Genomic DNA, 115,343 nt, shown 5'->3' with positions numbered 1-115,343 from the left:
TTAGCCCGAACCGAACGAAAAATTGGTCTGGGTTATGGTGGTTTTAGTTGCCACGCCAGCCCTGATGTGACTTTAGAACAAGATTTGTTGCGCCGAGATCTAACCATCAATGCCATCGCCCAAGATGAAAAGGGCAACTTATATGATCCTTTTAATGGTATTGAGGATATTAACGCGCGCCTGTTACGCCATGTGTCGGATGCTTTCGTTGAAGATCCACTGCGAGTGTTACGCGTTGCCCGTTTTGCCGCAAGGTTTCATGCCTTAGGATTTCAAATTGCCGCAGAAACCCTGGCACTGATGCGTCAAATTAGCGCAAGCGATGAGCTTAGCGCTTTAACGGCGGAGCGAGTTTGGCAAGAAGTTGATAAAAGTTTAGGCGGACCTCACCCAGAAGTCTTTTTTGAGGTACTGCACCAATGTGGCGCACTCGAAGTCCTGTTCCCTGAAATTCACGCCTTATTTGGCATACCTCAACCTGAAAAATGGCATCCTGAAATAGATACTGGCGTGCATACCTTAATGGTGCTCGCTCAAGCTGCACTGCTCACTGAGGATAAAAGCGTTCGGTTTGCCGCCCTAGTGCATGATTTGGGTAAAGCTCTGAGTCCAAAAGAGCATTTACCAAAGCATCACGGCCACGGCCAAAAAGGCTTGCCACTCATAAAAGCACTCTGTACCCGTTTACGAGTACCGAATGAGGCACGCGATCTGGCGTTACTCGTCAGCGACCAACATCAGAACGTCCATCAGGCATTCGAGCTCAGAGCCGAAACTATCGTTAAAATATTCGATAAAGCTGACTTTTGGCGTAAACCAGAGCGCTTAACGCAACTTATATTAGCTTGCACCGCAGATATGCGTGGCCGCACAGGATTTGAAAACATCCCATATCCTCAGGGAGAGTATTTAACTCAGTGCTTCACTGTCGCCAATAATGTCGATATTGCCGCCATCATTGCCACTGGTTTCCAAGGTGCAGAGATAAAACAAGCCTTAAATTTACATCGAGTTGAAGCCGTCAGTCAGTTTAAACAAAAAATGCAAACAAAACTGCCGATGGACAACCAGTAATTTGTAAAAGATTTGTAAGTCGTGCATCACTGCATGGTGAATAATGCCCCTTTTTACGATTAGAAATGTCGATATCACATAGAAAAAAAGCTTTTAAAAAAAATTTATATGCCTATAGTGGTTAAACACATTAATATTCGTAGCAAATTAAAATAGCTATGTCATAATTAGGCAGTTTCGCTTACAAAGTAACGAAACATTCAAATCCAACCTATTTTAAGGGATTTTTTACAATGAACAAAAAAGTACTGATGATTGCTGGTTTAGCAATGACTGCCCTACTAGGTGGTTGCGCGAACACTACTGCTCTGGAAGAAAGCGTTGCAACTCTGGGCAACAAAGTTGATCAATTGTCAGCTGATGTTGGTTCTCTGAAATCAGAGCAAAGCAAACTGTCTGCAGACGTTAAAGATGCAAAAGCAGCATCTATGGACGCACAAGCAGAAGCTAAACGCGCAAACGACCGTTTAGACAACGTTGCTTCTCGTTACAAGAAGTAATGAAAGGTAATTTAGCTTACTATTTAGTAAGTTAAGACAAAAGGCTTAAGAAAGATGAAAGCGATAAGCACATCAATCTAAGCCTTTTTTTATACCTGCAATTCAAGATTGCCATGCAAAGAATAGCGAATGCTGCAATACAAAATCGCTAAATTGGTTTTAAACTTCCAAAGGCATGTTAAAGGCGATTCGCCTACCTCCCCCTAAAAGTTAGCCTTGGCATACTTCTGTATAAACGAGTGCTATTCCTCTTTTAAATAAAGTCGCGTTATTAATCTAAACTTCTCGTTTGCATTTTTAAGCATCCCTAACAATCAGCCTCATCTATCATAAAAAATGTATTTATGGGAAGTGAAAGCTATTAATTTAAAGCACAGCTATAGATAAAAAAATCGAGGCTATATGGGGAAACAAAGGCAATAAGAAGGTTGTATTTGTCACTGAACAAATAGGCCTAAAGTTAAAAACAATAACACCTTCAGCCTATCCAACATAAAAATAACATAAAAACGTCAAACAGAATCATAGACTTGAGTAATATAGCCTTTTAAAACATCAAAAAACCATCTAACTAAGCCTATGAATTGTCTTAAAATTAACCGCATCGACTGCAAGTTTTAACCTATAGCGATTCACTCACGCGTTTATGTGCTAAGACTAATACATAATCAATTTCTAGCGACTCAAAATGATTAGCTTGAATATCGTGTTTCATCTTGTCAGTTGCACGCCACGCATAGGGTGCCATATCCAATAACGTTAATGCCTGTTCACCAGTAACTGATAAAGTAAAGTGCAGTGACTGAGTTTCTTTGACCAATAATGCTGAGGGTAAATTCACTTGGAAAGGTTTTTCAGCCAAGTCGGAATAAATATATTCTCTGAGTTGCCATAGGTGTCGTGGCCCAGGCATGACCAGTAACATGGTCCCATCGTCTTTCAATACCCTGACAGACTCTTTTCCCTTTAACGGCCTATCAATAACAGTAATAAAATCCACACAATTATCGGCAAAGGGTAATTTTTTAGAAGAGCTTAAACACAAGATCCCAGGAGTCTGCGCTTTTGCTGCAGCAAAAATAGCATTTTCTGCGTCCGCTACACCCACGTACTGGACGTTTCGCGGATTTTCGACCTCTGCCAACTTGGAAGCTAAAGCACGCAAATAGAAGCCCTCAGCGCATTCATAATCCAAGAAACAAGCGTCAGGCTTGATAGAGCCGGTGATTATCTCAGCCAATTTATCGATTAAAGGCGAAAAGATGCCTGATTCGAGAAGAAAACGCTTAGCCCTCACTTGCTCGCGCGAATCCCCTGTCGGCTTTTGGCGTTGTGGTTTAGTAAAAACCCAATACCCTTGCTCATTTCGATCAAAATGATGCTTATTTGCACAATAAAAACCTTGGGAGGCTTTGTGTTGTTTTAACGCAAGTCCGCAGGTTGGACACTGATATTCGAGACCCATATAAAGCTCCAAAAATAAGTTAAGCTTCAGAAAAATGAGGAAGCTCCAAAAACAAAAATCGGGTACTTAACCCGATTCTATTATTCATAATTTCACTATGATGACTAAGCTGGAATGACTACAAAAAAATAAATCCACACAGCACAGCACCCAGTGCCAAACGGTAAATAACAAACGGGGTCATTCCCATGCGGCTGATGATTTTCAAGAAATAATGAATACATGCATAAGCTGCAACAAAGGAAATTAAAGTGCCTAAGATCAATGCTTGATAATCAATTGGCAGCTCGCTTTCCGCCAAATCTTTACCCACTAAAATTGCCGCGCCTAAGCTCACAGGCACTGACATTAAGAATGAAAAGCGAGCCGCAGCATCTCGACTCAAACCTAGCATTAGCGCCGCGGTCATAGTGGCACCAGAACGTGAAGTTCCAGGGATTAAAGCAAGCGCCTGGGCGAAACCAATTAACAAGGCTTTGCGCCATCCAGTCTGATAGATTGTTAAATCGCGGCGCGACATCTTATCCGCCCACCACAGCAATAAACCAAAAACGACTGTCGTAACCGCGATAACCTCTGTATTACGCAGGTGAGTTGCAATAAAATCCTTAGCCATAAAACCAAAAAATACAGCGGGTAACGTCGCCAGAATAATCCACCATGCCAACTTGCTGTCTTCGGATTGCTGACCTTTAAAGATGCTTGCACCCCAAGCATTAAACATAGTCCATAACTCGTGTCTAAAATAAATCACCACAGCAAATAACGACCCCGTATTCACCGCCACGTCGAATGACAAACCTTGATCTTCCCAGCCTAAAAGCTGAGCAGGCAGAATTAAGTGTGCAGAACTAGAAATAGGTAAAAACTCAGTTAGCCCTTGAATAAGCGCTAAAATAATGACCTGAAACGTATCCATGACAATCCTATCAATAAATTAAAACGTCAGCCCTTGGGGCCATTCAAACATCACAGGCCAAAGTCGCTGTGACTCTTTATCATACTCTTGCCACAAACTGGCATAGCTTTTATCAACCACGGGATGAATCAATTCCGGCGCTAACTCGGCTAATGGCCATAGCACAAAAGCATTATTAACTATCTCTGCACGGGGGAGCGTAACGGGCGTTTCACATACCACATGGTCATAAAGCAGCAGGTCTAAATCTAAAGTTCTTGGGCTAAATTTCTTCGCCCCGACAAGCCGGCCGTGATTCTGCTCGATTTGCTTAAACTGCGCAACTACCGCAGCAATATTAAGGTCAGTTTCAGCACTAGCAACCATATTCAGAAAGTTAGTGCCACTAAAACCTACCGCTTCACTTTCATACATGGATGAGAGACGCAGTGGCCCAAAACACGCTCGCAGCGATTTTAATCCCGCTTGCAGATGTTGTTCAGGCTCGATATTGCTACCTAGACTGATATAAATACGTGCCATGCAATGTCCAATTTATCTGAAGATAAACATGATTTCTTAATCAACAGTCGAGTTGATCAAACTCTTATCTAACGTGAACGCTCTATCTCAACGCCAACAGACGCGGCAGTGGCTACCGCCCCCGGCTTCATCACGACAACTTTCACCCAAGTCACGTTAAATTCTTGAAGTAAGCAATCCGCTACGCGCTCGGCAACCGTTTCGATTAACTCGATTGGATGTTCAGTAATAAGTTCTGTTAATCGATTGGAAACTGTCTCATAGCAAAGTGCATATTGATAATCGTCTGTCGCTGCGGCAGGTTTGTTATCCCACGCCATATCTAAATCTAGCAACAGGCTTTGATGGATTGTCTTTTCCCACTCATAGACACCAATCACAGTATCAACGCGTAATTGCCGTATAAGTACTTTATCCATGCTTTCTCCAACTAACTTACTACTATGAGGTCTGATAAGCTAAAAGCGATCCTAGCTGTATAATCCGCAATCTTCTGACAGATAACTAATTTGCTTTCTACTCGAGCCAATCCACAGTAGGATAACGCCCTAAAAGGATTTGCTCATTCAGAAAATATCTCAACCTCAAATGGGCGAGTTATTCCACAAACCTATAGCGGGATTGACAACTGAGTCAGCTTTTTAAATTGTTGCGCGATAATACCTTAAGACGCGTAAGGAAACCAATGTGAGTCCATTAACACTGACACTTTTGATGATTTTGGCCGCCTATTTGGCAGGTTCAATCTCGAGTGCTGTGCTGGTTTGTAGAATGAGGGGTTTACCCGATCCAAGATTACAAGGTTCAGGTAATCCGGGAGCCACCAATGTACTGCGAATTGGCGGCGCGAGTTCGGCTGCCATGGTGTTGTTTTTTGACATGCTCAAAGGCGCCCTGCCATCTTATTTAGCCTATCTGATGGGTATAGATGCAGTATCACTCGGACTTATCGCTATCGCCGCATGCCTTGGGCATATTTATCCCGTATTTTTTGGATTTAAGGGGGGGAAAGGTGTCGCAACAGCTTTTGGTGCTATGGCTCCCATTGGCGATGATTTAGCCATTTGCTTAATGGCATCTTGGATTGTCCTACTCTTAATTAGCCGCTACTCGTCCCTTGCAGCCATTCTGACGGCCTTACTTGCACCACTTTATACTTGGTTGTTAGACGACAGATTTACCATTCCCGTTGCCATGCTATCAACGCTTATCATTATTCGTCATAAAGACAATATCCAACGGTTACTTAAAGGTGAAGAGTCCAAAGTTTCACGTAAAAAAACGCCTAAAAAATCTTAATGTGACAACATTATCCCAATAAAAAACTGCGCTATAAGCGCAGTTTTTTTGTCTCAACATAACCTATCAACATCAAAGGCGTTTTATGCCACAGGTGGCAAGGTATCTAACGGCCATCTTGGCTGACCTTTTACCGCCAAATCTTCGTGCTGCCCCGCCTTTAAACGCTGCAATCCTGCAAAGGCAATCATGGCGCCGTTATCGGTACAAAACTCACCACGGGGATAAAACACTTGTCCACCAAGCGAGCTCATCATTTCAGCCAAGGTTTCTCTTAAGCGCGTATTCGCACTCACGCCACCGGCGATCACTAAGCGGTTATAGCCTGTTTGCTTCAGTGCACGGCGACATTTAATCGCTAGCGTATCAACCACAGCTTCTTCAAAAGCACGAGCAATATTGGCTCGAGTCTGTTCATCGTCAGGTTCGGCAGCAATGGTATTAGCGGTAAAAGTTTTTAGACCCGAAAAGCTAAAATCGAGTCCAGGTCTATCGGTCATAGGCCGCGGAAACTTATACCCTGCAGGTAAACCTTTAGCAGCAAGCTTTGCTAAACGCGGACCGCCGGGATAATCCAGCCCCATTAACTTCGCTGTTTTATCAAAAGCTTCACCCGCAGCATCATCAACAGACTCGCCTAATACTTCATAGCGGCCAATCCCGTCGACTTTAACCAACATAGAATGGCCACCAGAGACTAATAAGGCCACAAAGGGGAACTCAGGCGCATCATCTTCAAGCATAGGCGCCAGCAGGTGCCCTTCCATATGGTGCACACCGATTGCAGGCTTGTCCCAAGCAAAAGCCAGTGAACGCCCAACACAGGCGCCAACAAGCAAAGCACCAATCAAACCTGGGCCCTTGGTATAGGCAATCCCATCGAGATCAGCAATTTCAGTATTCGCATCTTTCAGCGCTTGACGAATAAGCGGCACAATTTTACGCACATGGTCACGTGACGCCAACTCAGGCACCACACCACCATAGTCAGCATGCAGCTTAACCTGACTGTATAAAGTATGAGATAATAAGCCCAGTTCATCGTCATAGACGGCGATACCTGTCTCGTCACAGGATGTTTCAATACCTAAAACCCGCATGGTGTCTCATCAATTGCTAACTAAAGGGCGCCAATTCTACCTGCAAGCGCTCAATTACTCCAGTCACGCAGGCCATATTGAGTCCACTATAGGACTGAGCTCAGTTTTAGGGCTTTACAAGCCTAGGTGTCTCGGTATAAAATTCCGCACCATTTTAAATAGACTTGGTTCGAGCAATTGAACCAGAACAACCTACACCTAAGGGGTGATGGCGTATGCCAATTATTAAAGTACGTGAAAACGAACCATTCGACGTAGCTCTGCGTCGTTTCAAGCGCTCTTGTGAAAAAGCTGGTATTTTAGCCGACGTGCGTGCTCGTGAATTCTACGAGAAGCCAACTACTGCACGTAAGCGCGCAAAAGCAGCTGCAGTTAAACGTTTAGCTAAGAAGCTTTCTCGCGAAAACGCACGTCGCGTACGTTTATATTAATCTCATATGAGCCTAATTGATCAGCTAAAAGACCATATGAAACAGGCCATGATCGCCAAAGAGAAGGCGCGCTTGAGCACTATTCGTATGGCATTAGCCGCCATCAAGCAGATTGAAGTGGATACACGCGAATCTCTGACTGATGAACAGGTTATAGCGGTCTTAACCAAAATGGTGAAACAACGTCGTGACTCGATTGCTCAATTTGAAGCAGCGGGTCGTAACGAGTTGGCCGACGTGGAAGCAGCAGAGATTCAAGTTATTGAAGCTTTCCTGCCTACCCCTCTTACAGAGGCGGAAATCGCGGCGCTCATCGATGCAACTATTGTAGAAGTAGGTGCATCCGCCATGGCGGATATGGGCAAAGTAATGGGAGCATTGAAATCTAAAGTGCAAGGACGTGCAGACATGGGCGCTATCGGCGCTATGATCCGTGCTAAATTGCAATAATTAGCGTTTCACTGTATGAACAAGCCGTGCCTATGCGCGGCTTGTTTGTTTAAATTCGCGCAAGGCGGGATTTTAAGCACTCAATGGCAATACCTCGTGATTTTATCAATGAGCTAATCGCTCGCACTGACATAGTCGAACTTATCGATCGTAAAGTGCCCTTGAAAAAGGCGGGTAAGAACTACTCGGCCTGTTGTCCTTTTCATAGCGAAAAATCACCTTCGTTTACCGTCAGCCGTGATAAACAGTTCTATCATTGCTTTGGCTGCGGTGCTCACGGCAACGCCATCGATTTTGTGATGGAGTATGACCGACTCGATTTTATTGATGCCATTGAAGATTTGGCGGGCCAGCTTGGATTAGAGGTTCCCAGAGAACAAGGCACAGGCAAGCGACATGATGACGGTTTAAGTCGTGACTTATATCAACTCATGGAAGAAGCAAGCCTTTACTTTCAAAACCAACTTAGACAACACCAAGATAAACAAAAAGTTATCGATTATCTTGCCTATCGCGGTTTATCCGATGATGTAGTAGAACATTTTGGTATTGGCTTTGCGCCAGACGGTTGGGATGGCTTATTGGGCCGCTATCGTCAGAATCAAGATGCACAGGATAAGTTACTGACTGCAGGTATGTTAATTAGCAACGACAGTGGGAAACGTTACGACAGATTTCGTGACCGCCTCATGTTTCCTATCCGCGACAGGCGCGGACGAGTCATTGGTTTTGGTGGCAGAGTTTTAGGTGATGGCACACCCAAATACTTGAATTCTCCAGAAACGCCCATATTTCATAAGGGCAATGAGCTTTATGGTCTCTATGAACTAAAGCAGCGCTATCGCGATCCAGACAAAGTACTGATCGTTGAAGGCTATATGGATGTGGTGGCATTGGCGCAATTTGGCGTCGATTATGCTGTCGCATCATTAGGCACCTCGACCACAGCAGAGCAATTTCAGCTTTTGCTGCGCAGCGCTAAAGAAGTGATTTGCTGTTACGACGGCGACAGAGCAGGTACTGAAGCGGCATGGCGCGCCTTAGAAACGGCATTGCCATTATTAAAGCCGGGCGATCAAGTGCGATTTATGTTCCTGCCTCAGGCCGAAGATCCTGATTCTATGGTACGTAAAATTGGTAAAGATGCATTTGAAACCTTAATGGACTCTGCCATTGCACTACCCGAGTTTCTGTTTGATACGTTAGCGACAAAATACGGTACAGATAAAGGCAACTTAGCGAAACAAGCTTTTATCTTAATTGAAAAAATTCAAGACACTGTGCTGCAAAATTTACTACTTGAGAACTTAGCTCACAAGTTAGGAATGAACAGCTCTGAAGATATGAAAAAGAAGCTAGGCTTTAGCGTGAAACAAGCTAAACCAATGGCAAGTAAAGGATTAAAAGGACGCGGAACACCATTGCGACTCGCCATCGCACTGTTAGTACAACATCCTAAACTGGGTATGGGTTTACCCCCACAACCCGCACTCGCCCACTTGCAGATGCCAGGCATAGAATTGCTGCCACTGTTATTGGAGATGACTCGAGAGCAAACGTTAAACAGCGCACAACTACTTGAACAATTCCGAGAGCACCCCTACAGCGGCACTCTCCATAAATTGGCCCAATGGGACCATCAAGTGGCGGATGAAAACTTGCTCGAAAAGTTTAAACAAACCCTGGTTTGGTTGAACAATCAATATATTGAACAACGATATCAGGAATTGAGTCTAAAACAGACTCATACAAAAGAAGAGAAGATACAGCTCTCGAAGCTGATCTCAGTCATGAAAGGGTTAAACTGAGGCAAAAATGTCCTCATTCGCTGCCCCAGTGACTAGCACAGATATGTGCACACGGCTATAATTGACGATTTGCGCGGCACTTGGCTTATGCTAAGTGTCCGTCGTTGTAACAGTTTCCCAACTTGGATGATATCTATGGATCATACTCCGCAGTCGCAACTTAAGCTGTTGCTTGCCAAAGGTAAAGAGCAAGGTTACTTAACCTATGCAGAAGTGAACGATCACTTACCTGCAGACATGGTCGATTCTGACCAGATCGAAGATATTATCCAGATGATAAATGACATGGGTATCCGGGTGTTCGAAGAAGCCCCCGATGCCGATGACATGATGATGTCGGAAGACAACACAGACGAAGATGCAGCAGAAGAAGCCGCCGCAGCACTGGCAACAGTAGAAAGCGAACTTGGCCGCACAACCGATCCCGTACGCATGTACATGCGTGAAATGGGTACCGTTGAGCTTCTGACCCGCGAAGGCGAAATTGTTATCGCCAAACGCATCGAAGAAGGCATCAACACAGTTCAAAGTTCAGTCGCCGAATACCCACAAGCGATCGCTATGATCCTTGAGCAATTCGACCAATTTGAAGCCGACGAACTGCGCTTATCTGATATTATCTCTGGATTTGTAAACCCGGACGAAGATGACGTCGCCCCGACCGCCACTCACATCGGCTCAGAATTATCTGAAGAAGAGCTGGACGATGAAGATGACGAAGAAGATGACGATGACAGCGAAGATGAAGAAGAAGGCAACAAAGGGCCTGATCCTGAAGAAGCTCGTGAAAGATTCGGTCAACTCAGAGCCGCTTACGAAAGCGCACTGAAAATTATCGAAGCTAAGGGCCGTGAACACCCTGAATCGGTAAAAGCCCTCTTCGAAATCGGCGAAATCTTCAAAGAATTCCGCTTAGTGCCTAAGCAGTTTGACCGTTTAGTCAAAAGCATGCGCACTATGATGGACCGCGTGCGTGTTCAAGAACGTTTAGTATTAAAACTGTGCGTTGAACAAGCCAAAATGCCGAAGAAAAACTTCGTCAAATTCTTCACTGGCAACGAAACCAACCTCGATTGGTTCAACACTGAGAAAGCCTCAACGAAACCTTATGCCGAAGGCCTAAGAATGGTTGAAGATGACGTCATTCGTTGTCGTACCAAGCTTGCAGCAGTTGAAGAAGAAACCGGCTTAGCAATTTCTGCTATAAAAGACATCAACCGTCGTATGTCAATCGGTGAAGCCAAAGCTCGCCGTGCGAAGAAAGAAATGGTTGAAGCCAACTTACGTCTGGTAATTTCTATCGCGAAGAAATACACCAACCGTGGTCTGCAATTCTTGGACTTAATCCAAGAAGGTAACATTGGCTTAATGAAAGCCGTGGATAAATTCGAATACCGTCGTGGTTACAAATTTTCGACCTATGCAACTTGGTGGATCCGTCAGGCGATTACCCGTTCTATCGCCGACCAAGCGCGCACGATTCGTATTCCAGTACACATGATCGAAACGATCAACAAGCTGAACCGTATCTCTCGCCAAATGCTACAGGAAATGGGCCGCGAGCCTTCACCTGAAGAACTGGCTGAGCGTATGATGATGCCGGAAGATAAGATCCGTAAGGTACTGAAAATAGCTAAAGAACCTATCTCCATGGAAACCCCAATCGGTGACGATGAAGATTCGCATTTAGGTGATTTTATCGAGGATACAACCCTCGAATTACCACTGGATTCTGCGACCAGCGAAAGCTTGAAAAACGCCACTCACGAAGTGTTAGCAGGTCTAACCGCCCGTGAAGCGAAAGTACTGCGTATGCGTTTTGGTATCGATATGAACACTGACCACACACTTGAAGAAGTGGGTAAACAGTTCGACGTGACCCGTGAACGTATTCGTCAGATTGAAGCTAAGGCACTGCGCAAACTGCGTCACCCTTCACGCTCAGAAATCTTAAAATCGTTCCTAGATGAATAGGCTGTTACAAGCCTAAAGTCAGCTAAGATGGATTAAAGCCCTGCCCATGCAGGGCTTTTTATTGTCTTTATCACCTCAATTTATGCACAAGCACAACATCGAAGCCTTAAATTTAGGCGACAATAGCATTTAAGTTGATTAACAGATAACCAATTGAATCAGTTGCGTGAATTTCCAGCCAAAACACGGGTGACAAGCGTAAGTAAGCTTAGTATACTTCCTCCCGCTTCAGGTAATGACGATTACCTTAAGTCGGCCCCTTAGCTCAGTTGGTTAGAGCACACGACTCATAATCGTTAGGTCCACGGTTCAAGTCCGTGAGGGGCCACCACCCGATTCAACGAAAAAGCCCATTGATTCAATGGGCTTTTTTGTATCTAAAAAACTGTTCTCCGCTAGTTATCACACAATATCCGTGTATTTACACATTCCCCTCGCTGAACTGTTTTAAATTTTTAGCCTATTCGATGTTATTTAAATATCCATAAAAATAGGCTCTTTGATAAGTGTTAAGCAGCAACACAATCAAAGAGCCTATTTAAAATCAATGAGCTAATTCCACAAATATCTGAGTGCTAGGTTTTTAACTTGCCTAACTGCTCATGTTGCTGCTTCACTAAGTTTGCTAAAACTACACTGCTTTGCTGTGCTTCACCCGCAAGACGCGCAAGTTCAGAAGCCGAATCAGAAATGCCTGTAATATTGCGATTAACCTCTTCAGTCACCGCGCTCTGCTCTTCTGCTGCTGCCGCGATATGGGTCACTTGGCCAGAAATTTCTTCAATCTGACTCACCATAGAGTTCAATGAGTTCAGCGCTTGCTCAGTTTGAGATACGGCCATTTGTGCCCGTTCCGCGCCTTTATCTATGATGCCAGAAGCACTTTGAACTTCTTTTTGCAGTGCATCGATAAGAGTACTAATATCATTCGTCGAGCTTTGAGTCTTAGATGCCAGCGCACGAACTTCGTCAGCCACCACAGCAAAACCCCGTCCTTGTTCACCCGCCCTCGCCGCCTCAATCGCCGCATTTAATGCCAGCAGGTTTGTTTGTGCGGCAATGGAGCTGATCACCTCAAGAATACGACTAATATTCATACTGCTGTCTGCGACTTTACTCACGGCCAGCTTAGCTTCCATTGACTCTTTAGACATAGTCGCCACAAAGCCCATCGCCTTAGTCAGACTTTCTTCACTGTGACGAATGTTGCGTGACATAGCTTCTGTTTCTGCAGCGGTTTGCTCAGACGCCTTAGCAACCTCAAGTGCGGTGGCACTCATTTGGTTTACGGCCGTTACCACACTCTCAATTTCACCATATTGACGATTGACACTATCACGCGTGAGCTGGGCAATTTTCGCTGAAGCTTGGCTTTCTTCCTGAGAACGACTCGCGAGGGTTTTAAGCTCGGCAATCAGGTTTTTCAGTTTATAAATAAAGGAGTTGAAACCTTTTGCTAACGCAATCAACTCTGCATGGGAGTCCACTTCTATCGATTGCGTTAAATCGCCATCAGCGCTTGCCAAGTGTTCTACACGGCCTTGGATCATCTTTAAGGGTGAAATAATGCTACGGATCACTAGGCTAATCGTAATCACAGCAGCAATCGACACGACAACACCGACCATGAGCAACAAACTTCCCAAGGAAGTTGCCATTTCATCCATGTCATTATTTAACACAATCGAACTCTTGTACGCCTGCGCAGTCGGCACTTGGATCACTAAGGACCACTCGGCATTCGCTAAAGGGATCTTTATTGGGTAGGCTACAATAATTTCATCATCGTTAACCATGTAACCAGAGTTCTTGTGTAACGAGATAATTTGTGAGGCAATAGCTGGATTTATTGACTCAGCTAAAGGACGAGCCTTTTTACTGTAATGACTTGCTGCAACCACTAAACCGCGGGTACTCAATAAAGTTACTTTCGCTTGCCCATCGTAGAGGCTCTTAGATAACTTATCGATAAGGGTTTGAAAAACGGGTAAGTTTAAATCAACACCGACCACACCGATAAACTGTTTACGCTTAAGCACAGGAACAGTTAGCGAGGTCATTAATGCTTTATTACCGGGAGTGATTTCGTATAAATACGGCTCCATTAGACAGGGCTTTAAGGTTTCTTTACCGCATAAATACCATTCTGCATCACGGATCCCAAATTCATTTAGGCTAGTAAGGTATTTTTCTGACGAATCTTCAACCTGTTGATGTGCAACAGTGCCATTGTCATCACGGGTATAGTAAACCTCTAGGGCACCTGATGTCGTGACACTGTGGCTGGAATTAATATTCAGAAACTCAGTATCGAGCCCATCATAACCATTAGGTTCAAACTGGGCATACATGGAGGAAACTTGCGCATTCTTCTTAAGCACAGCCGCCACAGTGAGTTCTAAACGATCACGCTTTAAGGGAAGTTCTTCTGCCGTACTCTCCACCATACCGGCAAAAGAGTAAGGAATACGATAGGCTTCGTTAATAAATCCAGCGACCATTTCGCCATATTCACCGGCGCGGGCTTCGAGTTTATCCCGCGTTTCAGTTTGTAGGGTATTTTGAACTTGATCCGATAATTGCGCGTTTTGAGCCGACAGTGTCCACCATAAACTGATAGATAAAATAGCCACTATCGATAAAAATAATGCTGATGTAATCCACAACAACTTAGTACTGATGGACAAATGCTTCATCTAGTAAACTCCCAAGAGAACGACAATAGCGTAATTATTTTGATCTACTTTATTTTTATACTTTCTATACAGCATTAAAAATAGCACTTAGGGTAAGAATTACCAGTACTTAAGATAAAGAGTTGTCAATGAAATGTAAAACTTTTGAATGACTAAATCAAAAAAAGGCCAAATTCAAATAAATGAATTCAGCCTTTAATATCAAACACTATTCTTGATTGAGTCTAGGATTAGCGTCCCCACAACCAAGCGGCGCCACGCACCCCCGATGAAGCACCATAATAATTTTTAACAACGGGTGTGTGGCACTCTCGGCCAACCACATAGAGCGGCAAAATTTTCGGTAATTCGGTATAAATAGCATCGATGTTAGACACGCCGCCGCCAAGGACGATAACATCAGGATCCATCATATTGATCACATGGGCCAATGAACGGGCTAAACGATCAATAAAGCGGTTAAATGCTTGAGTTGCCAGCGGATCTCCCGCTTGCATCATTTGGGCAATTTCAATACCGCTGTCAGCAACACCGCCCGCAGCGCGAAAGTCGCGAACAAAACCCGTTCCAGATATAAACGTTTCGATACAGTCTCTATTACCACAAAAACACGTCGTGGTATTAAATTCATCGGCTTTCATCCACGGTAAAGGATTATGACCCCACTCACCACCAATACCATTGCCACCATCATGTACTTGGCCTTTGATGGCGATACCAGCACCACATCCCGTTCCAATAATGGCACCAAATACAACTGACTTTCCTGCGGCAGCGCCATCTACCGCTTCTGATACGGCAAAACAGTTCGCATCATTAGCAATTTTTACTTTACGATTTAATCGAGTCCCCAGATCCACATCGAGTGGATGACCATTGATCCAAGTTGAATTAGCGTTTTTTACTAGGCCAGTAAAAGGAGAAACAACCCCAGGAATACCTATTCCGATAGTGGCGGTTTGCTGCAGGCTGTCTTCGACTTCAGTTACCAATGCAACCAAAGCATTGACTGTCGCAACATATTCTCTCGGTGTCGGGATGCGTTTACGAAAGACTTCGTTACCATCGCTATCTAATGCGACTACCTCGATTTTTGTGCCACCAAGATCGATACCAATTCGTAACATTCATATACTCCGTTTAAATATATTTAACGCAAAGCGGTGCATTAACAACCTGATGCATATCTGCAACTGTAGAGACGCTGCTAAGTAGAACTTTTCGTTTTAAAGTGATCTACATTAGAATTTCCAAGCGCACTATGCCTGCTGGACAAACAGCAATCAACCTCAATGTATTTAAATACACCATAGCGCATACCCGCACATGCCATTATCTGCTTATCCGATAGTACTGCGAATGTTCCTTGATTTATCCGCAGCAGAAAAACTTGGATAGAACTGTCCCCGCTTAAATCCACCTTAAAATTGATAAGGTCATTTGTAACAAAGTCTGTTTTTGCCTATGTCTGCCATTGGTTTGAATTGGTTATCGCCTTATACTTTTGAGCTCAAATATTAAAACAACAATGTTGGAAGCAAGCGATATGACTATTGGGACTGCTCCGGTAAGTAAAACACATTCATTTATGACTGTGTCTCTTATCGAATTATGGGAACGCTTTGGTTATTACGGCATGCAAGCGCTGATTGTGTACTTTATGGTGCAGCGCCTTGGCTTTGATGACTCACGTGCAAACTTAGTATGGAGTGCCTGTGCGGCACTTATTTATGTATCACCGGCGATTGGTGGCTGGGTTGGGGATAAAATCCTCGGCACCAAACGCACTATGCTGCTCGGTGCGGGGATCCTCTCTCTGGGTTATGCGCTAATGGCCGTACCCACTGAAAATACGTGGTTTATGTTTTCAGCGCTCGGCGTGATTGTGGTCGGTAACGGCCTATTCAAGCCGAATGCGGGTAACTTAGTCCGTAAGATTTACGAAGGTGACGACTCTAAAATCGACAGTGCTTTTACCATCTATTACATGGCGGTAAACGTGGGATCGACCTTCTCTATGTTACTCACGCCTTGGATTAAAGATTACGTTAACGCCCAGTATGGTAACGAATTTGGCTGGCACGCAGCCTTTGCCGTGTGCTGTGTCGGTATATTGGTGGGGTTAGGTAACTATGCACTCATGCGTAAGAGTCTAGTCCATTACGGTTCTGAGCCAGATACTCGCCCAGTGAACAAGAAAAACCTCGCGATTGTATTGGGTCTATCCGCATTGTCGGTTGTCGCTTCAGCCATTATTCTTGAATACGAAGCTGTTGCGCGCGTCTTCGTTTATGCAGCAGGCGTAGCCGTATTGGCAATCTTCTTCCACTTGATCCGCACCAGCGAAACCAGTGAAAGAGCTGGACTGATTGCAGCGCTGATCCTTACCGTGCAAACCGTGTTCTTCTTTATTTTCTATCAACAAATGTCAACGTCACTCGCGCTGTTTGCCCTGCGTAACGTGGATTGGGATTTTCAAGTTTTTGGTACCCACTTGTGGACTTGGTCACCTGCCCAGTTCCAAGCATTAAATCCATTATGGATTATGGTATTAAGTCCAGTACTCGCATGGAGCTATTCGTGGGCTGGACGCAATGATAAAGACTTTTCTATCGCGGCGAAGTTTGCCCTCGGTTTTGCCGTTGTGGCAATTGGCTTCTTTATCTATGGCTTTGCGGGCCAATTTGCAGTCAATGGTAAAACCTCTTCATGGATCATGATCTGGGGCTATGCCTCTTACTCTTTAGGGGAATTGCTGGTGAGTGGTCTTGGACTTGCCATGATTGCTCGCTACGTACCTGCACGTATGGGCGGCTTTATGATGGGTGCCTATTTCGTCGCATCAGGTATTTCACAGTATCTGGGCGGTGTGGTTGCTAACTTCGCCAGTGTCCCCAAGGATTTAGTCGACCCACTGCAAACCTTACCCGTATACACAAGTCTGTTTAATAAACTAGGTATAGCCGCTGTGGTCTGTACCTTTATCGCACTTGCGGTATTACCTCTGATGCGTCGCCTGACTGAGACTCACCATTCACATAACAATGCTGCTGATGATGATATTAGTGAAAGTGCTGCGGCATCGCTACGGGATGTGAAAGCCGAGCAGTAATGCTCGACTGACAATAGCGATTTTTCTATTGCATAACATTAACTGCCGATAGCCCTGCTATCGGTAGTTTTTTTATCACTTCATTCAACATCGTTTATACCCTTATATTGCTACTCATAACCAAATGAGCTTTAGCGAAAGTCATGCAATCCTACTGTGACTGGCTTAGCGCTGAGTTGCTGAGAATAAGAACTTCAGTTCCACATTATCGGCCCTCACACGCGGATGACTTCAGCCCCTCAATTTGTTACAAAGCAAGTATGAACTCGGACGCACTCGATTTAATAGCGCTGCTCAAGTGCAAACTCAAATTGACATAACTAATGAAATAACGAAGGGTAAAGAGTTAGCCGTTCAAGCTTGAGAAGCACGGAACTTAGCCCCATATCAATATCACTGAATACCTTTATTCATCAAGACTGAGCCGTTAACGCTTTTTCTTAGCAATGAGCCTAGCAATGCAACAAACAATACGCTAACACAGTTAGCACCTCTTGTTGTCGCTAGCAAAAACGGCAGTCACTTGGAGACACTATGTCACAGCAGACATCAATATTGGCCGATATTCCCTTCTCGCTATTGGAACTCGCGCCCATGCGCCAAGGCTCAAGCGTGGGTGAAACACTGCACAGCAGTTTGCAGTATGCCAAGGAAGCCGACAGACTCGGCTTTAATCGTTTTTGGTTTGCCGAACACCATAATATGCCCGGTATCGCTAGCGCGGCGACCTCGGTATTAATTGGCTATATTGCTGGCAATACTCAGCGTATTCGCGTCGGCGCGGGTGGGATTATGCTGCCAAACCATGCGCCTTTAGTGGTCGCCGAACAGTTCGGTACCCTTGAAAGCTTATATCCTGGTCGAATCGATTTAGGACTGGGCCGCGCGCCCGGCAGCGATCAAATTACCAGCCGAGCACTGAACCGTGATACCAGTCGCGCCGAACAATTCCCCGAAGAAGTCAGTGAATTACAAACCTTACTCGGCCCTTACAATGGTCGCCATGCGGTGCGAGCGATTCCCGGAGAAGGCACTAATGTGCCGATTTGGTTATTGGGATCGAGTCTCTTTAGCGCACAGTTAGCGGCGCAGCGCGGTTTACCCTATGTGTTTGCGGGCCACTTTGCACCACGCTTTCTCTACGATGCGATTGAAATCTATCGCCGCGACTTTAAACCTTCTCAAGTGCTTGATAAACCCTATGTGATGCTTGGCTTACCGTTAGTTGCCGCCGATACAGATGAAGAGGCGCAATATTTGGGAACGACCTCAAAACAGCGCGTGCTGGCACTTATCCGTGGTCACGAGTTATGGCTAAAGCCACCGGTTGACACTATGGATGGCTTATGGAGTGCGCAAGAAGAAACCTATGTCGATAATTTCTTAGGTTTATCAGTTACTGGTGGCCCAGCGACGATTAAGCATCGTTTGGAAATGATCGTAAAAGAACTCGGCGTGAATGAGTTTATCTTTACCAACGACTTGTATGATCTTGATAAACGCAAAAAAGCGCTGCAGATCCTAATGGAGATTAAAAAATAGCGATTCATTTAACTGATGAGTGCTGAAAGTCACTGGCAGTAAAAACAGCCAACTCCAAAACAATCGCCCCAATAAAAATCCCGCCGAAGCGGGATTTTTATTATGCAAAACTGTCATCTAAAACCGTTTTTATATCAAAGTGATATTAGCTTTTCAGTACGGCATTGAAGCTGGCGTTAAGAATACCAAGGCCTGCATCAATTTGTGCATCCGGCGCCGTTAATGGCACCAAAATGCGCAGCACATTACCGTAAGTACCGCAGGATAATAAAATCAATCCACGGTCACGGGCATCGCTCAACACTTGCGCGCAATAGTGCGGTGCAGGTTTACCCTCTTCCATCAATTCGATGGCGATCATAGCGCCTAAACCACGCACATCGGCGATTTGCGCATGTTCGACCTGCATTACATTCAGGGCAGACTTAATGCGCTCACCAATGGCATTTGCCCTTTCTAGCAACTTTTCTTCTTCAAACACTTCAATGACAGCAAGCGCAGCGGCGCACGCTAACGGATTACCACCATAAGTACCACCAAGACCACCGGGACCCACTGCGTCCATGACTTGGGCGCGGCCAGTAATGCCCGAGAGTGGAAAACCACCCGCAATAGATTTGGCAAAGGTCGTGATATCTGCAGCAACCCCCATTTGCTCCATAGCGAAGAAAGTGCCTGTACGGCCCGCGCCTGTTTGCACTTCATCGGCGATCAGCATAATGCCTTCACGGTCGCATAGTGCGCGTAAACGTTGCATAAAGGCGGGCGATGCGGCGTAGAAACCGCCCTCGCCCTGCACTGGCTCTAAAATAATGGCGGCGATATCACTCGGCTCGGCATCATTTTTAAAGATACGTTCAATCGAGGCCATAGCATCATCATCGGACACGCCATGCATTTCGCACGGGAACTCGGCGCGGAACACATTCGCCGACATAAGTCCCATACCTTTACTGTAAGGCGCGACTTTTCCGGTCAATGCCAAGGCCGCAATAGTGCGACCATGGTAGCCAGACGTAAACGCAATCACGCCAGCACGTTTGGTATAGGCACGCGCCACTTTAACTGCGTTTTCAACCGCTTCTGAACCACTAGTGAATAGTGCCGTCTTCTTGGCAAAATCCCCTGGAACCAGTTGATTGAGTTTTTCACATACTTGGATATAGCTCTCGTAGCCGAGCACCATAAAACAGGTATGGGAAAAATTATCCAGCTGAGCCGCAACCGCCGCCTTCACTTTAGGATGAAGGTGGCCCGTATTGAGCACGGCAATGCCGCCCGCAAAATCGATAAACTCGCGACCTTCAACATCCCACACAGTCGCATTTTCGGCGCGGGCGGTAAAAATAGGGTGAATTTGCCCGACACCACCCGCAACTGCGGCTTGGCGACGTGCCATCAATGAATCATTGGTTGTTGTCATTTAGTCTTCCTCACTCGCCAAATCGGGCCGTATTAAACGGACATGCAGATGTATTTGATTTCTAGATATTCTTCGATACCGAACTTAGAGCCTTCGCGGCCAAGCCCTGAAGATTTCATCCCGCCAAAAGGTGCGACTTCCGTCGAAATCAAGCCAGTGTTGACCCCAACCATGCCATATTCCAAGGCTTCGGCGACTTTCCACACCAATGAAATATCGCGACCATAGAAATAGGCGGCAAGGCCAAATTCAGTATCATTAGCTTGTTTAATCACATCGTCGACATCGCTGAATTTAAACAGCGGCGCGAGTGGACCAAAGGTTTCTTCGCGGGCAACAAGCATGCTTTTATCGACATTGGTGAGCACGGTTGGCTCGAAGAAATTACCGCCAAGATCATGAACTTTGCCGCCCGCGAGCACAGAGGCGCCTTTAGCGATAGCATCGATAAGGTGACTTTGTACTTTCTCGACTGCGGCAGCATTGATCAACGGACCCGTAGTGACGCCCTCGTTAATGCCCTCTCCAACCTTAAGCTTGCCCACTGCAGTGCTGAGTTTTAAGGCAAACTCGTCATATACACCGTCTTGCACATAAATGCGGTTAGCGCAGACGCAGGTTTGGCCGGCATTACGATATTTAGCTATCATGGCGCCTTCGACAGCGGCATCGATATTGGCATCGTTAAATACGATAAATGGTGCATTGCCGCCAAGCTCTAGCGACAGTTTTTTTAAGGTAGGCGCACATTGCGCCATTAATTTAATACCGATATTGGTTGAGCCAGTGAAAGACAGCTTACGCACTATCGGGTTGCTGCACATTTCATTACCAATCTGCACCGCATCACCCGTTAACACACTAAATACGCCCGCAGGAATACCTGCACGCTTAGCAAGTTCAGCCATCGCTAATGCGGTAAAGGGTGTTTGGTGCGCAGGTTTTACCACCATAGTGCAACCCGCAGCTAACGCTGGAGCGGCTTTGCGGGTGATCATAGCAGCAGGAAAGTTCCACGGCGTAATCGCGGCGGTTACACCGACAGGCTGCTTAATTACTATCAAGCGCTTATCCCCTTGATGCCCAGGAATGGTATCGCCATAAATACGTTTAGCTTCTTCGGCAAACCACTCGATAAACGAAGCGGCATAGGTTACTTCACCTTTCGCTTCTGCCAGCGGTTTACCCTGCTCAGTCGTCATGAGTAATGCTAAGTCATCACTGTTTTCATTGAGTAATTCAAACCAACGCCTTAACTTAGCGCCGCGCTCTTTGGCTGTGAGTGCTCGCCATGCAGGTAAAGCCGCTTCTGCCGCCTTAATCGCCATTTCAGTTTCAACTTGTCCCATATTAGGAACGTAGCCAATCACGGCATTGGTTGCGGGATTAACCACCTTTAGCGTGTCACCAGAAACGGCATCACACCATTGACCATTAATAAAAGACTGTTGACGTAGCAAACTCGGATCATTTAATTGCACAAGGATTTCCTCGTATTATGAAGCTACTTAGCTTCTTAAAAGTGATGATGTTAAAGACCTAGTTTGTCTCTTAACGTGTAATACCAAGCTCCGATAGCACTAAAAGGGACGCGAAGTGCGTGACCGCCGGGGAAAGGATAATGTGGCAATGCAGCAAAGGCATCGAAGCGCGTGGCTTGGCCGTTGAGCATTTCAGCCAATAACTTGCCTGCCAGATGGGTATAAGTGACACCGTGGCCACTGCAACCCTGTGAATAATAGATATTCTTACCGATACGACCGACTTGTGGCAGGCGCGATAGCGTCAGTAGGAAGTTACCCGTCCACGCATAATCGATCTTCACATCCTTTAATTGTGGGAAGGTTTTGAGCATATTCGGAATAATGATCGATTTAATGTCCGCCGGATCGCGGGCACCATACACTACGCCACCGCCGTAAATCATCCGCTTGTCGCCAGACAGACGGAAATAATCGAGTAGATAGTTACAGTCTTCGACGCAGTAATCCTGCGGTAATAAGCTCGCCGCCAGATCGGCACTCAAAGGCTCTGTGGTAATCACTTGCGTGCCGCAGGGCATAGATTTCGCCTGCAACTCAGGCATTAACTTACCTAAATAAGCGTTACCCGCCACGACCACAAACTTGGCTTTGACACTGCCCTGCGCCGTATGCACAACAGGGCTATCGCCCTCATCGACACTTAACACCGCTGAGTCTTCAAAAATTTTACCGCCGAGGGATTCAACCGCGCGCGCTTCGCCTAGGGCTAAATTAAGCGGGTGAATATGGCCACCGCTTTTATCGAGTAGACCACCGACATAACGCTCAGTATTTACCACACCGCGAATACCTTTAGCATCGAGAAGTTCGAGCTGATTAACATGGCCGTGGCTTTCCCACAGTTGTTTTTGATGGCGTAGATGGCCCATTTGCTTTTCGTTCATCGCGGCAAACACGCCGCCATCTTTTAGATCGCATTGAATATTATACTTAGCAATACGATCACGGATGATTTGCCCGCCCTCAAAGGCCATTTGGCCAAAGAGTTTACCTTGTTCTTTACCGACTGTTTTTTCAATAGTATCAATGTCACGGCTATAACTATTAACGATTTGTCCGCCATTACGGCCCGAGGCGCCCCAGCCAATGCGAGCGGCTTCTAACACCACCACACTCATGCCAGATTCTAATAAATGCAGCGCGGCAGAAAGGCCTGTATAACCTGCGCCAATCACACAAACATCGGCTTCAATCGATTCCTGTAGACGCGGACGTTCAACCTTATCGTTGGCCGATGCCGCATAATATGATCCAGCGTGAGCTATGGCAGACATGTTGTTCCCTTGAATTCTAATGTTCATTATTTTAAACAGCCATCACATCCTACACCTTCATAAAACGAAACACTAGCCAGAAAAGCGCAATAATTTACATTTTGTTTGATATATCAAACACGCGATTATTTTTAGCTCAGTGATTCAATTCTGGTGATCTTGAGTAACAGGACTAGCCTGCAAAGCAAAGCGGGTGATGGGAGCGGTGACAAATATCAAGGATGGCTTTGGCAATACCAAAGCCATCCCAAAATTAAGCTAACTAGTTCATTGGTGTACGGTCGCGTTTCTCTGCCCGTCTTGCCATATACCAAGAAAGGAAAGCGATGAGTGAAACACACAGTATGATCAGCGTCGCTAAGGCATTGATCTTAGGAGAAACGCCTAAACGTACAGAAGAGAACACCACCATAGGCAAGGTCGTTGCACCAGGGCCTGAGGCAAAACTTGCGATCACTAAATCGTCTAAGGACAAACTGAATGACAACAACCAACCCGCCACCAGCGCCGGCGAAATCATAGGCACAGTGATCAAGAAGAAAGTCTTGAGCGGTGTTGCCCCTAAGTCCATTGCCGCCTCTTCGATTGACATATCAAGCTCGCGCAATCTTGAAGACACCACCACAGCCACATAGGCAGCACAAAATGTTGAGTGTGCAATCCACACTGTCATCATGCCACGCTCTCTGGGCCAGCCCAACAAATCTGCCATGTGCACAAACAGTAAAAGCAAAGACAGACCAGTGATCACTTCAGGCATTACCAGCGGTGCAGTAATCATGTTCGACAGGGTCAGTTTTGCCCATGAACGCTTAAAGCGTGTCATCACAAAGGCTGCCATAGTACCGATAATGACCGCCATAGTTGAGCTATAAAACGCAATCCGCAGGCTGGTCCATACTGCATCTAAAATTTGTTGGTCTTGAAATAACTCGCCATACCATTTAGGTGAAAATCCGCCCCATACCGTCACTAATTTAGAGTCGTTAAAGGAATAAATCACCAGCACTAACATAGGTGCATACAAGAAAAACAAGCCAAACCAGAGCATTACTGAAGAAAAGCTTAATTTTTTCATAGGTCTTTCTCCAAACTACGCGCCTGATAGCGATGGAATAAAGTGATCGGAATAATCAATAAGCCCAGCATCACAATCGCCAGTGACGAAGCCACAGGCCAGTCGCGGTTATTGAAAAACTCTTGCCATAACACTCGACCTATCATCAAGGAATCGGGACCACCGAGTAGCTCTGGGATCACAAACTCACCCACGGCAGGAATAAACACCAACATAGAACCAGCAATCACACCACTTTTTGACAGCGGGAAAGTGATTTTCCAGAAGGTATTCAAACGGCTTGAACCTAAGTCAGACGCAGCTTCAATCAAACTCATATCAAGTTTCACTAAGGTGGCGTACAAGGGCAGAATCATAAAGGGTAAATACGCATAGATAATACCTATATACACGGCAATATTGGTATTGAGGATCTGTAACGGCTCAGAAATAATCCCCAACCACATCAGTGAATTGTTGATGATCCCTGTGTTACTTAAGATCCCCATCCAAGCGTAAACACGGATTAAAAATGAGGTCCAAGAAGGCAACATAACTAACAGCAGCAGCACGGTTTGCAACCGCGCAGGGGCACGGGCAATGGCATAGGCCATTGGGTAGCCAATAATCAAGCAGCCCAAGGTCGAAATTAACGCCATTTTCAATGAGCTGAGATAAGCCATGTAATATAGCGAATCATCGAGCAACATCAAATAGTTACCCAAATGCAGGAAGATATTTAATACATCGTCAGCATATTGGAATGTTGCTTCATAGGGCGGGATAGCAATCGCCGCCGTCGAAAAACTCAGTTTAAGGACAATCGCAAACGGTAAGGCAAAAAACAGCAGCAGCCAAGCGTAGGGAATACCTATGGTCCAGAAGCGGCCCTTAAGCCACTTTAATTTAATGGGTTTCTTCATGATCTCAACACCACGCCACTGGTGTCCTCCCAACTAATGAACACTTCGTCATCCCATGTGGCATGATCGGCGCGGCGTTCACGGTTAGTCATACTGCACTGTACGATTTGACCATTCTCTAAACGAATGTAATAGACTGAAATACCGCCTAAATAAGCGATATCATGCACGATTCCTTTTGCCCAGTTGTACTGACCTTCAGGCTGTTCACGGCTAATAATGGTCTTTTCGGGACGCACTGCTAGCCAAACATTCTTATCTTCAACGTTAGTCGTGACGCCATAACCGACATAGAAAGGTTGAGCCAAATCATTAGATTTAATGATCAGATGGTCGACTTCATCTACTTCAATCGCGCCACCAAACAAATTCACAGTACCGATAAACTCGGCAATCATACGACTGTTCGGGCTTTCGTAAATATCCATTGGCGAGCCAGTTTGAGCAATCCAGCCATCACTCATGATCGAAATTCGACCAGCCATTGTCATGGCTTCTTCCTGATCGTGGGTCACCATCACGCAGGTCACGCCGACACGCTCAAGGATTTCAACCACTTCTAGCTGCATTTGGGTACGCAGTTTTTTATCCAATGCGCCCATAGGCTCATCGAGCAGTAATAATTTAGGTCGTTTCGCCAATGAACGGGCCAGTGCAACACGCTGGCGCTGACCACCGGATAACTGATGCGGTTTACGCTTACCGTATTGCTCCATATGCACGAGTTTCAGCATATCTTGCACACGCTGTTCAATTTCGGCTTTAGGCAACTTGTCTTGCTTCAAACCAAATGCAATGTTTTGTGCCACTGTCATGTGGGGAAACAAAGCATAGGATTGAAACATCATATTGATGGGACGTTCGTATGGCGGTAAATCGGTGATATCTTCCCCATCAAGGAAAATACGGCCAGAGGTGGGCTTTTCAAAACCCGCCAACATACGTAATAGTGTTGACTTACCCGAGCCTGACCCGCCAAGTAAGGCAAAAATTTCGCCTTTATTGATAGTTAATGACACATCGTCGACAGCCCGCACGTCATCGAATAATTTGCTTACCCGCTCAATCTTGAGCAGTACTTTTTCTTGCGTCTTTGTTGTCGGTTTATTGGTGACGCTCGAGGTGATTGCCATAGTACTTCTCCACCCGAAAATGAGGCGTAGATACGCTCAAACTCTAGGTTCAACACGATTAATGAATGAAAAGTGGTTAAACAAACTGTGTCAAATCCTATACGTGGATTAACTATGCATAGGATTGGACATAGAAGTTTGCCAAGCTGGGGGCAAGCTAGGCTTGCCCCCTATCGACTATTGTCCTGACTTCACTTTGGTCCAAACACGAGTTAATACGCGCTGAATTTTCAAAGGACGAATTTCACCGATATAAAGTTTGTCTAACACTTCTTGTGGTGGATAGATCGCAGGATCGGTACGGATAGCCTCATCAACCAGAGGTTGAGCGGGATCGTTCGGGTTAGCATAGGCCACATAGTTAGAGATAGGCGCTATGACTTCTGGACGTAGAAAATAGTTAATCAGCGTGAGTGCATTATCAACGTTCGTTGAATCAGCTGGGATAGCTAACATATCGAACCACAGATTGGCACCTTCTTTTGGAATGGAGTAGCCAATCTTATTGCCATTTTTTGCTTCTTCAGCACGGGCCTTCGCCTGGAATACGTCACCGGAGAAACCGTAAGCGACACAGATGTCACCGTTCGCTAAGTCAGAAATATAACGTGAAGAATGGAAATACGTCACATAAGGACGAATTTTTTCCAGTAACTCACCCGCTTTTTCATAATCTTCAGCCTTAGTGCTGTTAGGATCTAAGCCTAAATAAATCATCGCCTGTGGCACCATGTCGTCGGCAGAGTCCAACATAGCAAAGCCACACTTAGAAATTTTTTCAGCGTATTTAGGATTGAAGATCAGTTCCATTGAGTTAAATGGCGCATCTTCCCCCACAGCGGCTTTCACTTTATCTATGTTGTAACCAATGCCATTGGTTCCCCATAAATAAGGCACGGCATATTGGTTACCCGGATCGGCTTTTTCAAGCAACTTCATCAGGGCTGGATTTAAATTTTTAAAATTAGGTAACTTAGCGCGGTCTAAAGGTTTGAAAGCACCCGCTTTGATTTGCTTAGCGAGAAAGTGGTTAGAAGGTACAACGATATCGTAGCCACTACGACCAGACAGTAATTTAGCCTCAAGCACTTCATTACTATCAAATACATCGTAAATTACCCTAATGCTCGTTTCTTTCTTGAAGTTTTCTAAGGTATCTTCCGCGATATAATCTGACCAGTTGTACACGCGAACCACTTCTTCCGCTTGGGCCACTGCGCTCGCAAATACGCTCGCAGTCACCAGCGCTAATGTGGTCATCTTATTAAATAGCTTCATGCTTTCTCCTTTCTCGGGTAGCAGAACTGCTTAAGCAAATTCTGACATTGTGTCACCGGGCTGCCCGGATATTGTTGTTATTTTCGACCAATGCTACACCTTAAAAACCGCATCGGCAGTCTCTACGGCATGATAACCATGCCTACTTTATATCTTGCTGCAATTTGTTAAGTATCAGGTTTCGTGCCAAATTTTCGAGGCATCGGCATTGCATTAACACTCAAAAAAATAGACTAGATATGACACTGCTTGTACATTTTGCAACATTAAGGCAAATGCCTCAAGTCCCTAAGCAATCGCAAAAAAACACTTAGATAAACACATTTTAAATATGACTAACAATTAGTTAGTAACGCTAGTAAGCGAACAACCTAAAATTGTTAAACCTATTTTACTTCCCTTGCAGACAAGCAATGGAATTGAATATTCACTTTAACGGACAAGCCATTAAAAACCATCACATTATTTAACAAGCGAGTTGCACCAGTTAAGTGCAACCTCACTAAAACAGTGCACGCATCAGTATCGTTATGGCCAACGTTAACCCCTTATTCCTTGGGTTAACGCGGCAACACGGTCAGTGTAATCAATCCAAAACATTACACAGTGAGTAATAGGAATTCACGTTCCCATGAGCTAACTACACGGCGGAAGTTTTCAAGTTCAGCTTGTTTTACCGCCACAAATCCAGTGGTGAAGGATTCGCCTAAATATTGCTTACAGGCATCACTTTCTTCCATCGCCGCTAATGCTTCCTCTAATGTCAGCGGTAAACAATGGGTATTATTGCTACGGCTTTCATTGGCTTTACCTTGCACAGGAGTCGAAGGTTTTAGCGACTCAACCATGCCGATATAGCCACACAACAAGCTCGCGGCAATCGCCAAATAACAGTTAGCATCGGCGCCAGGAATGCGGTTCTCAATGCGACGGTTTTGTGGTGAAGATTCTGGAATGCGTAAACCACAGGTACGGTTTTCATCGCCCCATTCTAAGTTTACAGGTGCCGAAGTGCCGGGGAGGAAACGACGGAACGAGTTCGCATTTGGTGCCATCAGTGGCAGCAACTCAGGAATGAATTTTTGTAGGCCTGCAATATATCCCAAGAATAGCTTGCTCTTAGTCCCATCTTCATTAGTGAAAATATTCTTGCCAGTCTCTTTATTGATCACGCTTTGATGAATATGCATCGCACTGCCAGGTTCATCCGTCACGGGTTTTGCCATAAAAGTGGCGCACACATCGTGCTTCAGCGCGGCTTCCCGTAAAGTGCGTTTAAAGATAAACACTTGATCAGCTAAAGATAATGCGTTGCCATGGCTGAAGTTAATCTCCATCTGTGCAGGACCATCTTCATGGATTAAAGTATCGATATCTAAACCTTGAAGCTCACACCAATCGTACATGTCTTCAAACATAGGATCGTATTCGTTGGCTGCATCAATAGAGAATGACTGGCGACCCGCTTCGGGGCGACCTGAACGACCAATTGGAGGCTTTAAAGGTAAATCGTGGTCGTCACTACGACGAGTCAAATAGAACTCCATTTCGGGAGCGATAACAGGTTCCCAGCCCTGTTCGTCATAGAGAGACAAGACTTTTTTCAATACGTTACGTGGTGAAAGCTCAATAGGATTACCCATTCTGTCGTAGCAATCGTGAATCACTTGCGCCGTGGCTTCGATGGTCCAAGGCAACATAAAGACGGCATTTTCATCGGGTACACAAACAAAATCGATGTCGGCGGCATCGAGCAAACTGTAGTAAATCTCTTCGTCGACAAAATCACCGGTCACAGTTTGCAACAACACACTTTCGGGCAAACGCATGCCTTTTTCATCGAGAAACTTATCGACTGGAGCAATCTTGCCGCGGGCGATGCCAGTCATGTCACTGATAACACATTCGACTTCTGTGATTTTTCGTTCTTTTAAAAAAGCGATTAGCTTATTCATTATTATTTCACTCGAGTTGTAGCCCTACGTCGGCATGCATCACCGAAGGCATTGAAAATGGAGAGGTAAAACGGATTCTCGCTCACCTTCCACTCTGGATGCCATTGCACACCGAGGGCAAATTCTTTAGTACCAATTACGGAGAAAGCCTCCACTAACCCATCTGGAGCATAAGCTTCTGGCCGCAACCCAACACCCAGGCGCTCCACGCCTTGAGTATGTACAGAGTTAATCTCTGCAGAGTTACAGCCCCAGGCCTCGTAAATAAGCCCCCCGGGCTCAACAGTAATACTGTGAGAAGCCCCATACTGCACATCTAAGGATGCGGTTTTATCTTCTCGATGTTCAATAAAGCCACCCACCTCATGGAGCTTCTGATGCAAACTGCCACCAAAAGCCACATTCATTTCTTGAAAACCGCGACAAATACCTAATACAGGTACCCCAGCAGCAATAGCAGCGTGGATCAGCGGCAAAGTTGTCGCGTCACGTTTAGGATCATGGTGTGTACCAAGCTCACTCGGCTGGCCTGCATAAAGATGGGGTTCTACATTAGAAGGAGAGCCAGTAAACAAAATACCGTCAAGACGCTCTAAAATAGCGTCTATCGGTAAATCGCCACCTAAAGATGGGATCACTAACGGCCAGCCTTTCGCGCCATTAACTACGCCTAAAAGGTATTTTTCACCAACAATATTAAAGGGGTGTGATCCCAATTGTTGATTGCATGCAATAACACCTATGAGGGGTAAATCGGCTGACATATCTCACCTTTAGAATTGATTTTACTAGCATAACGAACACTTCGCCTTTAAATGTTCATTTTTTCACACAGTACACCGAAATTTAGCACTAGGCAAGAGGTTAAACACTTGTTAAAGGTTATTTAATCCACTTATTCTTAATAAGCATAAATAACATGTAGTTAAATGTATATTTTTCCCATTTCACGCTAATTCATGTATATAAACCAGCGGTTACACCAGCATAAAGCTCACTTTTTACAGGGTAAATTAAACCGTATTCGAACCAAATTTGAACCAATATTATTTACACAAAGAAGAGGATACATAACCAATATGACAGGGTTAGAAAGCAGGTAATACCAATCGTATTAAATATCTGTTCATTCAGCGGGAGTTCAACGCGCTTTAGACAAGGCGAAGGCTTAAGGCATAGTGGTGCTCTGTCGAAAGCCTTAAACGCAGTATAAAGTGCGTTGCCATGTAGTAAACATCAGCCGCCCTTCGGGAGCCTCACAGGCATCCCACTCCCGTGTTGCATTGACTTAAAAGGGAATGACCATTTCTGCGTCAATGCGCCTTGGATTGAAATGCCTGTGAGGCTCTGAACTGATTAGATATTTAATGTGATTGGTATAAATACGCAGGAATGTTGAATAACAGTATTAGGCCACTCACTTTTAGCGAATAAGTGGCCTAATATGTTGAATAATAGGGTAAGTTAATGACTTAATTAGAAGTTTGCAGGCGTAGTCGCACTCACTAGGCGACAAGGTTCATCGAAGGGATTGCGGAATCTATGGGGCAATTCACTGTTAAAATAATAACTGTCACCCGCTTCCAAAATATACACTTCATCCCCAACAGTGAGTTCGAATTTACCTTCTATCACCATAGCGGCCTCTTCACCTTCGTGCTTTAGCATCTCTTCACCCGTATCTGAACCGGGTGGGTAAATCTCATTCATCACTGACATTGCGCGGTTCGGGTAATCACGGCCAATCAGTTTAAATTCAAGTGGTCCAGTCCCGATATTCAGTAATTCATTGGATCGATAGACGACCTTTTGCTCACTATCCGTTGAGGCTTCAATGGAGAAAAAGTCCACTAAAGACATCGGGATACCCGACAGCACTTTTTTTAAAGAGCTGACTGACGGGCTAACACTGTTTTTCTCGATCATTGAAATCGTACTGTTAGTCACACCAGCACGTTTGGCTAATTCTCGTTGAGATAAGCCTTTCATTTTTCGAACAGTTTTGAGGCTGGCTCCAATATCCAAATTTCACATCCCCCTAAAGGCTCGGGTCAATCCCGATAGATGACGAACAGGTTGTTCAGGATAAACACCATCCAGAACGCATTTTCGCCCAAAAAGCGCGTGTTTTACTGCTTTCATTGTATTCTACATAAAAAGCGTGTTAAATAAAACGAACACTTTTTTGCGTCATGTTAAAAGTGTGATGAGTATACTGAGACAAGTCCAATTTACAATAAAAACAATTTTTGGGAGCCATAATGGCAAGCAAACCTCCAGTGCACAGTGAACAGTATCCACACTCTTATTATGTTGATACTGCTAAAGAAATTTACGCTCACCCACAACTCGAAGGCAATATCAATGCCGATGTCTGCATAGTGGGCGGCGGCTTTAGCGGTATCAATACCGCCATAGAACTCGCGCAGCGTGGTATGAGTGTCGTGCTGTTAGAAGCGAGGCGAATTGGCTGGGGCGCATCGGGACGTAATGGCGGCGAACTCATTCGCGGCATAGGCCATGACCCTGCACAATTTCAAAGTGAAATAGGCACTGAAGGTGTTCAAGCAATTCAACAGATGGGCTTTGAAGCCGTCGAAATTGTGCGAAATCGCATACAAGAACACAGTATCGACTGTGATCTGCAAATGGGTTATTGCGACTTAGCGGTAAAACCTCGTCACATGGATGAGCTTGAAGAAGAATTTAGCGCACTCAAAGCCATGGGTTATCAGCAAGAAATCAAGCTGTTAACTAAGTCGCAATTAGGTGAAGTCATAGGCTCAGATTTTTATCAAGGCGCGCTAGTTGATATGGGTAGCGGTCATCTGCACCCACTTAATCTTGCCCTCGGTGAAGCTCGCGTCGCCCGCAATCTCGGCGCTAGGTTGTTTGAGTACAGCGCTGCTGAAAAAATCATTCAAGGCGCCAAACCTAAGGTCATTACCGCTAAGGGCGAAGTCACATGCCAATACTTAGTGCTGGCGGGCAATGCCTATATCGGCCACAAACTTAATAGCTTTGTAGGGGGGAAAGTATTACCTGCAGGCAGTTATTTATTGGCGACAGAGCCCTTAACTGAGGCCCAATGCGCGAGCATTATCCCGCAGAATATGGCCTTCGCCGATATGCGAATTACCTTAGATTACTTTCACTTATCGGCAGATCGTCGTTTGCTGTTTGGCGGCCTTTGTACCTATTCGGGTAAAGATCCGAAAGACATTGAAGCGGCACTGAGACCGAATCTTGAGAAGGTTTTCCCGCAATTAAAAGGGGTACGTATCGATTATGAATGGGGCGGCATGATAGGTATCGGTGCTAACCGTATGCCACAAATTGGTCGCCTTCCCGATGCAAATAATATTTTTTACGCCCAAGCCTATGCGGGACATGGCGTGAATGCCACTCACATGGCGGCAAAACTGCTTGCCGAGGCTATTTGCCAACAGGCGGGACATTTCGATGTGTTTGCTAAAATCAAACACATCACCTTCCCCGGCGGCCCGACGTTCCGCTCACCTATGCTCGCGGCAGGCATGCTGTATCACAGATTTAAGGACTTGTTTTAAGTCGCTTGTTACGCCTTGCCCACAGGATAAAAGGGATAGACCCAAGATAATGCACGACTAAAGCCACCAAGACGCCAAAGCCAATACCACTAGAAGTTAAAGGTATCCCTGGCTTAAAGTTACTGATGGTTTTCTCAAGATAATCAAAGCGAACAGGGTTAAACATATAGGCAGTTTTCTCAAACAAATTGCCCGTATTAAAAATCGCCACGCCCTGTGTTAACGCTTTATAAAGCGCCAGTGTCTGTACCTTTTGCTCAGCGTCGGCACGCACACTTGGCTCCTCATTTTGCTGGTGGCGGGCAATCATGGCATCAACATCGACGTAATGATATTCCTTAGCCGTTGCCTCGTAACCTTCTACCTGCCATCGAGTCGATTCATAAAGGCCTGATAAAAATTGCTGATAATGATCAGCCAGTTGTGGTAACTGTAAGGCAATCACTAAAATAAATCCAAATACCAACTTATCGATCAATCTCGCTATCAAAGGTTTCTCCTTGGCATTTAGCCAAACGACGTAGAAGTCACATGATGTTCAACAAAAACCACGCTAACTTAATTAATCTACAGCACTAATTTCAATGGTGATACTCAATTAACACTCTATCGGCAGATCGTTACGGCTGCCCCAATCCGCCCATGAACCGTCATAGAGGATGGGATTTTTATGCCCCGCGGCGACCGAAGCTAAGATCAAAATGCACGCCGTAATCCCAGAACCACAGCTGAATATCCTTGCGGATTTATCCGCTGCTAGCCCTTGATAAATAGACTGTAGCTCACTGACCGTTTTGATTTTATTACCATCGAGCACTTGAGCGAAGGGTAAATTAACCGAGCAAGGAATATGTCCTGAGCGCACACCTGGGCGCGGCTCACTCACTTGCCCTAAAAAGCGTGGCGCACCACGGGCATCGACAATCGCCGTTCCGGCATCTTCAATTCGTGATAACACGGCCTCGGCATCCATCACAAGCTCGGGGTGGTATTGCAGCACATCCGCCAAAGTATCGATATCCGTCGGGCCATAATCGACGCCTTCGGCTTGATAACGCGATGAGGTAATGCGGTCTTCTTCAATCCATTGAGGCAAGCCACCATCAAGCACATAGACTCGATTAAAGCCCATGACTTTAAAGGTCCACCACGCCCGTGGAGATGAATAAATGCCTTGGTTATCATAGATAACAATAACACTGTCGACCTCAATCCCAAGTTGGGCTATCCCTTGGCTGAATTGCTCAAACGTCGGCAAGGCATGAATTTGGGTTGAAGTCTTATCGCAAAACACATTTTCCAAGTCGAATCGACGTGAGCGCGGAATGCAAATAGGCTCATCGTAAACTAAGGGTTCTTTACCAATAACGGTTTCCATACTGGCATCGAGCAAGACTAAATGGGGATCGGTGAGGTGTGCTTCGAGCCACTGCGTACTAACAAGTGGGTATTCCATAGCGGGTCCTTTTACTGTTATCCAAATCTGCCGCTAGTCTCTCACCAAATGCCGTAAAGCCCAAATATCAGCTTAACAAATTGTCTGCTTTGTCTTTTCTTTAAAAGCGTGGACTCGACTTTATGCGCTCAATCATTAGTGCATTCAATCATTAGTGCATTCAATCATTAGATTGCGTCGAAGCCGTGTTTTGAAGATAGTGCTTTCAAACTGCTCATTTTTAAGATGCAGCTTTCAAAACAATTTTTTCGATATGGCCGTGTTCAAGATAGCCGTTTTCAAAATAGCCGCTATTTAATGACTTCAATTTTCACATCAATCAAACCAGAGGAAGTTTTGCCTATGCTACTGAACGCCGATTTAGACAGATCAATAATGCGGCCACGCACGAAAGGCCCTCTATCATTGATTTTCACAATCACACTTTTGCCATTATCGACATTGGTGACCTTAACACTCGAGCCAAAGGGTAACTTTTTATGTGCTGCTGTCTTTAATTTATGTTTGTAAAGTTCACCACTGGCCGTCTGCTTATTTTGATGTTTATCCCCATAAAATGAAGCCTGACCAGCTTCCGTGAACCCCACCCAGTTTCCATTCTCACCCGTCTGCATTGAAGAGCAGCCGGCCAAAAAGCTTAGCAATGCCAGTGCAAATAGTTTGACGACATTGAACTGCCTAATTGGGTTTTGAAGTGCATTCACATGACACCCTCTCTAATGAGTGAACGCTTTGCTGACGAGTGATAGGCTCAGCAAAAATCACAGGGAAATAACGAACAACCTTAGATGGCAAAGCTCAAGACCTGCATCCTAAAAGATCAAAATAAGAAACAATAAATTTCCACGAGGCTACAGCAGTTGCACGCTAAAATCACGTATTTACAGGTGAATGCTCTTACTTTGAGATAAAATATGCAGTCATAACGAGGCTTTGTTTCCTAATTTAGATCGGTAAACAAAGCCCTAACGAGTTAACACTTCATGGATAATCTCAAATTTGGGTTCTTTACCACTTGGCCATGTAGGTTTCTTTATGGGGTTTTCAAAGGTGGTCAGCCAAATATCAAGATCACTGGAACCAGACAAACAACCCATAAACGCAAAATACATTCCACTATTTATCATGTGACGGGCAAACTGAATAGCGTCTTCAAGAGTGCCCTCTTCCCAGTTATGTGTGAACGTTTCATCATCCCATACCCATTTAATGGGGACTCCACTTTCATCACAAGCGAAGAACCTTACATTTCGATAACCTTTACTTGCTGTTTTTAGAGAATTTATAAAACTTTCTCTGGTGTTATCGAATCTTTTTTTAAACTCTTCAATATCTAGATCTTTGCTAATAAAGTTCTTCATACTTGCCCTAGAGGTAAATACTACCAACGGTATGGCATAACCACACACAAAAAAGTCTATCCAATGAGCCCAGTGACTGATGTCGTTTAGCTCTGTTAGAAGCTAATTATGCCAAAGATTGGTATTCATTGCTGCCATTATGAAACAACCTAATTTCGATACTTTTTATTTCTTTTTTAGAGGAAATCAATTGCTCCACCAACCAAATATAACCGATTTCATATAGCTTATTTTGTAGGGAGAACAAATCATCTTCTGGCATATTGTCTATATCAACATTCAATAATTGATACCAATTAAAGGCTTTAAATTCAGAAACATCCTCAAACTCACATACTGCGGTTAAAAGCCATGCGCCATTCATCATAGAGGCAATGTCGACAAAAAAATCGCAATATGCCTCACCTTGATTCTTACAAGAAATCGCATATTCCCTAACAAGTTCCATAAAATCAGATTTGTAACTATCGAGAGCTTTACTGACGATTGCCCCAAACTCTTCTACGTTGTTCATACTTGTCTTCTTATTCAATGATCTAAGCACCCTATAATATCACAAATAACTTACAACACTTTTCACACTATGCCACTACACTATGACTAAGTGCATTAATGGTAATGTTTGAAAGCCACAAATTTATAAGCGATAACTTACGATATTTATGAAGCAGATAAGAATGGAAGTAAATTGAGATATTAATGGGAGTGTTTAAAGTCAATATTCTATCGGGTATAAATGAGCAACAACATTACGAATCAAGACGGTAACATTTTATTTACGGTAACAGATGCAGATTTTACAAGTGAAATATGGCTTAGAAAAATGGGGACGCCTTGAGCTACAAAAAATAAAAAACCTCTTTCCATGTAATATGAAAAGAGGTTTTAGTATTGAGCGAAAGCGGCTCCTTCTCTTATATAGACAAAAAAGAGCGGTTATAGCACGATCCAAGTCGCTTTCAATTCTGTGTATTTGTCGAAGGAGTGCAGAGATTTATCTCGGCCATTACCTGATTGTTTATAGCCACCGAATGGCGCTGTCATATCACCGCCATCGTAATGGTTGATCCATACCATGCCAGAGCGCAGAGCTTTAGCAGTTTTATGGGCCTTGCTGATATCCGATGTCCATACACCAGCGGCTAAACCGTAAATAGTATCGTTGGCGATTGATATCGCTTCTTCCATGCCATTAAATTCAATAACAGATAACACAGGGCCGAAGATCTCTTCGCTGGCAATTTTCATCTGATTGTTTACGTTAGAAAATACCGTTGGCTGCACATACACACCACCCGTGTCGGCCATAACTTGGCAGCCACCGTGGACTAAGGTTGCACCTTCGTCTTTACCCGCTTTGATGTAACTGAGCACTGTGTCTAACTGTTGTTTATCGACAACGGCGCCGCTCACAGTGGCGGGATCGAGTGGATGCCCCGGATGCCATGAGGCTAACTCCTCAGCAATAAGCGCGATAAGCTCATCTTTCACCCCAGATTCCACCAGCAAACGCGAACCTGCAGTGCAAACTTCACCTTGGTTGAAGGCAATGGCTTCGGCCGCAGCAACAGCGGCGGCTTTTAGATCTGGCGCGTCATTAAAGACGATATTGGGGCTCTTGCCTCCCGCCTCTAACCACACGCGTTTCATGTTCGACTCACCAGCGTAAATCATTAATTGTTTAGCAATTTTGGTGGAACCTGTGAACACCAACGTATCCACATCCATATGCAATGCTAAGGCTTTACCTACGGTATGACCAAATCCTGGCAACACGTTTAATACGCCTTGTGGGATCCCAGCTTCAATGGCGAGTTGCGCCATGCGGATAGCCGTTAAGGGTGATTTTTCAGAGGGTTTTAACACTACACTATTACCCGTGGCCAGCGCGGGCCCGAGCTTCCAACACGCCATCAGCATTGGGAAGTTCCACGGAACTATCGCGGCCACAACCCCCACAGGCTCACGGGTGATCATGCCTATTTCATTGTGAGCGGTTGGCGCGAGTTCATCGTAAATTTTATCAATCGCTTCACCAGACCAGCGAATCGCACGGGCAGCCCCCACTACATCCACAGCCTTGGAGAAACGAATCGGTTTACCCATGTCGAGGGTTTCTAACAGCGCGAGTTCATTGGCATTTTCCTCCAGTAACTCGGCGAAACGTATCATCACTTGTTTGCGCTTTACCGGAGACTGCTGCGACCAAACACCAGACTCAAATACGCTGCGGCCATTAGCAACCGCAAGATTGGCATCTGCAAGATCGCAACTCGCCACTTTTACCAACAAGCGGCCATCGATAGGACTAATACAATCAAAGGTGTTACCCGAAACGGCATCTTGGTATTCGCCATTGATAAACGCCTTACCATTAATAGACAGGCTGGCAGCCAGACTTTCCCATTCGCTGCGTTTCTTCGGTGTGCTCATGATGACCTCTTAATAATTCGTATAGGTGTGGTTTATCGTTCATCGACAAGAAAATAGTGGTCTATGACGACTTTAACGCAAATGCTAAATATCATCACAGTCATAATCCGAGCTTCAGGTTACGCTGTTTAAGCAATAAAATTCAATATTTTTTACAAAAATAGCTTTTTTGCCACAAATAACTGCACACGGCTCTTCCATGTTCATTATTTCTAACATAGCATAGCAAATATTAGCCACCCTAAAACAAGACCTGAAAATACAGGACAAGGTAGACACTATGGCCGATTTGCCGCTCAATTCCTCAAGCGTACCCTCACTTGAACATTTCTGGATGCCTTTTACCGCTAACCGCCAATTCAAAGCCAGTCCGCGGTTACTCGCCAAGGCCGAAGGCATGTATTACACTGATATTGATGGTAATAAAGTGTTAGATGCCACCGCAGGTTTATGGTGTTGTAACGCAGGCCATGGTCGCAAGGAAATAAGCGAAGCAGTCAGCAAACAAATTAAAGAGATGGACTACGCGCCCTCCTTCCAAATGGGTCATCCTATCGCCTTTGAACTTGCCGAGCGTTTAGTCGAGCTCAGTCCTGAGGGATTAAACAAGGTCTTCTTTACTAACTCAGGTTCTGAGTCCGTCGATACTGCGCTTAAGATGGCACTTTGCTATCACAGAGCCAACGGTCAAGCCTCACGCACTCGCTTTATCGGCCGAGAAATGGGTTACCACGGTGTCGGCTTTGGTGGCATCTCTGTGGGTGGGTTAAGCAATAACCGCAAAGCATTTAGTGGGCAATTATTGCAAGGCGTCGATCACTTACCTCATACCTTAGATATCCAAAATGCGGCATTTACCCGTGGACTCTCGCACTTTGGCGCAGAAAAAGCCGAAGTATTAGAACAGCTAGTGACCCTACATGGCGCCGAGAATATTGCCGCTGTAATCGTTGAACCTATGTCAGGTTCTGCTGGGGTGATATTGCCGCCACAAGGTTACTTAAAACGTCTGCGTGAAATCACTAAAAAGCACGGCATCCTACTGATTTTTGACGAAGTCATTACCGCTTTTGGCCGCGTTGGCGCCGCTTTTGCGAGTCAACGTTGGGGCGTTATCCCAGATATAATCACCACGGCTAAAGCCATCAATAACGGCGCCATCCCTATGGGCGCTGTGTTCGTGCAAGATTTTATCCACGACACTTGCATGCAAGGCCCCAATGAACTGATTGAGTTCTTCCACGGCTACACCTATTCCGGTCATCCAGTGGCTGCGGCTGCGGCGCTTGCCACCCTATCAATTTATGAGCATGAGCAATTATTCGAACGCAGTTTTGAGCTTGAACGCTACTTTGAAGACGCAGTACACAGCCTCAAAGGGTTACCGAATGTGATTGATATCCGCAACACAGGCTTAGTGGCGGGGATTCAATTCTCCCCTAACGCTCAAGGCGCGGGTAAACGGGGTTACGGCGTGTTTGAACACTGCTTCCGCCACGGCACTTTAGTACGAGCCACGGGCGACATCATTGCCATGTCACCGCCACTGATTGTCGATAAACGCGAGATTGACCAAATGGTTAATAGCCTAAGCGATGCCATTAACGCTGTTGGATAATAGCACCAGCGGTTCGTTCCACTCTCACATTTAACACCCCGCTGCGGCGGGGAACTTCAAAGGTTAACTATGCTCAAGATCACTCATTTTGTTAATGGTCAGCACACCCCTGCCAGTATAAGAACCCAAGATATTTTTGAACCCGCTACGGGTGAGCTACGTGGCCAAGTCTCACTGGCAAGCGAAACCGAAGTCGGCGAAGCCATCGCAATCGCAAAAAATGCCTTTGAAACCTGGTCGCAAGTCACGCCGCTCAACCGTGCTCGAGTGCTTTTTAAATTCAAAGCCTTAGTTGAGCAGAACCTAGATGAAATGGCGCAGCTTATCACCCGCGAGCACGGCAAAGTGATAGACGATGCTAAGGGCGAGTTGATCCGAGGTCTCGAAGTGGTCGAATTTGCCTGTGGTATTCCGCACTTGCTTAAAGGTGAACACACCCAGCAAGTGGGTGGCGGCGTCGATTCTTGGTCAGTTAATCAAGCTTTAGGTGTTGTCGCAGGCATAGCGCCCTTTAACTTCCCCGTGATGGTTCCCATGTGGATGTTCCCAATCGCCATTGCCTGCGGTAACACCTTTATTATGAAACCTTCAGAAAAAGACCCAAGCTCGGTGATGCGTATTGCCGAGCTGCTTAAAGAAGCAGGTCTTCCCGATGGCGTGTTTAACGTGATTAACGGCGACAAAGAAGCCGTCGATACCTTACTCACCCATAAAGATGTGCAAGCGGTGAGCTTTGTGGGCTCAACGCCGATTGCCGAATACATCTACAGCACAGCCTCTAAACATGGCAAACGCGTGCAAGCCTTAGGCGGCGCGAAAAACCATATGTTACTCATGCCAGATGCAGATTTAGATCAAGCCGTTAGCGCCTTAATGGGTGCCGCTTACGGCAGTGCTGGTGAGCGTTGTATGGCAATTTCAGTTGTACTCGCGGTAGGCGATGTGGGCGACGCGTTAGTGGAAAAACTGCTACCGCAAATTCAAACCTTAAAAGTCGGCAACGGCCTGGTGACAGAGATGGAAATGGGCCCGCTGATCTCAAAGCAGCACCTTGCTAAGGTCACCCAATATGTTGAAGCCGGTGTTCAAGAAGGCGCAGCGCTGCTGGTCGATGGCCGTAAACTGAGTGTTGAAGAAAATCCACAGGGTTATTTCCTCGGCGCCTGTTTGTTCGACCACGTCACGCCTGAAATGAGCATCTACCGCGAAGAAATCTTTGGCCCAGTGCTGGCGATTGTGCGCGTGAAAGATTACCCAACGGCGCTTGAGCTGATTAACCGACACGAATTTGGTAATGGCACGGCGATTTTCACCCAAAGTGGTGAAGCGGCAAGGCATTTCTGTCACCACGTGCAAGTCGGTATGGTTGGGGTGAACGTGCCGATCCCAGTACCAATGGCGTTCCACAGTTTTGGCGGTTGGAAGCGTTCACTGTTTGGGCCGCTGCATATGCATGGCCCCGATGGCGTGCGTTTTTATACTAAGCGTAAGGCAATTACTGCCCGCTGGCCGGTGGGTAAACAGACTCAAGCCGAGTTTGTGATGCCAACGATGAAATAGCCGAATGTCAGCTCAACAAGGAAATCGCAAATGACTGTGAGCATCAACGCCATTATTCGCTTTGCTACGGCGCAAACACCCGTCGAAACCTATCAGTTACCGGCGGAAAAGTTGTTAACTGGCAATCCAACTCAAGGGTTAGAGAATCATTATTCTAGCCCTTGTGATCAATTTCACAGTGGAATTTGGCAAAGTGAATCAGGCGCTTGGAAAATAAACTACACTGAATACGAGTACTGCGAAATCCTCGAAGGAATAAGTGTTATCACCGATCTTCAAGGTCAATCGCAGACGTTCACTGTGGGTGACAGATTTATCATACCCGCGGGTTTTCAAGGCACTTGGGAAGTCGTGGAGCCCTGCCGCAAGGTTTACGTCATTTTCGAACAAAAGTGAGATTAACGAGGCTGATGTTAGCCTCAAAAAAGCTAAGTTATCTTAGCAATAACTCGCCATGAGGTCACAGCAACGGGTTTTCCTAGGCTGTTGTTTGGCAAACCAACGGATGCACTGGCGCGATTGAATAACCATGGTCGCCAGTAACACGTCCGAGTCAACAAAGAAAATGGGAGAAATACCGTGCATAACAATCTGAAAAAAAAACGGCTGGTACAGCTTGTCGGACTCGCGCTAACCACGACCCTATTCTCCGGCATGGTCGCCGCCGAAGTGACTGGGGAAATTAGTCTTACTAACGACTATCGTTTTCGCGGCGTATCACAAACCGCTGGAGATCCTGCCCTGCAAGGCGGTATTGATTGGAGCTTCGACTCAGGTTTCTCTGTCGGCGCTTGGGCAAGTAACGTGGATTTTGATGAGCCAGGTTATAACGGCCCAGCGATCGAATACGATTTCTATGTCGCCTATGGTGGTGAGATCAACGAAGATCTGACCTACGACATCACCCTTAACCGTTATAACTACTCAGGCGAGAGTGATATAGGTTATTTCGAAGTGATTACGGGTATGGAATTTAAGGGCTTTCGCCTAGCCTATTGGTTTACCAATGATTACGGTGGTACTGATTTAGACTATCACTATGGAGAACTAAACTACTCCTACGAATTTGTTGAAAACTGGAGTATCAATCTGCACTACGGCTATAACGTGGGTGATGCCTTAGATGATGGTGAAGGTTTTGATAGCTACTCAGATTACTCTGTTGGCGTATCGACCGAATTGGCAGGCTTTGGGCTTTCTCTCGCTTGGTTAGGCACAGATCTCAGCGGTGACCAAAAAATCTCTGACGGTGCATTTAAAAACTCAGATACCGTACTTGCGAGCGTAAGTTACGCATTTTAATTTCGCCTTAAGTTAGATTAACTAAGACACAAAAAAGCCCTCATCATCGAGGGCTTCTTTTTAGCTGTTCAAACAGACTTGACTACCAACTACGCATTTTATGGCCTTTCACCGCGTAGAAAAGGATGAACAAGTAGCATGGCAACATCACAATATAACCACCCTGCATGCCCATATCTGTCGCCGAACTCATTAAGCCCCAAGACACTGGACCAAAGGCGCCACCTGCAATCCCCATGATGAGAAGCGCAGAACCTGTACTGGTCAATTTACCCATACCAGACAAAGCTAGCGGCCACACCGCAGGCCAAACAATCGCATTAGCTAAACCAAGAAAAGCAATCATCAACAAAGTATCGGGCAGCGCCACACCGCCAAAAGGCACTAACAAAACATTAGCAATAGCGTAGGAATTATTGTCGCCAAACAAAATACCGCATGTCAGTAACAAACCCAGAATAGCCGACACCATCAAAGCCTTAGGCTGTGAAATAAAACGAGGAATTAACAGGATACCTAAAGAATAACCCAACACCATACACACCATAGTATAGGAAGTCATAACACCGTATGACTCTATGCCTAAAGACAAAGCAAATGTACCAATGGTATCGCCAGCAATAACCTCTACAGCAACATAAACAAACAGCGCTAACACGCCAAACGCTAAGTTAGGGTGAGATAATGCCGCTTTAAGTTGCCCTTTATCAGTATTTTCAGCAGCTTCATCTTCATTCAACAACTCTGGCAAAGGTGATTTTTTTACCGCGAGCGCTAAAATACCAATAAAAATGGCCATGCCTAAATAGGGGAATACTAAACCGTCAGCCATTTCTTCAATTTGTACTTGAGTTAGCTCAGTACCAATACGGTCTTTAAAGCTGTCTAAAATCAACGCCGAAAACACCAAAGGCGCAATCACACCCGCACCTTTATTCAAAATACCCATCACACTGACACGGGCGGCCGCAGATTCTTCAGGCCCCAAACGCACCACATAAGGGTTAACCGCAGTTTGTAATAGGGTTTGGCCTGCGCCCATCACTAATTGGGCGAAAAGGAATAGGGCAAATATTTGTGTTTCCGCAGCAGGGATAAACAGTAAGCCCGCCAACATCATCACGCCCATGCCTATCGCCATACCATTCTTATAGCCGACTTTGCGAATAAGCCAAGCGGATGGCAAGGCAGTAAAGGTCACGGCAATGTAAAAAGAAAACAGGATCAACGACGCTTGAAAGGGATTGAGTTGCAATATTTGTTTCAAATAAGGCATCAAAGAACCATTCAACCAAGTGGCGAATCCGAGGATGAAAAAGAGAGCGGCCACTATGGCCATGGGGAGAAAGCTGCTTTTCTGCTGGCTTTTATCGAGTGTCATTTCCATAAACCTGCTTCTTATAGTAATTAATTATTTAGGTGATAACGGGGTTTAAATTAATGCCTAAGTTCCCGAATATCCGTATCGCGACTCGTCCGCAATGGCTAATGTTATCATCCAAACGCACCATTGTTTCAGTGATGTTAAAACAAATAACACAAAAAGACAACGCTGTCATTTAATAAATTCTCGCGAATATTCCCTCGTAATCATTAATTAGCAGACAACTAGTAGTAATACCAATCACATAAATATCTAATCAGTTCAGAGCCTCACAGGCATCTCAATCCAAGGCGCATTGACGCAGAAATGGTTATTCCCTTTTAAGTCAATGCAACACCGGAGTGGGATGCCTGTGTGGCTCCCGAAGGGCGGCTGATGTTCACTACATGGCAACGCGCTTTATACTGCGTTTAAGGTTTTCGACAGAGCACCACTATGCTTTCAAGCCTTCGCCTTGTCTAAAGCGCGTTGAACTCCCGCTGAATGAACAGATATTTAATACGATTGGTATAAGTAAGTGATGACTCACATCCAGAAAATAATGTAAAAAAAGCCGCAGACACTGAGTGCGTGCGGCTTATCTCAAGCGATTAAGCTAACTGACTAAATTCTGACAAAAATATTGCGGCGATACATCCAATATAAAACCAGCCACTGCACCGCAAGTAAGCTGATAACCGCAGCTAACGCTTGAGCATTTTCAGGCAAGGCCATCACTAAGCCGCCAAACACGCTTTGGGCGATATATTTCCAATCCACTAAACTCGAGGCTAGGTAAATAATGATGGCGTTGGTGCCTATCACCACGAAGAAAAATGCGGCTTTTTGCCACTTAAGCACATCGACTAGTGCATAGAATACCGCCAGCAGGAGCATGCTCCAGCCCGACGTCACCAGCACAAATGAACTGGTCCACAGATCTTTATTGACCGAAATAATAAGATCCAACAGCCAACCTAAGGCTAAGCAAGCACCACCTGCTACGGCGAGTAATCCCACTTTGACCCACTCACCTTTAGGATGGGATTTAACAATAAAGTGGCCGACAAACACACCCGCTAACGCATTGACTATGGCGGGGATGGTCGACAGTAAACCTTCAGGATCGGGTGTACGTCCCTGATAGCTTATGCCGGGTAATAACATCGAATCGACATAGGCATTGATGGATTCCGTTGGCGAAAGCACGCCCGCCTGTCCACCGGGGAAAGGCAACCAAAGTTGCATTGCGCCATAACCGAGTAAAATGCCCAAGGCGACAATAACTTGCGTTCGTAAGCTCGTATGCCACACCAGTAATGCGGCAAAGAACCATGCAAAGGCGATTCGACCTAACACACTGGCATAGCGAATTTTTTCAGGATCGGCAGGCGCGCCCGTACCCCAACCGTGATTATATAAAATGCCCAGTAGCAGCAATAAAAAGAGTCGTTTAATCCCATGCCGATACACAGGTAATCGATCCTTCATCGGTAATTTATCTAAACGTTTGGGAGATAAACCTAAGGCCACACCAGAGAGGAAAATAAACAGCGGAAAAATCAAATCGTAGAAGTGAAAACCATGCCATTGGCTATGGTGCATTTGTTCATCGCCCCATTGCCAACCTGCCCAGCCCGTTAAAATAAGCAAGCCCCCAAACAGGGCCTCACCGCCCAAAATCCAAAACATATCGAAGCCGCGCAGTGCATCCAGAGACATCAACCTAGGTTTATTCACCTTTGCTGGCATAATTGCGTTTGTCTGTGTAGTCCCCATGCCATCATCCTTTATTATTGTTATTAAAAGCTTTTATAAAAGTTGAGCAAAACTAATACTGTACAAAACTAATACTGTTTAAAATGAGTGCTGTACAATAAAAAAACTTAGCCCCTGTCACCAAAATACGACAAGGGCCAATTGTTACACATCACCTAAACTGAGAAAGCGATTTAAGGGTGTGCCCCTATCCTCTGTCCTGAATAGACGGCCCGTCCCGCAATGTAGTTTGCCTGCACTTTGTTCTGCGCATCGAGCAAAACAAAATCAGCCCTATGTCCCAGTGCTAAACGGCCAGCTTTATGCTCAATCCCGAGGAACTGTGCGGGATATAACGCCGCCATTCTCAAGGCTTCCGCCAAAGGTAAACCTAACAAGTTCACCGTATTATTGACCGCAGTCACCATATCGAGCACACAACCCGCCAGCTCACCGGTCACGGCATTTAATCTGTCGCCGACTCTCAGCACTTGCGTACCGAAGAGCTCGAAGCTAGTCTCACCGTCCATACCCACAGGCGGCATAGCATCGGTGACTAACATCATTTTGCCCCTCGGTTTTGCCCGTAGTGCGACCTTTGCCGCCGCTGGATGCACATGGTGACCATCGACAATCAAACCACACCAAGCGGTTTCACTCTCAATCGCCGCGCCAACCATGCCAGGCTCACGGGAGCCCAGAGGAGACATAGCATTATAAAGATGAGTAAAGCCCGTAGCGCCTGCCGCTAATGCCGCAACCACAGTATCGTAGTCGGCATTAGAATGACCCAAACACACCTTAACGCCCGAAGCAACGAGCGTACGGATCACCTCTGGCGACACATTCTCAGGCGCAAGCGTGACCACTTTAATCCCCAGATCTTGACGACAAAATACGGCGAGTTCAGCATCGGTGATTTCGCGAATAAAGCCCTGTGGATGCACACCTTTTTTAGGTACAGATAAATGTGGCCCTTCAAAATGCACCCCTAAAACGCCAGCGCTACCTTTGACTAAAGCCTCAGCCACGGCATCGGCCGCATTGGCCATCACGCTGACATCATCGGTGATAAGTGTGGGTAAAAATCCTGTCGTGCCAAAACGCGCATGAGCACGGCCGATAGTCTCAATACAATCAACACTCGGATTGGCATTGAATAACGCCCCGCCGCCGCCGTTCACTTGTACATCGATAAAACCCGGCACCAGCGTTCCGGCTTGGCGGATTTCCTTCGCGCCAACAACCGTATCAAACGCCAGAATGTGCCCGTCTTCAACAGTCACAGGCACATCTTGATGGAAATATTCACCATCAAAAATACGCTCGGCGATCAAGGTGATTTTCATCGCAAACCTCTTTCAATAAATAACACGAGTAACTTAAGTCTTAAATTAAGTTCACTGCGAGGGCTTAGCTGCACGAGCTTAGCTGAACAGGTTTAATCGTGCAGCTGCTTAATCGTGCAGCTAAAAGTCCGCTAAATCTAATCCGCAGCACCTAAACCTCTTAAACTTTTGCCACTTAAAGCTAGGCAGCTTAAAGCGTTTGAGTCACTTTTTTAAGGCCCGCCGGTTGATCAGGATCGATACCGCGGGCAATCGCAACCGCAGCCACATCGATATAGAAACGTTGTAATAACGCTAACGGCGCCACACGTGGGTGAATGTCAGTCGAGGTTTGATTCAGATGCACTAAATCGGCGCCGCGTTGGCTCACGTTTTCAATTTGTTCAATATGGCTAGCGTAAGATTCATCGCCAATACACACATCGACGATAGTGAGTTTTTTCTCAACTAAAGTAACAGGGCCGTGGAGGAACTCGGCACTACTGAACGCTTCGGCATGGATTGAACACACTTCTTTTAGCTTAAGCGCGATTTCCTTGGATACCGCATAACCTAAACCACGGCCGAGTACGACTAAGTTCTTCACGTCGGCAACGGATTCTGGCGTGAGTTGTGGCTCAGCGTCCACCGCCGTTTGCAGCGCTTGGGGTAAAGAAGCGACGGCGCTAGCAAGCGATTCGCTTTGAGTCCAAGCGGCGGCAAGTTGTAAAATCGCCGACAACGTCGCGAGGTAACTCTTAGTCGCGGCAACGGCTTTTTCTTCGCCGGCACGTAAAGGCACAACGACATCGACGATATCTTTAATCGGTGCACTTTCATCATTCACTAAGGCAACACAGAAAGCACCGGCATTTTTTGCCATACGCGCCTGCGCCAAAATGTCAGGGCTCCGGCCAGATTGTGAAATCACAATGACTAACGCGCCTTCGAGTTTCAAGGTTTTACCATACACACTCGCCACTGAAGGTGCGGCGGCGAAGGTCGGTACACCCGCTTCAATCTCAAATAAGTATTTAGCGAACACTCCCGCATGATCCGATGAGCCGCGACCTACTATCATCACAAAACGAGGGGCGAAGGCGCGCAGTTTCTCACCTAACTGCTGCATGATGTCAGCGTTAGCTTCTAATTGACCCGCAATTTTTTGCGGTGCAGTGCGTGCTTCTTGTTCCATAATAGTGTTTGTCATGTCTTTTACCTTCACGTTCAAATACAGGATTTGGCTTCAGTGCCTATGTGCACTGACAACGACTTATTAAATTCTTGTTGGGCGAAATACATAGCACCAAGTTCGGGTGGTGCTAAGGTTTCTGAAATTTTGGCGACCACATCGGCACCGAGCCAGGCTTGTAAAGGCTCTGCAAGGCCACCGATCATCGAAAAACGCACCGGATTTAGGCTAAATAGCTTACGCGCCATGTCGCTAATATAATCTGCGCCTTCTTGCACTATGGCAGTCGCGACTGCGTCACCTTCATTGGCGCAATCGAGCACACTTCTGGCTAATGCGGCGTAGCAACTTGATGATTTACCGGCTAGATTTTCGACAATGCCGAGCGCATCGGTGACGTTAAAGTAGCTCAACAGCATGTCAGTTAATCGCGTCGGTACGGCAAAGCCATCGAGTGCTAACAACACGTGTTCGGCGGCTTTTAGTCCCAGCCAAGCACCGCTGCCCTTATCGCCCAAGGCAAAACCATAACCACCAATACTCAAGCTGGTATCACCAACATGGGCATAACCGCAAGAGCCAGTACCCGTGATGATCACAGCGCCATCGGCCCCGCGGTGGGCACCAATACAAGCCGTATGCAAATCGGTAGTGACATACATGGCTGCAAAAGGATGCTGCCAGTTGATAACATCTTGATATAACCTAGGGACATTTACGCCAGCAAGACCAAGACCCGCCACAAGCAAGTGACTATCGCTCTCGTTCATGCCCGCATCCAGCAACGCCAGGCGAGTCGATGCTTCAATGGATTCAAATGTTTGTGTGAGACCATGCAGTGGATTTGCGCGTCCAGCAACACCTGTCCCTAAAACGGTACCGTCTGCGCAGTAGATGGTGGCTCGGCATTTACTACCGCCTCCATCTACACCTATAAACAGTGGTTGATCTTTTGTCTGGACTAACCCCATGACACCCCTCTTCACCTATCAATGCAGCGCTACCGTTGCTTATTATTTGCCGTTAATACAGCGCTCAACTTTAGTTAACTCAATGTTACAGCAAAAATGACAGCGTTGTCATTTACTTTTTTAAGTGATTTATGATCTAAAATCAAATTTAGGGAATCACTGACACAGAAAAACAAAAAGGCTGTATTTTATCTTTAAAATACAGCCAGATATAAAAATTGATTTAGTTAACGATTAAACTTCGGCCTTTACGAATACCATCGGCCGCAATGGCGCGGATCTCAATCGGTGCAGTGACCGCCAATCCCGCTTGATAAGCTTGCCATTGGCCATTTAGACTTCGGTATTCAAGTTTGAGCCCGGGATAGGCAATATTAGCAAACAGTTTACCGTCACGGATCTCGGCGCCGACCGTCGGTACGCGATAATCAATCCCCGCTTTATCTAGCTTGATAAACTCTTTGTGGCCCAAGGTATTCGCAAGTTGTTGCCACTCCTTTGCCTGTGCATCACGCATGGCTAAGGTAAAAGCCCCAGAGCTTTGGTTATACACAGCGCCTTGATACTGATAAGGCACTTCCCACGCAGCTTGATGCCAAGCACGCTCAGCCAGCATCAACAAACGCGGAAACACCATGTATTCAATCGTATCGTCACTGCGAATCGACTCACTCCAAACCTGCCCTTGCAAGCCAGTAAAGGGTTTACCTTTCTCCCTTGGACCCGAGACTTTGTTACCCGCCTCATCAAGTTTTATTCTGTCATCCGCTTCGAATGGCTGATTTTCAATATCGGTCCATTGCTCGGCGTTAGCGGCTAAATTATCAGGCATAAAGCTAAAGACTTTATGGCTATTGGTCGCGCGGCTCGCCCAGTAATAACCATGCTCTTTAGGATCGGCCTCATAGGGGAAGTCAAAGTACAATACCTCAGGATTAGAAAGTATGATTTCCCAGCCGAGATTCGCCTGCTGATTGGCGCGCGAATGACCTTTGTGGGCAATCACATCCCAAATATTAGACTGCACCTTAGCGGGCATATTCTCAGGACGAACATGGCTCATACCATCGCTCCATCCTGCTGCTTCAATGCCTTTTGCCGCTAACATAGTCGAAATTCGTTCAATAAAATAAGCGCCTAAGTCATCTATCGACTTAACGCCTTTATCGTTATTGGCGACAAATGCTAAACACTGCGGAGATTGTTTCCAAGCTCCCGCCGTTTCATCGGCACCAATGTGGTAACGCGTCAATGGTTGACCCGCGGCTTGGTGTAACTTGGCAATTTCATCAATCACTTTATCGACAAAGTGATAAGTCGATTCCATGCAGACGTTAAGCGTGTTGTCGTCGTAATATTGCACTGAAGAATAAACCGTTTTGTCGTTTGCATCGGATAACAAATATTGCTCAGCTGCAGTGGTTTTCCCTTCAGCTTGCAATTGACGAGCGCCCGCATCTAACACTTTTACCGCTGTGCTAGCTTGATTTGCCGTTTCCTGGACAGGGACAACTTGCACTTTGCCCGTGTTTTTAAGCTCTACGTCTTCAGCCTGTAATCGACGAAAACGCGCATCCATCGCTTTAATCGCGGCGCGGCTATGACCCGGCATATCCATCGATGGGATCACTTGAATTTGACGCGCCTCAGCATATTTCACTATGTCAATATAGTCTTGTTTAGTGTAATAGCCATTGACACTAGTATCGCCAAACGGTCCACTGCCTAACTGCGGTAATAAGCAGGAATTTTCATCTAAATCATGACAACGTTTACTACCGATGTCGGTCAGCTCAGGTAGCCCGTCGATTTCGAGTCGCCAACCTTCATCGTCAGCCATGTGTAAATGCAGTTTATTGAGCTTATAAGCCGCCATTTGGTCGAGCAAATCCAGCAACAATTGTTTGCTGTGGAAATTACGTGCCACATCAATGTGCATACCACGAAACAGATAACGTGGGCTGTCTTCAATGGTCATCGCATTCACTTTCAGCGAATTCACATCCACAAGGCTTGCTAATGATGACAAACCGTAAGAGAAGCCCGCCGCATCATTGGCAGCAATCACAATTTCAGTTGGCTGAATATCTAAGCGATAACTGCCCTCATCCCCTTTTTGGCTGGCAAATTTCACCGTAATGCCACTAGCAGATTCAGCCACACCTAGGCGAGCTAAACGTACCACCGCCGCCGCAACTTGACGCTTTTGCTCTGGGTTATCATGCTGATATTCGAGCTTAATACCACCAGCAAGGGATACTGGTGTATCGGTTGAATGGATCTTCACCTTTTGTGGCGTTGGGATAATGGTATCCACAGCCAAGGCGGCATCGTCACTCACGCTTCGATTGGCTTTAAATAATTGCGCGGCATCGGCTGGCGCGAGTTTATCCGTTTCAGTGCGTTGATATTGGGTTTTAAAATTCGTAAACCCTTCAACATACGGACGCGTCTCTAAACCCGTTTCGGCATCTTTACCCACTTGAGTGCTGGCGATAATGACGGGCTCTAATCCTTTTGCTGCGAGGTAATAGTTTGGCATAGCGTCGGTTTCAGCCAATTGCCACGGCTCACCACGGAATGTCAGTTGCTTTTTCTCGCCCTTAACAAATCCCTTAAAAGCAGCCGTTGGCGTAATACGATGTAAATCGCCTTTAACGTGCGTTATCGTCAATTCACCGCTTTCAACCGATTGCACAGGGCGCATTTGGCTTAAATAAATTTCCCAATCTTGGCTGGCTAAATCCATACCAGGGACGAAATCAATTTGAGCGACAAAACAGCGGCCATCGGCTTTATCTTTTAGGCACTTATCGTCTGGCACATTGGTCACAACACGGTAAGTTACGACTAACGAATCCCCGAGTTGTTGTAACTGCGCTTGAGTTAATGCGTCCTGAGCTTGCTGTGTTTGAGCTACAGCCTTATCGGCTGACGCTGCGGAAGGCGTCACAGGCGCCTCGGAACAGGCCGCTAATCCTAAAGCCAGTAAAATGGCGCTTGCTGAAAGTGTTTTATTCATGATTATCCTTATCTAGCTCCAGAAATGGCTATAATCTGAAGGAAGTTACTAACGTCCGCAGTCTTTCCCCTTGGTGAAACAGTCGCTCGCTCGAGTGCGCTAAGTGCTCGCTATCGAGTGAGGCTGAACCTGAGACATTGGCAAGATCATTTAACGTGCGAGAAATCGCTTCGGTGACGCAGGTTTGCTCCTGTGCCGCATGGGAAACTTCGATGTTCATATTACTGATATTTGAGACTAAATCAGTCACTTTAGTAAGCACTAACTTAATTTCTTCTGAGCGGTTAACGCCCTGAGTTGAGAGGGCTTGGCTCGCTTGCATCACAGTGACCGTTTCGGCCACTCGGCTCTGGACCTGCTGGATCATTTTCTGTATTTCACCAGTTGCCTGTTGGGTTCGGCTCGCCAGCGTACGCACTTCGTCGGCAACCACAGCAAAACCGCGCCCTTGTTCACCCGCCCTCGCCGCTTCAATCGCAGCATTAAGCGCCAGTAAGTTGGTTTGTTCGGCAATACTGTTGATGACTACAACGACTTCATCAATCTTTTGCGTTTCTTGCTGTAACTGTGAAACAGACAGTGCCGAGCGGGCTAATTCAGATGCCAGTTTACGAGTAATGTCTAATCCCGAATCGAACTGCCGCTGGCTGTCATCGACCGCTTTATCGGCCTGACTCGCCGCATCCGCGGTGCGTTTCGCATTAATGGCGACTTCATTGGCACTGGCGCTCAGCTGAGTTACAGCCGTCACTGCCGCCTCGGTTTCTTTTAATTGGGTTTGCACACGATCATTGTTGGTTTGCGACAGTGAACCAAGCGCTTTGGCATCGCCCAGTAATTGCCCTGAGGTTTCGTGCACTCTGGAAATCGTGCCGTGAATTTGCTCAACAAAACCATTAAATGCCTTGGCAAGCTGACCAATCTCATCCTGACTCTCAACGGGTAATCTGTGGCATAAATCGCCGTCACCGCTGGCAATTTCTTCCATAGCACGGACCACATTCCCAAGTGGATTAATCACTAAACGTTTAAGAATAATGAAGATAACAAATAAACTGCCACCGAGAATTAACAACGCCTGCAAGAAATAACCTAAGAGTAAATCTGACAACTGAGCGCGAATAGGCAACATAGAAAACTGAATAGCCAATTGGCCCGTTGGGTTACCTTGCTCAGCAAATTGAATTTCACGTTTCACTAGATACTCATCGGCCACTGTTTGAGCCTGTTGACTCTCGGCTAACACTTTACCGCGATGGTCACTCACGACAATATGATAAATCTGCGCAGATTTAAGCATCACAGATAGCACTGCACGGATCTGCTCATAGTCGTAGGTGAAGATGGGCTGCGCCATGGTCACTTGTAAATTGGCGACGGTATTTTCTTCAAACTCAGTTTCACTGGCGGCCAATTTATCGCTCGCCAACCAGTAAGATGCACCGAACAGAACGCTAACAATCATAAAAATTGCTGCCGCTAATCCAATCTGTACTTTTAAGGCTAATGTTTTCATTATTTTGCACCTTGCATACTAAAAAGATCTAACCATAATTCTGTGCGTTCTATTGGTGTTAATGGACTTAAATCAGGTGTATCAAGACGGATAATCACCCGTTGTTCAAACTTAGCCTCACGATACAGTTGCTCAATTTTAAGCTCGCGATTAAACATCTCATCAAAAGAGCCGTCGCTTACCATACTTTCAAGCCCGGCTAAAATGGCCGCAGCAAGTTCGGGGCGCTTAGGGGAAACAAAGAAATAAGCTGGCGAACGATATTGCAGCAGGATATGGCTATCGACCTTAAGTGCGGGATCGGGGTGATTTGCGAGTTCTTCGCCAATTTCCTGGGCGCCGAGGGCAAGATAATCGAAACGCCCGCCTTCTAACATGGGGTATAAATTGGTGTACTGATAGCTAGTGACGACGGGTAATCCATTGGCTTCTAAAATCGTTGCATCGGGCCAATAACGATTTTGCCCCGCCTTTAACTGCCTAAAATCCGCCATGGTTTTCACATTAGCAAATCGTGCCTCATCCGATTTACGGATAATCAGCAGCCGATTACCGAGTAACCCTTTAAACAATGGAATGCGCACGGGAAGCACAGTTTCTTCCAATTCCTTTGAGGTCATGCTCCAAAACACGTCGACTGTCCCAGCGAGTGCTTCTTCGACCTTGCGCTTTTGATTCATTTGAGTCGACATTTCTTGCGCTTGATAACCCGAATCCGAGCGCCGCAGTGCTTCATCAAGTAACTTTAGTAACCATTCCTGCTGTATCGCGGTGGTGATTTTTTTTGAAACCTGTGCAGACGATTTAGACACATCAGAATTTGAAGCTAAATGGTTTATAGCTGTGTCGGTAGCAAATACAGCAAAAGAGGAAAATGCCGAAAAAAACGCTAATGCCATTATAAACAGGGGTATGCCAACCGTTCTTCTTGTCATGATGAGTGCGGTGATATGGGCAATGACACTCGTCATGCCAATTGCAATGACACGCATCACAGCCGTTAAATGAATCGCCATAAATTGCAGCCTCTTTTATTATCTGGTTTATACCAGTGAGTTTTATTTATCTATGCCGCTAACGTTCAAGTGCTGAGGTAGGCAATTGAGTAATACCGTAAAACATCCTAAAAAAATGGCTGGGCACTGCTTACAGTACCCAGCCCACGCTAGTTTCTGGGGAGAGACTATCAAAATATCAAAGACAAACGTATCGCCGCCCGACAGCAATACTCCTGCCAAACACATGATAAGGAGACCTCATCCTCTCATGCAGACCTTACAAACAACGCGTCACACAAGCAGATGACAGCGTTGTCATTATTAAAGTACACAAGAAAGAACAGGATTTCTACATTTTTTTGACAATTATTGTTATTTTTTATGAGAATACATAATTAATGCTAATTTTTCATACACTTAAAATGTTTAATTTATTTATTCAAGCTTATGTGACAACGCTGTCTTTCATTGATAACATAGCGATAACATGACAAAGATCACGGTAGCTATTGATGAATCCCATTAACACACTTGTGCCCAATAATACCCAGCCTGCTCCGCGCTTAAATCGATATTACCTAAACCTCAGTTTGATATTACTACTCTGTGGAGCTTGGTTATTTTAGGCGAGCCATTTTCATTCGCTATTTGATCTTATCCAAGAATATGGACGCTTCGTTTTTCTAGGAATCACAGGAGCGATATTTGCAAACTCGACAGGAGCTGGCGGTGGCGTCATCTTTATTCCGGTATTTTCGAGCCTCAACTTTAGTGAGTCTCAAAGTGTCTCGACTTCATTTATGATCCAATGCTTTGGCATGACAGCAGGCGCGATTTCATGGTCACTGCATTATAAAAAGCACCACCGAGAAGATGATGCATGGTCTGGTTTTGTAAAAGCATCATTACTTGCAGCCTTCTTTTCTGTCTTAGGTTTCTGGAGTAGCCAATTACTACAACTCAATTCGCCCTCTTCGCTACACACCAGCTTTAGCATTTTCTCGATAGTGCTTGGTATCGCCATCATTATCAGTAGCAAAAGTAGCACACAAATCACTCGCTCTATAATGCCGGTCGATTTTCTTTGGCTCGCTCTCATTGGCTATTTCGGCGGTATTATCACAGCTTGGTTATCGGTAGGCGTCGGTGAATTAGTCGTCATTTATCTCATGATAAGGGGACTATGCGCCAAAATGGCGGTCGCCACTGGCGTTGTTGTTTCTGCGATTACAGTTTGGTCAGCAAGCCCTATCCATATTTTTCCAACAAATAGCCATGCCCTCTTTGAGCTAGTTTTATTCGCAGGCCCTGGCGCCATTATCGGAGGATTACTCGCTCGTAAATTAGCACTCTTTCTCCCAGTAAAAGTATTAAAACTCTTTTTCTCCATTTGGATCATTTTGACGGGTAGCGTAATGTTGGCGAGTTAGAAATTTATAAGTGATTCATATTCATTACTTAAATTTAAAACTAGCATAAATAAATCGTATAATTTGATGCCACCAATACAGCATGACACCATTCTTTAAATGTTATTTATCCATAACTAAATCAATTAAACTAAGAGAACAAAGGTGTGCATAAATCACAGAGTAAAATCCACATTTTGCAAAATCCAGCATAACGCTTTCGTCTAGTTCATGAATTTTTTGTTCATCAACGGTATAAATACCATTAATATTGGTCTTAGTACCGTCCAGAGCATTTACTGTTAATGTTCTAGGCTGTAATAGCTCATGCTGTATTAAAGTCTTAATAAAATGTTTTGTCATTTCCTGATAGTCAGCCTGAAGACTGGCCAACTCTAGCTGCGTATTGAGATAAGCAGTATTATCGCCATCAGCTGTAAACAAAGAATTTTCACCGTTTTCACACACAGACGAGTTATTTAGATCAATTCCAATAATTATTTTATTATCAATATAACTCGCACCCAAAGGATACAATTGAACTTGAATAGGTAAATAACGAGCAATCCATCTACCATTTATCATCAATTTGTTCGAGTTCTCTTTTAAAGATGTAACTGCTACAGGTAAGAATTCACCTGTTTGAGAATTTTTGGTAAATATAATAGGAAAGCTCGTCGCTGCTGACATGAACTCTTGAACCTGAAGAGGCAACATGTGCATTTTTTCAAAAACTTTATAGTCAATAATATTTTTCACTTTTAAGTGTCTATGAATAGAATCATTCAAAGGGACATAATGTGTTGTCATCTTTATTTTCCTTGTTAATATTTTCTATATAACTCGTACAATTCTATATAGATTGCAATCCGTAGAGACGGATTTTATCAAGTAGTTCTCTATGATCTGGCAACTCACTTATCATTTTACTTTTTAACAACGTCATCTTAGCCAGATGTTGAACAACGCGTTGATCAACTTCTGCATTGCTATAAGTTGGTCGAGTAGAATACTTCATACCGCAAAGCACATATAAATAATTTTCTCTGTTGAACACTTCAAACTTTGAAGGGAAATCCTCTGCGATTGGAATAAAATCTTGCCACATTTTAAGACGTTGTTTTAAGCCTTCAGGAATAGTTTCACCGGTGCGATTATCACGCCAGAAAGCAGAGTCTGACCTGTCGGATAAACAATAATGTAACTTAGCAAATTCAACGACTCTCTCCCACGCTTGAGAAACTGTTTCATTAAAGCGCTTAGCAAGATAATCAATATCATCTTTATCGGAAGGAAATCGCTCCGCAAGAAAGCGTGCAGAAAAGTCCGTCAGTAGAATAGATGTCGCTTCAATCGGTTCTAAAAATCCCTGTGCTAAGCCTAATGCAACACAATTTTTTACCCAAAACTGCTGACGATAACCAACTTTCATAGCAATTTTTCTATGTGAAAGATCGGCAAGTTGACCACCTAAGTACTGATCAAATGTATCTTCAGCTTCAGCATTACTCATATAATCAGTCGAGTAGACAAAACCAGTTCCACGTCTTTGCGTGAGGGCAATATCCCAAATCCCCCCTGCCTGATGAGCCGTTGCAATCGTAAATGGCGGAATTTGATCTAAAGCCTGTGTGGGCACTTGAGCAACTAATGCTGTATTAATGAAGAGTTGGTGTGATTGATCAATAAATGGTACATCAAATCTTTTTGCTAACAAAATAGATTCAAAACCAATGCAATCAATATAGAAATCAAAAAATAACTCTCCTTTATCTGTCAACAATGAACAAATAGAACCATCTTTCTCTAAAGAAATATCATTTACCGTTGCATAAATATGTTCAACATTAAATCGTTCAATGGCATTTTTAGCTAATAACTTAGCAAACTTTGCGGCATTAAGATGGTAAGCATAACCCATAACGCCACCATACTCCGGAGTTGTTATAAACTTAGGTCCTTTATTTTCCTCACAAACGGCATGCTGTGGCGAGACTAAATCGGCAAAGTGCTCTCTTGGATGAGTTAACCAATATGGTGTCAAATCCTCACCCAATGGACTCGGCATATCAAAAAGGTGATGATAAAAATTATTGTTTCCGTGCTTTGCTCGATCGAGCCAATTTACAAACTTTATTGACTGTTTAAAAGTGACGTCACAAGATTTAATAAAGTCTGACTCACTTATACCAAAGCTTGATAATGATTTACGTATTGAGGGAACAGTCCCCTCACCAACACCAATAATGGGGATATCTAGAGATTCGATGAGCGTAATGGAGAGTTCTGGATTGTTCTTTAAAACCAGTCCTAAATGATTAGCAGCTAACCAACCTGATGTCCCACCACCAACTATCGCTACTTTTCTTATAATCATAGCATGATCCTACAATTAAGCATGAACACATTGAGTCATATATTGGATAACCATTAGCCCTTTAATATTACTACTTTTAATTTAACGCAGTTTAGTGCTTAATAAAAAGCCTAGCAATTGCTAGGCTCTTATTAATCTAACTAATTAAATTAGAAGCGCAACGCAACACCGAGTTTATAACGGGCTTCACCATCAAAACTCCATACAGGGTAATTATCTTTAAATTCACTAATAACCCCCTCTGCATCCACTGGAGATACACCTTTTTGTACGCTATCTTCTTCAAGCAAGTTAACCACTTCAAAAGTTAACGACAGATAATCTGTTAGATTATAGCTAGCACTTAAATCTAAGGTGCCATACGCTTGATGTTCACGGTTACCATAGAACCCTGGTAATTCACGCATCATATATTCAGAACGCCAGTTATAAGCTACCCGAGCTGAGAAATCATCCATTTCGTAGTAACCAACTAAGTTTACAGTATGTTTGGATGAGTCAGAGAATACTCCAACACGGTCTGCATAGTTTTCAGCTGGTGATGAAGCGTCTGCAAAGGTGTAGTTAACTGAGTAACCTAAACCACTATCGAATGAATCTTGTAACTGAAGTTCGATACCATCAATTGAGCCACCATTAGCGTTATAATTTTCACTTACAGTCCAACAATCGTAAATACCCGCACCACATGTACTACCACCTGCAGTGATTAGGTTGGGATCTTCAATTCCGATTTGTTGATTCAGTTTTTCTCTTGTAGAGATAAATGAACTTACATCTTTGATAAAGTAAGTTGCTGCAAATAAACCTTCTCCACTGAAGTACCATTCTAAACTTACATCTGCTTGTGAAGCTTTGAAAGGTTGTAAATTTACGCTACCGGTGACTTTCTTCTCGTTACCAGGAGTACCATCGTTGAAGCCAGGTAACTTAGAGGTTGCGAATAAATCGGCATAATTTGGACGTGAAATAACTTGAGCTGCTGAGGCTCTTAAAATTAAATCACTTGCAAGGTCAAATGCAATATTTACACTTGGTAAAACATCGTTATAGCTGGCTTTATCAGTACTTAAACCATCAGCATATGTACCTGTTTTGCTGAACGCATAATAATCAGATTCAACATCAGTAGACACATATCTTAAACCGAAGTTACCACGAACGCCTTCACCAGCGAATGTAGCCATAGTATAGAGCGCTAAATTCTTTTCTTGCAGTGTGCCATATCCTGATTTATCGAGAGTAAAACCATCGATAGCAGCATAGGCATCATTAATCATGTTATCAAAAATGGGCTTAGGTAAGGTGAAGCCTGCGCCAGATGACATAGTACCAGAATAATAAGCTGATGCATCTTTTGCTACTATATTAGAGGATTGAGCAGCCTCGGTAGTTTGAGTAACATCATGATCGGCATAACTAATGCCTGATTTAAATGACGTAATAGCACCTAGCTCAACAGGAATAGTAATGTCAAATGTCGCAAAGGACTCTTCATCCGTATTAGGTTGTTTTTTTAGAGCCCAACCCGCTGTTTCTAATTTTCCATTAAAATCAGAAGCATCAAATGCGTTGTTTGCAATGTTAATATCAATGACATCGCCAGTAGCATCATAGATACCCGCGAAATCTTCAGGTTTACCAATAGACTGACCATAGTTTGAAGTTAAATCGGTACCACCTTCAGCTTTGGTCTTACCAATACGACCTTCTAACTTATAAGCATCTGCCTGATATGCAAAATCCAAATCAATTGTGTCAGAAGACATACTCGCTTTACGTGCCCAAGTTTGAGCCCAAGCAAATCCACCTTTACCTGTGTGCTCAACTAATGTACATACGCCTGCAGCATTTTTCTTAAGGCAAGTATTTTCACCCTGCTGAGTAGGAAATAAGAAAATTGAAGTATTAGCATTGTTTGCATCAAGTTGAAGGCTCATCAAATTCAAACCAAACTCAAGATTATCAGTTGGTCTGTATTGGAATGCAGCATTAACAGCGGTACGCTCTCGGTCTTGCTGGAATGTGGTCGGAACTATCTCTCCCCAACCTAGTAAAGATTCGATACCATTACGTTGATATTGAGTTTTATCTAAAGAACCTGCGACTAAGAAACCGAACTTTTCATCTTCCGTTTTCCAGCTATAAAGTCCTGAGGTTTGTGGATCAATCTCTTCAGATACAGTGCCGTAATCCCCCTTTGTACTTAAAAATACAGAATTTGCATCTAAATCTAATGGTTTACGGGTTTTAACAATTACAGTACCACCAATACCACCTTCGGCAATATCTGCCTGAGATGATTTGAAAACTTGAATACCGCCCACCATTTCTGGTGGTAATAGACTGTAATTGAAGCTACGGTCAATAGCTTGTTGATCAAACCAACCCGTTGAAGCCACAGAATGACCATTTAATAGAGTACTGGTTAACTGGCTTGAAGCACCACGAATTGATACTTGTTGGCCTTGACCAAATTGACGATTAACCGCAACACCAGGAATGCGTCCTAAAGACTCACCCACATCTCCATCTGGAAATTTACCAATATCTTCTGCTGTGACCGCATCCACTACAGCATCAGAAAAACGTTTGTCGTTAACTGATGCCTTCATTGATGCTCTCATACCGCGAACTTCAATTTTTTCAATATTTTCAGGTGCTGCGGTGGTTGCCACGGCGTCTGCAGCAACAGCGCTAATGGATACAGCACTGCCGAGTAGGATAGCAATATTTGTAGCTAGTACAGTTTTCTTAAAGGTTGATGGTCGCATCTCGTTTCCCTTCCATAACTTTATTATCGTTTTAGTATTCATAACCATTCCCCGAGGAATGACAACGCTGTCATGTCTAGTGCAAACATTACACAATAATTAACAGCCTTGCCACAACAAAATAACGATGGAAGCAAAAAAATGTCATAAAGCAGAATTTTGAATCAGTAGTTTTATTAAAAACCATTATAAAACATGAGCTTTAATATTATGACGTAAATTTACAACTCTCAGCATAATTATAACAATGATAAATTAACGCCAATTTGTAACAATTCAGGATTGCTAAGCACATCAAAAGCTCGCACTATAAGATGTATAAGTCAGAAAAAACTGATAAAAAATGTAAGCTTGTAAATTGCAGGTAAAGAATTTACGTTCATAGAACAGTTAACCCCTCGCGACCTTAGACAAAGAGTTTTTACATCAATGAAAGTCACTATCAACGACGTAGCTAAATATGCTGGAGTGTCTATCAAGACAGTATCCCGTGTAACCAATAACGAACCTTCAGTGAAGCAGGCCACCGTTGACAAAGTGAACGAGGCGATAAAAGCACTTAACTACCAACCTAATTTAGCAGCAAGAAATCTAGCAGGAACTAAATCCTATGCTATTGGTTTTATTTACGATAATCCAAACGCTTACTATATTATTGATATGCAAAATGGGATTTTGTCAGCCTGTAAAGACAAGGGCTATGAACTTGTCATCCACCCTTGCAATGCCAAATCAGAGACCATATGTGATGAGCTTACAGCACTAGTCAAATATTCTAGGCTCGCAGGATTAGTACTAACACCTCCCTTGTCAGAAAATCCTAAAGTACTCAAAGCACTCACTGAAATTGATGCTAACTATGTGCGCATTATTGCGGGAGAAAAGGACAACGATCAGAATGGGTTGACTATTTTAGTCAACGATAAATTCGGTGCAGTTCAAATCACCCAGCATCTGATTGATTTAGGCCACAAGCATATCGCTTTTTTAAGCGGAGATTTACACCATGAATCCACCAAAGAGCGATTACTTGGTTTTAAACAGGCATTAACAATAAATAACCTAAAGCTGAATGAAAACTACATAATTGAAGGGAAGTACTCATTTGAGTCCGGTGTTGATGGTGCTAACAAGCTCATCAAACTAAAAAATCGCCCGACGGCGATTGTTGCTTGTAACGATGAAATTGCCGCTGGTGCACTTTTTGCGGCTCGTTTAGCGGGTTTAGACATACCCGTTGATTTATCAATTGTCGGTTTCGAAGATAGCCCATTCTCACGTCAAACCTGGCCTAAACTTACCACAGTACATCAGCCAAACGCAGAAATTGCTCAGGTTGCTACTGAATTATTAATAGCAAAACGTCGCGAGCAAGATGCCATATATTCTAGAACCTTTACACCAGAACCTATCATTCGTGACTCGTCGGCAATTCCTAAACAATAAAAAAGAGAGCATATTTGCTCTCTTTCTATCTCCTAAATCACATAGAAATCAATGTAATTTGAGCTTCGGACGCTGCCACTTCAATAACTTTTGTGCTACTCGATACACAATTGCCGAAAACCAACCATAAAGGCTGGCTAAATGCCTCTGATACAAAGAGATATACATCAATCTTGCTATATGGCCTTCAACAAAGAAAGTGCCAGAACGTAGGTTCCCCATTAAATTGCCTACCGCAGAGAAGCGGCTTAAAGACACTAATGAGCCGTAATCTTTATAAATAAAGGCCTTTTCAGGCTTACCTTGTAATCGATTAACGATATTATCAAACAAGGTATCAGCCATCTGAGCTGCTGCTTGCGCCCTTGGTGGAACAGGCTGGCCAGAACTTTGGATCAATAGAGCGCAATCACCAAGGGCGTAGATATCTTGATGACCTTTCACTCGCATACAATCATCAACTTCTACCTGATTTCGCGGAGTAATGGGCAGTTTTGCAAAATGCTGAAATGCTTTTGGCCCTTTGACACCGGCAGCCCATACTTTTAAGCCTGCTTTAATCACATCACCATCTTGGGTAATGAAACCATCACGAGTCACTTCTTTAACTTGAACACCGATATGTAAACGTATACCAATCTGATCAAGAACAGCTTGAGCCCTAGCGCTTACACGCTCTGGTAATTGAGGAAGGATTTTGGGTGACGCTTCAATCAAATGCACATCAAGATGATGCTTCGCGATATTCAGATAACCGTACTCTTTAACAGACTCAATGACATGATGAAGCTCTGCTGCCAATTCAACACCTGTCGCACCCGCACCGACAATACCAATGCTGACTCTTTCTTGCGTTTCATTTAATTGGAGTAAAGCGTCGAGTAATTTATGATGAAATAAATTGGCATTTTCAAGACTGTCTAAGAAAATACAATGCTCATCAGCACCTAATGTATTGAAACTATTAGAAACTCCACCCAATGCAAGCACTAAAAAATCGTAATTGATTTGTCGCTGCTCTAGGAGCAACTCACCTTCATCATTATAGACTGCGGCTAACTGAATCGATTTAGCATCCGGCTCACACTGCTCTATCTCACCACGAATATAGCGATAACCGTTTTTAAGTCCATGATCGCGATAGAGTAAACCTTCAATAGATTGATCTATCACACCAACAGCGACTTCGTGTAATTTAGGCTTCCATATATGAATAGGACTTTTATCAATTAAGCACACATCGACGACATCACTACCGCCCCATTTACGGCCCAACTTCGATGCAAGCGCTAAACCAGCAGCACCACCACCCACGATCACTATTCTTTTTGTAGCCAAAATGACAACCTCATAAAACTCATTTGCGAGGCTAAGTTATACCATGTTACAGATAAGAGATAACTACATTAGTTGAGTAAAACAGGCTATTTTCCATTAAAGATATTTCAGAAACCTAGCGGTACTATTTAGTTTTTCCACATGCTTAGGCAACAAAAAAGGGCCACTAGGCCCTTTAGAATCGTTCGTAAGCAGTTTATACCGCTTCTTCGTTTTCTTCACCCGTTCGAATACGGATAACACGTTCAACATCAGTGACAAAAATTTTACCATCACCAATTTTGCCTGTGCGGGCCGTTTCAACAATGACATCAATTGCTTGGTCGAGCAGATCGTCTTGGATCACTAACTCTATTTTTACTTTTGGCAGAAAATCCACCATATATTCGGCACCACGATACAACTCTGTATGCCCTTTCTGACGACCAAAACCCTTAACCTCCAGTACCGTCATCCCAGTGATACCAATTTCTGCAAGTGATTCGCGCACATCATCTAACTTAAATGGCTTAATAATGGCTTCAACTTTTTTCATTAAAAATTCCTCATCCCTTGCAATAACATAAACAAACAGAATAACACTAGCTTACACGGGGTTACGTCAATATTGAAGTGAATGTAGTGCTTTACTCATAAAACACAGTTTCTATAAAATCGCTTTTAGCACATAAAAGTCTAAAAAAAGTACTATGAATATTGCCTCAGATTTTATACTTACATTCTAACCAGCACTAACTCGCTCGCGGGATGCAAGCGTAAAATAACAAGGATCTGTTATGAACTTCCATCGAAAAGGCTTTAGCCTGATAGAACTTATCACTACGATATCGATTTCAACAATCTTGTTAACAGTTGGAGCTCCTTCCTTGACCGAGCTCAGCGATCAGATAAGAGCTGATACTAATATTAAAACTATCCAGCAGACACTTCAATTTGCGCGAAATACAGCTGTTAGTTATGGTTATAGGGTCACAGTATGCCCACTCGTAAATGGAAAATGCACTCAAGATTGGCAAAAGGGATTAACAATTTTCATTGATACAGGTGTAGTCGAAAGCTTCGATGCTAACGATAAAATTATTAAGGTCATTGATGAATTCGATTCGAAAGATTTTTTAACATACAATAAAAGTTCGATAAAATTTCAACCTGATGGGTTAGCTTCTGGAAGTAATGGTACTTTCAAGTATTGCCCACGAACAATTGATAGCAAAAACTCCCGTGCAATCGTTGTTAATCAGGCGGGTAGAGTTCGCCTTTCTACCGCAAAAAATATCAATTGCGATTAAATTTAAATATATACTCCCTATTTAAATTTAATTATATAAAAGCAAGAAAATCAATTTATTGGGTATATTGAAAATATAGAATAGATACTGACCATTAGAGTCTCCTCGCATATACTTAGCTAAGTTTTAACGAGGATAGCTACATGTTAATTATTTCAAGAGGATTTACCTTAGTCGAACTGATGGTCACAATTGCCGTAGCAGCAATCCTACTAGCCATAGGGGTTCCATCACTTACGTCGCTATACGAAGGGACACGCAGCGCTAATGAAATACGAAAAATTAGTGATGTGTTTGCTTTTGCAAGAAACCAAGCTGTCAACTATGGCGCAACAGTAACAGTCTGCCCATACGCGGCATCACCATGCGGCACAGACTGGAATAAGGGGTTCAGTGTATATATTGACAATGGGGGTGCCAAGAATGTATTGAAAGTGATCGATAGTTTCAATACACACGATGTAATTTCCCTATCAGGGCCCGCCGATAAAAAAATTGATTTTACACCCGATGGTTTAGTCTCAGTTGAAACATCAATTATCTATTGTTCAAATGGGCAAAGTGACAATTCTAAAAGCATCAACATTAGCACTTCAGGTTTAATAAAAGAGGGCGCAGATGGGAAAAGCTGCACATAAACTATGGTAGACTAAATCTACCGTTCACTACCCTAAAATAATATTATCCTTAAATCGTTCGTTGTTAATATTTAAAAATACATGTTAGATGTTTATCTAGGTGTTAACTTATCCAAAACTTGCGCCTTAGTATTAGTAAATTCAGCGTTTAATGCGACACACTCCTCAACACTATAGATGTAATATTTCGATCCATCATTTGATTGGCGAGTAGTACCAACAAGGCTAGCCATTCTCACATTCATTTCACTACTCTTCCAATGATAGAAGGCAATCTCAGCACTTTTCTTTGATGCAATGTAGCATTTGAAGTCTTGTTCGCTGACTGTTGCTCCAGAGTCAGCCCAAACTAAGCTTGGTAAGAAAGCCACCGTTATAAAGAGGTTTATTAATTTCATTTCCAACACTCCGCACTCGGACCTTTTGCCCCAGTATCTGATATTGTTAAAGAAGAGCACGAGGCATCACGGCTAGCCTGAACCCCTTGAGCAACTGCCTTAATCGTAAAGCTTGATTCACCACTTGATGATACAGAGTAATGTTTATGCTCAGTGATATAAGGGTTTGCCCCTACAAGTTTTGTTAAATCAGTAGCATATTTTTTATTATCGAGATAATACTGTTCCTGCAAGTTTGCTATACGCATCAAAGCAGCTAACCCTTCTGATCTTGCACTCTGAGCAATGTATTGCGTATAAGAAGGGTATGCAATCGATGCCAAAATACCAATGATCACGACGGCGATCATCACCTCTATCAGGGTAAAACCTTTAAGTTGAACCTTCATAAATTAATAACTCATTCATTTATATGATAATAAATTTTATTAACACCTAACCCAGAAGCAACGTTGATTGTACCTGTATAATCCCCATTTTCATTTTTCTCACCTTTACCAACTCCAATAATATAGATATAGGGATCTTTACCGGATTCAGGTGCAGGAATAACAATCTGCGGTGTATCCGGTACACGTTCACCCAGTTCATAATATAATTGAGAAAAGGATCTCGTTCCTTTGTGCAAATCGAACGGATATAACTTGCCAGAACCAGACACTAAACAAACGTTATCGGCAACCGAGTCAGCAGGGGGAGAATAAGAAGTGAAATAAACTTTGCCTTGGACAATCAAGGCAGCTGTTAAACTCTTTTCACCTAGACCACTAAAATCATAGAACCAGCCGAGTTTTTTACCGAAACTTATGTTGTCGGCTTCAGACGCAGGTGCAGTAGAAGTCACATCATAGAGATCATTGATTGTGATCGCCTCGGGAACATCACCGCCAGTAAAACTCTTAGTCACCACATTACGATCTTGCAATGTAAAAAACATATCATTGATATCAGTAGATGATGGGTGGGGTCGCGTTCCACTTCCAATCACCACCGCATCATAGGGAACATTTTGATAAGTTTTAGTCGTAGTAGTACCACTCTCTGTTGCCACCTTAACTTCGGATAAATTAGTAAACATCGTTTGTGCTACAACAGGTTCTGCATAAAAACGACGATTATTACTATCAGTACCACCTAAAGAAGCAAATTTAAATGCACTCCAACTCGACTTACTTGCACTTGGAAGATCAATGCGCCAGACATTTGCACCGACATCGGAGGCATAAATCCTATCTGTATACCCATCATTATTACTATCAAGTACGGCGACTGAGTTTGGAATGCTATCCTGAATACCCGAAAGTACTGTTGCACCCGATGCAGAGCCACCAAATGAATGAATCAAAGTTCCCTTCTCTGCATCGACAATATAGACCGCACGACCTACCGGAGAAGATGAAGGAGTTGCATCAAAACTAACATCGTAGCCACCACCAAAAATGAGTACAGGCTTTTCATAACCAACGATTTTCGTCACTATAGGCTCAGACCATGTTTGTCCAAGATCAGAAAAACCATCTGTTGATGGATTAATAGTCCACATTAGAGAAGGGCTATCAGGGTTTGTCACATTGAGGGCATAATAAGACGAGCCACCCCGACGCATCCCCATATAAACCCATGCTTTAATCACTTTACCCTCAGCATCAGTTTCAGTGTAAGCAACTGGAGAAGAATCCATTCCGTATACAGTGTGTACACCTGAAGGATCATTACTTCTCAGTTCTGTTAAATTAGGCAATAACTCATAGGGAATAAAGCCCCAAGTCTCTGATACAGATTCGCCCGCATCTTTAAACATATGCACAACACCTTGATTAGTGCCAAGCATGATACGAATATCAGTCGCGTTTTTTGTGCCGAAATTGAGTGCAAGTGGCTTAGAATGAAGAGGATCACCCATAACATCATTACGTTTATCTGTCGTACTACCATCTTTATTATCGTCGTCGACATCTATCCCATTAAGCCAATTTAACGTATTAGCAAGCTCATCTACGCTAGTTCTCATATAGCTAGCTAGCGCAGCATCACCGCCTGCTGCAGTTTGTGCATTAGCAAGTGTTAAGGGCGTTAAACTGGAGGACCCATTTAAGTTACTTACAATACTCCTAACTTCTTGCTTTCTGATTTGTGCCGCGACTCCGCCGACTTCAACTTTATTCCCATCCTTTTGCGCAACACAATCCGACCATATAGTACAGGCACCATCTTTAATATTACCGTTATCTGCTATAGCTGCATTCCCTTTACTATCAACCAATGTTCCATCTGCGGTTACTTTTAATTTTTTTAAATTACCGCTCCAACGAGGTCCTTTGCCTGGGAGAAACATAGCGTAATAAGCGGCATCAAATGTCTGAGTCCTATCAAAATTATTACTAGCAATACTTGGAGATGTAAAACTTGAATCAATATTCAAAATATTTGATAACGCATCATTAAGTGCATTCTGTAGTTCAAGACTGTTTTGAGCAGCAAAATATAAACCACCACCTCTTTTAGCCGTCTCAGCAAGTAAAGGTGCGGCATCTTCTGCACCTTTACTAAAACCAATAGTATAAGTACGAACATTCTGCATTTGTTCAGTATTTGAACTGTCCAACTTGTTAATTAAGTCGTTATTAAACATATAACTAGCTAATGCGGGCAAATAGCTTGCTGTATCTAGATTTTTAGAAAATGAAGAGTAATCCCCTTCTTTACTTCCTGTGGCAGTTAAACTAATAACGTCATTATTCGCATTTTTATCAACTGTTGGAGAACCATCAGTGACATAGATAACATAAGCAATATCCGTACATACTTTAAATGGACTTGCGTAGTTACCACTCTTCTCCACTAAGCTGTCATACGGTGGTTTATTTCCAACATAAGAGCCATAATCTGTATCACTATGACCATATTTAACGCCCTTACCGGCAAAATAACGGTAAGCTTCATACATAGTCTCACATAGTGGTGTATTTGTTTTTGCCAGCAAATTATCAATAGTAGTTAATAAACTCGCACGCGTACTATCCGTCATCTGAGTAATGCCAGATACAATTCGACCACCGTCTCGATTACCTTCATTTGGATAATTATAATTAAATACAGCAAGTCCAAAATCCACTGTTGGAGTTGAACTAATAATATTAGAAATCGCTTTCTTCGCAATTTCTAGTCTTGAAACTTTTACCGTTGGTAATTTTCCCGCTTTAGATAATCCGTACCATCTTAGGTAATTATCAGTGTACAAGGTAATAGGTTGTCCAACACCAAAGTCAGTATTATTGGCTGCGGCTAAAGCATTGGTCCAAGTTGTTCCTGGTAGTGAAGAAGTAAAATATGGATATGCTTTCTTTTTACTACCTGATCCCGTTGTTACCCCATTAGCAGGAAATCCATTAGGATATGATGATGAATTACTCGGATTTATTTGAGAAATATCTTCCCAACAATCAATTACTTTTATTGCAGTACCATTTGTTTCAGGTAGTTCTTTCCAAACGCCAGTAGTACCACTTGATGTGAACTCTCTTATATACCCAGTAAAACGACCAAACTCTGCTAATGCAGCTTTGCTTTGACTACATCCATTTAAACTAGCTTTAAAATTACGCTTATCAGAGCTAGTATCAGGGGTGGGTAATCCCCCACCGCCAACAGCATAATAAATAAGAGTATCACTATACCCAGAACCACTTACGGCTGGGTAGTCATAGTTAGGGTCATAATCTACAACCTGAGTAATTTCTTCAGTTGACATACTTCCTGAGTTATCAAATATAACGAGCACTTTAGGTCTTGCGCCCGTTCGAGTTGTTGATTCTTTTACATATAACTCAGTATCGTCACCAAAGGAGAAAGCCGACACAAAAGTCAGCGCAAGTAGTATAGAACAAGCCAGCTTTTTAATAATCATATCTAACTCCCAGTTAAAACTTCTTGCTCCACACCTGCGACAACAGTGAGTTGGCCCAGTTTATCTCTACCAAATTCTGCTGTACTACTAATCTCAACACGCCGACAGCTAATTAAATTACCACTATTTGGCCTTGTACTTCGCTGGCATCCAACATCTTTTGCACTAATGACAACATTACCTGCAGCATCAACTTCATAAGGAATTGGCGTTAACGTTTGGTTAGAACCAAATTCAACCACTGATGAAATCTCAGATAGTTTGGCTAAGCTAGCACCTTTATTGGCTTCGATTGCCGCCTCTAAGCCACCATCAGCAACAGACTTAGCCTCTATACGTTCTGATCCTGCTCCAGACATACGCATAGATTGGGTCGAATTAACAGCCAAAGCGACACCAATAATAGTCATAAGCAACAATATGATAAGTGCAAAAAATAATACAATTCCTTTTTGCTTTTTCATCTTACCAACCTTCTAATTTCTAATTAACACTGGATTAGCAAGCACCATAGTCGTCGAAACTATCTTGCGTCGATAATGATCATTCAAATTTTTAATTTCCTTATCGCCCAGAGTGTAAGTAGTTTCATTGGTGTAACTTTTATCTTCATCAATAGCGCGAACCAACAAGAAAACCCTTAAGGCAACAAGTCTTTGAAATAATTCGTTGTCCCACATTAATGTGGTTACATTTTCTGCTGGCATAAAACTATCGGCGGTATCATCTCCATTACTATCAAAACCATAAAGAATACGCATATTCTCAATGCCTTCAACTAACTGCTCTTCGTTATTCATGCCATTATTCTTGGTTAATGTTTTTCGGCGTAGAACAGGTACAGAACCATCATTTTTAATAAAATAAATATGATGCTGATATTCCCAAAAACGAGCATTTTCGAGTACTGGATTGGGAGGATTACCGCCTTTAAACATCACAGCTTCACTCGAAGTTGCAGCCATATAAAAACGCTCGCCATTAGGATTAGTCACTGGTGGGCCAACTAATCTTTTAATTTGAATGACATCCGTATTCTGATTCACACCTGATAAGCAACTTAATGTATCCCCACTCTCGCCCTCTTCATATCCCCATAGACGCCTAAAGTGTGCAGGTTCTGCATTAGGTAAAGTACCGTTATTTACGCCTGCACCAATACAATCATTTGCAACACCATCCCTCAAGGTCATATTGGTTCCAAGTACAAAATCAGTTCCCGTTATGTCCCCCATAAAACCTAACTGACTAATATCTCTTTCCATGAGCGACAAAGCAATTCGTCCATTTTCTTGCAATTGGTTAAACTGGCTCGTTGTGATCACATTGGAAGAAGACATACTAAACATGCCAAAAAGCCCAAGAGTGAGAAATAAGCCAATGACCATAGAGACCATTAGCTCAACCAGCGACATCCCTTTCTCACAATTTTTTAAATTATCCATACATAGTTAACCTAAATAATCATTGTCGAAAGAATAAAAAGCCGCCTACGCGTACCAATATCTTCTCCACATTCACTCCCAGAATAACTTGTACCCGCGCCCTCTCGGATCCCTCTCCACGCAATTGCGACCGTTACAGTTGAACCATCTACATTAATGCATGCTGTTGGAGAGTCTAACCCACCAACATTCTGGCTATCCATAACTTCAGCAGCCCCCATAAAACTCTGTTCCCACTGGTAAAGATCCCAAGCTTCAGTCTCTTCTGGAGTACATATACTCACTGCGCCAACAGCAACGTCACAAACATTGCCTGGTTTATTATGAGAGCCAGTATACTCACCAGCGTAATTACCCAGCTGCGCTCTATTCAGCTTCATTCGATTAATTATGTCGTTTGCATAATAGGAGGCTTGAGTTTGCTGAAAGGATTCAAAGCTGCCACGCTTTGCAACAATATGCAGATTAAAAATGCCAATTAAGCCAATGACTAAGATCACTAACGCAACAAGCACTTCAATTAATGAGAAGCCCCGTTGAAATTCCCTTTGTGCCAACCTTTCGATTTTAGTCATATTTTTGACAAGCTTTTCAGCTATTTACCTTTAAAAATCTTAGTATTACGATAAAAATTACCAACAGTTAATAATAGATGAGTAAAATGTAAGTAGCCAGTAACATTAGCACATAAGCATTGACATCATTATGCTTTGAATGAATTTGAGACAATAAAAAAGAGGCTTATAGCCTCTTTTTTATTGACGATTAAACAGTACACAGATTTAACGTAATTCGGCTGGCACAGCAAAAACAGTGTCTTCTTTACGCCCTTCAACTTCAGTCACAACACTAGGGGCAAGCTTAGCGATTGCTTGAACAACTTGTTGGACTAAGACCTCGGGGGCTGAAGCTCCTGCGGTGACGGCTACACGTGTAACATTATCAAACCAACTAGACTCAACGTCATCTGCAGTATCCACTAGATAAGACTGGGTTCCTGTTTTCAATGCTAGCTCGCGTAAACGATTAGAGTTAGAGCTGTTCTTTGAGCCAACAACAATCAACAAATCAACGTCTGCAGATAAATTGCGTACCGCATCTTGACGATTCTGCGTTGCATAACAAATATCGTCTTTTCGCGGACCTTCTATAGAGGGAAACCTTTTCTGTAACGCAACAATAATGTCCAAAGTATCATCTACAGACAAAGTAGTTTGTGTCACGAAGCAGAGATTATTGGGATCGCGAACTTCCAAGGCTTCAACATCTGCAGGCGATTCAATCAGATAAACGCCACCATTAGGATTATCGTATTGCCCCATAGTACCCTCGACTTCAGGGTGCCCTTCATGGCCAATCAGGATGCACTCAATACCTTTGCGGCTGGCACGTGTCACCTGAAGATGTACTTTAGTCACTAAAGGACACGTTGCATCAAAGACTCTCAGCCCTCTCGCCTTTGCTTCTTGTCTCACCGCTTGAGATACACCATGGGCACTGAAAATAACAATGTTGTTATCAGGCACTTGATCTAACTCTTCGACAAAAACCGCACCGCGATCCTTCAGATTCTGCACGACATAGCGGTTATGCACGACTTCATGGCGAACATAGATAGGCGGCGAAAATAATTCCAACGCCCGTTCAACAATACTGATAGCACGATCAACACCCGCACAAAAACCGCGCGGGTTAGCGAGCATAATATTTAAACTTGGGCTAGTAGGATCGAGTTTCATCTTAAAATACCTTTACTACGTCCAGTTCAAAAGTGATCTTGTGTCCTGCCAGAGGATGATTAAGATCGACGGTGATGGAATCACCCGCAACATCACGGACAATACCAGGGATCTCACTACCACCAGGGCCAGCAAAACTCACAATCACGCCAGCCTCTAAACTCATGTCAGCCGGAAAACGGCTTCGATCTAGATAATGGATAGCATCAGGATTGGATTCGCCAAAGGCATCAATCGCTTCAAGCGTGAAACTGTGCTTATCACCTTCAGCAAGCGTCACCAGCTGCGCCTCAAATGCAGGACTTAAAGTACCATCACCCACATTTAATCGAGCCGGTTTACCCGAGGCTTTAGTGCTATCGGCAGTCGAGCCATCAGCAAGCACAATGTTCATGTGGCATAATAATGAACGTGTCACAGTCACTTTTTAACCCCTTCAGCGCTATCAGCTTCAGACTTTCCGCTGACAAATGCATCCCAAATAATCAGCACTGCACCGACGCAAATGGCAGCGTCGGCAATATTGAATGCTGGATAATGGCTCTTATTCCAGAAGAAATCGATAAAATCAACCACGAAACCATGCATCAATCGATCGACTAAATTACCTAAAGCACCACCAATCACTAAGGTGTAAGCTAGATTCAGTTTCCACAAAGAAGACGATTGCTTACGCAACCACACAGTCAATAACGTACTGAATCCAATCGCAACAATCGTAAACAGCCAGCGCTGCCAACCTCCAGCTTCACTTAAAAAACTAAAAGCTGCACCATAGTTACGTACATAAGTGAAATTAAAGAAGGGCAATAATTTCACTGATTCATACAAATCAAAATTGGCTAAGACCCATTGCTTAGATAGCTGATCGGCTAAAAACACCAATACAGCTACCCAATACCAACGTAAGCCACTGTCTTTCCAAGTTAATGGCATACAGATCCTTTACGCAAACTGACGAACTTCGCCGTCACCTTCAATATTGGTTACGCAGCGAGTACAAAGTGTTGGGTGAGCCTCAATAGTGCCAACCTCTTCTCTGTGGTGCCAACAACGCTCACACTTCTCGGCAGTGCTTGAAGCAACCACTAATTTCAGTGATGCCAACTCAGTCTCAACCGCTTCCAATGTCGCATCGGCTAAAGGCAATACTTTGGCTTCAGAGGTCAACAACACAAATCTCAGCTCATCGCCGATATGGGTTAATTGCTCAGTCAAGGTAGCATCCGCAAACAAGGTCACTTCAGCTTCTAATGAGCCACCGATACGTTTGTCGCGGCGAGCTTGTTCAATCACTTTGTTGACTTCATTACGCACGGTTAGCAACTGCTGCCAATAGTCATCGCTCAAATCAGTCGCTAAGGTGACTGATTTCAAGCCTTGATACCATTCTTGGGTAAAGACATAAGCATCACGCTCGCCAGGCAGTAATTGCCATACTTCGTCAGCAGTGAAGCTTAGAATTGGCGCAATCCAACGCACCATGGCCTCAGAGATCAGATACAGCGCCGATTGACAACTACGGCGTGCATGGCCTTCTTGCTTAGCCGTATATTGGCGATCTTTAATGATGTCCAGATAGAAACTGCCTAACTCAACCGAGCAGAACTGCATCAGTTTTTGAGTCACTATATGGAAGTTATATTGATCATAGGCTTCGATGATTTCCTGTTGTAGCGCAGCGGCACGGCGAACAACCCAACGATCTAACGCCACCATATCTTCAACGGCCACTAAATCCTTAGCGGGCTCGAAACCGTTTAAGTTGGCTAATAAGAAACGCGCAGTGTTACGAATACGACGATAGGCATCGGCACTGCGATTTAAGATTTCGTCTGAAACCGTCATCTCACCGCTGTAATCAGTTGCCGCAACCCATAAACGCAGAATATCGGCGCCTAATTTGTTGGTTACCGTTTGTGGTGCAATGACGTTACCAATAGATTTTGACATCTTACGGCCTTTACCATCGACGGTAAAACCGTGGGTAAGCACTTGCTTATACGGTGCTTTGCCATTCATTGCGGTTGAAATCATCAAAGATGACATAAACCAACCGCGATGTTGATCGCTGCCTTCAAGATACAAGTCAACACCGTGTCCGTGGAATTCAGGACGCGCCGCTACTACTGATGAGAAGGTTGAGCCAGAGTCATACCAAACGTCCAAAGTATCAGTGACTTTACGGTATTGTTCCGCTTCATCACCCAGCAATTCTGCGGCATCAAGATCCCACCAAGCTTGAATACCCTGCTGTTCGATACGATTCGCCACGCGTTCCATTAACGACACGCTATCAGGGTGCAACTCTTCGGTTTCTCGGTTCACAAACAGCGTGATAGGCACACCCCAAGTACGTTGGCGTGAGATACACCAGTCAGGGCGGTTTTCAACCATTTTTTCGATACGACTTTGGCCCCAATCAGGGATCCATTGGGTTTGTTCGATTTCTTTCAATGCTTGCGTGCGTAGACCGTGGTTATCCATAGAGATGAACCACTGCGGTGTCGCGCGAAATATAATTGGTGTTTTGTGGCGCCAGCAATGTGGGTAGCTGTGACGGTAAGCCACGTGATTCAGCAAGGCACCTTTTTCTCTCAGCAAAGCTACGACGTTATCGTTAGCTTTAAAAACATGTTGCCCAGCAAAATACTCGGTATCAGGCTTGTATACACCGTTGTCGCCAACAGGGTTTGCGACTTCTAAACCGTACTTTTGACCAACAACAAAGTCGTCTTGACCATGACCAGGTGCAGTATGAACGATACCGGTACCCGCATCAGTAGTGACGTGATCGCCTAAAATTGCAGGCACATCAAAATCCAAGAACGGGTGATTAAAGCGGACAAGCTCAAGCGCGGCGCCTTTGGTTGTACCAAGCACAGTATGGCTTTCGATGTTATAGCGAGTCAGGCAAGATTCAACCAAGACTTCAGCTAAAATAAGCGCTTGCGTCACACCGTCTTTTTCGAATTCGACTAAGCTGTAATCCAGCTCAGGACTCAAAGACAAGGCGCGGTTCGCTGGTAGCGTCCATGGCGTGGTCGTCCAAATCACCATAGAAACAGGATGTGAGTAATCGCTTACCCCAAACTTAGCCGCAACAGCTTTGCTATCGGCAGCCACAAACGCCACATCAATAGCAGGTGATGTTTTGTCTTCGTATTCCACTTCAGCTTCAGCTAGGGCAGAACCGCAATCAGTACACCAATGCACTGGCTTAACGCCTTTATGTAAGTGACCACTCTCAATCACTTTCGATAAAGAACGAACGATATTAGCTTCCGTTGAAAAATCCATCGTTAAGTACGGATTTTGCCAATCACCCAACACACCTAAACGGATAAAGTCTTCACGTTGACCGTTAACTTGCTCTGCAGCGTATTTACGGCATTCTTCACGGAATTCTGCCGCAGAGATTTTTTGACCAGGCTTACCCACTTTTTGCTCAACTTTCAGCTCAATAGGCAAACCATGACAATCCCAACCTGGTACATAAGGTGCGTCAAAACCAGACATAGTTTTTGACTTAACAATAATGTCCTTGAGGATTTTATTAACTGAGTGACCAATATGAATACTGCCATTCGCATACGGTGGGCCGTCATGCAAAATGAAGGGAGTACGGCCAATTCGGCTATCACGGATCTGTTGATACAAACCGTCTTTTGTCCAGCGCTCTAACATCTCTGGCTCGCGATTTGCCAAATTACCACGCATCGGAAACTCTGTTTCCGGCAAATTCAAAGTAAATTTATAGTCGCTCATTGATCCTATACCGTTAATTAAACTGATAAATTTCAGCCTGCATCATTACCAAATAAAGCTCTGGCTTCATTTGCATCATTTAAAATCTGTTTTTTTAGCGCATCCAATGAGTCAAAAGGTTGCTCATCTCGGAGTTTAGCCACCAACTCGACTTCAACATGTTTGCCGTAAATGTCACCTTCAAAATCAAAAAGATGCACCTCAAGCTGACACACTTGACCGTTCACTGTCGGGCGAAACCCAATATTGGCTACGCCCTCATAAATATCGCTGTTATCCCAATAACATTTAACCGCAAACACACCGCGTACCGGCACAACATTGCGCTTTAAGGCGATATTAGCGGTGGGGAAACCAATTGTGCGGCCAATTTTTTGCCCATGCGCTACACGACCACTCAAGGTAAAAGGATGTCCTAATAGGCGTCTCGCCTGTTCAAGATTGCCCTTCGCCAATTGTTCACGCACAGCAGTCGAGCTCACTCTTTGCGAGCCCAGCATGAAACTTTGAGTGCTGACCACGGTAAAGCCATATTGGATACCCGCCTGCACTAGCATTTCAAAATTGCCTTTACGGCCTTGGCCAAAACAAAAATCATCACCGACGACGAGGTATTTGACACCCAGTTTGCGGACCAACAATTCTTCAATAAAATGCTCTGCAGGTTGATTAGCAAAAGTGCGATTAAAGTTAACACACACTAACCGCTCAACCCCGAGTTCATCGAGTAAAATGACTTTATCACGTAATAAACTTAAACGAGACGGCGCGTTGTCGCCGCTAAACAATTCTTGCGGCTGAGGTTCAAACGTCATTAATGTCGATGGCAGCGATAACTGCTTCGCCTTCTGCACTAAGTTCGCAATCACTTGTGCATGACCACGATGGACGCCGTCAAAATTACCTATAGTCAATACACACCCGTGGTGGGATGACAAAATGTTATGTATACCGCGGATTAATTCCATAACGTTAGACAACTGCCAAGCGCAAATCGGCTGATTATATAACAGCTAGCGATGAGAATCAGCAATCAAGCTCCCCGTTTAATTGACCAAGGACGAATTCCGAGCAAAAGCAGACACAATAAGTAACTGACTGCCCCAACTAAAATTAAGCCTATCAAGGCTTTCGCACGATCGAACAAATGCCAATCTAACCAAATTTGTTGTGAAGGCAAAAAGTAATACAAGACTACCACCATCAAGGCTGTAGAGACCACGGCTTTAGCAAAAAACACCATAGTCGGCCTAGAAACACGATAAACGCCAGCTAAATGCAAGCCTCGGTATAGTAATGTGGCGTTAAGCAATGCTGACATCGAAGTCGCAATCGCCAGTCCAACATACCCAAAAGGAATAGCAAACAGCAAGTTAAAGCCCATGTTTGTGATCATGGCAATAATGCCATAACGCACAGGTGTTTTGGTATCTTGACGAGAGTAATAGCCAGGAGCAAGCACCTTAATCAGCATAAAGCTAAGCAAACCACTGCCATAAGCCATCAAACTATAGGAAGCCATTTCAACATCATGCAATGAAAAAGCACCGCGCATAAATAATACCATCAGCATGGGCTTTGCGAGCACGATCAACCCCATCATAGCCGGTAGACCTAGCAGTAGAATCGCCTTAATCCCCCAATCCATCGTCTTGCCAAAGCCCGCACCTTCGTCATTCACATGGTTTCGTGACAACGCAGGTAAAATCACAGTAGCAATCGCGATCCCAAACAATCCTAAGGGAAATTCGAGTAAACGGTCGGCATAATAGAGCCAACTTATTGAACCCGTCATCAAAAAACTGGCGATAAATGTATCAAATAGCAGGTTAATCTGTGAGACAGACACGCCAAACAATGCAGGGATCATCAAAGTTCTGATTTTCACCACACCCGGGTGATGCCAGCCCCAAGAAGGCTTGACGAGCGCATTTTCACGCAACAAAAAGGGAATTTGAAATAGGAACTGAATCAAACCACCACAAAAAACGCCCCAAGCCAAGGTAACCTCAGGCTGGGTCGATGTAGGCGCATAGAAAATAGCCGCCGCAATAATTGCCACATTGAGAAATACGGGTGTAAAAGCCGATACCGCAAAACGGCCTCGGGTATTTAAAATTGAGCCCGCTAATGCCGTAAATGTGATAAACCACAGATAAGGAAAAGTAATTTTAAGCACAACGGTAGCGAGTTCAAATTTAGCACCATCTGGCTCGTTGTTAAGCCAAGCGATAAACCAACCACCACCGAATAAAGCTGACAACACAGGTGATGCAACCACCCCCAAAAGGGTCACTATTGTCACTAGTAAACCTAATGTGCCCGCAACTTTACTCAATAAATCACGAGTCTCTTCTGCGGTATGTTTCTCTTGGTACTCAGTTAAAACAGGTACAAACGCCTGTGCAAAAGCCCCTTCAGCAAACAAACGGCGTAAAAAATTAGGAATTTTATTTGCAAAGAAAAACACATCAGCACTTGTCCCTGCGCCCATCAAATTAGCAACCACCACATCCCTAACTAGACCTAAAACTCGGGATATCAATGTCATAGCACTAACAATCAGGCCAGATTTTAATAATTTTCTACTCAAACGTCCCCCAGACCCATATCGAATTGATTAGGTGATACATCTCAAAAAATCGATTCAGGCTCTGTCACACTGCGGTAATAGCTGCTAGAATTGCGCCACATATTACACGAGTTGGGTCGAAGATAGCCAAGGCAGGTTGGATTAATTTATCTTTATGATGAATATTCAATCATAGTCATTGACAAAGTGACTAAATGCAGGCATATTCCTCGGCCTTTAAAAGTATCAAATCCAGTTTTTAGGAGTTGCACCTTGGCTAATAGCAAGTCTGCAAAGAAGCGCGCGCTTCAATCTGAAAAGCGTCGTCAGCATAACGCCAGCCGTCGCTCAATGTTACGTACATACGTTAAAAAAGTAATCGCTGCAATTAAAGCAGGCGATCACAAAACAGCAACAGAAGCTTTTGCTGTTGCACAACCAATCGTTGACCGTATGGCGACTAAAGGTCTTATTCACAAGAATAAAGCCGCTCGTCAAAAGGCACGTTTGAACGCTAAGATCAAAGCAATCGCTGCTTAATCTATAACATAGCAAATGAAAAAAACCGGCAATTGCCGGTTTTTTTATATCTGAAAAACACTATTAATGACAATAAATGTTGTTCAATAAGTGAATCATCTCCCGTACTTCATCACTCTTGAGTGAATAAAATACCGTTTGCGCTTCTTTGCGTGTGGTTACTAAATTATCTTTGCGTAACCAAGCAAGGTGTTGTGATAGTGCCGATTGACTTAAGCCTAATTTTTTATTCATTTCGCCAACGCACATTTCTCCTTCATTCAATAAATAACAAAGAATAAATAAACGGCGTTCGTTCGCGAGTGCCTTTAATAGCACTACGGCATGATCGGCTCGCTCCTGCATTAATTCAATATTCATTACGCACTTTCTCTCCTAAAACTAACCCCTGCGCTAATATAGCGTCGCCTTACGGATATAGTCGGGACATAAAGCACACTTTTTGCTAGATTGTTTTTAAAAATGGGACATGCTTAATAAAAATAAAGGAAATCTAATGAAGCCCTATCAAACTACACTTCTCTCGAGTCTTTTAATCGGGGGGTTAAGTGCGTGCCAAACTCAAGTAGAAACCGCCCCTAGTGAAGTCATTCAATTACAACAGGCAGCATTATCTTCGCAATTAAGCTATGACTTAGTCGAATCACTCACGGTTGAAGTGGGTCCAAGACTTGCAGGTAGCCCAAAGGATATCCTCGCCGTTAACTGGGCGATAAATAAACTGACCAGCCTAGGTTTTGACCGTGTTTATAAAGAAGCCGTACAAGTGCCAATTTGGGAGCGCGGTGAAGCCAAAGCCAAAATCACCGTCCCTGTAGAACAGCCGTTGGTCATTACTGCGCTTGGTGGCAGTATTGCGACTCCTGCTGGAGGTATACAAGCTAAAATCGCACGCTTTGATAGCCTAGAGGCATTACAACAAGCCAAGCCTGAAGAGGTGCAAGGTAAGATTGTTTTTATTGACCAAAAAACAGAGCGCCATATCACTGGTGAAGGTTATGGTAAAAGCGTTGGTGGCCGCTCGAAAGGGGCAGTCGCTGCAGCACAAAAAGGCGCAGTTGCTATCGTGATCCGCTCTATTGGCACAGATCATGACCGCATGGCCCATACTGGCATCATGCGCTACCAAGATGGCGTGCCTAAGATCCCCGCGGCTGCCATGTCAAATCCCGATGCTGATTTGGTTGGTGCATTGCTAAAACGCGATCCTAATGCCCTGCTCGAATTGCATATGTCGTCAAAAAACTTAGGTTTTAATACTTCCTACAATGTCATTGCCGAAGTAACGGGCAGTAGTAAGCCCAATGAAATAGTGCTCATTGGTGCTCATTTAGATTCCTGGGATGAAGGTACTGGCGCGATTGATGATGGCGCTGGAGTCGCCATTGTGACTGCTGCAGCCAAGCAGATTCAAGATCTCCCCATAAAACCCGCTCGCACTGTTAGAGTCGTGCTATATGCCGCTGAAGAAGTTGGGCTCGTTGGTGGTAAAGCGTATGCAGAGGCTCATAAAGCGGAATTACCGCTGCACTACATAGCTGCAGAGTCTGATTTTGGGGCCGGTAGAATTTATCAAATCGATACTAAAGTGAATGAGAACATATTCACCGAAGTGCAGCAGGCGCTCAGCCCTATGTCATTCAATGGCGTTGCACTGGGCAATAACCAAGCTTCTGGCGGGCCAGACGTATCTATGCTCCCCGCCTTAGGTGTTCCAGTTGCATCTTTGAGGCAAGATGGCCACGATTATTTCGATTACCATCACACACCGAATGATACCTTAGATAAAATCGACCCTGCCGCATTGGCTCAAAACGTCGCCGCCTACGCACAATTTGCTTATATCATGGCAAATTCAACGGTGACATTAACGCCTTTAGCCACCCAATCTGAAAAATAGGCCATCAATGATATAGAGAACAGCATTAGCTGTTCTCTATCAATTAACATCTTATCGATATTTCGCTATTGCTCTTCACGTAAAAACGTTGGATTTGTTGGGGAACTCTGCTCTTCACTATAATAATAACCAGCAACATTAAATGCTTTTAATTCATCTAAAGTGTTAATTTGATGCGTAATGAGATATCTCGCCATCATGCCTCTAGCACGCTTAGCAAAAAAACTGATCACTTTATATTGACCATTTTTACAATCTTTAAATATGGGTGAAATTAATTGCCCTTGAAGTTTTTTAGGCTTTATTGCTTTGAAATATTCATTAGATGCAAGATTGACAATAATATCACTACTCGTTTCAGCGAGCGTTTCATTTACAGCTTGTGTTAATGTCTCTCCCCAAAACTCATATAGGTTTTTACCTTTAGGATTAGAAAGCGCCGTGCCCATTTCTAAACGATAAGGCATAATTAAATCCAGCGGTCTGAGCAAACCGTAAAGTCCAGATAAAATACGTAGCTGTGACTGAGTTCGAGCAATTTCATCTTCAGACAATGTATCAGCATCAAAGCCAGTATACACATCGCCTCTAAAAGCAAAAATGGCCTGTTTTGCATTATCTAAACTAAAATCTGGCCGCCACTCCCCAAAACGTGCCGCATTTAAACCCGCAATCTTATCGCTCACCTTCATTAAAGTGGCGATGTCTGTAGGGGTCAATTGCCGACACACTTGGATCAACTCCTGACTATAAGTTAAAAAATCAGGTTGTGAATACACCTGCGTCAGTGGCGGCAGTTCAAAATCTAAGGTCTTCGCCGGCGAAACCAATATCAACATCAAAAACTCCCAACAGAAACAAAAATACATACCTATGATACTGAACGAGCATAAAAAAACCACGCTTTAACAGCGTGGTCTTTTCGATTACAACAATCAGTAATGCCTATTGTCGATACGCTAGGCTAATTAAAGCTTTTTAGCCGGCACAAGACTGGTATCTTGCCAAATATCATCATCAAGCTGATCCATCAACTCAGGAAATTTACTACGATCGAATTCTGGAGTCTTACCCGCGTTGATCTGTTCGCGATAATCATTGATAACCCGAATTGCCAGACCCGATAATAGTAATAGAGCAACAATGTTTACCGTCGCCATCAACCCCATCGAAACGTCAGCCAAGTTCCACACTAAACTTATCTTAGCGACGGCACCAAACATGACCATGCCAAGCACGCACAAACGGAATAAAGGCAGTGCTTTGGTACTATTTCCCATTAAGTACATCACATTTGTTTCAGCGTATGAGTAATTGGCTATGATGGATGTAAAGCAGAATAAGAAAATAGCCACCGCAATAAATGCGCCACCCCAGTCGCCAACATGTGCAGACATGGCATTAATGGTTAATCGAATCCCATCATCACTCGAGCCAATATCCCCTGATAGCAGGATTATCGCAGCCGTTGCAGTACAGATAACGATAGTATCCGCAAACACACCCATCATCTGCACAAAACCTTGGGATGCTGGATGATTAGGGTTAGGCGATGCACTTGCCGCGACATTCGCCGCACTGCCCATGCCCGCTTCGTTCGAGAAAAGTCCGCGAGCAATACCCGCTTGCATTGCCTGCGCGACAGTATAAGCCACGCCGCCAGCGGCAGCCTCTTGCCAACCAAAAGCACTTTTCACAATTAAGCTAATAATCGCAGGTAATTGTTCGAGGTTGAAAATAACGATAATGAAGGCTACAAGAATGTAGGCTAAGGCCATAATGGGGACAAGAAATTCAGATACTCGCGCGACTTTACGTAGACCACCGACAATCACAAATCCACTGGCAATCACTAGCCCAATCCCTACATAGGTTGGATTAAAACCAAATACTCGCTCCATGGCACCGGTAATAGTGTTAGCTTGTACTGCATTGAATACTAAACCAAAAGCAATGATCAAAAAGACAGCAAATAAAATGCCCATCCATTTCTGACCCAATCCTTTTTCCATATAGTAGGAAGGACCACCGCGGAACTGGCCATTATGATCTCGGACTTTATAAACCTGCGCTAAGGTTGATTCAACCATAGCAGTCGCCATACCTAAAATAGCGATAAGCCACATCCAAAATACCGCACCTGGACCCGCTGCACCAATAGCAACAGCAACACCGGCCATATTACCAGCACCGACGCGGGCTGCCATACTTGTACAAAAGACTTGAAATGAAGAAAGACCGCTATCGCAACCTTGCCGACTCATGGTCATAACTTTGATGGAATGTTTAAAGTGGGTTAACTGAATAAAGGCAAGTCTAATGGTGAAATAGAGACCAGCTCCTACTAGTCCATATACTAACAACTTACCCCAAAGTAGCGCATTCAAAAAATTAACTATGGTTTCTAACATATTATTTTACTTCTTCCCGTAGCAAATGCTCCTCTAATTGCAATTAAAGGTACAACATCTGTGGTGAATGAATCCTTCCAAGTTAAAGGTAAGAATTTCGGTAGATTTATTTTTTCAAATTATCCTTCCGTGAATTTACAACATCACGGCTACCGAATTCAACGCAGCAAAATAGCACAGTATTCGAAATTGCTCATGTGATCAAGCTCGCGTTTGCACAGTTAAACGTCATTGACATCACGTCTTACAACACTAGCTAAGCTACTGTTAAAGCTAGATTAACAAAAGGTCTAAGTTGCGCTATTATTTTTAACAGCAAAAACAACTTTTAAAATTTGGATGTAGGGCACATTTTTGTAATAAAACTACAAATATAGTAACCCCATAGAAACTTCAATCATCTCTTGTTTGTTTTAGTGAGGCTTAACATGACACAAATACATGAAATCAATGCTCTGAAAAAGTACGTCAGAGCGACAAACTTTCTTGCGACCTCGCAAATTTACCTCAAACAAAACGTCTTACATAAACGTCCACTTGCCCATACTGATATCAAGCCACGTTTACTTGGCCATTGGGGTACCTGCCCAGGTATTAACTTTGTCTATGCCAACATTAACCGCTTGATAGTGAAGCATAACCGCTCTTTTATCTATTTAGTCGGTCCAGGCCATGGTTTTCCCGCTGTACAAGCAAACTTATTCATTGAAGGCTCTTTAAGTCATTTCTACCCAGAAACTATTCCCTACAATGAAACTGGCATCGAAGATATTTGTAAGAAGTTTTCTGCCGCTTATGGTTATCCTTCACATGCAAACCCTGAAGCACCAGGACAAATTCTTGAAGGTGGCGAATTAGGCTACTCACTCTCAGTAGGCTGGGGGGCAGTATTAGATAATCCAGATCTGATCGCAACCGTCTTAATTGGTGACGGCGAAGCAGAAACGGGACCATTAGCCGCATCTTGGTATGCAAACCGCTTAGTTTCACCAGCGACCAGCGGTGCAGTATTGCCAATTGTGCATATTAACGGCTATAAGATTTCCGGTCCTACCCGCATGGGACGTATGAGCCATGAAGAACTGGATCTTGAATTCCGTGGTCTTGGCTATTTCCCCATCATAGTTGATAACGAATTAGAAGAAGATATCTATGTGCAGATGACAAATGCCATGGATACCGCTTATACCATGATCAATGACATTCAACGTCGAGCACGTAGTGGCGAAGATGTAGTTAAACCAAAATGGCCAGTCATTTTAATGCGTACAGCCAAAGGTTGGACTGGTGTCAGTGAATATAAAGGTAAGAAATTAGAAGGCAACTGCGAATCGCATCAAGTAATCGTCAATAAATGTGCTACTGATAAGGGCCATTTAGATGCACTGGATAATTGGCTTGCCAGTTACGACTTCCAAGAACTCTATCAAATGAATGAAAAAGGCGAACTGATTTTTGATGCCGACATTTGTTCATTAATCCCACCCAAGCAACTTGCCTGTGGCCGTCAACATTTAACCTATGGTGGAGAAGTTGTTAGAGCATTAACCAATCCAGATCTTGAAAAACTCAGCTATGGCCCAGAAGTACCGCGTGGTCAACGTGGCTATTCAATGTTAAAAATGGGCGAATGGATGCGTGATGCATTCAAGTTAAACCGCGACCAACGTAATCTACGTATCTTTAGCCCTGACGAAACCTATTCAAATCAACTACAAGCTGTATTTGAAGAAACCGATCGTGCATGGCAGTGGCCAATTGAGAGTTGGGATGAAGATATGTCCCGTGAAGGTCGAGTCATTGAACTGCTTTCTGAAAACTTACTTTTTGGCATGCTACATGGTTACACAGTAACAGGCCGCCACGGCATGCTACCCACCTACGAAGCATTCTCACAAGTTATCTCATCGATGGCCGATCAGTACTGTAAATATGTCTACGCCAGCCAAGGCGTACATTTCCGTAAGCCACTGCCAGCCTGTAATGTCGTATTATCTTCATTACTTGAGCGCCAAGATCATAATGGCTATTCACATCAAAACCCATCTTTCCTTGGGGCTATGCTGGAGAAACATCCAAAAATAATCTCGGCTTACTTACCCGCAGATGCCAACAGCACATTGGTTTATACAGAGCGAGCCTTCGCAGACCGTGACAAACTCAATATTCTGGTTGCAGGTAAAAAAGAGTTACCACAATGGCTAAGCTTGGAAGAAGCGCGTAAACAAACAAAAGACGGCGTAATGGTGTGGGATTTTGCCTCAGATGAGAATCCCGATATTGTGCTGGCAGGTTGTGGTGATTATGTCACTCAAGAATGTATGGCTTCTCTAGTATTAATCAGAGAACTCCTTCCAAGAGTGAAAATCCGCTTCGTTAGTGTCACTGAATTAAGCAGTGATGGCTTAGGTAGCCGTAAATTTAAAGAAAAACCTTGGTTAATGGACGAAATCTTTACTCAAGATAAAGGCGTGGTATTCAACTACCATGGTTACCCAAATACAATCAAAAAGTTAATTTTTGATTACAAAGGCAGCCGTCGCTTCAGAATTAAAGGCTACGAAGAAGAAGGTTCAACAACAACGCCATTTGATATGGGTGTTCGTAACGGTACATCTCGCTATCACCTTGTAATTGATATGGCTTACAAGCTGTTCCAACAGGGCGTTATTGATGAAACTATGCACGTCTCTATTACCACTGATATGCTGCAAAGATTAGTTGACCACCGCAACTATATTAAAGCGAATGGTGTAGACCCAGTAGAAATCGAAAATTGGGTATGGACACGCTAATAGAAACATCTAATTAACATTAGATTGTAATTTAAAGGCATTCTTCGGAGTGCCTTTTTTGCATTAAAAATACCAGTTACAGAATGATAACCCTTAAAAGGTTGATCTTAATACTGGAAAAAGTTAACAAACCAAGTGATAATTAACCGCTGGCTAAAATATCAAAGGATCCCCACACTAAGTGCTAGCAATGTTTTGCACAAAACCAGCAAAGCATATTGGTGGAGAATCATAATCAATGGACGTAAATAAAATGATGAAGAACACATTAAAAGTAGTATTACTGACATCTCTGCTTCCACTCGCAGCCAGCGCATCTCAGGAACTTACACCTTGGTATGTTGGTGCCGGTTTAGGCGTTAATAACTATGAGCACGTTGCCACTCAGAACGGTGAAGACAGTCCATACGCTTGGGATGTTTTCGCAGGCTACATGTTCAACGATTACTTCGGTGCTGAAATCGGCTTCCGTGATTTAGGTAATGCAGATTGGAACGCAGCGGGTATTAGCAATGATGCAAGCGTAAAAGGTTCTACACTTGGTCTAGTTGGTATTTGGCCACTAGCTAACCGCTGGAGCCTATCAGCTGAAGCTGGTGCAATGTACTATTCACTCGAAAACAGCCAAAACAATGGTGTAACGTCGAGCAAATACAGTACAAATGATTTTGCTCCATATTTAGGTGCTGGTGTTGGTTATAACTTCACTGACAACTTAAAATTACAAGCTAAATATCGTCGTTATGAAAACTTAAATGATGATTACAATATTGTTGAAGCTGATAGCAACTACTGGGGTCTAGAACTGAGCTACCGTTTCGGAACTCCAGTTGCAGCAGCTCCAGTTGCCGCAGCAGTCGTTGCAGCAGCACCGGTTGATTCTGACAACGATGGCGTTTACGACGACAAAGATCAATGTCCAGCAACACCAGCAACTCACAAAGTTGACTCTGTTGGCTGTACTATCTATGAAAACGTGAAGAACAAAGAAGACGTAGGTTCAATCCAGTTTGCTAACGATTCTGCTGTAGTTAAAAATGTTTACTACAAAGACATCGAAAGATTAGCTAACTATTTGAACAAAAACCCAGCTTTCACTGTTGAAATCGCAGGTCACGCCTCAAATGTAGGTAAACCAGAATACAACATGGAATTGTCTGACAAACGTGCTGACGCCGTTGCCAAGATTCTTGTAGAGAAATATGGTATCAGCGGAAGCCGCGTAACTTCTAACGGTTACGGTGTTACTCAGCCATTGGTTGCTGGTGATTCAAAAGAAGCTCACGCTGCGAACCGTCGCATCGAAGCTATCGTGACTACCACAACAAAACAACCTGTTCTGAAGTAATAGTACTTACTGAAGTAAAAAAGTCGCTGCTTGCAGCGACTTTTTGTTTTTGTGGGGTATACACTAGGACAAGCGACGCCCTCTACTGCAGCCAAGATGATAGCCCGTAGATCGAGCCATACCTTAATAGACATAAAATTGTCATTTTTGTAATTTTTTTACATTCAAGGTTGGAAAAGTTGGCAAAATCGCTTCTAATAGTCATCAGTGAATTCCGAGTTAAAACTGCTACCTGAGAAGGATGTTTTTCATGGCCAATACATTAGAGCAACTCAAGTTATATACCACTATCGTCGCTGACACAGGCGACATCGAAGCGATTAAACGCTACCAACCTGAAGATGCGACCACTAATCCATCACTCATCTTGAAAGCGGCTCAAATTCCTGAATATGAATCCCTTATAGATAACGCTATCGACTGGGCAAAATCACAAAGTACCGATCTCGTGCAGCAACTTGATGATGCCAGCGACAAACTAGCGGTCAATATCGGCGTAGAAATACTGAAACTCGTTCCAGGCCGTATTTCAACTGAAGTTGATGCCCGTTTATCATTCGATAAAGAAAAATCAATCGCTAAAGCCCATAAATTGGTTCGCCTATATAAAGAAGCGGGTGTAGATAAATCACGCATTCTGATCAAACTCGCTTCAACTTGGGAAGGCATTTGTGCCGCTAAAGAACTAGAGCAAGAAGGCATCAACTGCAACTTAACCCTACTATTTAGCTTTGCTCAAGCGCGTGCGTGTGCCGAAGCGGGTGCTTATCTCATTTCTCCTTTTGTAGGCCGCATACTTGATTGGTACAAAAAAGATACGGGTAAAGATTACAATGCCGTAAATGACCCTGGTGTCATTTCAGTGACTGAAATTTATAACTACTACAAACAACACGGTTTTGACACTGTTGTTATGGGTGCAAGTTTCCGTAATATCGGTGAAATTATTGAGCTAGCAGGTTGCGATCGTCTGACCATTGGCCCTTCTCTATTAGAAGAACTGGCTAATTCGCAAGTTGACATCACACCTAAACTGGTTGCAGCAACGACCACTGTCGCTGCAGAACCCCCATTGACTGAAGCACAATTCCGTTGGGACTTTAACCAAGATCCAATGGCGGTTGATAAGCTTGCCGAAGGCATTCGAAACTTTGCGATAGACCAAGGTAAGCTCGAAGTCATGCTCACGGCTAAGCTCGCGAACTAAGCACTCTGGAGACGGTGAAATGACACTCTTGACCCAAAGCTCAACATGGCAAGCTTTATCAGCACACAGTAAAAATGTTCCGCATATGCGGGAATTGTTTGCAACTGACGCGGCACGTTTCAATAAAATGTCGCTATCAGCCTGTGGTTTATTACTGGATTACTCTAAAAACAGAGCAACAGCGGAAACGCTGGATCTGTTATTTGCGTTGGCAAGCAATAGCAAACTTGAAGCAAAAATCAAAGCGATGTTTGCAGGTGAAATCATTAACACCACAGAGAAGCGCGCCGTACTGCACACAGCGCTTCGCAGTACTGCAGAACAATCGATTATTGCCGAGGGTCAAGACATAGTTCCTGAAGTTCAACAAACTCTAGATAAGATGCAAGGGTTTGTGAACTCAGTGACGTCAGGTCAATGGAAAGGTTACACAGGTAAAGCGATAACCGATATTGTAAGTATTGGTATTGGCGGCTCTTTCCTAGGCCCCAAAATCGTCTCTCAAGCGTTGCGCCCTTATTGGAACCCAGAATTAAATTGTCACTTTGTAGCAAACGTCGACGGGACTTCTATTAGTGAGAAGCTGAAGTTACAGGATCCTGAAACGACCTTGTTCATCATGTCATCCAAATCTTTCGGGACACAGGAAACCTTAACTAATACCCTCACCGCAAGAGACTGGTTCCTAGCGAAAGGCGGTTTGCAGTCTGATGTGGCAAAACACTTTGTCGCAGTCACTTCAAACGTGGCAAAAGCGACAGATTTTGGTATCGATGCAAACAATATTTTCCCTATGTGGGATTGGGTTGGTGGCCGTTACTCTCTCTGGTCAGCGATTGGCTTGCCGATTGCACTTTTGATCGGTATGGATAACTTCAGGGCTCTACTCACGGGTGCGCATCAGATGGATGAGCACTTCGCCACAGCGCCACTGACAGAGAATATGCCGGTTATCATGGGATTACTCTCCCTATGGTACGGAAACTTCTTTAATGCTCAGTCCCATGTCGTATTAACCTACGATCATTACCTACGTGGTTTACCCGCTTATTTCCAGCAGCTCGATATGGAAAGTAACGGTAAGTCAGTTACCTTAAATGGTACTGATGTTGACTACAGCACAGGTCCCGTCATTTGGGGGGGCGAAGGCACTAATGGCCAACATGCCTACCACCAGCTATTACATCAAGGTACCGCACTGATCCCTGCCGATTTCATTATGCCGCTGCAAAGCCATAATCCTATCGGTGAGCACCATGACCAATTGGCGTCAAACTGCTTCGGTCAAACCCAGGCCTTAATGCAAGGTCGTACTTTTGATGAAGCTTTAGCCGAACTTGCTAATAGCGCATTATCCGCCACAGAGAAGCAGCTGATCGCTCAACATAAAGTCATGCCTGGTAACAAGCCGAGCAATACCTTACTTATGGATAAGCTCACTCCAAGTACCCTAGGCGCTTTAATTGCCTTGTATGAACATAGAACCTTCGTTCAAGGTGCTATTTGGGATATCAACTCCTTCGATCAATGGGGTGTAGAACTCGGTAAGAATCTCGGTAACGATGTGTTAGCACGCATTGGCGCAGAGCAAGATTCCGATGCTTTAGATGCCTCAAGCAACGCATTGATTAACCTTTATCGACAAGGCAAAATCTAATCGAACAAAAAGCCAGCAATTGCTGGCTTTTTAATTCTACCCCGTTCTTTTTATTAAATTTTCCTGCTTAACTCCGCTCTACTTCTGCATATAACATCAATGACATATCACTCAAAGTTCATTTCAACTTAACACAAATGAAACATAATTCTTGCACCCTGTTTTAAAAATATGTTATTTAATCGCTGACAAAACATACAACAACAGGAGGTTGCCATGGATCGTTTAGATTATGGTTGTGCGCTAGATGAAGTCGTTGAAAGACCCGATCGTTCGCGAGGCTCCAATAAAAAGCGTAAATGGCGTGAGATCGAAGCGTTAAAAGATAAGCATCGTTTACTCAAAGAACTCCAAGAAATCGATAATAACTTTAACTACGACATTGATGCTATCCAGTTGTAATTACATGTTTATATGAGCTAGTTATCATTTCAAACATGAATAGAAAAGCGCCCTTTGGCGCTTTTTTTATTTACAACTATTGGAGCAAACAGAATATAAGCGGGGTATGACCTTACGAGCCGAAGCTTTAAAAAACACATCAAAAAAACCAGTACGTTACGATAAAAACCAACGTCATCGACACCGATAATACTTTACAAATCCCAACCAACTTTGGCTCACGAGACATCGCCGTCAGAATCAAAAATGTGCTCCTCAGCCGTATAAAAACACCAGCTTAAGCCCACAACATGTGCCCAATAAACTAAAGAGTATTAGTCAGACGCTGTGAGATAAACCCGTAAATCTTCAAATTCTTTCTGCTCTCGATCCAGAAACAAAGGATCATCGATCAGCGATTTCTGACACTCTAACTCAATAACTTGCCAATCTTGCTCAGTTAAACTTTTGGCTAACAAAGGAAATATTTCCCGTTCCTCCATCTGCATATGTCGCTCTTGCAATGCGACATACTCTGCAAAATCAACAATCAGTTTCTCGCGGGCAACCACAATATCACTGAGGATCAAGTTTAAAGTCGCCATCAAGGTGGCCGAGGATTGGATCACCGACTCATGTTCGGCACTCAATTTATCGATAGTATCGTTCGTTTTATGGGCTAGGTAGTAGGCATAAATAATGTCTTCAATGGGATGATGGCAACGTTCAGCATATCCTTGCATATATTCAACAATATCGCGCACTACGCTGAAGTTGATTGACTCACCTTCGGATAGTTTCATCTGCTTGTTTTTTAAAACATTTAGCAATACAGCTATATGTTTATGATCATGCATGAGTCTTTTAAGCATAATGCCTCCTGAATATGGGTCTGACTATTGATACTAGCCAAGTCGTGAACTAACACCAATATAACAGGCTAAAACCTGTTCACTTTATGATGTTGATCAAGTAAATCACATACCAAACAGTAAACAGACCACAAACATTAGCACGTCTCGGCATATTTCAGGGAAATTTAGCTGTTTATCTCACCACTTTGCGATTTCTAATCACTTTTTTATTCGTAAATACCACAACCACATAGTCATTTGGCAAGTTGATGTAATTGCTGTTGTAGCTTTTTAAACTCAAGTATTAATACTTGCTGCGATTCGATTAGCTGCGCTTCATCGACATCCTTAACTGCAAGATACGGGTAGTCCTTGAGAAGTTTTTGTTCCAGCACGAATGCTTGCTCAGTCTCCTTCGCTTCGATGAGGACTTGTAACCGATGTAAATACTCAGTCAATGACACTTGATTGATTTCAGCAGGCTCAGATAATTTTGGTGCATTCATAGACCTTGCAGCGATAGCAGGGTTAATTGCATCCTGCTGCTCAGTTGCTCCCAATGCGGCTTTAGCTTGCTGCATTTCCGTCTGTCTTTTATGTTCAGCTACAGCTTCTGTTTGCATGTTTAAAGATTGCATCGCTTCAGTATCAGCCATTCTTGCCATCGTTTGTGGCGCGGGGGCACTCATCACCATAGGACTTGGAACAAGTGTATCTTCGACTTGAGGTGGATTCAGCACCAGCAGACCAACAACAAGCACTAACGATACCGCGCTCGATAACGCCCAAGGATGGCGTCGCCAGACGGAACTTGGCGCTTCAACGGCGGTTATTTTGCTTTGATGCATTTCAGCTAAGTGAGTTTGCGCCAGCTGTAAGATATCTTGATCGAGTTGCTGCGGTGGAACCTCTAAGGCCTGTTGGCGATACCAAGCTAATACCTGCTGTTGCAGCGCAATCTCATCGGCATTTGAAGAAGAATTACTCATGACCCGCCTCCTGCCATTTCGCGCTGACACAATCTTTTAGGCTTTGGTAAGCATAACGAATACGGCTTTTAGTCGCTTCTAAGGTCACGCCCGCAATGTCGCTAATGATGACAGCCGTAAAACCCATTTCAATATTCAGGATAAATGCCTCTTTCTGAACTTGGGGTAACAGTGTGATACAGGTCTTTAGCAATAAGCTCTTTTGCGCTTCTTGCCACTGCACATCGGGTTTATCTTGCTCACCCGCCACAAAAGTATCGAGTCCTGCATCATCTTCATCAGTAGCGACTAAATCCACGGGCTTAACCGCCCGAACATGATCAATCAATAAGTTATGAGCGATACGATATAGCCAAGTAGTAAACTTAGCATTGGCTTCATAGTTAGCCGCAGCGCGGATCACCCGCCCCCAGGTTTCTTGATACAAATCTTCAGCTAACTGCTTATCACCTAACTGGCGTACAAAATAGCGATAGAGTGCACCTTTGTGCTTCAGGTATAACTGTTCAAATGCTTTTGAATCGCCCTTGGCATAGCACAACATCAATTGCTCATCTGAGTGCTCATGGTTTGATAATTGCGCTATTGCTAATGCCACGGGAAATTCCTCATCATTGGGGTTAGCCCCACGAATTTACTTTTACTATTGTAATCTCTCATTGCGCGTATTGCTCTTGTCTCTCACTGGCTCGCCATGAAGCTTATCTTGGGGAGGAAAAGGTTTATCCGTACCATCGAATACCTTCTTAATCGGCACATGATTAGATTGCTCTATGGCCGCGGCGGTTTCCATTAATTGCACAAACTCATGGCGATATCCAAAGGGATCGTCCCCTAATGCCGAACGTGCTAACTGGCTTAACTTAATATAATCAAATTGATGTAGATAATGGCTGCCATTCAGTAATTGCCCTAATCCTGCAACCGCTGCTGCAAATCTAAAATCATCACTCGCTTGTTCTAACAGCTTAACATTTTGGTCTAACCTGATGGGATAACTCAGTAACTGACTCTGTGTTTGCTCTGGCAGCTTATATCTCAGTTTAAGGAAAGCGATTTCTTCACGGCTGTATTTTTCTTGCCCCGTTTGAGCATCAACGCCATATCTGAGTTTATCATTCGCCATCTGCCCTGCTTCAACATATCTTAATTCATATAAGGCAGTCACTGTATGACCCGCGCCAATTTCGCCCGCATCCACCTTATCGTTGTTGAAATCCTCCTGTGCTAAAGCACGATTCTCATAACCGATTAGACGATACTCAGACACTAAGGCCGGATTAAACTCCACTTGCACTTTGACGTCTTTAGCAATAGTGAACAAGCTTGAACTTAACTCGTCCACCAGCACTTTTCGCGCTTCATTCAGGGTATCGATATAGGCATAGTTGCCATTGCCCTTATCCGCTAATTGCTCCATGAGTTGATCGTTGTAATTCCCCAAACCGAACCCTAAGGTTGTCAGGCCAATACCATGATCTTTTTCCTTCTCAATCAAGGCAATCAAATCATCAAAATCTGTCATACCAACGTTGAAATCACCATCAGTCGCGAGGATGACTCGATTAATACCATGGGGGATAAAATGCTTTTTCGCCAATTGATAGGCTTGTGTGATTCCTTGCCCACCATTGGTTGAACCACCTGCGCTCAATTGCTCTAACGCATAGGTTAAAGTTTGAGTGTCATTACCCGACGCGCCATCGAGCACCACACCAGCAGCCCCAGCATAAACCACAATAGAAACTTTATCCTGCGCGCTTAATTGCGCCGTCAGCAACTTGAGTGCTGTTTGCAGTAAAGGCAATTTATCTGCAGATGCCATAGAACCTGACACATCGAGCAAAAAGACTAAGTTACTGGCGCCTAACTGAGATTTAGGTAAGTCATACCCTTTAAGACCAATCCGTAACAGCATCATGTCATCGTTATAAGGGGATGGCGCAAGCTCTGTCGTAACGCTAAACGGCGCGGCATTTTTAGCAGGTAAGGGATAGTCGTAGGAAAAATAATTGAGCATTTCCTCAACTCTGACTGTACCTTTCTCGGGCAAGCGCCCTTCCCTCAGCATTCGTCTTAAGGTGGCATAACTACCAGTATCGACATCGATGGAAAACGTCGATACTGGGATTTCTCCTGCCACCATGATGCCATTTTGCACCAGCGGCTCGAATTTATTTTGTGCTAACGGAATCGCGGCATAGTCTGACGGCATTGGGGCTATGTTCATTCCCATCACTGCACCATGGGTAGACATTTGCATCGGCGCCGCGACTCTGGCCATCTTAGTAGCATCACGCATTTCAGCACGGCGCAGTGACACTTCTTTATGACTCTGCTCGGCTTGCAGCTCCGCTGGTCGTTGTTGAGCCTCAGAGCCTTTACCGCCACAGGCCGTTAAACTCAGCATGACTAAGAATAAAGCTGCGCTATTGCTCGCCGATATGTTGGCGTTTCCCCAAGGTAATAAGGAATGTGCAATGGTTTTCTGGGAGTATATTGTTTTCATGTCGAATGCCTTTGATGTTGACCTAAGGCTGTAAACGGCGCAGATGACTAAAAGGGTTAAAGTATCAAAATATTTTACAAACCACTCTTAAATGAGAATCAAACAGCCTCCAAGCACACTATTTATACAAAACAAAGTATTTTCAATCGTTTTTGCAATCAAGCTCACACTGCGTCTTGTATCAGGTCACTAAAATAGAAGCTTGTTACTCGCCTCGCTATGGGACCCACTCGTGTCACACTCAGCTCATTTGTTTTCCCTAAGAATCGCCCACGCACTCACAGAAGCTTGCGTGAAGGATAAGTATTCGTTTAAACGTTTTGGGCAAGATCTTCTTGCAGGTCTCACTGTCGGCATTATTGCCATTCCGTTAGCAATGGCATTAGCCATTGCCAGTGGAGTTGCACCTCAATACGGTTTATACACTGCGATTGTCGGCGGCTTTATTATCGCCATATCTGGCGGCTCACGTTATAGCGTGTCAGGCCCGACAGCGGCATTCGTAGTATTGCTCTATCCGATAGCCCAACAGTTTGGTTTAGCAGGATTATTAATCGCGACTGTGATGTCCGGAATGATACTCGTCGGCATGGCAATGCTGCGACTTGGCCGATTAATTTTGTATATCCCTGAATCCGTCACCTTAGGCTTTACCGCGGGGATAGGTGTCGTCATCGCGACCTTGCAGCTCAAAGATTTTTTCGGACTCGAGATAGCCCAGATGCCAGAGCAATATCTGGCTAAGTTGATGACATTAGCTCAAGCGCTACCCTCGGTGCATTTACCTAGCCTACTGGTAGCATCCGCGACCTTAGCGACTATGCTACTTTGGCCAAAACTCAAAACACCCGTGCCAGCGCACCTTCCAGCTATTATACTCGGCACTATGTTCGCCTTGGTTCTCAATGCCATGGGTGCAGATATAGAAACCATAGGAACCCGTTTTCACTATCAACTGAGTGATGGCACCACAGGCATGGGAATTCCTGCCGTATTACCCAGTTTCGAATGGCCTTGGCTGCAAGCTGGCGCGAATGGCCAAGCCTTTCAGTTTAATCTCGCGACCTTTCAAGCCTTATTACCTGCAGCCTTTGCCATTGCCATGTTAGGCGCAATTGAATCGCTACTTTGTGCAGTGGTGCTCGATGGCATGACAGGTAAACGTCACAGTGCCAACAGTGAATTACTAGGGCAAGGTATAGGTAATATCATCACACCGTTTTTTGGTGGTATTCCAGCCACTGCAGCAATTGCCCGTAGCGCGGCAAACGTCAAAGCAGGCGCTCAGAGCCCGATAGCGGCGATGATCCACGCCATAGTAGTCTTAATTGGTTTAGTCGCCTTAGCGGGCGTATTAGCTTATTTGCCCATGTCAGCCATGGCAGCCCTGCTACTTGTTGTGGCTTGGAACATGAGTGAAGCCCACAAAGCGCTGCATTTAATTAAAACTGCGCCCACCAGCGATATCATGGTTTTTGTCAGTTGCTTTTCATTAACGGTTATTTTCGACATGGTGATCGCCATCAGTGTGGGAATTATCCTTGCTGCCTTGCTGTTTATGAAAGAAATTGCCGAGATGACAAAGCTTTACGATATCAGCACCAACAAGCGTTATGTGGATCAAGAGCTACCTGCCGATTGGACTGTCCTCAAAATTAACGGGCCGCTATTCTTCGCTGCTGCTGACCGCATTTTCTCCGAAATCGCGAGTCTCACCGAAGATAAACAAGTGATAGTGCTTTATCTCGATGGAGTATCTATTCTGGATGCGGGAGGATTAGCCGCACTGACGAAACTGATTGAAAAATGCAAAGCGAATAAGACTAAGCTCATTATCGCCGATCTGCAGTTCCAGCCCATCCGAACGCTGGCGAGAGCGAAGATCCAGCCAATTGAAGGTGTATTGAAGTTTTACTCGACCCTACGTGAAGCAATGACAGAAGCGCCAGTTATCACTCAGCAAACAGAAATTACTACGGATAAGCAAATACTGTAAACCTTGCAACCCAATATCAGCAGCTTATGACTGCAAACTAATGCCAAAGGCCAACCTCAGTGTTGGTCTTTTTTATTGCTCCATCACCTCATCTATTCATCGCCGCGAAAGACGTTTTTTCACACGCAAAAACGGGCAGAAATCGCTAGGATCATGGTATTATTCAGCGCCATGATGCTAGCTACCGATGACGGCGAGACAAGCATCAACTGTACCTAGACCTGAAACAAGGTCAAAATATAATTAAAATTAGTGAGTTAAGGAGTTATCATGCAAGCCCTTGTTGCTGTTGTTATGGGTTCTAAAAGTGATTGGCCCACGATGGAAGCCGCCGCTGAGATAATGGATAAACTGCAAGTGCCTTATCATGTTGAAGTGGTTTCCGCCCATAGAACGCCAGATAAACTCATGGAGTTTGCAGCCTCTGCCGCCGAACGTGGTTTTAAAATCATCATTGGTGGCGCCGGTGGTGCAGCGCACTTACCCGGTATGATTGCCTCTAAAACTCGCTTACCCGTATTAGGTGTACCAGTCCAAAGTAAAGCCCTGTCAGGTATGGATAGCTTATTGTCTATCGTTCAAATGCCAAAAGGGATCGCTGTCGGTACCTTAGCCATAGGCACAGCGGGCGCATTCAATGCGGGATTATTGGCCTGCCAAATCCTTGCGAATAACGATGCAGAATTAGCGGCTCGTGTTGACGCTTTCAGAGAAGAACAGACCCGTGCGGTACTGGACAATCCAGACCCGAGGGAAGTCTAATGACCCAGACAAACACTAAACCTAAGGTTTGGGTATTAGGTAATGGTCAGCTGGGCGCCATGTTGACCCACGCTGGTGAGCCATTAGCGATTGAAGTTAACGCCGTCGATATCATGACGCCTACGGATGACATTCTGCCACTCGCGCCCCACGACATTATTACCGCCGAGCGCGAACAGTGGCCAGAGTCCGCCCTGAGTTTACAACTCAGCTCACACCCCCATTTTGTTAATGGTCCGGTATTTAGCCGTTTAGCCGACCGTTTTAGCCAAAAGAGTCTACTCGACCAGCTCAGCGTTCCCACAGCGCCTTGGACCTTAGTCGACGATAACACCCAAGTCGATACCCTGTATCAGCACTATGGTCCTAGAGTCTTGATGAAACGCCGTACTGGGGGTTATGACGGTAAAGGTCAACATTGGCTAAAAGAAGCCGAAGCGGGTGATATTCCAAACGATTGGCGTAACCTTGCGATTGCTGAGCAAGCGATTAATTTTGATGAAGAAGTATCATTGGTTGGCGTGCGTACTCGCGAAGGCGAATGCGTGTTTTATCCGCTGACGCTGAACTTGCATCAGGACGGCATTTTAATGGCGTCGATTTCGCCACTGGCACGCTTAACCCCCTTACAAACCCAAGCCGAAACTATGCTCAGCGCTATTATGCACGAGCTTGAATACGTTGGCGTGATGGCGATGGAATGCTTCCGTGTTGGCGATGAGTTACTGGTGAATGAGCTGGCGCCGCGAGTGCACAACTCTGGCCATTGGACTCAAGCCGGAACCCATATGGATCAATTCCAGCTGCATCTTAGAGCACTTTGCGGAATTGCAATCCCACAGCCACAAGTGAATTTTCAGTGTGTTATGGTCAACCTTATCGGTATCGATAATGACCCTCGCTGGTTAAGTTTGCCCAATGCTGAGTTGTACTGGTACAACAAAGAAGTTCGCCCGGGTCGTAAAGTCGGACATTTAAACCTATCAGTGCCAAATCAAACTGTGCTCAACCAGAGCATAGCCGCACTGCAAACTTGGATGCCAATCCAATACCAAGCACCATTAACTTGGATATTGGCCGAATACGCAGAAAATTCGCGTTAATTCAGTATTTAGTACCAAAATCACTGATATGAAATTGTTCACAGTTTCATATCAGTTTATATTTCAATTTTCGTTATATACTTAACTGAACTCAGTGTGAATACGTTAGTGATGTATAGCATTCAATGATTACTAGCAATGACACAGATAAAGGAATAGTCGAGTGAAATTAAGGGATAATTTCAAACGTAAGACCATAGATCGCTTAGATTATCGCTATCATCTGCTACTGCTTATAGTGCCGATATGTCTATTCATCCTGCTGTTTATCTTTAATGCACCCACAGAAAATTGGACTATCCTGCCCTTACTGTTTGTTTGCATCATTTATATTTTTGCCTACAGCCTAATTTACTATTTGCATCAGGGGCGTTTAACTCGACTATGGCAGCATTTAGAGCAAGTCGTCACCATCAACGATGCCATCTATGAACTCGCCCATCTCTCGAGTCATTATAAAAATGAGCATGCCTTTCTGGACGCCTTACTCAATAAAGCCGTGTACGTGATTAATGGTGCCGAAATGGGCAGCATCATTAAAATCAACGAGGTGAATAATAAACTGTATTTTGAATCTGTCGTGGGGCTCGATTTAGCAAAGCTCAGACAACTGGATTTTACCTTAGAGCAAACTTTTGAATATCGACTCACTGAAGGGAGATGCGATCAAGTGGTGGTCATCAATGATATGAAGAATATCAATGCGGCTAGCACCTTAACGGAAGATGATCAAAAAGTGTTACTCTCAGTGTCGAAGCAGCCGATACGCTCAACCCTGTCTAGCCCTATTCGTATTGATGGCAAACTGTATGCCATGCTCAATCTCGATAGCAGTAGCCTTGGCGCCTTTAGCGATTACGACCGCAATCTTGTCTCTATCCTAACTCACGAAGCTAGCAATGCCATTGCGCTCTATCAGAAGTCACTGCAGATCACTAAACTTGCCAATTTTGATCCATTAACAGGACTTTATAATCGAAAGAATTTTGAAGATGAACTGCACCACTGGCAGCACAAGCCTCACTTAGGCAGTTTTTTAATTATTATCGATATGGACAATCTCAAGTCCATTAATGATGCCTATGGGCACCAGATGGGTGATGTTGCCATCAAGCGAACAGCCACCGCCATGCTCACCTATTGGCAAAATAAAGGCATTATTTCCCGTTTTGGTGGCGATGAGTTTGTCGCTTTATGCCATGGGCCATTAGCTCAAATTGAACAGGACTTAGATGATATGCGCAAAACCTTGAATCAAGGTTCAGAGCTTAGCCTAGGTTTTAGTTTTGGTATTGCCCCCTTCGAAGCCGATTGGTATCAATCCTTTAAGACTGCAGATCATGCTATGTATGAGCAAAAACGTGCGAAGAAAAAAGCCATTCAGGCATTAGAAACCTTCGCAGTGAAAGCGCAATAAATCAATTGAAGTCAGTTGCTGCAGCCGATGTCAAAAGGCTAATATCAACAATCAGTAAGTGTCGGAGTTGAATATTTGAGTTTACTATCTCAATTAGCTATCTCGATTAAATATCTAAATTGAACACCGACAGTCAGCCATTCTCACTTAGGTGGCTGACAATGATATAAAAACGTAATCTTAACCAAAAAATAAACGCCACAGCCAAGATGAATCTAAATCTTCTTGGCAGGTTTTATATTGAGCCGCGTAGCGTTTCGACCTTTCATCCACCCTATTCGCCACTTTCACTAACCACGCCTTAGATTTATAACTGCCACGGCGATAACCGCCCCAGCCTTCGTGATAATTAAGATACTGCGCCCGCGCATCCCATTTAGATACGCCATTTATCTTATGGGTTTTGCTAATAAACCAGCCCATAAAATCCAAGGCATCATCGAAATCACTGCGGCTCGACCAACTGTTTCCCGTCTCACGCACATAATCATCCCACGTCATGGTCTTAGCCTGCGCATACCCATAGGCATCACTGGCACGGCCAATAGGGATAAAACCTAAAAAGTATTCCATCGGTGGCGCGGCATTGTGTTTGAATGAGCTCTCTTGATACATCATAGCTAACGGCACATGCACTGGCACACCCCATTTATCACGGACATCTTTAGCGGCATCGTACCAATCTCGGTGTTCTTGAAATATCTCACACAAATTTTCGGGAGACTTAGGCGGAGATGTCGCGCAACCTGATAAGATGCCGAGACTTGCGCAGAGTAAGATAGCGGAGGATTTATTCATTAATATCATGTTCTTTGGAGAGTTAGCTCGCGTCATGATGTCATAGACTCAGGCTGAGGCAAGCATAAAAAGCCTTTTTTGCGCTTAGAAGATCTCAACGCTAGGGGCTAAATCAATATGACTTAAATCGTATGTTGCTGGCTTACCACTTGAACTTAACACTTTGGCTATTTCGTTTCGGGACTCAGCTCAAACTGACACTCATGATCTTCTTGCTGCCACACGCCGGGTTCCCAATACGCAGTGTCTTTACCCATATAGCGCTTATCAGTGTGAAATAACGCACCGATATGATAACGCTGATGACTTTCGACATTGAGCTTGAATACTTTGGGTGTCCGCGCTGCAAGCGTGACTGACAAACTTGGATCATCAATCAGCTCCGCAACGGTAAATTCATATTCGCCAGGCGCTAACTGATAATTAGGCTTAGAAACGACTGCCAGCCCGTTTAAATGGGTCACCACCACTCGATACCAGTGAGTACTGGCATCGGGCTGCAAATAACCCGACACAGTACCACAGCCCAGTGGATCTTCAGGTGACGTGGCGCAGCCAGATAACAAGGCACTGAACCCAACCAAAGCTACGCGGGCACGTAGGCCAGTGAAAGAGAATAACCCCTCTTTCACAGCTTCACTCCAAAGTAATCTTCCAGATAATCATCGAATGAAACTGCACTCTGCGCCGCCTCTAGTTCAGCTTGCTTGTTAAGCGAACTGGATGCTTCAGCTTGATACTGCGCTATGGTCTCGCTCGACAAGGGATAATCGATAAAGTATTGGTAGTATTGCTGCGCTAACGTCATCACCCACTGACCATGATCTTGGCCCTTGTTGATCACGTTTTGAAGTACTTGTCCCGACAGGGTTAAATTCGGATCTTCAGCCGCTTTACGCCAATGGGCCAAAGCCACTTGATAATCCGTCCCCTCACCATCGAGCAATACTGCCAAAGGTTGCAAGGCATCAAACAACTCTTCTAACCAAGATTTAAGCGAACGTGAACCGTCTGCAGTTAATAACTCAAGCCCAGGTTTACGGCCTTCAAGCACCACAGCTTTAAGATTCGCGCTTAATCTCGCCTCTTCGCTCGCCTCAGACTTAGGCGACTGCGTTAATAAACAATAGAGTAGGAATAAATCGAGGAAACGTACTTGTGTCGACTCAATGCCAACTGGGCTAAATGGATTAACATCCAACGCTCTCACTTCAATGTATTCCACCCCAGCACGGGCCAAAGCTTCAGACGGTTTCTCGCCACTACGTGTGACCCGTTTCGCACGGATTGGCGAGTAGAACTCGTTTTCAATCTGCAATACATTGGCATTAAGTTGACGATACTCACCATCGACTTTAACGCCGATATTAGCAAAGTTTGCTGAAGGCATTTTAGTGGCAGCATTCACGCCAGCCAGATACTCAGGCAAAGAGTTATAGCTGATATTTAGATCTTCTTGCTCTTTGTTGGTGTAGCCTAAATCACTCATACGCAACGAAGTGGCATAGGGCAGATACAGAGTTCCATGGCCCGTTTTTTCAAACTTGAGGTCGGTTTTTTGATCTTTAATAAAGGAGCTACATAACGCTGGCGAGGCACCAAATAAATAAGGTAGTACCCACACTAAACGGCGATAGTTACGGATCAAGCCGAAATAGGATTCTGAAATAAAATCATCGTAAGTTAACTCTTTATCACTTAACTCATACAGGCTTTGCCATAATTCTTGCGATACCGAAAAGTTAAAGTGCACCCCAGAGATGATCTGCATCAGGGCACCATAACGATAGGTTAACCCCTTACGATACAAGGTTTTCATCATGCCAGTATTCGATGAGCCATAGCGGGCAACGGGGATCTGTTGCCCATCTTTCACATAGCAAGGCATGCTCACGGGCCACAAACGCTGACCATTTAAGTGGCGCACGCTGAAAGCATGAGTCTCCGTTAACCCAGTGAGAAGTTGCTCAACATTGTGATTTACTGGCGTAATAAACTCGAGCAAGGCTTCACTGTAATCCGTCGTAATACGTGAATGCATTAACGCCGAGCCTAAGGCTTCGGGATGCGAGTCTGTAGCGAGATAACCAAACTCATCAATCCGCAACGCCTCACGTTCTATGCCACGTAACATACCCAAGAGTGCGGTGCGCCCATTGGCGTCCGAGAGATATTGTACTAATTCATTGAATGACTTCAATTTGCGCTTCTCTAATTGGTGATTCGCTATCGCGACAAGGTTAACAGTCAGACCTTTATTTTGAGGCTTATCTTGCAAAATATGCCTCAAAATAAATCTAAACCTGTCTGTGGGGCAAGCCAAATTCACACCTTGTATGATTAAAAGCAGACGGTGACAGCTAATGCTGTCACCGTCTTTCGATGTAAATCCGGTAAATATGGGGCAAATAGTCGTTAACTAATGCACCCGTCTATCTACCTATATAAGGGCGAAATACTAATTTACAATACTAAAGTTTCAATTGGATAGCCCAATACCGCTAAATCCGCTTCAATTGTCGCTTTATCTCCCACCACCAGAATCACCATTTTATTGATATCTAGCTCGGAAGCCGCGAGGGCATTGAGTTCATCTTTTGTTACAGTATTAATGATCTTGTCCTGTTGAGTCGTAAAATCTTGACTCAATTGGTAACGTTGGATCATCCGCATAAAGCCCGCTTTTTGATATGGTGTTTCATAATCAAGAGCTTGCCCTTGAGAGACTGAATTACGCATAAAGGCAAGTTCAGCATCTGTCATGCCCTGCTGCTGATAAGCACTGATTTCTTTTACAAACTCAATGAGTGCTTTCGCCGTCACGTCACTGCGAACGTTACTTGATGCGACAAAATCGCCCACTTCAGCACCGCCAGTAAAACGAGTGCGAGCACCATAGGTATAACCTTTATCCTCACGTAAATTTAGGTTGATACGGCTATTGAATGCGCCGCCTAACGGATAATTCATCAGATAGGATTTAAAATAATCGCCTGTGGCATCGTAAGGTAATGCGCGCTTGGCAATATTGATTACCGATTGCGCCGCACCAGGTTTATCAATCACATAAATTGTGCCGCCTTTTAATGCAGGGAGTGGCTTAAGTGGCGGTACCACAGCAGCTTCTCCTTTCCACTGGTTTAATCCCGCTAATTTAGGCAGCAATGCAGATTCAGATAAATTAGCAACAGTGACAATTTTAGCGTTGCCGCCTTGATACTGCTGGGCATAAAATGCTTTTACATCGGCTAACGTAAGCGCCGCGACAGAATCGAGCGTGCCGAGATCATTCACACCTAACGCATTGTCTTTACCGTATAACAAAGACGACAACGCCGTATCAGCCAGATAGCTAGGATCGGACTGCATATGCTGGATCTGTTGTAATTGCTGTTGTTTCACTCGCGCAAAGTCAGCTTCGCTGAATGCTGGCTGAAACAGCTTTTCTTCCATAATCGCCAGCGTCTCATCTAAATGTGCTGTCAGAGCCGATACTTTGATCGAACTTTGATATTCAGACGCACTAAAGTCGACACTACTACCTAGCATTTCTAAGGCTTGTGATAGTCCTTCACTGCTGCGCTTCTGACTCGATTCATTAAGCATTTCCGCAGTCAGCGTTGCTAAGCCTGCTTTTTCGACGGGTATGAGTCTGTGGCCACCATTGAGATAAACAATTAACTCAACTGTTGGTGTTTCAGTACTTTGAGTGCCCATGACTTCGATGCCATTGGCTAAGGTTTTTGTCCAAATTTTAGGTACTTTGAGCATAGGTGCAACGCCAGATGCAGGCATCTTAGTCCGATCAAAACTTGAAACAAGTTCAGGCTTGGGCAAATCCCCCTCTACCGCAGTGTGTGCAATCGGCAACGTTGCAGGCGTGAAGTTATCCGCATGGGCAATAAGTGACGTCATTCCCTGCGGCACCACACTCATAACCACCATAGGTTTATCTTTAATGTATTGCTTAAACACGCGCATCACATCGTCTTTGGTCACATTGGCATAACGATTCAGATCTGAGGCAATCATGTTCGGATTGCCCGACAGCGTTTGGTTCATCGCTAAGGTCGACACTTTGCCAGAAACACTCTGCAGGCTATAAATGGTATCAGCCTCAAACTGCACTTTGACTTTTTGCAGATCGTCATCGGTAACGCCACGTTGCTCAAACTCCTTAATCGAGTCGAGGATACGTTGCTCCAGATCCGCCAGTTTGCCGCCCTTTTCAGGATTGGCTAAAGCATAAATCGACATCTGACACGCAAGCTCTTGACAAGGATGACTCACATTAGCCTGCACGGCATAACCGTCCTTAACCAAGTTTTTATATAATAAGGATGTTTTACCACCACCTAAAATATTGGCTAACAGATCGAGCGCGGCCTCATCTGAATGTCTAGCGTATACGGTTGGAAAACCAATACGGATCAAAGGCAAGTGCACTTGATCTTCCATGGAGAGGTAACGCGTCTTGTCTAAGTTAACCAGCGCCTTTTGCTCTAACGAGACTTCAGGACCACGGGGGATTTCACCAAAATATTTATTGACCCAGGCTAAGGTTTGCATTTCATCGAAATCGCCACCTATGGTCAAGGTCGCATTGTTAGGGCCATACCAACGTTGGAAAAAGTGTTTAACATCGTCAACCGTGGCGCGATTAAGATCGTCCGGCCAGCCAATTACAGGCCAAGAATAAGGATGACCGACAGGATACATAGCTTGGCTAAAACGCTCACTCATGCGGCCATAGGGCTGATTATCGATACGTTGTGCACGCTCGTTTTTGACGGTTTCGCGCTGCACTTCGAATTTTTCACTAGTGAGTGCGGGCAACAAAAAGCCCATACGGTCCGACTCGAGCCACAACATTTTTTCTAATTGATTGTTGGGTACTGTCTCAAAGTAATTGGTTCTGTCGGTATTGGTCGTGCCATTTAGGGTACCACCGGCTTCGGTAACCACTTCAAAATGCTGTTCATCGGCAACATGCTGCGAGCCTTGGAACATCATGTGTTCAAATAAATGCGCAAATCCCGAACGCCCAGCTAATTCACGGGCAGAGCCCACATGATAAGTGACGTCGACATGCACTAAGGGATCGGAATCATCTTGATGTAAAATAACCGTTAACCCATTGGCTAATTGGTACTTTTTGTAGGGGATCCCTACTTGCGAATCGGCCAATTGCACATTTTCGATAAGTTTAACGCCTGTGGGCAAGTTCGCCGTAGTCGTTTCAGATGCACAACCCGCAAGTGCGGCAGAAATTGCGACCGCTAATATCCATTTCTTCAAAACATTCCCCTCATACATCAATGGGCCAAAAATACAGCTTCATAATCATAGTGCTGCGTTTAGTCATAGTGCGCTTAAATGATTAAGCATTGGGATTTATGACTCGCAAAATTAACACTAAGTTCCTATCTATACAGTAAATTCAGTCTAAACGGAAAAACACTCCACACCCTTGACCATTAAATGCATCCTAGCGCCATCATGCCATCCATTGCAGCACGGCAGCGGCAATAATTAAGTAACGAATTGTTTTACCAATTAAAATAATCACCAAAGAGGAAATTAGCGGTAGCCTCAACCAACCCGCCAATAAACAAAGAATATCGCCGATAATCGGTGCCCATGAGAGTAACAACGCCCATACGCCGTAGCGTTCAATCAAGGCGAGCCCCTTTGCGTGTTTACCTGTCGCTAACGCTTCTGGTGATTTTGCGAGGCGACCTAAGCGACCTAAATAGAAACTGGTCATCGCGCCCAACGTATTGCCAATACTAGCCACCACGACCAGCGCAACCCAAGCCTCTGGGGTATTGTTTAATAACGCCACGAGTAAGACTTCAGATCCCCCCGGTAACAAAGTGGCCGCTAAAAAAGCGCCGGAGAACATAATACCTAACTCAGTCATAATGGCTTACTCAATGATAAATCTCTCTTTTTGTATTCAATGCGATGAGGTTTGCCATGGGTTAATTGAATGTTTCACTTAATCTTTTTACAACAAACTCACTTATCACAATAAGTTATAAGAAAAACGGTTTGTTATAACCCTAGCTCTGTCGATACAATAGGTTAACTATGGCAGGCAATAACCATGCGCATGACTGAGAGCGCGTTAACATCACGCTCAACTCGTTAAATACGAATCCTATCATCGCAGGCCTATTGGCTCACTCTTAATTTATTTTTCTGGAATATGCATGATCCTTCAAACCATTAGCCGCATTCCGTTTTGGCAAAAAGTCTTAGCAGGCTTTATCTTAGGTGCGCTCGTTGGCGTTATTTTAGGTGAAAGCGCCACAGTGCTAAAACCATTAGGTGACCTGTTCATTGGGGCCATTAAGATGTTGGTCGCACCTTTGGTATTTTGTGCCATTGTCGTGAGTATCACATCACTCAACTCGCAAACCAGCCTGAAACGCCTGAGCTTGAAAACTTTGGGTATGTTCATGCTGACAGGCACAATCGCCTCTCTGATCGGCTTAGCTGTTGGCTCAATGATCGACATGGGTGGCACCATGCAACTCACAACGACTGAAGTGCGCGAGCGTAATATTCCCGGTTTCGCACAAGTGTTGCTCGACATGATCCCTGTCAATCCTTTTGCTTCACTCGCTGAAGGCAAGGTACTGCAAATTATCGTGTTTGCAGCTTTGGTAGGTATCGCTATCAATAAAGTCGGCGAGAAAGCAGAGCCATTAAAACGCACCATTGAAGCAGGTGCTGAAGTCATGTTCCAACTGACTCGCATGGTCTTAAAACTCACTCCTATCGGCGTGTTTGGTTTAATGGCATGGGTTGTCGGTGAATATGGTTTATCGACTCTACTGCCTTTAGGTAAGTTTATCGGGGCTATCTACATTGCCGCCTTTATCCACATCATCTTTGTTTACGGTGGCTTAGTGAAATTTGTCGGTGGTTTAAGCCCACTGCAATTTTTCCGTAAAGCTATGCCAGCACAGTTAGTCGCATTTAGTACTTCCTCAAGTTTTGGTACTTTACCTGCGAGTACTCGCGCAGTCGAAACCATGGGCGTATCAAAGCGTTATAGTGCCTTTGTGATGCCATTAGGTGCGACCATGAACATGGACGGCTGTGGGGGTATTTACCCTGCGATAGCCGCTATCTTCATCGCTCAAATTTACAATATTCCGCTCGACACACTGGACTATGTGATGATCGCCGTGACTGCAACAGTGGCTTCTGTTGGTACCGCTGGCGTACCAGGAAGTGCGATGGTGATGTTAACTGTCACCTTAGGTGTGATTGGTCTGCCACTTGAAGGCATTGCCTTTATCGCCGCGATTGACCGTATTATCGATATGATCCGCACAGCAACTAACGTGACGGGCGATATGATGACTGCTGTTGTGATTGGTAAATCCGAAAATGAACTCGATGAAGTACAGTTCTATTCGAACGACAATCAAGACATTACACCTGTGAGTTCGTAGCAATAACAATACTGGATCGAAGCCACTGCGCTAAGCCATTAGTAATATTAGGTAAATTACGCAGATGATGTAAATGAAGAGACCGCTTCGGCGGTCTCTTTTATTATCCTGCAAACAGTCTTTAATCTATTGGCTTTAGAAGCCACAATCGACTTCGACAGTCTCTATCAACTGCAAAATAGGTTACTCAAATAAGATCAAGCTGTTAGACTCTAAAACTACTCTAACTCACACTTTAGCAGAACAGACAATGACGAGACTCTTCCTTATCCCGCTGATCCTATGTTTGTTTTGGGCGTTATTTTTAAAAGCCAACAAACTCACGCTAAAACAAGGCCGGCGAGGTTTTATCTACATTATCGGTATAGGTGGCGGGCTGATTTTAATCCTTATGGCATTACTCTGGTTAACGGCTTAGGTTAATACCAAGGATTCATTTTCTAAATTAGTGACTTAACAAAAAGCCAACTCAATACTGAGTTGGCCTTAGTGATAAAACAGCGTTAACGACTAGAATAAATTCGAAGATAAACCCGCTAAATTTACCCACTCAGTCAAGCCCAATCAGTTAACCCACTCTGTCATCAACCCAGCACGGCAAGTAAAATCCCCGCAGCCACAGCAGAACCTAACACTCCCGCCACATTGGGACCCATGGCGTGCATTAACAAGAAGTTGTGTTGGTTGGCCTCTAATCCAACTTTGTTCACGACTCGTGCTGCCATAGGCACAGCCGACACCCCTGCGGCACCAATCAACGGATTAATCTTACCACCCGACAACTTACACATCAGTTTTGCCATCAATACACCTGCAGCAGTACCAATGCCAAATGCTAAAGCTCCCAATACCAAAATTCCTAAGGTTTCCAGTCGCAGGAATTGGTCGGCAGATAACTTAGAACCGACAGCTAGACCTAAGAAAATCGTAACGATATTGATAAGCTCGTTCTGCGCCGTTTTCGATAATCTATCCACAACGCCCGATTCGCGCATCAAGTTACCAAGACAAAACATACCCACTAACGGCGTGGCTGCAGGTAGGAAGAGAATCGTTAATCCCAGTACCATCAAAGGGAAAATGATCTTTTCCTTCTTACTGACTTCGCGCAACTGCTCCATTTTAATTTCGCGCTCGGCTTGAGTTGTCAGTAACCGCATGATCGGCGGTTGAATAATCGGGACTAACGCCATGTAGGAATAGGCCGCGACCGCAATCGCCCCCAATAACTCAGGCGCCAGTTTTGAGGCAAGGAAAATCGCCGTTGGTCCATCGGCACCGCCTATAATCGCAATGGCCGCTGCATCCTTCATGGTGAACTCAAATCCCGGCACTAAGTTCAGCGCGATTGCGCCAATCAGTGTCGCAAAAATCCCAAACTGCGCAGCCGCCCCTAATAACAGGGTTTTAGGATTCGCAATCAAGGCGCTAAAGTCAGTTAGCGCACCAACACCCATAAAGATCAACAGTGGGAACACCCCAGTCTCAATCCCCACATGATAGGCGTAATACAGGATGCCACCTTCTTCGGTAAATCCCGCATGGGGAATGTTCGCCAGCACTGCACCAAAACCAATGGGCAACAATAGCAAAGGCTCAAATCCACGTACGATGGCGAGATACAAGAGCAAAGCGCCCACTGCCATCATTAACACTTGCCCGCCAGTAAAGTGAGCGATACCTGTCTCGGCCCAAAAAGCCATTAAACCTTCCATAATGACTCCTACGCCAAGGCCAGTAATTGAGAACCCACAGACACTGAGTCACCTTCTTTCACCCAGATCTTAGCGATAATGCCATCGCCCTGAGCACGAATTTCAGTTTCCATCTTCATCGCCTCAAGGATGATCACGACATCGCCTTCACACACTCTATCGCCAGGAGAAACATGCACTTTGAAGATATTGCCCGACAGAGGCGCACTCATTTCAAGCCGGATCTCTCCATGGCTCACAGTTGGCGTTGTACTCTCAGTCACAGCTTGCACAGCATGAACACTTTGTCCCTGTGGCTGGATTTGCGAGATCTCACCGCCTGCGGCGACTTCAACTATGTACTCTTGCCCTTCGACTGTTACCGTGTAGGTTTCAGGGCCGCGATCCGCTGTATTAGAAGCATCAAGTACCGAAGTCAATTCAGGTTTAGGCTCAAAGGCACCCGGATCGTCACGATTCTTTAAGAACTGCAATCCTATCTGTGGGAAGAGTGCATAGGTCAGCACATCATCGTCATGCTCTGAAGATAGGCGAATGCCTTGTTCCTGTGCTTTATCAGCTAACTCAAGCCGTAATTTAGCTAGCTCTGGCGTTAATAAATCAGCAGGGCGACATGTAATGGCTTCGGCTCCTTGTAAGACTCTCGCTTGCAATGCGGCATTGACTGGCGCAGGCGTCGCGCCATATTCGCCCTTAAGCACGCCTTCAGTCTCTTTAGTCAGTGACTTATAACGCTCCCCCATCAACACATTAATGACCGCCTGCGAGCCGACAATCTGCGATGTAGGTGTCACTAAGGGCAAAAAACCTAAGTCAGCACGTACGCGGGGAATTTCTTCCAAGACCAAGTCCATCTTATCGGCCGCGCCTTGTTCCTTAAGTTGGCTCTCCATATTGGTCAGCATGCCACCAGGCACTTGTGCACGTAAGATCCGCGAATCAATGCCTTTCAGCGCGCCTTCAAACTTAGCGTACTTCTTGCGTACTTCACGGAAATAAGCGGCAATCTCCTCAAGCAATACCATATCGTAACCAGTCGCACGCTCAGTATCTTCCACCATAGCGATAACGGTTTCAGTAGCAGTATGTCCATAGGTTTGGCTCATCGACGAAATTGCCGTATCGAGCACATCGATACCCGCTTCAATGGCTTTCTGATAAGTGGCGGTACTTAATCCTGTCGTCGCATGACAATGCATAGATAACACGAGTTGCGTTTGGGATTTTAGTCGACTGATAAGCTCAAACGCTTCCATAGGCTTAAGTAAGCCCGCCATATCTTTGATACACAAAGAATCACATCCCATATCTTCGAGACGTTTTGCCATATCAACCCAAGTCTCTATGGTATGCACTGGACTTGTGGTGTATGAGATCGTCCCCTGCGCATGGCCACCAACTTGGCGCACCGCTTTCACCGCAGTTTCGAGATTACGAACATCATTCATTGCGTCAAAAATACGAAATACATCGACGCCATTGGTATGGGCACGCTCAACAAAACGCATGACTAAATCATCGGCATAATGGCGATAGCCTAATAAGTTTTGGCCACGCAGCAGCATTTGCTGCGGCGTATTTGGCATGGCCTTTTTCAACTCACGAATTCTGTCCCAGGGATCTTCACCAAGATAACGAATACAGGCATCAAAAGTCGCCCCGCCCCAAGATTCCAATGACCAGAAACCGATCTTATCGAGTAACGGCGTTATAGGTAACATGTCATCAATGCGTAAGCGCGTCGCTAAAATGGATTGATGTGCGTCCCGCAATACGACATCAGTTAAAAATAATGGCTTAGCCACTGCTGTCGTAGAATTAGATACAAAAGTCATACTGCTCCCCATTACTTAATCTGTGAACGATACTGCTTTACCGCTAGTGAAATCGCAGCGACTAAGCTTGGATCTAAAGGTTTAGCATCAGATTGCGCTACCCTCTGCTGACTTTTAACATGATTTTTAGCAAAACGTGCAGATGCAGCATCGACTGCACACCAACGCGCAACCAAATGAATCCCAAGGATTAGTACACTTAAAAATAAATAAACTAAGCCCATCCCCAAAAACATAATGCCAACGGCATCCAATAAAGATTGCGTTACATCCTCCATAGCTCCCCTCCCCCTTACTCTCTAGATCCCTATCAACAGCGCGATTACCCCAAAATCATCGCTATCGCATTACAAGTTCAAAATTCATCAAATGAACTGCTCACAAACTATGGTTCTTCCGTAAACAGACACATAGCAACCACCAATCAGAAAAATCGAACAGAAAAATCGAATAAAAAATCACATCTTAAAGCTAAATAATCACACAACAAGAAAACCAGCTGAACTCAACCTGCTACAAACATAACCAATTGATAACAAAAAAACCATATCAGTGTAAATTGGTCTTACCAATATTAAGTAAATCCACAGGTAGCAAGTTACTAATCCTCATAAATCGAGCGATTAATTCAATATTCTATAATGAAAAAAGCATAATGTTGAATTTAAGCTGAAGTGATGTCTTAGGCTAAAAAATGATTCCTAAATTGAAAACAACAAGCATAGGAATAAACCAAGTGCAAAAATATGCAAATTTAACAATCCAAGCTACTGCCATCTGACTAAGTGGCAAAATAAAAAGGAATATTGTTCTGAAGACATTGTTTGAAGAAGAGGAATGGGTTCAATCTAGACAAATTAAATCATCCATTTTGACAACTTAAGTATCCGCCTTGGTATCAACGCCGAGAAGTGCCCGACAATACGATCTGTGTATCGAACAGTTACCTTGAGAGATACGTAACAGTATTACCTCAGAAAACCTTAGCCTCTTAGTTATGCGCAGGATTAAGCAATAGGACTAGGGCAAGAACGAAATGAGGAAGCCTAAGAGCGACAAATTGAAATGGCAAGTAAGTTGGTGAGTTGGTGAGTTGGTGAGTTGGTGAGTTGGTGAGTAAAAATAGCGGAGAAACATGCAAGTTGAAAGAAAAACGGACTAATTTCTACAAATTGCAGACGCAAAAAAGCCAGCTTATTCAGCTGGCTTCGTTGCATCTCAATGAGATAATTAGGCGCTTGGCGATGACCTACTCTCACATGGGGAGACCCCACACTACCATCGGCGCGTTTGCGTTTCACTTCTGAGTTCGGGATGGGATCAGGTGGTTCCACAAGGCTATTGTCACCAAGCAAATTCTGTTTATTACCGTGTCCATCTCTGGCTCACGTTAATAATAATTCGGAAAGCTGATTTTTTTGAGTCTTTAACTTTATCAAGTATCTGTATCCAGTCTAAGGCTTTTCGTACGACCTCCATGGAAGGAGGAAGTGCTAGAAAATGTCTGGAACATTTTCAGTAAAACCCATCTGGGTTGTATGGTTAAGCCTCTCGAGTCATTAGTACATGTTAGCTCAACGCCTCACAACGCTTACACACCATGCCTATCAACGTCCTAGTCTCGAACGGCT

94 protein-coding genes, 1 tRNA gene and 2 rRNA genes (1 of these 97 running past the window's edge) are annotated in these 115,343 nt (G+C 44.3%); 32 read left to right on the top strand and 65 right to left on the bottom strand.

What is annotated here, in order from left to right:
- On the top strand, window positions 1–1,074 hold the 3' portion of the coding sequence (locus KO537_RS06000) for a multifunctional CCA addition/repair protein (protein ID WP_173246175.1). The gene continues 177 nt to the left of window position 1, outside the view; only the last 1,074 of its 1,251 coding nucleotides appear in the window; its start codon lies off the left edge, out of view; it ends in the stop codon at window positions 1,072–1,074.
- A 233-nt stretch (window positions 1,075–1,307) separates the two neighbouring features.
- Window positions 1,308–1,574: an Lpp/OprI family alanine-zipper lipoprotein gene (locus tag KO537_RS05995; protein ID WP_006080732.1), complete on the top strand. Its 267-nt coding sequence runs from the start codon at window positions 1,308–1,310 to the stop codon at window positions 1,572–1,574.
- 622 nt (window positions 1,575–2,196) lie between these two features.
- Here KO537_RS05995 and KO537_RS05990 read toward each other — a convergent pair.
- From KO537_RS05990 to folB, 4 genes are all read right to left on the bottom strand, one after another.
- Window positions 2,197–3,039: a putative RNA methyltransferase gene (locus tag KO537_RS05990; protein WP_219234059.1), complete on the bottom strand. Its 843-nt coding sequence runs from the start codon at window positions 3,037–3,039 to the stop codon at window positions 2,197–2,199.
- 118 nt (window positions 3,040–3,157) lie between these two features.
- Entirely contained in the window at window positions 3,158–3,958 is an 801-nt protein-coding gene (locus KO537_RS05985; RefSeq protein ID WP_219234058.1) for an undecaprenyl-diphosphate phosphatase, read from the bottom strand.
- Between the two features lie 18 nt (window positions 3,959–3,976).
- Window positions 3,977–4,480 (bottom strand): 2-amino-4-hydroxy-6-hydroxymethyldihydropteridine diphosphokinase, encoded by a 504-nt coding sequence (gene folK / locus KO537_RS05980; protein WP_219234057.1) that lies wholly within the window; start codon window positions 4,478–4,480, stop codon window positions 3,977–3,979.
- 68 nt (window positions 4,481–4,548) lie between these two features.
- Complete coding sequence (folB, locus tag KO537_RS05975; protein ID WP_105249889.1) at window positions 4,549–4,899, bottom strand: dihydroneopterin aldolase; 351 nt, start codon at window positions 4,897–4,899, stop codon at window positions 4,549–4,551.
- A 268-nt stretch (window positions 4,900–5,167) separates the two neighbouring features.
- Between folB and plsY the strand changes: the two genes are divergently transcribed.
- Entirely contained in the window at window positions 5,168–5,779 is a 612-nt protein-coding gene (gene plsY, locus KO537_RS05970; protein ID WP_113940690.1) for a glycerol-3-phosphate 1-O-acyltransferase PlsY, read from the top strand.
- 83 nt (window positions 5,780–5,862) lie between these two features.
- On the opposite strand, the gene tsaD is transcribed toward plsY, so the two are convergent.
- Complete coding sequence (tsaD, locus tag KO537_RS05965) at window positions 5,863–6,879, bottom strand: tRNA (adenosine(37)-N6)-threonylcarbamoyltransferase complex transferase subunit TsaD (RefSeq protein WP_131523062.1); 1,017 nt, start codon at window positions 6,877–6,879, stop codon at window positions 5,863–5,865.
- A gap of 215 nt (window positions 6,880–7,094) precedes the next feature.
- Here tsaD and rpsU point away from each other — a divergent pair, with 215 nt between their 5' ends.
- The 5 genes from rpsU (at window position 7,095) to KO537_RS05940 (ending at window position 11,873) form a co-directional block, all read left to right on the top strand.
- Window positions 7,095–7,310 (top strand): 30S ribosomal protein S21, encoded by a 216-nt coding sequence (gene rpsU, locus KO537_RS05960; RefSeq protein WP_006080725.1) that lies wholly within the window; start codon window positions 7,095–7,097, stop codon window positions 7,308–7,310.
- Window positions 7,311–7,316: 6 nt separating this feature from the next.
- The gene (locus KO537_RS05955; protein ID WP_028760869.1) at window positions 7,317–7,760 is read left to right on the top strand and encodes a GatB/YqeY domain-containing protein; all 444 of its coding nucleotides are present in this window, start codon (window positions 7,317–7,319) and stop codon (window positions 7,758–7,760) included.
- Window positions 7,761–7,843: 83 nt separating this feature from the next.
- Window positions 7,844–9,568: a DNA primase gene (dnaG, locus tag KO537_RS05950; protein WP_173246187.1), complete on the top strand. Its 1,725-nt coding sequence runs from the start codon at window positions 7,844–7,846 to the stop codon at window positions 9,566–9,568.
- Window positions 9,569–9,703: 135 nt separating this feature from the next.
- Entirely contained in the window at window positions 9,704–11,542 is a 1,839-nt protein-coding gene (gene rpoD, locus KO537_RS05945) for an RNA polymerase sigma factor RpoD (protein WP_105249892.1), read from the top strand.
- Between the two features lie 254 nt (window positions 11,543–11,796).
- Window positions 11,797–11,873 (top strand) — tRNA-Ile (locus KO537_RS05940).
- A 244-nt stretch (window positions 11,874–12,117) separates the two neighbouring features.
- Here KO537_RS05940 and KO537_RS05935 read toward each other — a convergent pair.
- Together KO537_RS05935 and mak are read right to left on the bottom strand one after the other, a co-directional pair.
- On the bottom strand, window positions 12,118–14,238 hold the full coding sequence (locus tag KO537_RS05935) for a methyl-accepting chemotaxis protein (protein ID WP_105249900.1): 2,121 nt from the start codon (window positions 14,236–14,238) through the stop codon (window positions 12,118–12,120).
- 230 nt (window positions 14,239–14,468) lie between these two features.
- Window positions 14,469–15,365: a fructokinase gene (mak, locus tag KO537_RS05930; protein WP_028760873.1), complete on the bottom strand. Its 897-nt coding sequence runs from the start codon at window positions 15,363–15,365 to the stop codon at window positions 14,469–14,471.
- Window positions 15,366–15,784: 419 nt separating this feature from the next.
- Here mak and KO537_RS05925 point away from each other — a divergent pair, with 419 nt between their 5' ends.
- Both KO537_RS05925 and KO537_RS05920 read left to right on the top strand, forming a co-directional pair.
- Window positions 15,785–17,350, top strand: a complete 1,566-nt coding sequence (locus tag KO537_RS05925) for a peptide MFS transporter (protein ID WP_105249902.1) — start codon at window positions 15,785–15,787, stop codon at window positions 17,348–17,350.
- A 534-nt stretch (window positions 17,351–17,884) separates the two neighbouring features.
- Window positions 17,885–18,892 (top strand): LLM class flavin-dependent oxidoreductase, encoded by a 1,008-nt coding sequence (locus KO537_RS05920; protein ID WP_028760875.1) that lies wholly within the window; start codon window positions 17,885–17,887, stop codon window positions 18,890–18,892.
- A gap of 145 nt (window positions 18,893–19,037) precedes the next feature.
- Here KO537_RS05920 and gabT read toward each other — a convergent pair whose 3' ends face one another.
- The 10 genes from gabT to KO537_RS05870 form a co-directional block, all read right to left on the bottom strand.
- On the bottom strand, window positions 19,038–20,315 hold the full coding sequence (gene gabT / locus KO537_RS05915; RefSeq protein ID WP_028760876.1) for a 4-aminobutyrate--2-oxoglutarate transaminase: 1,278 nt from the start codon (window positions 20,313–20,315) through the stop codon (window positions 19,038–19,040).
- Between the two features lie 32 nt (window positions 20,316–20,347).
- The gene (gabD, locus tag KO537_RS05910) at window positions 20,348–21,796 is read right to left on the bottom strand and encodes an NADP-dependent succinate-semialdehyde dehydrogenase (protein WP_173246190.1); all 1,449 of its coding nucleotides are present in this window, start codon (window positions 21,794–21,796) and stop codon (window positions 20,348–20,350) included.
- Between the two features lie 50 nt (window positions 21,797–21,846).
- The gene (locus tag KO537_RS05905) at window positions 21,847–23,133 is read right to left on the bottom strand and encodes an FAD-binding oxidoreductase (protein ID WP_173246193.1); all 1,287 of its coding nucleotides are present in this window, start codon (window positions 23,131–23,133) and stop codon (window positions 21,847–21,849) included.
- Window positions 23,134–23,395: 262 nt separating this feature from the next.
- On the bottom strand, window positions 23,396–24,211 hold the full coding sequence (locus KO537_RS05900) for an ABC transporter permease subunit (protein ID WP_105249905.1): 816 nt from the start codon (window positions 24,209–24,211) through the stop codon (window positions 23,396–23,398).
- The gene (locus KO537_RS05895; protein ID WP_028760880.1) at window positions 24,208–25,113 is read right to left on the bottom strand and encodes an ABC transporter permease subunit; all 906 of its coding nucleotides are present in this window, start codon (window positions 25,111–25,113) and stop codon (window positions 24,208–24,210) included. The genes KO537_RS05900 and KO537_RS05895 overlap by 4 nt, the downstream gene beginning before the upstream one ends.
- On the bottom strand, window positions 25,110–26,246 hold the full coding sequence (gene potA / locus KO537_RS05890) for a polyamine ABC transporter ATP-binding protein (RefSeq protein WP_028760881.1): 1,137 nt from the start codon (window positions 26,244–26,246) through the stop codon (window positions 25,110–25,112). Before potA ends, KO537_RS05895 begins: the two co-directional genes overlap by 4 nt.
- 177 nt (window positions 26,247–26,423) lie before the next feature.
- The gene (locus tag KO537_RS05885) at window positions 26,424–27,524 is read right to left on the bottom strand and encodes a polyamine ABC transporter substrate-binding protein (protein ID WP_028760882.1); all 1,101 of its coding nucleotides are present in this window, start codon (window positions 27,522–27,524) and stop codon (window positions 26,424–26,426) included.
- Between the two features lie 599 nt (window positions 27,525–28,123).
- The gene (locus KO537_RS05880; protein ID WP_028760883.1) at window positions 28,124–29,479 is read right to left on the bottom strand and encodes a glutamine synthetase family protein; all 1,356 of its coding nucleotides are present in this window, start codon (window positions 29,477–29,479) and stop codon (window positions 28,124–28,126) included.
- A gap of 2 nt (window positions 29,480–29,481) precedes the next feature.
- Window positions 29,482–30,243: a gamma-glutamyl-gamma-aminobutyrate hydrolase family protein gene (locus tag KO537_RS05875; protein WP_219234056.1), complete on the bottom strand. Its 762-nt coding sequence runs from the start codon at window positions 30,241–30,243 to the stop codon at window positions 29,482–29,484.
- 712 nt (window positions 30,244–30,955) lie between these two features.
- Window positions 30,956–31,504 (bottom strand): cupin domain-containing protein, encoded by a 549-nt coding sequence (locus tag KO537_RS05870; RefSeq protein WP_028760885.1) that lies wholly within the window; start codon window positions 31,502–31,504, stop codon window positions 30,956–30,958.
- Window positions 31,505–31,740: 236 nt separating this feature from the next.
- Between KO537_RS05870 and KO537_RS05865 the strand changes: the two genes are divergently transcribed.
- A complete protein-coding gene (locus KO537_RS05865) occupies window positions 31,741–33,048 on the top strand; it encodes an FAD-binding oxidoreductase (RefSeq protein ID WP_219234055.1) in 1,308 nt (435 codons plus the stop codon).
- Here KO537_RS05865 and KO537_RS05860 read toward each other — a convergent pair.
- The 6 genes from KO537_RS05860 to KO537_RS05835 all read right to left on the bottom strand — a co-directional run bounded on the left by KO537_RS05860 (window position 33,032) and on the right by KO537_RS05835 (window position 38,298).
- The gene (locus KO537_RS05860; protein WP_198573926.1) at window positions 33,032–33,538 is read right to left on the bottom strand and encodes a DUF2937 family protein; all 507 of its coding nucleotides are present in this window, start codon (window positions 33,536–33,538) and stop codon (window positions 33,032–33,034) included. The two genes, KO537_RS05865 and KO537_RS05860, sit on opposite strands and share 17 nt — an antisense overlap.
- A gap of 108 nt (window positions 33,539–33,646) precedes the next feature.
- On the bottom strand, window positions 33,647–34,504 hold the full coding sequence (locus tag KO537_RS05855; RefSeq protein WP_219234054.1) for a sulfurtransferase: 858 nt from the start codon (window positions 34,502–34,504) through the stop codon (window positions 33,647–33,649).
- A gap of 290 nt (window positions 34,505–34,794) precedes the next feature.
- A complete protein-coding gene (locus KO537_RS05850; protein ID WP_219234053.1) occupies window positions 34,795–35,208 on the bottom strand; it encodes a septal ring lytic transglycosylase RlpA family protein in 414 nt (137 codons plus the stop codon).
- Window positions 35,209–35,469: 261 nt separating this feature from the next.
- A complete protein-coding gene (locus KO537_RS05845; protein WP_105249914.1) occupies window positions 35,470–35,865 on the bottom strand; it encodes a hypothetical protein in 396 nt (131 codons plus the stop codon).
- 106 nt (window positions 35,866–35,971) lie between these two features.
- Window positions 35,972–36,379 carry a hypothetical protein gene (locus KO537_RS05840; protein ID WP_219234052.1) on the bottom strand — a complete coding sequence of 136 codons (408 nt, stop codon included), beginning with the start codon at window positions 36,377–36,379 and terminating at the stop codon, window positions 35,972–35,974.
- Window positions 36,380–36,801: 422 nt separating this feature from the next.
- Complete coding sequence (locus KO537_RS05835; RefSeq protein WP_219234051.1) at window positions 36,802–38,298, bottom strand: aldehyde dehydrogenase; 1,497 nt, start codon at window positions 38,296–38,298, stop codon at window positions 36,802–36,804.
- Between the two features lie 280 nt (window positions 38,299–38,578).
- Here KO537_RS05835 and KO537_RS05830 point away from each other — a divergent pair, with 280 nt between their 5' ends.
- From KO537_RS05830 to KO537_RS05815, 4 genes are all read left to right on the top strand, one after another.
- Window positions 38,579–39,916: an aspartate aminotransferase family protein gene (locus tag KO537_RS05830; RefSeq protein ID WP_219234050.1), complete on the top strand. Its 1,338-nt coding sequence runs from the start codon at window positions 38,579–38,581 to the stop codon at window positions 39,914–39,916.
- Window positions 39,917–39,985: 69 nt separating this feature from the next.
- Window positions 39,986–41,476 carry a CoA-acylating methylmalonate-semialdehyde dehydrogenase gene (locus tag KO537_RS05825; protein WP_219234049.1) on the top strand — a complete coding sequence of 497 codons (1,491 nt, stop codon included), beginning with the start codon at window positions 39,986–39,988 and terminating at the stop codon, window positions 41,474–41,476.
- Window positions 41,477–41,506: 30 nt separating this feature from the next.
- Window positions 41,507–41,872, top strand: coding sequence for a cupin domain-containing protein (locus KO537_RS05820; RefSeq protein WP_219234048.1), 366 nt, complete (start codon window positions 41,507–41,509; stop codon window positions 41,870–41,872).
- A gap of 183 nt (window positions 41,873–42,055) precedes the next feature.
- Entirely contained in the window at window positions 42,056–42,778 is a 723-nt protein-coding gene (locus KO537_RS05815) for a TorF family putative porin (RefSeq protein ID WP_219234047.1), read from the top strand.
- Between the two features lie 82 nt (window positions 42,779–42,860).
- Here KO537_RS05815 and KO537_RS05810 read toward each other — a convergent pair whose 3' ends face one another.
- The 8 genes from KO537_RS05810 to KO537_RS05775 all read right to left on the bottom strand — a co-directional run bounded on the left by KO537_RS05810 (window position 42,861) and on the right by KO537_RS05775 (window position 54,944).
- Window positions 42,861–44,159 (bottom strand): sugar MFS transporter, encoded by a 1,299-nt coding sequence (locus KO537_RS05810; RefSeq protein ID WP_105252977.1) that lies wholly within the window; start codon window positions 44,157–44,159, stop codon window positions 42,861–42,863.
- A gap of 606 nt (window positions 44,160–44,765) precedes the next feature.
- Window positions 44,766–45,920, bottom strand: coding sequence for a DUF5009 domain-containing protein (locus tag KO537_RS05805; RefSeq protein WP_173496292.1), 1,155 nt, complete (start codon window positions 45,918–45,920; stop codon window positions 44,766–44,768).
- A 173-nt stretch (window positions 45,921–46,093) separates the two neighbouring features.
- On the bottom strand, window positions 46,094–47,248 hold the full coding sequence (gene nagA, locus KO537_RS05800; RefSeq protein ID WP_173246230.1) for an N-acetylglucosamine-6-phosphate deacetylase: 1,155 nt from the start codon (window positions 47,246–47,248) through the stop codon (window positions 46,094–46,096).
- A gap of 190 nt (window positions 47,249–47,438) precedes the next feature.
- Entirely contained in the window at window positions 47,439–48,437 is a 999-nt protein-coding gene (locus KO537_RS05795) for an SIS domain-containing protein (RefSeq protein ID WP_028760900.1), read from the bottom strand.
- Between the two features lie 17 nt (window positions 48,438–48,454).
- Complete coding sequence (locus KO537_RS05790) at window positions 48,455–49,390, bottom strand: BadF/BadG/BcrA/BcrD ATPase family protein (protein ID WP_173496293.1); 936 nt, start codon at window positions 49,388–49,390, stop codon at window positions 48,455–48,457.
- A 223-nt stretch (window positions 49,391–49,613) separates the two neighbouring features.
- Window positions 49,614–52,412, bottom strand: a complete 2,799-nt coding sequence (locus KO537_RS05785) for a family 20 glycosylhydrolase (protein ID WP_173246235.1) — start codon at window positions 52,410–52,412, stop codon at window positions 49,614–49,616.
- Between the two features lie 28 nt (window positions 52,413–52,440).
- A complete protein-coding gene (locus KO537_RS05780) occupies window positions 52,441–53,928 on the bottom strand; it encodes a methyl-accepting chemotaxis protein (protein ID WP_173246238.1) in 1,488 nt (495 codons plus the stop codon).
- Entirely contained in the window at window positions 53,928–54,944 is a 1,017-nt protein-coding gene (locus KO537_RS05775) for a transporter substrate-binding domain-containing protein (RefSeq protein ID WP_173246241.1), read from the bottom strand. Before KO537_RS05775 ends, KO537_RS05780 begins: the two co-directional genes overlap by 1 nt.
- A 638-nt stretch (window positions 54,945–55,582) precedes the next feature.
- Between KO537_RS05775 and KO537_RS05770 the strand changes: the two genes are divergently transcribed.
- Window positions 55,583–56,356: a sulfite exporter TauE/SafE family protein gene (locus KO537_RS05770; protein WP_346729595.1), complete on the top strand. Its 774-nt coding sequence runs from the start codon at window positions 55,583–55,585 to the stop codon at window positions 56,354–56,356.
- Between the two features lie 102 nt (window positions 56,357–56,458).
- On the opposite strand, the gene KO537_RS05765 is transcribed toward KO537_RS05770, so the two are convergent.
- From KO537_RS05765 to KO537_RS05755, 3 genes are all read right to left on the bottom strand, one after another.
- Window positions 56,459–57,145 carry a SapC family protein gene (locus KO537_RS05765; RefSeq protein WP_173246244.1) on the bottom strand — a complete coding sequence of 229 codons (687 nt, stop codon included), beginning with the start codon at window positions 57,143–57,145 and terminating at the stop codon, window positions 56,459–56,461.
- Window positions 57,146–57,188: 43 nt separating this feature from the next.
- Window positions 57,189–58,712: a tryptophan halogenase family protein gene (locus KO537_RS05760; RefSeq protein ID WP_219234046.1), complete on the bottom strand. Its 1,524-nt coding sequence runs from the start codon at window positions 58,710–58,712 to the stop codon at window positions 57,189–57,191.
- A gap of 149 nt (window positions 58,713–58,861) precedes the next feature.
- Window positions 58,862–61,486: a TonB-dependent receptor gene (locus KO537_RS05755; protein ID WP_105249929.1), complete on the bottom strand. Its 2,625-nt coding sequence runs from the start codon at window positions 61,484–61,486 to the stop codon at window positions 58,862–58,864.
- 429 nt (window positions 61,487–61,915) lie between these two features.
- Here KO537_RS05755 and KO537_RS05750 point away from each other — a divergent pair, with 429 nt between their 5' ends.
- The gene (locus KO537_RS05750) at window positions 61,916–62,932 is read left to right on the top strand and encodes a LacI family DNA-binding transcriptional regulator (RefSeq protein WP_105249930.1); all 1,017 of its coding nucleotides are present in this window, start codon (window positions 61,916–61,918) and stop codon (window positions 62,930–62,932) included.
- A gap of 48 nt (window positions 62,933–62,980) precedes the next feature.
- Here KO537_RS05750 and KO537_RS05745 read toward each other — a convergent pair whose 3' ends face one another.
- Window positions 62,981–64,270, bottom strand: coding sequence for an NAD(P)/FAD-dependent oxidoreductase (locus KO537_RS05745; RefSeq protein WP_105249931.1), 1,290 nt, complete (start codon window positions 64,268–64,270; stop codon window positions 62,981–62,983).
- 196 nt (window positions 64,271–64,466) lie between these two features.
- Window positions 64,467–64,805, bottom strand: coding sequence for a nitrogen regulatory protein P-II (gene glnB, locus KO537_RS05740; protein WP_028760911.1), 339 nt, complete (start codon window positions 64,803–64,805; stop codon window positions 64,467–64,469).
- Window positions 64,806–65,046: 241 nt separating this feature from the next.
- Between glnB and KO537_RS05735 the strand changes: the two genes are divergently transcribed.
- On the top strand, window positions 65,047–65,559 hold the full coding sequence (locus KO537_RS05735) for a GspH/FimT family pseudopilin (RefSeq protein ID WP_105249932.1): 513 nt from the start codon (window positions 65,047–65,049) through the stop codon (window positions 65,557–65,559).
- Window positions 65,560–65,702: 143 nt separating this feature from the next.
- On the top strand, window positions 65,703–66,197 hold the full coding sequence (locus KO537_RS05730) for a GspH/FimT family pseudopilin (protein ID WP_028760913.1): 495 nt from the start codon (window positions 65,703–65,705) through the stop codon (window positions 66,195–66,197).
- 92 nt (window positions 66,198–66,289) lie between these two features.
- Here KO537_RS05730 and KO537_RS05725 read toward each other — a convergent pair whose 3' ends face one another.
- The 12 genes from KO537_RS05725 to murJ all read right to left on the bottom strand — a co-directional run bounded on the left by KO537_RS05725 (window position 66,290) and on the right by murJ (window position 80,047).
- On the bottom strand, window positions 66,290–66,595 hold the full coding sequence (locus KO537_RS05725; protein ID WP_028760914.1) for a TapY2 family type IVa secretion system protein: 306 nt from the start codon (window positions 66,593–66,595) through the stop codon (window positions 66,290–66,292).
- Window positions 66,592–66,984, bottom strand: coding sequence for a type IV pilin protein (locus KO537_RS05720; RefSeq protein WP_028760915.1), 393 nt, complete (start codon window positions 66,982–66,984; stop codon window positions 66,592–66,594). The genes KO537_RS05725 and KO537_RS05720 overlap by 4 nt, the downstream gene beginning before the upstream one ends.
- An 11-nt stretch (window positions 66,985–66,995) precedes the next feature.
- Window positions 66,996–70,502, bottom strand: coding sequence for a PilC/PilY family type IV pilus protein (locus KO537_RS05715; RefSeq protein ID WP_219234045.1), 3,507 nt, complete (start codon window positions 70,500–70,502; stop codon window positions 66,996–66,998).
- Between the two features lie 2 nt (window positions 70,503–70,504).
- On the bottom strand, window positions 70,505–70,966 hold the full coding sequence (locus KO537_RS05710; RefSeq protein WP_105249936.1) for a PilX N-terminal domain-containing pilus assembly protein: 462 nt from the start codon (window positions 70,964–70,966) through the stop codon (window positions 70,505–70,507).
- Window positions 70,967–70,978: 12 nt separating this feature from the next.
- Window positions 70,979–71,947 (bottom strand): PilW family protein, encoded by a 969-nt coding sequence (locus KO537_RS05705; protein ID WP_028760918.1) that lies wholly within the window; start codon window positions 71,945–71,947, stop codon window positions 70,979–70,981.
- A gap of 11 nt (window positions 71,948–71,958) precedes the next feature.
- Window positions 71,959–72,546, bottom strand: coding sequence for a type IV pilus modification protein PilV (gene pilV / locus KO537_RS05700; RefSeq protein WP_219234091.1), 588 nt, complete (start codon window positions 72,544–72,546; stop codon window positions 71,959–71,961).
- A gap of 183 nt (window positions 72,547–72,729) precedes the next feature.
- Window positions 72,730–73,686 carry a 4-hydroxy-3-methylbut-2-enyl diphosphate reductase gene (ispH, locus tag KO537_RS05695; protein ID WP_028760920.1) on the bottom strand — a complete coding sequence of 319 codons (957 nt, stop codon included), beginning with the start codon at window positions 73,684–73,686 and terminating at the stop codon, window positions 72,730–72,732.
- 1 nt (window position 73,687) lies between these two features.
- Window positions 73,688–74,110, bottom strand: a complete 423-nt coding sequence (gene fkpB, locus KO537_RS05690) for an FKBP-type peptidyl-prolyl cis-trans isomerase (protein ID WP_028760921.1) — start codon at window positions 74,108–74,110, stop codon at window positions 73,688–73,690.
- On the bottom strand, window positions 74,107–74,622 hold the full coding sequence (gene lspA, locus KO537_RS05685; RefSeq protein ID WP_173246249.1) for a signal peptidase II: 516 nt from the start codon (window positions 74,620–74,622) through the stop codon (window positions 74,107–74,109). Before lspA ends, fkpB begins: the two co-directional genes overlap by 4 nt.
- Window positions 74,623–74,631: 9 nt before the next feature.
- Complete coding sequence (gene ileS / locus KO537_RS05680) at window positions 74,632–77,454, bottom strand: isoleucine--tRNA ligase (RefSeq protein WP_173246252.1); 2,823 nt, start codon at window positions 77,452–77,454, stop codon at window positions 74,632–74,634.
- Window positions 77,455–77,486: 32 nt separating this feature from the next.
- The gene (gene ribF, locus KO537_RS05675; RefSeq protein WP_173246254.1) at window positions 77,487–78,422 is read right to left on the bottom strand and encodes a bifunctional riboflavin kinase/FAD synthetase; all 936 of its coding nucleotides are present in this window, start codon (window positions 78,420–78,422) and stop codon (window positions 77,487–77,489) included.
- Between the two features lie 65 nt (window positions 78,423–78,487).
- A complete protein-coding gene (murJ, locus tag KO537_RS05670) occupies window positions 78,488–80,047 on the bottom strand; it encodes a murein biosynthesis integral membrane protein MurJ (RefSeq protein ID WP_113941315.1) in 1,560 nt (519 codons plus the stop codon).
- A gap of 252 nt (window positions 80,048–80,299) precedes the next feature.
- Here murJ and rpsT point away from each other — a divergent pair, with 252 nt between their 5' ends.
- Window positions 80,300–80,566, top strand: coding sequence for a 30S ribosomal protein S20 (gene rpsT, locus KO537_RS05665; protein ID WP_011790375.1), 267 nt, complete (start codon window positions 80,300–80,302; stop codon window positions 80,564–80,566).
- A 63-nt stretch (window positions 80,567–80,629) separates the two neighbouring features.
- Here the strand turns inward: rpsT and KO537_RS05660 are convergent, their stop codons facing one another.
- Window positions 80,630–80,926, bottom strand: coding sequence for a metalloregulator ArsR/SmtB family transcription factor (locus tag KO537_RS05660; RefSeq protein WP_006084975.1), 297 nt, complete (start codon window positions 80,924–80,926; stop codon window positions 80,630–80,632).
- Between the two features lie 136 nt (window positions 80,927–81,062).
- Here KO537_RS05660 and KO537_RS05655 point away from each other — a divergent pair, with 136 nt between their 5' ends.
- Window positions 81,063–82,466, top strand: a complete 1,404-nt coding sequence (locus KO537_RS05655) for a M28 family metallopeptidase (RefSeq protein WP_173246257.1) — start codon at window positions 81,063–81,065, stop codon at window positions 82,464–82,466.
- Window positions 82,467–82,531: 65 nt separating this feature from the next.
- Here KO537_RS05655 and yaaA read toward each other — a convergent pair whose 3' ends face one another.
- A complete protein-coding gene (yaaA, locus tag KO537_RS05650; RefSeq protein ID WP_105249943.1) occupies window positions 82,532–83,305 on the bottom strand; it encodes a peroxide stress protein YaaA in 774 nt (257 codons plus the stop codon).
- A 129-nt stretch (window positions 83,306–83,434) separates the two neighbouring features.
- Window positions 83,435–84,877, bottom strand: a complete 1,443-nt coding sequence (locus tag KO537_RS05645; protein WP_113941318.1) for an alanine/glycine:cation symporter family protein — start codon at window positions 84,875–84,877, stop codon at window positions 83,435–83,437.
- Between the two features lie 428 nt (window positions 84,878–85,305).
- Between KO537_RS05645 and KO537_RS05640 the strand changes: the two genes are divergently transcribed.
- The 5 genes from KO537_RS05640 (at window position 85,306) to KO537_RS05620 (ending at window position 92,286) form a co-directional block, all read left to right on the top strand.
- Window positions 85,306–87,672, top strand: coding sequence for a phosphoketolase family protein (locus KO537_RS05640; RefSeq protein ID WP_105249944.1), 2,367 nt, complete (start codon window positions 85,306–85,308; stop codon window positions 87,670–87,672).
- A gap of 238 nt (window positions 87,673–87,910) precedes the next feature.
- Window positions 87,911–89,020 (top strand): OmpA family protein, encoded by a 1,110-nt coding sequence (locus KO537_RS05635; RefSeq protein WP_028760930.1) that lies wholly within the window; start codon window positions 87,911–87,913, stop codon window positions 89,018–89,020.
- A 250-nt stretch (window positions 89,021–89,270) separates the two neighbouring features.
- On the top strand, window positions 89,271–90,227 hold the full coding sequence (gene tal / locus KO537_RS05630) for a transaldolase (protein ID WP_028760931.1): 957 nt from the start codon (window positions 89,271–89,273) through the stop codon (window positions 90,225–90,227).
- 19 nt (window positions 90,228–90,246) lie between these two features.
- On the top strand, window positions 90,247–91,884 hold the full coding sequence (pgi, locus tag KO537_RS05625; RefSeq protein WP_219234044.1) for a glucose-6-phosphate isomerase: 1,638 nt from the start codon (window positions 90,247–90,249) through the stop codon (window positions 91,882–91,884).
- A gap of 216 nt (window positions 91,885–92,100) precedes the next feature.
- Window positions 92,101–92,286 (top strand): DUF3545 family protein, encoded by a 186-nt coding sequence (locus KO537_RS05620; protein WP_006080618.1) that lies wholly within the window; start codon window positions 92,101–92,103, stop codon window positions 92,284–92,286.
- A 314-nt stretch (window positions 92,287–92,600) separates the two neighbouring features.
- Here the strand turns inward: KO537_RS05620 and KO537_RS05615 are convergent, their stop codons facing one another.
- From KO537_RS05615 to KO537_RS05600, 4 genes are all read right to left on the bottom strand, one after another.
- The gene (locus KO537_RS05615; protein ID WP_105249947.1) at window positions 92,601–93,137 is read right to left on the bottom strand and encodes a hemerythrin domain-containing protein; all 537 of its coding nucleotides are present in this window, start codon (window positions 93,135–93,137) and stop codon (window positions 92,601–92,603) included.
- A 236-nt stretch (window positions 93,138–93,373) separates the two neighbouring features.
- Window positions 93,374–94,108, bottom strand: coding sequence for a hypothetical protein (locus KO537_RS05610; RefSeq protein ID WP_219234043.1), 735 nt, complete (start codon window positions 94,106–94,108; stop codon window positions 93,374–93,376).
- The gene (locus KO537_RS05605) at window positions 94,101–94,706 is read right to left on the bottom strand and encodes a sigma-70 family RNA polymerase sigma factor (protein ID WP_219234042.1); all 606 of its coding nucleotides are present in this window, start codon (window positions 94,704–94,706) and stop codon (window positions 94,101–94,103) included. The genes KO537_RS05610 and KO537_RS05605 overlap by 8 nt, the downstream gene beginning before the upstream one ends.
- A gap of 45 nt (window positions 94,707–94,751) precedes the next feature.
- On the bottom strand, window positions 94,752–96,617 hold the full coding sequence (locus tag KO537_RS05600; RefSeq protein ID WP_219234041.1) for a VWA domain-containing protein: 1,866 nt from the start codon (window positions 96,615–96,617) through the stop codon (window positions 94,752–94,754).
- A 232-nt stretch (window positions 96,618–96,849) separates the two neighbouring features.
- Between KO537_RS05600 and dauA the strand changes: the two genes are divergently transcribed.
- From dauA to KO537_RS05580, 4 genes are all read left to right on the top strand, one after another.
- Complete coding sequence (gene dauA / locus KO537_RS05595; RefSeq protein ID WP_173246295.1) at window positions 96,850–98,613, top strand: C4-dicarboxylic acid transporter DauA; 1,764 nt, start codon at window positions 96,850–96,852, stop codon at window positions 98,611–98,613.
- 270 nt (window positions 98,614–98,883) lie between these two features.
- On the top strand, window positions 98,884–99,375 hold the full coding sequence (gene purE / locus KO537_RS05590; protein WP_028760937.1) for a 5-(carboxyamino)imidazole ribonucleotide mutase: 492 nt from the start codon (window positions 98,884–98,886) through the stop codon (window positions 99,373–99,375).
- On the top strand, window positions 99,375–100,478 hold the full coding sequence (gene purK, locus KO537_RS05585) for a 5-(carboxyamino)imidazole ribonucleotide synthase (RefSeq protein ID WP_219234040.1): 1,104 nt from the start codon (window positions 99,375–99,377) through the stop codon (window positions 100,476–100,478). The genes purE and purK overlap by 1 nt, the downstream gene beginning before the upstream one ends.
- Before the next feature lie 163 nt (window positions 100,479–100,641).
- Window positions 100,642–101,895: a sensor domain-containing diguanylate cyclase gene (locus tag KO537_RS05580; protein ID WP_106649726.1), complete on the top strand. Its 1,254-nt coding sequence runs from the start codon at window positions 100,642–100,644 to the stop codon at window positions 101,893–101,895.
- 180 nt (window positions 101,896–102,075) lie between these two features.
- On the opposite strand, the gene KO537_RS05575 is transcribed toward KO537_RS05580, so the two are convergent.
- The 5 genes from KO537_RS05575 to KO537_RS05555 form a co-directional block, all read right to left on the bottom strand.
- Window positions 102,076–102,693, bottom strand: a complete 618-nt coding sequence (locus KO537_RS05575) for a hypothetical protein (RefSeq protein ID WP_275956778.1) — start codon at window positions 102,691–102,693, stop codon at window positions 102,076–102,078.
- Window positions 102,694–102,860: 167 nt separating this feature from the next.
- Window positions 102,861–103,325, bottom strand: coding sequence for a hypothetical protein (locus KO537_RS05570; protein ID WP_219234038.1), 465 nt, complete (start codon window positions 103,323–103,325; stop codon window positions 102,861–102,863).
- On the bottom strand, window positions 103,322–104,971 hold the full coding sequence (gene gshA / locus KO537_RS05565; protein WP_219234037.1) for a glutamate--cysteine ligase: 1,650 nt from the start codon (window positions 104,969–104,971) through the stop codon (window positions 103,322–103,324). Before gshA ends, KO537_RS05570 begins: the two co-directional genes overlap by 4 nt.
- A 185-nt stretch (window positions 104,972–105,156) precedes the next feature.
- On the bottom strand, window positions 105,157–108,009 hold the full coding sequence (locus tag KO537_RS05560) for a pitrilysin family protein (RefSeq protein WP_219234036.1): 2,853 nt from the start codon (window positions 108,007–108,009) through the stop codon (window positions 105,157–105,159).
- Between the two features lie 181 nt (window positions 108,010–108,190).
- Window positions 108,191–108,616 carry a YqaA family protein gene (locus KO537_RS05555; RefSeq protein ID WP_131525261.1) on the bottom strand — a complete coding sequence of 142 codons (426 nt, stop codon included), beginning with the start codon at window positions 108,614–108,616 and terminating at the stop codon, window positions 108,191–108,193.
- Between the two features lie 292 nt (window positions 108,617–108,908).
- Here KO537_RS05555 and KO537_RS05550 point away from each other — a divergent pair, with 292 nt between their 5' ends.
- Both KO537_RS05550 and KO537_RS05545 read left to right on the top strand, forming a co-directional pair.
- Window positions 108,909–110,162 (top strand): dicarboxylate/amino acid:cation symporter, encoded by a 1,254-nt coding sequence (locus KO537_RS05550; protein ID WP_219234035.1) that lies wholly within the window; start codon window positions 108,909–108,911, stop codon window positions 110,160–110,162.
- A 250-nt stretch (window positions 110,163–110,412) separates the two neighbouring features.
- Entirely contained in the window at window positions 110,413–110,580 is a 168-nt protein-coding gene (locus tag KO537_RS05545) for a hypothetical protein (RefSeq protein WP_168823570.1), read from the top strand.
- A 166-nt stretch (window positions 110,581–110,746) separates the two neighbouring features.
- Here KO537_RS05545 and KO537_RS05540 read toward each other — a convergent pair whose 3' ends face one another.
- From KO537_RS05540 to KO537_RS05520, 5 genes are all read right to left on the bottom strand, one after another.
- Window positions 110,747–111,877 (bottom strand): sodium ion-translocating decarboxylase subunit beta, encoded by a 1,131-nt coding sequence (locus KO537_RS05540; RefSeq protein ID WP_219234034.1) that lies wholly within the window; start codon window positions 111,875–111,877, stop codon window positions 110,747–110,749.
- Between the two features lie 8 nt (window positions 111,878–111,885).
- Complete coding sequence (gene oadA / locus KO537_RS05535; RefSeq protein ID WP_219234033.1) at window positions 111,886–113,712, bottom strand: sodium-extruding oxaloacetate decarboxylase subunit alpha; 1,827 nt, start codon at window positions 113,710–113,712, stop codon at window positions 111,886–111,888.
- A gap of 11 nt (window positions 113,713–113,723) precedes the next feature.
- Window positions 113,724–113,990, bottom strand: coding sequence for an OadG family transporter subunit (locus KO537_RS05530; protein ID WP_219234032.1), 267 nt, complete (start codon window positions 113,988–113,990; stop codon window positions 113,724–113,726).
- A gap of 958 nt (window positions 113,991–114,948) precedes the next feature.
- Window positions 114,949–115,064: ribosomal RNA gene (gene rrf / locus KO537_RS05525) — 5S ribosomal RNA — on the bottom strand.
- Window positions 115,065–115,250: 186 nt separating this feature from the next.
- Window positions 115,251–115,343 (bottom strand): 23S ribosomal RNA (locus KO537_RS05520); the annotation flags it as partial.

The sequence above is a fragment of the Shewanella sp. NKUCC01_JLK genome, from assembly GCF_019345615.1.
GTDB lineage: Bacteria > Pseudomonadota > Gammaproteobacteria > Enterobacterales > Shewanellaceae > Shewanella > Shewanella oncorhynchi.
The sequence above is the reverse complement of the archived record's forward strand: the minus strand, read 5'-3'. Positions and strand labels throughout refer to the sequence as shown.

Excerpts from the sequence above, each read along its gene's own strand:
- KO537_RS05995 (WP_006080732.1), top strand. The coding sequence starts at position 1,308 with ATGAACAAAAAAGTACTGATGATTGCTGGTTTAGCAATGACTGCCCTA.
- KO537_RS05990 (WP_219234059.1), bottom strand. The coding sequence starts at position 3,039 with ATGGGTCTCGAATATCAGTGTCCAACCTGCGGACTTGCGTTAAAACAA.
- KO537_RS05985 (WP_219234058.1), bottom strand. The coding sequence starts at position 3,958 with ATGGATACGTTTCAGGTCATTATTTTAGCGCTTATTCAAGGGCTAACT.
- folK (WP_219234057.1), bottom strand. The coding sequence starts at position 4,480 with ATGGCACGTATTTATATCAGTCTAGGTAGCAATATCGAGCCTGAACAA.
- folB (WP_105249889.1), bottom strand. The coding sequence starts at position 4,899 with ATGGATAAAGTACTTATACGGCAATTACGCGTTGATACTGTGATTGGT.
- tsaD (WP_131523062.1), bottom strand. The coding sequence starts at position 6,879 with ATGCGGGTTTTAGGTATTGAAACATCCTGTGACGAGACAGGTATCGCC.
- rpsU (WP_006080725.1), top strand. The coding sequence starts at position 7,095 with ATGCCAATTATTAAAGTACGTGAAAACGAACCATTCGACGTAGCTCTG.
- KO537_RS05955 (WP_028760869.1), top strand. The coding sequence starts at position 7,317 with ATGAGCCTAATTGATCAGCTAAAAGACCATATGAAACAGGCCATGATC.
- dnaG (WP_173246187.1), top strand. The coding sequence starts at position 7,844 with ATGGCAATACCTCGTGATTTTATCAATGAGCTAATCGCTCGCACTGAC.
- rpoD (WP_105249892.1), top strand. The coding sequence starts at position 9,704 with ATGGATCATACTCCGCAGTCGCAACTTAAGCTGTTGCTTGCCAAAGGT.
- KO537_RS05935 (WP_105249900.1), bottom strand. The coding sequence starts at position 14,238 with ATGAAGCATTTGTCCATCAGTACTAAGTTGTTGTGGATTACATCAGCA.
- mak (WP_028760873.1), bottom strand. The coding sequence starts at position 15,365 with ATGTTACGAATTGGTATCGATCTTGGTGGCACAAAAATCGAGGTAGTC.
- KO537_RS05925 (WP_105249902.1), top strand. The coding sequence starts at position 15,785 with ATGACTATTGGGACTGCTCCGGTAAGTAAAACACATTCATTTATGACT.
- KO537_RS05920 (WP_028760875.1), top strand. The coding sequence starts at position 17,885 with ATGTCACAGCAGACATCAATATTGGCCGATATTCCCTTCTCGCTATTG.
- gabT (WP_028760876.1), bottom strand. The coding sequence starts at position 20,315 with ATGACAACAACCAATGATTCATTGATGGCACGTCGCCAAGCCGCAGTT.
- KO537_RS05905 (WP_173246193.1), bottom strand. The coding sequence starts at position 23,133 with ATGTCTGCCATAGCTCACGCTGGATCATATTATGCGGCATCGGCCAAC.
- KO537_RS05900 (WP_105249905.1), bottom strand. The coding sequence starts at position 24,211 with ATGAAAAAATTAAGCTTTTCTTCAGTAATGCTCTGGTTTGGCTTGTTT.
- KO537_RS05895 (WP_028760880.1), bottom strand. The coding sequence starts at position 25,113 with ATGAAGAAACCCATTAAATTAAAGTGGCTTAAGGGCCGCTTCTGGACC.
- potA (WP_028760881.1), bottom strand. The coding sequence starts at position 26,246 with ATGGCAATCACCTCGAGCGTCACCAATAAACCGACAACAAAGACGCAA.
- KO537_RS05885 (WP_028760882.1), bottom strand. The coding sequence starts at position 27,524 with ATGAAGCTATTTAATAAGATGACCACATTAGCGCTGGTGACTGCGAGC.
- KO537_RS05880 (WP_028760883.1), bottom strand. The coding sequence starts at position 29,479 with ATGAATAAGCTAATCGCTTTTTTAAAAGAACGAAAAATCACAGAAGTC.
- KO537_RS05875 (WP_219234056.1), bottom strand. The coding sequence starts at position 30,243 with ATGTCAGCCGATTTACCCCTCATAGGTGTTATTGCATGCAATCAACAA.
- KO537_RS05865 (WP_219234055.1), top strand. The coding sequence starts at position 31,741 with ATGGCAAGCAAACCTCCAGTGCACAGTGAACAGTATCCACACTCTTAT.
- KO537_RS05855 (WP_219234054.1), bottom strand. The coding sequence starts at position 34,504 with ATGGAATACCCACTTGTTAGTACGCAGTGGCTCGAAGCACACCTCACC.
- KO537_RS05845 (WP_105249914.1), bottom strand. The coding sequence starts at position 35,865 with ATGAAGAACTTTATTAGCAAAGATCTAGATATTGAAGAGTTTAAAAAA.
- KO537_RS05840 (WP_219234052.1), bottom strand. The coding sequence starts at position 36,379 with ATGAACAACGTAGAAGAGTTTGGGGCAATCGTCAGTAAAGCTCTCGAT.
- KO537_RS05835 (WP_219234051.1), bottom strand. The coding sequence starts at position 38,298 with ATGAGCACACCGAAGAAACGCAGCGAATGGGAAAGTCTGGCTGCCAGC.
- KO537_RS05830 (WP_219234050.1), top strand. The coding sequence starts at position 38,579 with ATGGCCGATTTGCCGCTCAATTCCTCAAGCGTACCCTCACTTGAACAT.
- KO537_RS05825 (WP_219234049.1), top strand. The coding sequence starts at position 39,986 with ATGCTCAAGATCACTCATTTTGTTAATGGTCAGCACACCCCTGCCAGT.
- KO537_RS05820 (WP_219234048.1), top strand. The coding sequence starts at position 41,507 with ATGACTGTGAGCATCAACGCCATTATTCGCTTTGCTACGGCGCAAACA.
- KO537_RS05810 (WP_105252977.1), bottom strand. The coding sequence starts at position 44,159 with ATGACACTCGATAAAAGCCAGCAGAAAAGCAGCTTTCTCCCCATGGCC.
- KO537_RS05805 (WP_173496292.1), bottom strand. The coding sequence starts at position 45,920 with ATGGGGACTACACAGACAAACGCAATTATGCCAGCAAAGGTGAATAAA.
- nagA (WP_173246230.1), bottom strand. The coding sequence starts at position 47,248 with ATGAAAATCACCTTGATCGCCGAGCGTATTTTTGATGGTGAATATTTC.
- KO537_RS05795 (WP_028760900.1), bottom strand. The coding sequence starts at position 48,437 with ATGACAAACACTATTATGGAACAAGAAGCACGCACTGCACCGCAAAAA.
- KO537_RS05790 (WP_173496293.1), bottom strand. The coding sequence starts at position 49,390 with ATGGGGTTAGTCCAGACAAAAGATCAACCACTGTTTATAGGTGTAGAT.
- KO537_RS05785 (WP_173246235.1), bottom strand. The coding sequence starts at position 52,412 with ATGAATAAAACACTTTCAGCAAGCGCCATTTTACTGGCTTTAGGATTA.
- KO537_RS05780 (WP_173246238.1), bottom strand. The coding sequence starts at position 53,928 with ATGAAAACATTAGCCTTAAAAGTACAGATTGGATTAGCGGCAGCAATT.
- KO537_RS05775 (WP_173246241.1), bottom strand. The coding sequence starts at position 54,944 with ATGGCGATTCATTTAACGGCTGTGATGCGTGTCATTGCAATTGGCATG.
- KO537_RS05765 (WP_173246244.1), bottom strand. The coding sequence starts at position 57,145 with ATGACAACACATTATGTCCCTTTGAATGATTCTATTCATAGACACTTA.
- KO537_RS05760 (WP_219234046.1), bottom strand. The coding sequence starts at position 58,712 with ATGATTATAAGAAAAGTAGCGATAGTTGGTGGTGGGACATCAGGTTGG.
- KO537_RS05755 (WP_105249929.1), bottom strand. The coding sequence starts at position 61,486 with ATGCGACCATCAACCTTTAAGAAAACTGTACTAGCTACAAATATTGCT.
- KO537_RS05750 (WP_105249930.1), top strand. The coding sequence starts at position 61,916 with ATGAAAGTCACTATCAACGACGTAGCTAAATATGCTGGAGTGTCTATC.
- glnB (WP_028760911.1), bottom strand. The coding sequence starts at position 64,805 with ATGAAAAAAGTTGAAGCCATTATTAAGCCATTTAAGTTAGATGATGTG.
- KO537_RS05735 (WP_105249932.1), top strand. The coding sequence starts at position 65,047 with ATGAACTTCCATCGAAAAGGCTTTAGCCTGATAGAACTTATCACTACG.
- KO537_RS05730 (WP_028760913.1), top strand. The coding sequence starts at position 65,703 with ATGTTAATTATTTCAAGAGGATTTACCTTAGTCGAACTGATGGTCACA.
- KO537_RS05725 (WP_028760914.1), bottom strand. The coding sequence starts at position 66,595 with ATGAAATTAATAAACCTCTTTATAACGGTGGCTTTCTTACCAAGCTTA.
- KO537_RS05720 (WP_028760915.1), bottom strand. The coding sequence starts at position 66,984 with ATGAAGGTTCAACTTAAAGGTTTTACCCTGATAGAGGTGATGATCGCC.
- KO537_RS05715 (WP_219234045.1), bottom strand. The coding sequence starts at position 70,502 with ATGATTATTAAAAAGCTGGCTTGTTCTATACTACTTGCGCTGACTTTT.
- KO537_RS05710 (WP_105249936.1), bottom strand. The coding sequence starts at position 70,966 with ATGAAAAAGCAAAAAGGAATTGTATTATTTTTTGCACTTATCATATTG.
- KO537_RS05705 (WP_028760918.1), bottom strand. The coding sequence starts at position 71,947 with ATGGATAATTTAAAAAATTGTGAGAAAGGGATGTCGCTGGTTGAGCTA.
- ispH (WP_028760920.1), bottom strand. The coding sequence starts at position 73,686 with ATGAAACTCGATCCTACTAGCCCAAGTTTAAATATTATGCTCGCTAAC.
- lspA (WP_173246249.1), bottom strand. The coding sequence starts at position 74,622 with ATGCCATTAACTTGGAAAGACAGTGGCTTACGTTGGTATTGGGTAGCT.
- ileS (WP_173246252.1), bottom strand. The coding sequence starts at position 77,454 with ATGAGCGACTATAAATTTACTTTGAATTTGCCGGAAACAGAGTTTCCG.
- ribF (WP_173246254.1), bottom strand. The coding sequence starts at position 78,422 with ATGGAATTAATCCGCGGTATACATAACATTTTGTCATCCCACCACGGG.
- KO537_RS05660 (WP_006084975.1), bottom strand. The coding sequence starts at position 80,926 with ATGAATATTGAATTAATGCAGGAGCGAGCCGATCATGCCGTAGTGCTA.
- KO537_RS05655 (WP_173246257.1), top strand. The coding sequence starts at position 81,063 with ATGAAGCCCTATCAAACTACACTTCTCTCGAGTCTTTTAATCGGGGGG.
- yaaA (WP_105249943.1), bottom strand. The coding sequence starts at position 83,305 with ATGTTGATATTGGTTTCGCCGGCGAAGACCTTAGATTTTGAACTGCCG.
- KO537_RS05645 (WP_113941318.1), bottom strand. The coding sequence starts at position 84,877 with ATGTTAGAAACCATAGTTAATTTTTTGAATGCGCTACTTTGGGGTAAG.
- KO537_RS05640 (WP_105249944.1), top strand. The coding sequence starts at position 85,306 with ATGACACAAATACATGAAATCAATGCTCTGAAAAAGTACGTCAGAGCG.
- KO537_RS05635 (WP_028760930.1), top strand. The coding sequence starts at position 87,911 with ATGGACGTAAATAAAATGATGAAGAACACATTAAAAGTAGTATTACTG.
- tal (WP_028760931.1), top strand. The coding sequence starts at position 89,271 with ATGGCCAATACATTAGAGCAACTCAAGTTATATACCACTATCGTCGCT.
- pgi (WP_219234044.1), top strand. The coding sequence starts at position 90,247 with ATGACACTCTTGACCCAAAGCTCAACATGGCAAGCTTTATCAGCACAC.
- KO537_RS05620 (WP_006080618.1), top strand. The coding sequence starts at position 92,101 with ATGGATCGTTTAGATTATGGTTGTGCGCTAGATGAAGTCGTTGAAAGA.
- KO537_RS05615 (WP_105249947.1), bottom strand. The coding sequence starts at position 93,137 with ATGCTTAAAAGACTCATGCATGATCATAAACATATAGCTGTATTGCTA.
- KO537_RS05610 (WP_219234043.1), bottom strand. The coding sequence starts at position 94,108 with ATGAGTAATTCTTCTTCAAATGCCGATGAGATTGCGCTGCAACAGCAG.
- KO537_RS05600 (WP_219234041.1), bottom strand. The coding sequence starts at position 96,617 with ATGAAAACAATATACTCCCAGAAAACCATTGCACATTCCTTATTACCT.
- purE (WP_028760937.1), top strand. The coding sequence starts at position 98,884 with ATGCAAGCCCTTGTTGCTGTTGTTATGGGTTCTAAAAGTGATTGGCCC.
- purK (WP_219234040.1), top strand. The coding sequence starts at position 99,375 with ATGACCCAGACAAACACTAAACCTAAGGTTTGGGTATTAGGTAATGGT.
- KO537_RS05575 (WP_275956778.1), bottom strand. The coding sequence starts at position 102,693 with ATGAATAAATCCTCCGCTATCTTACTCTGCGCAAGTCTCGGCATCTTA.
- KO537_RS05560 (WP_219234036.1), bottom strand. The coding sequence starts at position 108,009 with ATGTATGAGGGGAATGTTTTGAAGAAATGGATATTAGCGGTCGCAATT.
- KO537_RS05555 (WP_131525261.1), bottom strand. The coding sequence starts at position 108,616 with ATGACTGAGTTAGGTATTATGTTCTCCGGCGCTTTTTTAGCGGCCACT.
- KO537_RS05550 (WP_219234035.1), top strand. The coding sequence starts at position 108,909 with ATGATCCTTCAAACCATTAGCCGCATTCCGTTTTGGCAAAAAGTCTTA.
- KO537_RS05545 (WP_168823570.1), top strand. The coding sequence starts at position 110,413 with ATGACGAGACTCTTCCTTATCCCGCTGATCCTATGTTTGTTTTGGGCG.
- KO537_RS05540 (WP_219234034.1), bottom strand. The coding sequence starts at position 111,877 with ATGGAAGGTTTAATGGCTTTTTGGGCCGAGACAGGTATCGCTCACTTT.
- oadA (WP_219234033.1), bottom strand. The coding sequence starts at position 113,712 with ATGACTTTTGTATCTAATTCTACGACAGCAGTGGCTAAGCCATTATTT.
- KO537_RS05530 (WP_219234032.1), bottom strand. The coding sequence starts at position 113,990 with ATGGAGGATGTAACGCAATCTTTATTGGATGCCGTTGGCATTATGTTT.